Raw genomic sequence first — 111,735 nt, forward strand, 5'->3', positions numbered from 1 at the left:
GACGTCCGGAACGAGTACCGCGTGAAGTCGGCGAAGTCCTGAAGCAGCTCTCGCGCCTCTTCGGGGTCCGTGCGGATCAGCGCCGAGATCGTGTTCAGCGCGTTGTAGACGAAGTGCGGCGAGATCTGCGCCCGCAGCGCCTTGATCTCGGCCTGCTGCAGCTGGTGCTTGGACTCGTCGAGCCGCGCCAGCTCGAACTGGGTGCAGACGAACTGGGCGACGGCGTCGGCCATCTGCACCAGCCGGCCGCGGGTGCGGCCGACGACGATCAGCGCCGCCTCGGTCTCGCCCTCCACCAGCAGCGGCACGATGACCGCGGTCTTCATCCGGCAGGTGCCGCGGTGGTTGCACGGCATCCGGTCGTGCGCCACGACCTCGCGCCGGTGCTTGCGGATCGCCGCCCCGATCGCCTCGACGAGGTCGACGTAGTGCTCGTTCGCTTCGCCGTCCCAGGACAGCAGCGTGCCCTCGCTGTCGGTGATGCCGACGGCGACGCAGTCGAGCATCTGCAGCAGCTGCGTGGTGATCTTGTCGGCGGCGTCCTCGTCCAGGCCGGCGCGGAGGTTCGGGGCGGCCTTCGACATCCGGTGCACCGCCTGCAGCATGGCGTCCTCCACCACGCTGACCGGACGGCGCTGTTTGACGAGCAGCACGACCACCGCGGCGACGAGCAGCACCACAAGAGCCCACGGGACGATCTGCGCAAGCGGGAACCCGGACACGGCGTCCATGCTCTGCGCTCGACCGACCGGGTGCAAGGCCTGATCCCACTTTCTGTCCAACTGCGATGACCGAGGGTTGATGAGACCCTACCGAGCGTCCCGAAGCCGCTACTTCAGCAGCCGGGACATCCGGCGGTCGGCGAGCGGCTTGCCGCCCGTCTGGCAGGTCGGGCAGTACTGGAACGACTTGTCGGCGAACGATATTTCGCGGATCGTGTCGCCACAGACCGGACACGGCAGACCCGTCCGCGCGTGGACCCGCAAGCCCGACCGCTTCTCGCCCTTCAGCCGCGCCGCCTTCTGCCCGACCGACCGCTGGACGGCGTCGGCCTCGATCTCGTGGATCGCCTCGGCGAGGGTCTCCAGCGCGCCGTCGTCGAGCTTGCCGATCGTGGCGTACGGCGAGAGCTTCGCGCGGTGCATGATCTCGTCGGAGTAGGCGTTGCCGATCCCGGCGAGCAGCGACTGGTCGGTCAGCGCCCACTTCAGCCGCGTGTTCTTCCCGGCGAACAGCTCACGCAGCTGGACGGCGTCCACGGCGAGCGCGTCCGGCCCCAGCCGCGCCACGCTCGCGATCTCCTGCGGGTCCTTGACGACCCACACCGCGAGGCCCTTCTTCGTGCCCGCTTCGGTGAGGTCGAAACCCGGCCCGGTGGCGGACTCGAGGTGCACCCGCAGCGAGATCGGGCCCTTCCCCGGCTTCAGCGGCGCCGCGGCGAGGCCGTCGGACCAGCGCAGCCAACCCGCGCGGGCCAGGTGGACGACCAGGTGCAGGTCGCCGGCCACGACGTCGAGGTGCTTGCCGTGCCGGGTCGCGCCGGTGATCTCGCGGCCGTGCAGATCGGTCCACGGCGGCGTCGCCGTCTTCAGCACGCTCAGCGATGCGACATCGATCCGGAAGATCGTCCGGCCGACGGCGTTCTCGCGCAGGTGGTGGGCCAGCGCTTCGACCTCGGGTAGCTCGGGCATGGCACCAGTGTCCTACTCGACCGGGTGAAGCGGCCCGTCGAAGTCCGGCAGCGAGTGCCGCTGGATGGTCTTGGAGATCTTCTTGACCTCGCCCTGCACGGTGAACATGCCGCGGATCGTGCCGACCCAGCGCTCGGACGGCCGGTCGCCGGTCACGTCGCCTTCGGTCTCGGCGACCACGGTCCACGGACGGCGCAGGATCCACCGCAGCGGGAAGAACAGCACCACGAGCAGCAGCGCCAGCAGCACCCACGCCGGAACGTTGACCTGGTCGGGCGTCCACACGATGAGGATCACGGCCAGCAGCGTGGTCACCACGATCATCGCGATCCCGGGCCCGTAGCTGCCCGCGACGTCGTGCTCGAAGTCGTCGGCCGTCGCCGGTGCGCGCCATTCCATCTGGGCACGGACCACCCAGTCGCGGCCGTCTTCGCCGCGTACCAGCCGGTTCATTCAGTTGCCTCCCAGGGCGCCCGCAGGGTGAGCAGTACAACGGTACCGTGCCCGGGCTCACCCGCGCGAGGGAGGAATCGGACATCTCACCCGCCGGAACCGATCACCGCTGATCAAGAACCCGAAGGCGCGATGGGAGCCGCATCCGCCGGTTCGCCCGACCCGGTGACAGCGGACGCGCTGCTCGGGCACGGCTTCTCCGAAGTAGGCGTCACCGTCGTCGGCGGCTCGGTGGCCGGCGTCTCCGCGGTCGGTGTTCCGGCCGTCGGCTTGCCGGTCGACGGTGTCCCGTCGTCCTTGGGCACCGGCTTGCCCGCCTGGTCCGCCGGCTCACCCGGCCGGCCGGTCGGCGACAGCTCGGGCGCCTCGGCGTCCTCCGGCACGGGCGCCTCGGAGGACTCGGTCGTCATCGTCAGGTCGGGCTTCGACGTGTCCAGCCGCGGCGACGTCGCCGGGTTGCCGGGTGCACCGAAGGTCGACGGGGCGAGGTCGTCGCGCGGCGCCGGCTGGTCGCCGCCCACGTTCCCGACCGGGACCTCCCCGGCGACGGGCAGCGCGGGCACCTCGTTCGCGGCGACCTGGCGAACCCCGCCGCGCGAGCGGGCCGGGACCGCGGCACCCGTGCCACGGCCGTTGAGCACCCCGATGCCGATCGGTGGCTCCGGCGGCGCCGGCTGGTGCGTCTCCGGCGGCGGCACCACCACGAGCTCGGGCGCACCCCCGGTCAAGCCGACGTCCTGCACCGGCCCGGACCCGAACAGCACCGGCCCGGCCGCGACGCCGACGGCGCCCACGGCAGCGGTCGACGCCAGCGCGAGCCCGATCTTGACCTTCGAACCGACCAGCACTCCCTTGATCGTCGCGCCGACCCCGGCCAGCACCCCGCTGCCGCCCAGCGACGCGGCGGCCGGCACCAGCAGCACCAGCACGCCCGCGTGCGCACGCAGCGACGAGCAGACGTCGCGCAGCTCGTCCTGGGTCGCCCGGCACGACGGGCAGCCGCGCAGGTGCGCCTTGATCCGCTCGGCCTCGGCACCGGTGACGCTGCCCGCGGTGAACCCGCCGAGCTTCTCCACGACCGCCCGGCACGAATCCGGCCCGCGGTTCACCGAAAGGTGGGCCTGCAGGTACGCCGCACGCAGCCCCTGCCGAGCCCGGCGGGCCAGCGCCGCCGTCGCGTTCGCGCTCAACCCGAAGTGCGGCGCGACCATCGCGGGCTGCTCGCCCTCGACCTCGGTCTGCCACAGCACCGTCCGCCACCGCTCCGGCAGGCTGGTGAACGCGGTCGTGATCAACGTGTGCTCGGCCGTGCGGGCGTGCGTGTCCGCACCCGCCCCGGCCCGGAAGGTCAGTTCATCGTCCGAAACCGGGACGTCCCGGCGCGCACCGTGCCACTCCCAGGACACCCGGCGGGCGACGGTCAGCAGGTAGGCGCGGACGTAGTCCCGTGGGCCGGCGCCACGGCGGAGGGCCTGCAACACGCGGAAGAACGTCTCCGCGGTGATGTCCTCGGCCTCCGACCGGTCGGCGGCCAGGCTTTGCGCGAGCCGGCGGACCGCGGCGGCGTGCAGCTCGAACAGCTCCCCGAACGCGGCGTCCTCGCCGTCACGGAGCCGTTGCAGCAGTGCCTGTTCGTCGGATTCCGAGGCCGCTGGTGGCGGCACCGTGCCCAGCTCGGTCATCCGGCCCGGCACCTCCTCCCCGAAGGTCTCCCCATTCGGTCGAATGGAGACACCATACGGAGGGAATCAGCCGTCGTCACCCCTTGTACGCCAGCTGTGACACCGAAGCACCGGTCAACGCACGGGGGGGACCCCGTCGCCGGACCCCTCAGGCGTGGGTATAGAGTTCTCCCCATCAGCAAGACAACGCGGATGTAGCGCAGCTGGTAGCGCATCACCTTGCCAAGGTGAGGGTCGCGGGTTCGAATCCCGTCATCCGCTCGCGGGCGAGAGGGCTGTATCGGCGGAAAGCGCCGATGCGGCCCTCTCGCCATTTCACCCGGGGGCCGAGCCCCCCGGACCCCCCACGGTGCCTGTGTCGCAACCTGGGGAGGCTGCCGCCGTTCTGCTCCTGCGGGTTGGGTGTGGGGGTTAGAGCTCGTACGTGTCGAGGATCGTGGGGGCCACCGGCGTCAGGTGGGGGTCTTCTCGCTCTGTTACCTGGCCTCGGGCCATTCGGTACACGCGGAAGTTGTTGTCGTTCTCCGTGTCCTGGTCGTCCCAGGTGTGGAGGAGACCGTAGGAACCCGGGGCCATTTCGCCCGCTCGGGTGAAGAGTTCCAGGAGGTCCGGGGCGAGACGGCCGCCGTGCTTGTCGAAGCCGCCGAAGTGGAGCATCGGCATGCCCGCGCTCCAGCGGAGGTCGACCAGGTCGAAGTCGCCCGCGTCGCGGATCGCGCGGTGCACGCGGTCGACCAGGCGCTCCAGGAGCGCCGCGTCGTCGTCGCCGCTCGCGGTCGCCTGGATGGTCACCCAGCCGTGATATTCGAACACCCGCAGAACGGTAGCAAGAGATCAACCAGCCGTTCAGCGGGCCAGCTCGGATGGCTCTTCGGGGGTCCGGGTGGCGAAGCCCCCGGCCCGGGGCGAAGCCCCGGTTGTCACGGACGGCTTCCCGTCGCGGCGCAGGACGTTCGCCAGCACGCCCTCGCCCAGCCGCTCGAACGCCGGCACCAGCTTCTCGCCGAACACGCACAGCGTCCGCTCCCACGGGTGCCCGAGCGTGCCGTAGGAGAAGTCCGGCGCCAGGAACAGGTGGTAGTCCGCGCGCGGGAACACCGGCACCGGCCAGCGGGCGCCGTCGGACATCAGGTGCGGGCGGATGCGGTAGGACTGGTGCTGCCAGTGCAGCGCCCACATCCACTCGTCCGGGCCGCAGACCTCGCGGAACGCGGCCAGCGCGATCGCCGCGACCTGGTGCTCCTCGACCGCGTAGGGGCCCAGCCGGAACTCGGCCGACGCGCGGTCGAGGTTCCCGGGCGAAAGGTCCCACGTCCGCGACGGCGCCGGCTCGCGGAAGCCCGGCCAGGCGTGGGCGTAGGTGCTCGGCCAGAACGCCAGCTTGTCGTACACCCAGTACCAGGCGGGCTCGTCGACGACACGGGAGACGGCTTCCCAGGCAGCATTCACGGTCACGACCTCAAGTTTGGCCCGGCGCGGAAGAACAGGCGAAAGCTTCGTGTTCGGCTTCCGGTTTGTCCAGTCCCCGTCCGCCCGCCGCGAACTGCGTCACACCACCGGGTGGGGTCGGCCAGGCTGGCAGCATGCGGGTCCTCTTCGTCCACGGCGCGTTCGTCCGCGACGGCGCCTGGTGGTGGCAGCCGACGGCCGACGCTCTCGCCCGGCACGGTCTGCGCAGTTCGGCCGCGGTGCTGCCGAGCTGCGAAAGCGAGCCGCGCGGCGACCTGTACGCCGACGCTGCGGCCGTCCGCGCCCTGCTCGACGCCTCCCCCGAGCCCGCGCTGCTCGTCGGGCACTCCTACGGCGGCGTGGTGATCACCGAAGCCGGCCACCACCCCGCGGTCAAGCGGCTCGTCTACGTGACGTCGTTCCTGCCCGACGTCGGCGAGGCGCTCGCGGACTTCGGCACCGGCGAGCCACCCGGGCAACCGCCGCCGTGGCACGTGAGCCACGGCGACGGCACGGCGGGCGTGCGGGAGGAGCTGGTGCGGCCGCTGTTCGCCCAGGACTTCGACGACGCCACCTACGCCGGGGCCGCCGGCCGCCTCACCACCCAGAACGAGGTGGTGTTCGGCCAGCCGGCGACCCGGGCAGCGTGGCGGGAGCTCCCCTCGACCTACGTCGTCTGCGGCGAAGACCGCGCGACCCCGCCCGAAACCCAGCGGGCCCAGGCGGCGCGCGCCACCGGCGTCGTCGAGCTGCCGGTGGCGCACCACCCCTTCGTCACCCGGCCGGACCTGCTGGCCGAGGTGCTGCTCGGCGCGTGAGGCCGGTCAGGCCGCGTCCCACAGGGTGAGGAACGCCGAGGCCTCGCTGCGGGCCCAGGGCCGCAGCCGGGCCCGGTCACGGGCGGAGAGCTGGTACTCCTTCGCCCGGCGGACGTCGATCACCAGCGCCTCGCCGCCGGGCAGGATGTCGGGCATCGCCTGCTCCAGCACCCACAGCGCGAGCTGCGCCGAATCCTTCGCCAGCGGCTCCTCCTTGAAGTAGAGCCAGGTCGCGTACCGGCGGCCGTCGCTCTTGCGCAGCCCCATCTGCGGGCTGACGCCGATCTCGAGCTCGCCGATCCGGCACCGGCCGCGGCCGACGTCGACCAGCCGCGGCGACTTCCGGCCGAGGTACCGCAGCCAGCCCTCGGCTATCGCCGCGTAGTGCGGTTTCGTCCGCTCGTCGGCGGCGTTGACGAGGGCGCGCAGCGCGACTTCGTCCTGGTTCGCCGCCCGCCCGGACCGCACCGCGTTGGCCGCCCGCCGGTAGTAGTTGAACGCCGCCCGCGCCGGGTCTTCGTACTGACGGCGCTGCCGCCGGACGAACGACGACCGCGACGGCCCGGAACTGGCGCTGTAGCCCACGAATGTGGACAGGGTGATGTAGGCCATGGCCCTGCCTTCCTCCATCACGCCACCCGCGCTCGCGGGCGGCATCTCCCCTGGACAACGCCAATTTTAGAACATATGTACGACAGTTTCCGGAGCCTGACGGGTGACCCGGGCGCACGGAGAACCGGGACTCCCGCAAACGCCGGACTTGCGCTACGTTGCCGATCAACCTCAAACCGCAATCTCGCAGGTCGGCCGTGCGTGCCAGACTGATGCCCCGAACGGTGGATGGGGGTCCAAGGATGAGCTGGCAGGAAGAGCTTCGCCGTCTCGACGCGGAGCTTGCCGAAGGTCGCCTCGAGCCGGCTGACCACCGCAAACAGCGGGATGAGCTGCTCGCGCAAGCCTCCGGTTCGACGGTGCCGTCACCGGTGCCGTCGCCGCTGCGCCGTCCGGGTGAAGCCTGGCGAAGCACCAACCCGGCGTACCAGCCCGCCCCCGCCCAGCAGGCACAGCCGGTTCAGCAAGCACAGCCGGTTCCGGCCATGCAGCCGATGCTGCCGCCGCAGCGCATCGAATCGCCCCGCCCCGCGGTCCCGCCGCCGCCGTGGCAGCGGACCGGGCTGCCGAAGTCGCTGTCCACGAGCCACGTGCCCGCCATCCCGGACCACATGACGACCGCGCCGAGCCCGGCCGACATCACGCCGACCCGCTACCTGCGCGTCGACGGCCCGGCGGAGCAGGGACCGGGCAGCCGGTTCCCGCCGATCACGCCGCCCGGCGGCGAATCGCGTCCGCCGCAGCCCGCGGCCGAGCCGGAGGAGCCGCCCGGCAAGCACCGGTGGGCCACCGACGGCGGGCCGTCCGGGAAGACCTGGCCGTTCATCGTGCTCGGCGTGCTCGTGGTGCTCGGGATGATCATCGGTGCGACGCTGTGGCTCGGCGGCGACAACGAACAGCCCAACGCCCTCTCGACGTTCACGCCGGTCGTGACCCAGCCCCCGGCCGCCGCGGCCCAGCCGCAGCTGGAGGACCAGGTGCCGCCGCTGCCCGGACTGCAGCACGCGGAGAGCTCGGCGATGTCGCTGGCCCGCGGGCTGGACCTGAAGCTGTACCCGAGGGAGGCCGCCCAGGTCTTCTCGCAGCACGGCGTCACGCAGCTGGTGTACCGCGCCTCCTCGACCGGGGACACCGGGTTCCTCGGTTACGCCATCCCCGCCGAGGACGAGGAAGGCGCGAAGGCGATCGTCGACTACCTGCGCGAGGCCGCCAACGCCGGCGGGTTCGCCCCGCTCCCGGCCGACCCGGCCACGGTCACCGGCCGCAACGGCGACCTGCGGATGGACGGCACCTGGTACACCTCGGGCAAGGTCGCGATCGTCCTCTGGGCGTCCCAGCCCTTCGCCAACGACAAGAACGCGCTCAAGACCAGCCTCGACAACGCCGTGGCGGTGTTCAAGAAAGCGCTGCCGCCCAGCTGATCAGCCGCGCCGGTCGAGCACCCCGGCCAGCGCGTCCCTGGCGACGTCCGCGCCGAAGAGGCGATCCACCAGGGTCTTGCCCTCTTCGGACAGCCGCTGCCACAGCTTGTCGTCTTCGAGCAAGGTGACGATCTCGTCGGCGAGTTCCTGGGCCGAGCCGCCGACGAGGACGTCCCGGCCGTGCGTCAGGTGCATGCCTTCGACGGCCAGCGGCGTGGCGACGACCGGGACGCCGTAGCCGAGGCTCTCGCCCAGCTTCCCCTTCACGCCGGCCCCGAAGCGCAGCGGCGCGACGACGACGCGGGCCTCGCGGTAAGCGCTGCCGAGGTCCGGCACCCAGCCGCGGACGACGACGCCGTCGCGCTCCAGGTCGAACATCTCCTGCGGCGGGTTGCTGCCGACGATCTGGGCGACGGCGTCCGGACGGCGGCGCCGCACCAGCGGCATGATCTCGGTCGCCAGCCAGCGCGCCGCGTCCCGGTTGGGCAGGTGGTCGAAGCTGCCGACGAACAGCACGCCCGACCGTCCGTCCGGGACCGCCACCGAGCCGTCGGCGTAGTGCACGTTGGACAGCACCTCGACCCGGGCCGACGGCACGAGCTCGCGCAGCAGCTCACGCTCCACATCGGACACGACGAAGGTGACGTCGGTGGCGCGGGTCAGGCCCAGTTCGGACTCCCGCAGCACCTCCGCGCGCCGCCGCAGCGTCAGCTCTTCGCGGGTGTTGCCGAGCTGCGCGGCCAGGTCGGCCTGGCGGTTGAGCCGGACGAAGTGCAGGTCGACCGTGTCGTAGGCGATGACGCAGTCCGGCGCGTGCTCGCGCACCTGCTCCAGCAGCTGCCAGGCGACGTGCGGCCGGGACAGCACGGCGAGGCTCAGGTCGGGGCCGGCGTCGCGCAGGAACTCCAGCTGTTCGCCGAGCCCGGTCACCACCGTGACGCCCGCGCGGTACAGCGCGTCGGCGTACGGCTCCGGCAGCGCGTTGTTGAGCGGCATGAACACGACCCGCTGCCCCAGCCCGACGAGCAGTTCGAGGATGCGGAACATCCGCACCGAGCCGGAGTCCTTGTCCGGCATCGGCACCTGGTGGTCGGCGACGAGCACGGTGCCGCCGCGGTGGCCGTCCTTCGTGCGCTGCCGCCCGGCCCAGACCGCGCGCGGGCTCGCCTCCGGGAAGTGGTCGCGCAGCTGGACGCTCCACTTGTCGACGAAGACGCCGCGGTTGAGCTCCTGGTGCCGCTTCACGCCGGACGAGACGTCCGTGCCGTTGGTGATGCCTTCGTGGTGCACGACGACCGACGCGGGCTGGACCACCGTCCGGTACCCGGCCGCCCGCACGGCGAACGCGAGGTCGGTGTCCTCGTAGTACGCGGGGGCGAAGCGCTTGTCGAAGCCGCCGATGCGCTCGAACAGCTCCCGCCGGACGAGCAACGCCGCGCCCGAGCAGTAGTCGACGTCGCGCAGCGCCTGGAACCACGGCGCGTCCGGCGACTGGAGCCTGCCGTAGTTCCAGCCGGTGCCGTCGGCCCAGATGATGCCGCCGCACTCCTGCAGGCGGCCGTCCGGGTAGACCAGCTTCGAGCCGACGAGCCCGACGTCGGGCCGCGTCTCGACGACGGCGACCAGCTCGTCCAGCCAGCCGGGCCGGACTTCGGTGTCGTTGTTGAGGAACATGACGAAGTCGCCGCGCGCGTGCTCGGCGCCGAGGTTGCAGGCGCCCACGAAACCCAGGTTCTTCGGCGCCCGGACCAGCCGGACCCCGGCGCAGCCGGCGACGCGGCCGGCGGAGTCGTCCGGCGAGGCGTCGTCGACGACGATCACCTCGAACGGCGTCGAGGGCAGGTGCCGCTGGATCGAGTCGAGGCAGCCGCGGGTGAACCGCCAGTTGCCGTAGACCGGGATGACGACGCTGACGATCGGCTGGTCGCTGGTGGTCACCGCGACCGGGCCGGGCTCCGCGACCGGGGCACCGGGCAGCACCCCGGCGGGACGGCCGAGCGCCGTCTCGTAGAAGTCGCGGCGGCGGGTGCCGCGGGGCGCGTACCGCTCGATCGTGCCGCGGTACTTCCCGATCGCCCGCTGGACGAGCGCGGACGTCTCGGCGCGCAGCTTCTCGTTCTCGGCGGCGAGCCTGCCGATGGTTTCGCTGAGGCTGGTGTTGTTGCCGGCCAGCCACTCCAGCCGCTCGCGGTCGTAGCCCGCCTTGCGCTGCAACCGGTTGAGCTCGCCGGCCGCGCGCTGCCGGTCTTCGCGGGCGCGCTGGGCTTGGCGCAGGGCCTCGTCGCGTTCGGTCGCGGCGCGCTGCTCGGCCGCGGTGACCTGGGCGAGTTCGGAGGTGAGCCGGGCGACCGACGCCGTCGCCTCGGCACGCGCGGCTTCCGCGCGGTCCAGCCCGTCGCGGAGCCGTCCCGCTTCGGCGGCGGCGCGGGCGACGAGCGTCAGCTTCGGGTCGACCATGGCCGACGTCGAGGGGACGTCGATCGGCTCGGCCGAGGCGACGGAGACGAAGTACGTGTGCGGGGCGCCGGGCTCGACGACCCAGCCGTCGTCGTCGCCGGCCTGCAGGGTGAGCACCTCGGCGCCGGTGCCGGCGCCGTTGTCGTGGATCAGCGAGCCGACGGCGACGTTCTGGCGCAGCACGACGACGTGCTCGAAGCTGGCCGACAGCAGCGACCGGAACGCGGATTCGGTCAGCTCGTGCACGTGGTAGGGGTTTTTGTTGCCGTGGTCGTGCGTGTAGACCTCGACGTCCGGGGTGCTGCAGAGGAAGACCCCGCCCGGCGCGAGCCGGTTGCGGACGAGCTCCATGAGCCGGTCCTGCTCGTCGACGTGCTCGATCGCCTCGAAGCAGGTGATGACGTCGAAGACCTCGCCGTCGAGGGCCTGCGGGTCGGTGATCGAGCCGACCTCGAACCGCACGTGCGGGTAGCGGTTGCGGGCGTGCCCGACGGTCTGCGGGTCGATCTCGAGCCCGACGACCCCGGCGGCCGCGCGGGCGAGCAGCGCGGAGCCGTAACCCTCGCCGGCGGCCAGGTCGAGGACGCGCTTGCCCTCGGCGAACCGGGCTGCGAACGCGTAGCGGTGGTAGTGCTCGTAGATCACCTGGAGGTCGTCGGTCCACGGCACGCACCGCTCGCCGGTCCACTCGATCAGCCGCTCGCCACTCGTCCCCTTGGCCATGCCGGGCAGATTAGCCGTCCGGCCGAGCTCACCCTTCCAGCAGCCCCAGGCCGACCAGGACGTACGCCAGCGTGCGCCGGTCGCCACCGGCCGTCACCGACCAGTCCGCGTCGAAGGAGAGCCGCACCTGCCGGTGCGCGTCGAGCCGGACCGGCAGCACCTGCTCCGTCAGTCCCGGCCCGACATCGGCCTTCGCGACCGGGACGCCGTCGACGGACACGGTGACGCTGCCGTGCTCGCCGGCGTCGTCCGGCAGGTAGGTCCGGAATTCGACGGCGTCGACCCGGGCGGTGGTCAGCACCGGGAACTCGACCGACGGCGCCGCCCAGTCGTCGTGGGCGATGCCGTTCATCCGGCCGGTCACGATGCCCGCGCCGCGCACCAGCCGTTCGCCGGCGCCGCCGGGCCGGAACGAGACGCGCCCGGCCGGGTCGACGACCCGGGTGTCCCGCACCGACCGCTCGGGCGTCCGGTTGCCGTGGACGCGCAGCGGCTGCGGGGCCGGGTGGAACAGCGCGGTCAGCCGCGTCCCGGTGACGAGCCCGAGGTCGAGCAGGCTGTCGTCGAGGACGCCGATTTTGTCGATCAGGGCGACGTGCGCGGCGTTGTCCATGTCGAAGTTGTGGCCGTAGATGCGGTCGACGAACGGGTCGATCACGTTGCCGTAGGGCAGGAACAGGCTCGGGTGGAGGAAGTCGAGCAGCACCGGCAGGACGTCCTGGGCCCGGATGCCCTCGAAGCCGTCCGCCGCGCAGTCGACGTCGACGAACTGCTCGTCGAGCTGCCCGGTCAGCGCGTTGCGGCGCAGTTCCGGCGGCAGCGTCGCCCAGATCCGGTCGACGACCTCGTGGGCCTCGGGCCACCGGCGGTGCCCGTTGCGGCCGATCATGTCGTGCACCACCAGGACGCCGCCGTCCGTGAGGCTGCCGGTGATCTGGCCGTAGAGGTGTTCGAGGTCGAGCACGTGGTGCAGCGCCTGGAACCCGACCACGACGTCGTGTTCGGCGTCGGCGCGCCAGGTGTTGAAGTCCGCGGTGATCAGCTCGACGCGGTCGGCCACGCCCTGTTCGCGGGCCGAGGCCTCGGCCCGCGCCTGCATCTCGGGGTTCAGTTCGAGCAGCCGCAGCCGCACGTTGTCCAGCCCCTGGGCGGCCAGGCCGCGCAGCCAGCCGAGCTCCTGGTCGCCGTTGCCGCTGCCCAGCGACAGCACCACCGCGTCCCGCGAAAGCCCCCGCGCGCGTTCGGCGATCTGCCCGACGATCAGCTCGTCGAGGCCGGGGACGCCGAGCGCCTCCAGCTTCGGGCGCACGTGCCGGTTGGACCACCGGTGCGCCGACGGCGGCAGGTTGCCGTGGATCTCCTCCTGGCCGGCGAAGGTCTCGCGCTCCCTGGCCAGCCGCTGGTCGTAGCCCGGCCCTCGGCCACCGCTCATCGCTCGTCCCCTCCGAGATCACCGATCCGGGCCACCCGGCACGGCCCGGCGCTAGGATACGGCTGTGTCGTCCCGTCCTCCGTCGCAGTTGCCCGCCGACCTGGGCCTGCCGAGGACCCCGGAGTCGTTCCTGCCGAAGGAGCACAGCCTTTACCGGCCCCGGCACAGCAAGCGCCAGCGCACGGCACTGGCCTGCGCGGCCGTCTTCTTCGTCACCCCGCTGCTGCTTTCCGCGGTCGGCGTGCGCGCCACCGCCTTCGAAAACCGGCCGCTGCGCGAGTTTCCGAGCCTCTCCGACGGCTGGGGCTTCTTCACCGGCATGGCCGGCTGGGCGACCGACCACCTGCCGCTGCGCCAGGCCGGGGTCCAGGCCGCCGACGCCGTCAGCACCGGTGTCTTCGGCGACCCGCCCGGCTCCGGGCAGGGCACCAGCCACGACGGCGGCACCGTCGGCGTCGACCAGGGGAAGCCGAACGACGGCGACGTCCCGGGGTACGTCTACCCCACCGTGCTGCCGGGCAAGGACGGCTGGCTCTACCTCGGCGAGGACGTCAACGCCCGGTGCCGTCCGGTGATGGACACCGACCACGTCGTCGCGGCGCTGCGGAAGCTGCGCGCGGCGGTGGAACGCTCCGGGCGGAAGTTCGAGCTGGTCATCGCGCCGGACAAGTACAGCGAAGAACCGGCCCACCTGCCCGACACCTACGTCGGCAAGCCGTGCGCGCAGGCGCGGACGGCCGAGTTCTGGAACCGCGTGCCGCGCGAGACCGGCGCGATCGACCTGCGGCCCGCGCTCGCCGACGCCGAAAAGCGGGTCGGCCACTCGCTGTACGACCGCAACGACACGCACTGGTCGTTCGACGGCGGCCTGGTCATGACGTACGCGCTGGGTGCGGCGATCACGCCCGGCAGCACCACCGGCTGGCAGGCGGCGCCGAACGGCGTCCGGCCGTGGCCCGCGGACCTGGCCAGGGTGCTGGGCCACAGCGAGCAGCGGCAGCTGACGACGTACAGCCTGTCCACCGACGGCAGCGCCGACCGCACCCGCTACATCGCCAGCGACTTCAAGAGCCCGCTGCAGCTGAGCCAGCCCGACGGCGCCAAGCCCGCCGGTTCGATCGCCCCGAACATGGCGGTCGTCGCCGACTCGTTCACCCAGTTCGCCAGCCCGTTCCTGGCCGCGGCCTGCCAGGACGTCACCATCGTGCACGCCGAGACGGTCGCGCAGAGCACCGCGCAGGAACTGACCGGCCTGTTCGCCGACCGCGACATCGTGACCTTCGAGCTGGTCGAGCGCAGCGTCATCGGCGGGTCGTCCGCGCTGCTGCGCGACCAGACCATCGACCTGCTGGGCCGGGTGCTGGCCGCGCACCCCCGCTGACCCGCGGGGAGCATCCACCACGCCGAGGTAACGACGGGGTGGTGGGCGACGAACAGGTCAGCACACCCGTGCACAATGACTCCGTGCAGCCACGCTCCGCGTGCGCAGCACCCAGACGTTCGCATTCGCAGGCGATATACCCAAGGGGGTACCGGGGTGACCTGGCAGGAAGAGCTGCGCAGGCTTGACGAGGAGCTCGCGGCGGGAAACCTGACGGCCGACGAATACCGGGCGCGACGTGATCGGGTGCTGTCCATGGCCGTCTCGACCGGTGACCAGGCCCAGGCCCAGGCGCCGGCCCAGCCCGCTCCGCAGCAGGCCCCGAGCACCGCCGCCGACACGCAGATCATCGCGCCGGTCTCCCCGCCGGGGCCGCCGGACCAGCAGGCGAGCTCGGCCGAGGCGACCCAGGTCGTCTCCGCGGCCGACGCCGGGGGCGGCGAGCGGACCCAGGCCGTCCCGCCGTGGCAGCAGCAACAGCAGCAGCACCCGAACTCGCCGTCGGGCGGGTTCCCGCAGCCGATGCAGCAGCCGCCGTACGCCCAGCACTCCCCGGCCGGCGGGTTCGCCCAGCCGATGCCGCAGCAGAACCCGTGGGGCGCGCAGCCGCAGGACGCCAGCCCGCCGTGGGGTGGGTCGGAGTTCCCGCCGCTGGCGCCGTCGAACAACGCGGACTGGATCAGCCAGGGCCCGGAGAGCTTCCAGACCCAGCCGTCGTCGGGCAAGGGCAAGAAGATCGCCTTCGCCGTGGTCGCGGTGCTCGTGGTGGCCGGCCTCGGCTTCGGCGTCTGGGCCCTGTTCATCAAGGACGGCGGCGGGGCGACCCCGCCGGTGGCGCAGAGCTCCAGCCCGCAGCCGCCGCCCGCGCCGACCGTCAAGCCGCTCCCGGAGCCGCCCGCGGCCAAGCCCGAGCCGGGCGACAACTCGTCGGCGCTGGTCACCCCGGCCGGCACGACCCGCGCCGGCGGTGGCGAGTTCGACCTGGACAAGCTGCAGTCGGCCAAGTACCTGCCGACCACGGTCATCGAGAAGCTCAAGCAGGGCGGCATGACCGAGGGCCTGCTCAAGACGACCAAGGACGGCGAGGTCACGCTGGGTCTGTTCGCGCTGGAGCTGCCGAACGCGCAGGCCGCCGCGGCGGTGGCCGCCGAGTACGGCAACGCCGAGCAGGAAGGCGGCCTGACCGTCAACCGCAACCTGTCCCTCCACGGGGTGCAGGTGTTCTCGGCGGCGGACAGCAGCCAGCAGGTCTACCGCGCGGTCTACGTGCTGTACAGCCGGGTCATCGTCATCGACTCGTTCGGTCCGACCAAGGACGCGACGCTCAGCTCGTTCAAGACGCTGCTGACCGCCCAGGTCCAGAAGGCCCCGCCGACGGAGCGCACCAACAACTGACCCTGAAGGGTGACGTTCGCCGGGTCGGTGAACGTCATCCCCCGGGTCAGGCGGGGCGACGCGGTGTGACGAGCCCGGACTCGTAGGCCAGCACCACCAGCTGGGCGCGGTCGCGGGCGCCGATCTTCGTCATGATGCGGCTGACGTGGGTGCGCGCCGTCGCCGTCGAGATCACCAGGTGGGCGGCGATTTCGTCGTTCGACATGCCGCCCGCGACCAGGCCGAGCACCTCGCGCTCGCGGTCGGTGATCTCGCGGACGGCGCTGGTGTTGATGCGCCGGTTCTCCGGCCGCCCGACAAACTCCTGGATCAGCCGGCGCGTCACCGTCGGCGCCAGCAGCGCCTCGCCGCTCACCACGACCCGCAGCGCGCGCAGCAGCTCGACCGGCTCGGTGTCCTTCAGCAGGAACCCGCTGGCACCCGCGCGCAGGGCTTCGTAGACGTACTCGTCGACGTCGAACGTGGTCAGGACCAGCACTTTCGTTCCGGCGAGATCGGGGTTCGCGGTGATCCGGCGGGTCGCTTCGAGGCCGTCGACACCGGGCATCCGGATGTCCATCACCACGATGTCGGGCCGGTGCTCGATCGCTCCGGCGACCGCTTGCTCGCCGTCACCCGCCTCGCCGACGACGTCGAAGCCGTCCTCGGTCTCCAGCAGCACACGGAACCCGGCGCGGACCAGGACCTGGTCGTCGGCCAGCAGAACGCGGATCATGCTTCCCCCTCGATCGGTAGCTCGACGCACACTTCGAACCCGCCGTCGACCGGCCCGGCGGTGCACCGGCCGCCGAGCGCGGCGGCGCGTTCGCCCATGCCCCGCAGGCCGTGGCCCGGAGCCGGCTGGGCGGTGCCGCGGCCGTCGTCGCGCACCCGGAGCGTGAAGGACCCTCTTCGCCGTTCGAACCGGACGTCGACGTGGCCGGGCCGGTCGGCGTGCCGGACGACGTTGGTCAGCGACTCCTGCAGGATCCGGTAGGCGGCCGCGTCGACGGGTGCCGGGAGTTCGCCGGCTTCCCCGTGGACGTCGACGGTGAGCCCGGCGTCACGGGCGTGGTCCAGCAGCTCACCGGCCTGGGCGAGGCTCGGCGCGGGCGCCTTGTCCTCGCCGGAGCGCAGCACGGCCAGGGTCGCGCGCAGGTCGTTCAACGCGGACGCACTGGCCGACTTGATGTTGAGCAGCGCTTCCTTCGCCTGCTCGGGCCGCCGGTCGGCGACGTGCGCGGCGACCCCCGCCTGGACGTTGATCATCGCGAGGCTGTGGGCGACGACGTCGTGGACCTCGCGGGCGATGCGCAGCCGTTCCTGCTCGGCGAGCCGGTGGCGGTGCTCGTCGGCCTGCTCACGGCGGGCGGCGAGCGCGTCGAGCTGGTACCGGACGGCGGTCCCGACGCCGATGACGGCGACCAGCCAGATCACCAGGAACCCGGCGCCGGCCGCCAGCGCGAACGATCCCGACGTCACGATGTGGACCAGGTAGAGGACGGCGAGCGCCGCCGACCCGGTGATCCCGGCGGTGAGCGGACCGCGTTGCCGGGTGAGCAGGAACAACGCGATGGTCGGGATCAGGATGACCGGGCCGCCGGGCAGCCCGGACGCGTAGTAACCGAACGCGGACGCCGTCGTGACCAGGAAGAACGTCAGCGGGTAGCGGTGGACGAGCAGCAGGGTCAGCCCGGTGGCGGCGAGCCACGCGGCCGCGAGCGGGGTCATCGGCGTCGCGCCGGGCTGCCAGCGCGACGCACCGCTGGTCGCCCCGAGCACGAACGCGGTGACGACGACGGTGCGCACCACGCGCCCCACCCACGGCGGCCATCTCATGCCGCGAAAACTACCGGTCGCCGGGCCGCACCGCGTCCGTCCCGGAGCGCATCGCCGTCGTACGTCGTCAGTCGAAGACGAGCGGGAGCTTTGCCGCCGTTTCTTCGTCGGCCGGGGTGTAGGTCGACATGGTGATCTCCGACCGGCGGCCGTAGTAGAGGTACGTGAAGTTGAACTGCAGCAGCCCGACGTCCGGGTGCAGGTACCGCTTGGTGCGGATCGGCTCCGAGTTGACGTCGTGGTGCGGCCACAGCTCGGCGAACAGCGGCGACTCCGCCTTGAGGCGCTTCACCAGCTGCTTCCACGCCGGCTCGGCGACGTGGTCGGCCATCGCGGCGCGGAAGGACGCAATCACCCGCGGGATGTTCGTCTCCCAGTCGAGCATCCGCTTGCGCCACTCCGGGTTGAGCAGGCACTGGACCAGGGTGTTGCGGTCCGCGAAGGGGATCGCGTCGACGTCGCCCATCAGCCAGGTGTAACCGCGGTTGTAGCCGAGCAGGTCGCACCGGGCGTTGCGGATCGCGACCGGGTACGGCTCGAGCTTCGCGAGCATCAGCTCCATCGCCGGCGTGATGACCTGGCAGTCCTTCTCGCGCTCCGGCTCGGGCGCGCCGGCCAGGCGGAAGAGGTGGACGTGCTCGTGCGGGTCGAGCCGCAGGGTGCGGGCGATCGCCTGCAGCACCTGCTCGGACGCGTTGATGTCGCGGCCCTGCTCGAGCCACGTGTACCAGGTGACCCCGACGCCGGCGAGCTGCGCGACCTCTTCGCGGCGCAGCCCCGGCGTCCGGCGGCGGCCCACGATCGGGAGGCCGACCTGCTCGGGCGTGATCCGCTCGCGACGGCTGCGCAAGAACCTCGCCAGCTCCTGGCGGCGGAGGCCGGATTCGACGGCGGTGGTCATGGTGCCAGGATGACACGCTCTCGAACCTGGTACCAGGTAGTGGCCGGTACCCGGATAACCAGCAACTGGTACCAGTTTCGAGAAGCGCCGATCGTAGTACCCATGACCACGACTGAACTCGCGCCGAGCGCGGCCGGAGCCGGAGTGCGGCCGGGACTGACCCCCGCCGGCCTGGTCACGGTGCTGCTGGGGGCGGCACTGCCGATCATCGACTTCTTCATCGTCAACGTCGCGCTCCCGACGATCGATGCCGACCTCCACGCGTCCACCGCCACCCTGGAGCTGGTGGTCGCCGCCTACGGCATCGCGTACGCGGTGCTGCTGGTGGTCGGCGGCCGCCTCGGCGACTCGTTCGGCAGGCGGCGGCTGTTCTTCGCGGGCCTCTGGCTGTTCACCTTGACGTCCCTGGTCTGCGGAATCGCCCCGACGGCCGGCACGCTGGTGGTGGCCCGCGCCGCGCAGGGGGCGGCGTCGGCACTGCTGCTGCCGCAGGTGCTCTCGATCATCCAGGCGACGACTTCGGGCGAGAAGCGTTCGCGCGCGCTCGGCCTGTTCGGCGCGACGGGCGGCATCTCGACGGTCGTCGGGCAGCTGCTCGGCGGCGCGCTGGTGGCGGCCGACCTGTGGGGCACCGGCTGGCGGCCGATCTTCCTGGTCAACGTCCCGATCGGGCTGGTGGTGCTGGTCATGGCGCGCAAGCTGCCGGAGAGCCGGGCGCACAACCCGCTGGGCGTCGACCGGCTCGGCACGGCGCTGCTGGCCGTGACGCTGCTGTCGTTGCTGGTCCCGCTGATGGAGGGCCGCGCGCTGGGCTGGCCGGCCTGGACGATCGTGCTGCTGGCGGCGTCCCCGTTCGCGGCGGCGGCGTTCGTGCACGTCGAACGGCGGTTGGAGCGGCTCGGCGGCACACCGCTGCTCCCGCCGTCGGTGATGCGGCTGCCGAGCGTGCGCCGCGGGCTGATGGTGGCCGTCCCGTTCTTCGGCGCGTTCGGCTCGTTCATGTTCGTGGTCGCGATGACGCTGCAGGAGGACCTGCACTTCGGCCCGCTGGGCGCGGGCGGTGCGCTGACCCCGCTGGCGGTCGCGTACTTCACGGTGTCGATGCTGAGCAGCCGCCTGGTGGCCCGCTACGGCCAGAAGGTCGTCCCGGTGGGCGGCGCGATCACGGCGGTGGGCATGGTGGCCCTGCTCTGCACCACGCTGGCGACGTGGCCGGACGTGACGATCCTCGACCTGGCCCCGGCGATGGTGGCGATCGGCGTCGGGAACGCGCTGGCGATGACGACGCTGTTCCGGATCGTGCTGTCCCACGTGCCGACGGACCTGGCGGGCGTCGGCAGCGGCGTGATGACGACGAACCAGCAGACGTCGCTGGCGCTGGGGGTGGCGACGCTGGGCAGTTTGCACGCGGCCCTTTCCGGGTCGTTGGGGAGCCGGGACGCGTTCGCGCTGGTGATCGGCGTGGTGGCGGTGCTGGCGGCGATCGTCGCGATCACCGGGCGGCGGCTGCCGGACCCGCGGGTGTAGAAATCCCGGATTCACCCGTCGGAAAAAGCGCGCGCGGAGCGACGATGAAGGTGTGACGGAACCTCGGGTACGACCGGACCCGGCCTTCGCGCTGCTCGGGCTGTACGAGACGGCCCTGCCGGAGGTCTACGGGTACCTGCTGTCCCGCTGCGGCGACCGCACGCTCGCCGAGGAGCTGACGTCCGAGACGTTCCTCGGTGCGGTCGCCGCTTGTCGCAAGGAGTACGCACCTCCGGTGAGCACCGGGTGGCTGATCGGCGTCGCCCGGCACAAGCTCGCCGACCACTGGCGGCGCAAGGAACGCGAGGAACGCGGCCTGCGGCTCGTGCACGACAGCGAGCCGGACGTCGAGGACCCGTGGGACGAGCAGCTCGACGCCCTGCGCGCGAGACAGGTGCTCGAATCGCTCGGCCCGCACCACCGGGCGGCGCTGACCCTGCGTTACGTCGACGGCCTCGGCGTCCCCGAGGTCGCCGGCCACCTGGGGCGCAGCGTGCACGCCACGGAGGCGTTGCTCGTGCGGGCCCGCGCCGCGTTCCGCCGCGCTTACGAGGAGAAGGAGGGTCGCGATGCCTGAGCCTTTCGACGCGCTTCGCCGCCCCTCCGAGCGGGTCGCCCCCGACCCGGACTTCGCCGCCGAACTGCGCGACCACCTGCGTCGCGCCATCTTGAACGGAGCCGACATGACGACCACGTCCGAAGCCCCCGCCCCCGCGGCAGCATTGCGTTCGCTGGCGCCCTACCTGGCGGTTTCCGACGCGCGCGCGGCCCTCGACTTCTACATCGAGGTGTTCGGCGCCGTCCGGCGCGGCGACCCGATCCTGATGGACGACGGCCGCGTCGGCCACGCCGAGCTGGCCATCGGCGACGCCGTGCTGATGCTCGCCGAGGAGTACCCGGAGATCGGGCACGTGGCGCCCCGCGAGGGCGGCGCGTCGGTGCGGGTCGAGGTCCCGGATCCCGACGCCAGCGTGGCGCGGGCCGTCGAACTGGGCGCGACGCTGATCCGCGAGGTGAGCGACTCACCGTACGGAAGGGGCGGCTCGTTCCGCGACCCGTTCGGCCAGCGCTGGCTGGTGTCCCAGGCGGCGTCCCCGGCGGCCGGTCCCCGCCCGGCCCGCCACGGCGAGGCGATGTACTTCACGTTCCAGGTCCCGCAGGCCGAGCCGGCGAAGTCGTTCTACGGCGCGGTGCTGGGGTGGCAGTTCACACCGGGGTCGACGTCGGACGCGTGGGGGTTCTCGGGGCCCGGTCTCGAAGGTGGGTTGTGGGCCGGGGACCGGCAGGTGGGGTGGAAGCTGATGTACGCGGTCGACAACCTCGAGGCGGCGTTGGCGCGGGTGCGGGAGCAGGGCGGGCGGGCCGGGGAGGTCGAGAACCACCAGTATGGGAGTACCGCGGACTGCACCGACAACCAGGGGATCGAGTTCTGGCTGTGGGAGAAGCCTTAACGGCCCGCCGCGTAACCCTGCATTCCGCGCGCGTTCGCCGCGGCGCGCAGGAGGCCGTCGGTGCGGGAGACCGCCGAAAGGCGGCCCAGCGCCCAGTCTCCGGCGTTGATCACCGAGTGCCCCCGGGCGCGTAGGGCGTCCAAAGTGGACGATCCCAGGCGGGACTCCACCACCAGCTCACGCGGGTTCCACGAGCGTGGGTAGAACGAGCTCGGGAACGCCGTCGTGTGCCAGGCCGGCGAATCGATCGACTCCTGGAGGTTCAGGCCGCCGTAGACGTGGGCGAGCCAGAAGCACAGCTGCCACTGGTCCTGCTGGTCGCCGCCCGGGGTGCCGAAGGCCAGCGTGGGGACGCCGTCGCGCAGGGCCAGGGATGGGGACAGCGTGATGCGGGGGCGCTTGCGCGGGGCCAGGGAGTTCGGCAGGCCCTGCTCCAGCCAGAACATCTGACCGCGCGAATCCAGGCAGAAACCCAGCGACGGGATCGTCGGGCTCGACTGCAGCCAGCCGCCGGACGGCGTGAGGGACACCAGGTTGCCCGCCGCGTCGACGACGTCGAGGTGGACCGTGTCGCCGCGGGTCTGGCCCTGGGGGCCGACCGTCGGCTCGCCCGTGGCGCCGCCGCCCGCCTCGATGCCCTGCAGCGAGTCCAGGATCGCCGGGAGGCGCGCCGGGCCGCGGGCGTCGCCCGGACGCAAGTCCGGGGACGCCGTGTCGGTGATCAGCGCTCGCCGGGCGTCCGTGTACGCGGGCGAAAGCAGCACGTCCAGGGGCACGTCGGTGTCGCCGTACCAGGCCTCGCGGTCCGCGAAGGCCAGCTTCGCCGCTTCGACCGCCAAGTGCACCGTGCGCTCCGACGGCACGCCGTCCACATAGGACAGCTCGTCGCGGAAGCCGTGCAACAACAGCGCCTGCTGCAGCAGCGCCGGGCCCTGCGTCCAGCCGCCCAGCTTCACCAGGCGCCAGTCGCCGACGTCCACGGACGCCGGCTCCTCGTACGACGCCGACCACGACGCCAGGTCGTCGCCGGTCAGCAGGCCGGCGTGGTCGCGGCCGGAGTCGTCGCGGAACGCGGTGCGGCTGAACGCGTCGATCGCTTCGGCGACGAAGCCCTGTGACCAGGCACGACGTCCCGCATCGAGCTGCGCTTCGCGACCCGAGACGGACTCCGCTTCACGCAGCAGCCGCTCCCACGTGTCGGCCAACGCGGGGTTCCGGTGCAGGCCGGACGCCGGCTTGCCGTCCGGCATCCAGAGCGCCGCCGACGTCGGCCAGTGCTCGGTGAACAAGCGGGAGACGGCGCTGATCGTGTCGCCGACCCGCGACACCAGCGGGATGCCGTTGCGCGCGTAGCCGATCGCGTACGACAGCACCGAGCGAAGCGGTTTCGTGCCGTAGTCGCGCAGCAGCAGGAGCCAGGCGTCCCAGGCGCCGGGGACCGTCGCCGGGAGCAGGCCGCTGCCCGGGATCAGGTCCAGGCCCAGCGCCGCGAAGTGCTCCGGCGTGGCCCCCGCGGGCGACGGGCCTTGGCCGGCCAGCGCCCGCGGGGTCGGGTCGTCCGCCGTCACGAAGAGACCGGGTACCTGACCCGCCGGGCCGCACAGGTGCGGTTCGGCGACCTGCAGGACGAATCCGGCGGCGACCGCCGCGTCGAACGCGTTGCCGCCGTCTTCCAGCACCGCCATCCCGGTGGCCGAAGCCAGCCAGTGCGTCGACGCCACCATCCCGAAGGTGCCGGTCAGCTCCGGCCTCGTCGTGAACATGCCCCGATAGTACGCATTGCTAAGGAACTTCTACCAGGACTGCGCTTACCAAGAGGCGGGCCGCCGCCGTTCCGGCTCGTACGGCTGCGTGATGATTTCCATCCCGTTCCCGCCGGGATCGAGGAAGTAGACACCACGGCCGCCGTGGTTGTGGTTGATTTCGCCGATTTGCTTCCCCATCGGGTCGGCGTGGTAGGTCACGCCGGTTTCGACGAGCCGCGCGAAGACGGCGTCGAAGTCGTCCTCCGGGATCAAGAAGCAGTAGTGCTGCAGGCGAAGGTCCTCTTCGGGGATGGTCGCGAAGTCCAGCCGGACGCCGTTGCGCGTCTCGACGGGGATGAACGGACCCCATTCCTGCCCTACTTCGAGGCCGAGCAGGTTCGCCAGGAATTCGGCGGATTCCCGGTTGTTCCGGGACGGGACGATCAAGTGGTTCAATTCAACGGATACGGAAACTGACACGGTTGAAATGCCTCCGGGGCACTCCCGCCACCTCCATGCCTCACCCAGCCGGTGACCGACACGCGATGCCGTGCCGATCACCCTAGCGGGCGAAGCACGGTCAGGAAACCTTGATCCGCGCCGCCGCCCGCGGCCGCCCGACACCCTGCCACGACAGCCCGGCGTCCACGATCACCCGCGGGTCGAGCAGGTTGCGCGTGTCGACGACGTCGATGCCGTCCATGAGCTCGGCCATCGCCGCCCAGTCGAGGTGCTTGAACTCGGCCCACTCGGTCAGCACGACGACGGCGTCCGCGTCCTTCGCGACCTGGTAGGCGTCGTCGACCACGGTCATCCCGGCGATCTCGCCGTCGACGGCCGGGTCGTAGGCGATCAGCTCGGCCCCCAGCGCGCACAGCACCGACGACACGGCGAGCGCGGGCGAATCGCGCAGGTCGTTGGTGCCCGCCTTGAACGCCAGGCCCAGCACGCCGATCCGGGCGCCGGCCAGCGTCCCGCCGACCGCGCCGGCGATCTTCGCGACGATCCGGTCGCGCTGGGCGATGTTCTCGTTGATGGCCGAGGTCAGCATGGTGAAGTCGTAGTTCACCGACTCGGCCACCTTGACCAGCGCGCTGGTGTCCTTCGGCAGGCAGGAACCGCCCCAGCCCGGCCCCGGCTTGAGGAACGTCCGGCCGATCCGCCGGTCGTAACCCATGCCCTCGGTGACCAGGGCGATGTCCGCGCCCAGCCGTTCGCAGAGTTCGGCGATCGAGTTGACGTAGGACAGCTTCAGCGCGAGGTAGCAGTTCGCGGCGTACTTGACCAGCTCCGCGCTCGCCGCGTCGGCGACGACGACCGGCGCGTCGAGTTCGGCGTACAACTCGCCGACCCAGCGCGCGGCGGCGAGGTCGTCCGAGCCGACGACGATCCGGTCCGGGCCGAGGAAGTCCGCCACCGCGGTGCCTTCGCGGAGGAACTCGGGGTTCGACACCACCGGCACGTCGGTGCGGCCGACCATCGCCTGGATCCGCTTCGACGTGCCGACCGGCACCGTCGACTTGGTGACCAGCGCGCAGCCGGCGGGCAGGACGTCCCCGATCTCGGCCGTGACCACCTCGACCGCGCGCAGGTCGGCGGAGCCGCCGGCCCCCATCGGCGTCGGCACGCAGAGGAACACCGCCTGGGCGTCGCGGACCGCGTCCCGCGCGCCGACGACGAACCGGAGGCGCCCGGTCGCGAGCCCGCGGTGCACCAGGTCGGCGAGCCCCGGTTCGAGGATGTCCACGCGTCCCGCGCTCAGCCGGGACACCTTCGCGCGGTCGACGTCCACGCAGGTGACGTTATGACCCAGACTGGCCAGGCAGGCCCCCGTGGTCAGTCCGACGTAACCCGTTCCCACCACCACGATCCGAGCAGGCGTCATGCCGCTGAAGGTGACAGCCGGAGTTGACCACCTCGCTAACGGAACCGGTCGCCCCCGGGAGCGGTGAGCGAAGACACGAACCCCGGGTGCGAACGAGCGTTAACCTGAATCCGCGAATCGGACCACGAAGGGAACGGCACAGATGCAGATCAACGGCACCGCGGCGCTCGTCACCGGAGGCGCGTCCGGCCTCGGCGGGGCGACGGCGAAGGCCCTCGCCGCCAAGGGCGCCCGGGTGTTCGCGCTCGACCTGGCCTCGTCGATCGAGAAGGCCGAGCAGGTCGACGGCATCACCTACGTCGAGGCCGACGTCACCGACGTCGAGCAGGTCGAGGCCGCCGTCGCGACCGCGTCCGGGTCCGGTGTGCCGCTGCGGACCGTGGTGAACTGCGCCGGCATCGGGCCGTCCGCGCGGATCCTGTCCAAGAAGGGCCGCCACGACCTCGCGCTGTACGCGAAGGTCATCCAGATCAACCTCGTCGGCACGTTCAACGTGCTGACGATCGCGGCCGAGGCGATCGCCAAGACCGAGCCCCTCGCCGACGACGCCCGCGGCGTCATCATCAACACCGCGTCCATCGCGGCATTCGACGGCCAGATCGGGCAGGTCGCCTACTCGTCGTCGAAGGGCGGCGTCGTCGGCATGACGCTCCCCGCGGCCCGCGACCTGGCTTCGCACGGCATCCGCGTGCTGACCATCGCGCCCGGCATCGTCGACACCCCGATGCTCGCCACGGTCAGCGACGAGTTCCGCGCGTCGCTCGCCGCCGGCATCCCGTTCCCGAAGCGGCTCGCGCGCCCGGACGAGTACGCGCAGCTCGCGCTGTCGCTCATCGACCACGACTACCTGAACGGCGAGGTCGTCCGCATGGACGGCTCCCTCCGAATGGCCCCCCGCTAACGCGTAGCTTTCACGTGAAAGCTACGCCCCCTGGTGGGAGCTTTCACGTGAAAGCTCGGGGTCAGCGGGTGAGGCGGATCTCCAGGCCGATGCCGTCCGCCGTGACCGAGCAGGCGCCGAACGCGCTTTCGGTGGCCAGTGCCTCGAACTGTTCGCGGGTGAACGCCCGGCGGCGCAGCCACCCCAGCGTCCGCCGGACCGTGAAGCCGCTGACCGCGCCCAGGTTCATCCCGGCGACCTCGCGGTCGATGTCGGCGGCGGTGGCCGCGTGGTTCAGGTCTTGGATCACCGCGAAGCCGCCCGGGCGCAGTACGCGGTGCATCTCGTTCAGCGCCGCCACCGGCTGCCGGAAGTTCTTGAACGCCGCCTGGCAGACCAGGAAGTCGAACGACTCGGCCGCGAACGGCGCGTGGGTGACGTCGCCCTGCTTGAAGTCGATGTCCAGCCCCGCGCCGTTTTCGCGGGCGATCTCCACCATCGTGTGACTGATGTCGAGCCCGGTGACGCGGAAGCCGCGCTTCGCCAGCTCGATGGCGAAGAAGCCCGGCCCGGGCGCGACCTCCAGGACTTCGGCGCCCTCGGGCCAGCCCGCCGTGACCTCGGCCGCCTGCCGCCGGTACTGCGCGAGCTGGGCCGCGGTGCCGCGGTTCTTGGCGTACCAGCGGGCCTGGCGGCCCTCCATCTCGGGCACCTTGTGCTTGCGGGTCGTCTCCATCGGTTCCTACCTCTCCACGAACTCCCCCAGGTCGTCCGGGAATTCGCCGGTTTTGTGGTAGCGCCGCCAGGCGTCGAGGCCCGGCAGAGCGCCGGTGGTCAGTTCTTCGAGGAAGCCGCGCACCCAGCGCACCTCGGCTTCCGTCATCGCGAGGTCGTACTCGACCTCCACCAGGAACAGCCGCGGCATGAGCGGACGCAGCTGCTCGAGCGCCGCGCGGTAGGCCTCGGCGCGTTCGCCGAGCTGCTCCAGCCGCTCCCGCAGCCGGCTGATCGCCTGGTCGGGCCCCAGGACGCCGATCATCGACAGCCCGGCCTTGAACCGCGGGGGCTCCCGATCGACCGTGCCGACGAGCTCGCGGACCCAGTCCTCGAACTCTTCGCGCCCGGCCGGCGTGATCCGGTAGACGGTCCGCTCGGGCCGTCCGCCGTCCTTGACGCTCTCGACGGCCTCGACGAAGCCGTGTTTCTCGAGGTTCGCCACGACGGTGTAGAGCGAGCCCCACTTGATCGGCATGTCGGCGTCCTTGCCGCGCTGCTTGAGCACGGCCGCCATCTCGTACGGGTGCATGGGGCGTTCCAGCACGACGGACAGCACGGCCAGCCCGAGCACGTTGCCGACCTTCCGCCGCTTCATCTCGACTCCTCGTCTACGAGTATTCGTGGACGAGTATCACGGAAGACACGACAGTTGGCAAGTGTCTTAGCCAGTGAACTACTCAGAGATCGAACATGTAAGGCACTTCGGCCTGAGCACGGGCGTCGATCCACTCGCGCAGCGCCCGCGTCGCGAGGACGTCGTCTTCGTTGTAGCGCAGGAGCCGTTCGCGCTGGTCGTCGTCCGGCTTCTCGCCGTCCATGCCCACGGCGTCGCGGTACCACCGCATCGACGCCTCGCCGCCCGCCTCCGGGTCGCGCCAGGAGAAACCGGCCACCGGCGCGATCACCTTCAGGCCCTTGCCGTGGGAGCACAGGAACTGGTCGGTGACGCTGCGGAAGAGGTCCACCCACTGCTCGGAGTCCACAAAGGACTGGATGGTCTTCTTCGACGGCACGCCGGGGTGGTCGCCGAAGCGCTCGACGGAGCCGAAGAGCCAGCGGTTCTCGGCGAGCGCGTTGTAGCAGTAGGCGCGGAAGGTCAGGCCCGCCGCTTCGGTGCGCTCGCGGACGTCGGTGAGCCAGGCCCAGAACTCGGCGAAGGACCGTGCCTCGTCGTCGGTGGGCAACGGGTCCCACGTCGCGAAGGCGCGGTAGCCCGGCGGGACGCCGATGTCGGCGCCGCTGAGCAGGCAGCCCCAGAGGTAGGCGCCGGCGTCGCCGAAGCTCTCCATGTCGACGTCGACCTCGACGTCGGCGCGCGGCACCTCGACCGCCTCGACGCGGCGCACCAGCGTCAGGTCGGCGAGCCACGCCCGGGCGAGCACGACGGCGTCCGGGAAGGTGACCCCCGTCCAGTTCACCGCCGGCGGCTCGCCCGCCGGGTCGAGCGCCGCCAGCTTGTCCACAGTGGACACGCCGGCCCGGCGCAGCTCGACGGCGTCCTCGCCGCGGACGACGAGGCTGACGTCGCGGGTTTCCGTGAGCACGACCTCGCACGTCGGCCACCACGGGCAGCGACGGCACTCCAGCACGCGCGACGGCTCGGCGAGGGGTTCCTCGCCGTTCGCGGCGGCGGTGGCGATGGCGAGCCGGTCGGCGAACCGGACCTGGTACTCGGTGAGCGCGTTGCGCCCGCCCGGCCAGGTGCCCGCCGTGAGGTCGTGCCAGACGACGACGTCGGCGTCGAGACCGATCACGCCGCCGAGGGCGAGGCTCTCGTCGGCCTGCCCGAGCGTCTGCAGCATGCGGCGGATGTGCACGAGCCGGAGCTGGTCCCGCGGCTGCGACCGGACCTTGCGGCCGTCGTCGGCCGCGCGGTGCGCCGGGTCGAGGTCGGTCAGGTCGGTGACGATCGCGCCGGTGCCGCGGTCGGTGATGCGGTGGCGCACGACGAGCACCGGGACGTACCCGTGGCCGGTGCGGACGAGCAGGTCGATGCCCCCGCGCCGGTGCCCGGCCGCATCGACCGGCAGCAGCGCACCCCAGATGTAGCGCGCTTCGGCGGCGAAGGCCTGCAGCGTCTGCTCGACGCGCTCGTGGGCCGGGAGGTCGCGGCCGATCTTCACCCAGTGGTCGTCGTTGGCGGCCATCAGCCGGGTGACGATGTCCTCGCGGTGCGCGGCGGCGTCGTCGATCCGCTGCTGCGCGGTGGGGTCGGGCGGGGAGAGCGGCACCTCGCGCATGGCGGGGTCGTGCTCGAGGTGCACGCGGCGACGGCAGCGGCTGACCGCGCCCGCGTCGAGTACCACCTCGGTGTTCATGGAGATCACTCTAGATTCCCACCGCCGAGCCGACATGCCCGCCACCCAGGCGACCAGTAAGTTCGACCTCGACACGTCGCAGGAGGTGCCATGGCGCGCAAGGCCAAGGTCGAGGGTGAAGCCAGGTTCACCCCAAAGAGGGCGAAGAACGTGGTCGCGGTGGCCAAGGTGCTCGGCCCGGCGGTGATCCCGGTGGTGGCGCCGTTGGCGGTGCGCGCGGCGGGCGTCGCCCGGGAGGCGTACGACCGCTACCAGGCGCGCAAGCTGGGTGTCTCGGTCGAGCGCCTGAGCGAGTACACCGGTCGCGGCGCGGCCCTGCACGCCCGGATGGCGGGCTTGGCCGAGGGCTGCCGCGACCTGCAGAAGTCGGAGAAGGCCTCGAAGGCGGACACGGAGTTCGCGAAGGACGCACTGGGAACGCTGGAGCAGCTGTCGGCGACGGTCCGGGCCGCGGAGCGGATGCCGGCGGCGCGCCGGAAGTCGGCGCACCGGGCGGTGGCCGGGGAACTGGAACGGCTGGAGGGCCAGCTGCTGCACCGGCTGGGAATCTGACTCCCGTCGGTCGTGAGTGGTAAAGCGGGTTAGAACCCGCTTTACCACTCACGAGCGGCTACTGCACGAAGCCCTTCTTGACCATCCAGTCGTGGGCCACCTTGCCCGCGTCCTTGCCGTCGACGTCGACCTGCTTGCAGAGCTCGATCATCTGCTCGTTGTCGATCGCCGCGCTCACCTTCTCCAGGGGGCCGCGGACCTCCGGGTGCTGCTTCAGCCACTCCGTGCGCAGCGTGGCCACCGCGTTGTACTGGGGGAACGCTTTCTTGTCGTCCTCCAGCACCCGCAGGTTCAACCCGGAGATCCGGCCGTCCGTGGTGAACACCTCACCGACCGGGCAGGTTCCGCTCGCCACCGCCGAATAGATCGTGCCGATGCCGAAGTTCTTCACCGTCGGGTTCTGGAAGCCGTACGCCTTGACCGCGGCCGGGAAGCCGTCCTGGCGGCTGGTGAACTCCGTCTCCAGGCAGAACACCGCCTGGTCCGGCTTCTGCTTGATGAACGCCGCCAGGTCGGACGTCGTCTTCAGGTTGTTCTTGGCGCCGTACTCCTCGGTCACCGCGAACGCGTACTGGTCGTTCAGCGGCGAATAGTTGAGCCAGGTGACGCCGAACTTCTCCTCGTCCGCCTTGGCCGTCGCCTCGTACTGGGCCTGCTCGCCGCCCGGGACCGGGAGCTCGTTGCCCTGGTAGTTGATCCAGCCCGTTCCGGTGTACTCCCACGTCACGTCCGTCTGCCCGGACAGCAGCGCCTGGCGCGAGGAATTCGACCCCTTGATGTCCGACAGGTCGACGACGTCCGCGCCCGCGGCCGTCAGCGCCATCTCGGACATGTACGCCAGGATGATGTTCTCGGTGAAGTCCTTCGACCCCACCGTCACCTTCAGGCCCTGCAGGGCCGGGATCGGCTGGATCGAACCGGGCCGGATGTCGTACGGCACCGCCTGGTTCACCGTCAGCCCGCACGAGGAAAGCGTCGCGCCCAGCACGGCCACGACGAACAGCCGCCGGAGTTTCATCGCAGGCCCTTCGGTCCGAAGTACTGTTCGGCGACCGCGCCCAGCCAGTCCACCAGCAGCGCCAGTGCGACGGCCAGCACCGAGCCGGTGACCAGCACCGACGTCAGGTTGAGCTTGTAGCCGGTGTCGATGAGCAGCCCGAAGCCGCCGGCGTTGACGAACATGCCGAACGTCGCCGTGCCGACCGCCAGCACCAGCGACGTGCGCAGGCCCGCCAGGATCAAGGGCACCGCCAGCGGGAGCTCGACGCGCCAGAGCACCGCGCCCGCCGACATCCCGATGCCGCGGCCCGCGTCGATCAGCGCCGGGTCCACCTGCTGGATGCCGACCATCGTGTTGCGCAGCACCGGCAGCAGCGAATAGAACGCCAGCGGCAGCGCCGCCACCCAGATGCCGCCGGTCGCGCCGGTGACGATGAACCACAGCACCAGCACACCCAGCGCGGGCGCGGCCTGCCCGATGTTCGCGATCGCCAGGAACACGGGAGCCAGGAAGCGCGCCCACGGCCTCGTCACGATCACCCCGAGCGGCACCGCGACCAGCACGACGATCGCCGTCACCACGAGCGTCATCAGCAGGTGGTCCCACAACGCTGTCCACAGCGTCGACGCGTTGAGCGTCTCCTTCTCCGTCGCGTTCAGGCCGCTGGAGAACACCGAGACGAGCGTCACCGCGACGATCACGAGCACCACGACGGGCTGGGCGAACAGCCGGACGCGTTCCGCGCGTTTGGAGCCGGATTCGGTGCTGAACCCGGTGTCGACGGCGGCCGTCGTCATGCGGACACCTCTTCACCGTTCGTGTGCTCGTCGCGCAGCTGCTGGATGGTCGCGATCACGGTGTCCAGCTGGATGGTGCCCGCGTACTCGCCGCGCGCGCCGGTGACCGGCACCGACCCGCCCTCGGCGAGCATCGCCTCGAGCGCGTCCTGGAGCGTCGACTGCAGGCTGACGACGTCGCGCAGCGGCTTGCCGAGGTTGGCCAGCGAAGTCGCCGACGTGAGTTCGCGGGCGTGCACCCACCGCGTCGGACGGCGGCGCGCGTCCAGCACGAGCGCGAAGTGCCGGCGCGACTCGTCGAGCTTCTCCCGCACCGACGCGGGATTTTCGTCGACGGTCACGGTGAGCGCGTCCTGCTGGAGCTCGACGTCCCGGACGCGCAGCAACGTCAGCTGCTTCAGCGACGCGCCCGCGCCCACGAAGCCCGCGACCGTGTCGTCCGCCGGGTTCGCCAGGATCGCTTCGGGCGTGTCGTACTGCAGGATCGCCGACTGGTTGCCGAGCACCGCGATCTTGTCGCCCAGCTTCACGGCTTCGTCGAAGTCGTGCGTGACGAACACGATGGTCTTCTTCAGCTCGCTCTGCAGCCGCAGCAGCTCGTCCTGCAGGTTGCCGCGGGTGATCGGGTCGACCGCGCCGAACGGCTCGTCCATCAGCAGCACCGGCGGGTCCGCCGCGAGCGCCCGCGCCACGCCGACGCGCTGCTGCTGCCCGCCGGAGAGCTGGCGCGGGAAGCGGTCGCGGAAGTCGGCCGGGTCGAGCCCGACCAGGTCCATCATCTCCTCGACCCGGTCGTTCACCTTCTGCTTGTCCCAGCCGAGCAGGCCCGGCACCACCGCGATGTTCTGCGCGACGGTGAAGTGCGGGAACAGCCCGGCCTGCTGGATGGCGTAGCCGATCCGGCGGCGCAGCGTGTCGACGTCGAGCTTCAGCGCGTCGTCGCCGCCGATGGTGATGCGGCCGGACGTCGGCTCGATCAGCCGGTTGATCATCCGCATGGTGGTGGTCTTGCCGCAGCCCGACGGGCCGACAAAAACGACGATCTTGCCGGCGGGCACGACCATCGAGAAGTCGTCGACGGCGGGCTCGCGGGTGCCGGGGTACCGCTTGGTCACGTGCTCCAGCTCGATCTCGACGCCGGAGACTTCCTCGTTCTCAGCCACGGACACCCCTCGAGATGGTGAAGCGTTTGATCAGGACGTAGACGCCGTCGAGGAGCAGGGCGAGGATGACGACCCCGACCGTGCCGGCGACGGCTTGGTTGAGGGAGTTCGTGCTCCCCGCGTTCGTGAGGCCGGAAAAGACTTCGGCGCCGAAGCCGGGCCCCTTCGCGTAGGCGGCGATCACCGCGATGCCCATCAGCATCTGCGTCGCGACGCGCATGCCGGTGAGGATCGCCGGCCACGCCAGCCGCAGCTCGACGCGGGTGAGCACGCCGAAGCGGCTCATCCCGATGCCGCGCGCGGCGTCCGTGACCGCCGGATCGACGCCGTCGAGACCCACGATGGTGTTCCGGACGATCGGCAGCAGGCCGTAGAGCACGAGCGCGATCACGGCCGTCGTCGGACCGAGCCCCGAGAGCGGGATCAGCAGGCCCAGGAGGGCGAACGACGGGACCGTCAGGATCGTGCTGGCCAGCGCCGTGGCCACGGCCGAACCGATCGGGCTGCGGTAGACCGCAACCCCGATCAGCACGCCGAGGACCGCCGCGAGGATCGTGCACTGCACCACCATGCTGGTGTGCAGGTAGGCCTCCAGCCATAGCTTGCTCGCCCGGTCGGCGATGTAGTCGAAGAGGTTCATCCGTGTTCGCTCTCCCGCCCTTCGTACAGGCCTTCACCCAAACGGGCTAGTTCCTGACCAGCGGCTCAGTACCCAGGGCCCGACCCGCCCAAACCCCCGTCTCCGGCCCACCGTGGCCTACCCGGCCGGGATCGGCAACAAATCGCCTGAACCACGGCGTGGCGTGGGACGTGAACTCGGTGTGTGCTCAGTTCACGGGATCACACGTTCGCGGCGGAGCGGGTCCCTTAGGCTGCTCTTCGTGAGCGATCCGGCACGGCGTCCCGCAGTGCTCGGCGCTACCCGCGGAGTATTACTTGCCGTGAGCGCCGGCGCACTTTCCGTCACCGCGCACCGGCTCGCCGACGGCGGGCTGCCGGATCCGGCGATGACGCTGCTGCTCACCGGCCTGTTCGGCTGGACCGCGGCCGCGCTCGCCCGCAAGGCGCGCGGACCGGTCGCCACGATCGTCCTGCTGGGTGCCGCCCAGCTGGTGATGCACCTGCTGCTCACCACGCTCGCCGGCCACCACGACATGTACACGATGCCCGGCCGCACCGGGCTCGGCATGATCGCCGCGCACACCATCGCGACCGTGCTCACCGCGCTCCTGCTCGCCCGCGCGGATTCGATGCTCCTCACGGTGCTGGCCGTGCTGCGCGCGATCCTGCCGCGGCTGCTCACACCGCTGCCGGTGCCGTCCGCGGCGCCCGCGCTCGTCCCGGCCCGCGTGAGCGGTCCGGACCACCTCGTCGGCGTCGACCTGCGCCGGATCCGCGGGCGGCGCGGCCCGCCCGTTCACTCCTGAACCCCAGCTCGTCCCCGCACCGGCGAACCCCCGGGTTCGCCGTCCCCTTCTTGAGTTCATCAGGAGTGAACCCATGTCCCAGCACGTCTTCAAGCGCGCCGGTTTCCTGGCCGCCACCGTCGGTGCCGCCGGTCTCCTCGGCGCGGGCCTCGCGTCCGCGCACGTCACGGCCAACGTCTACGGCCCGCAGCCCACGAAGGGCGGGTACGCGGCCGTCGTCTTCCGCGTGCCGAGCGAGGAGAAGGACCCCGTCACCACCACGAAGGTCGCCGTCGACTTCAAGGCGGACTACGGCATCGGCTCGGTGCGGACCAAGCCGGTGCCCGGCTGGACCGCCCAGGTGACCAAGTCCAAGCTGCCCACGCCGATCACCAAGGACAACGGCACGCAGATCACCGAAGCCGTCACCGCGGTGACCTGGACCGCGCAGCCGGGCAGCGAGCTCAAGGCCGTCGACTACCAGGAGTTCTCGGTCAGCTTCGGGCCCCTGCCGACCAATGTGGACCAGGTCGAGTTCCCGGCCCACCAGACCTACAGCGACGGCAAGGTCGTCGACTGGAACCAGCCGACCCCGGCGGGCGGCGAGGAGCCGGAGCACCCGGCCCCGGTCGTCAAGCTGGCCGAGAAGGCCAAGGACGGCGACGCGCACGGCAGCATGGCGAACACGGCGTCGACCAACGGCGAGCAGGCCACCGCGACCGCAGCGAACACGTCGGACAGCACGGCCCGCTGGCTCGGCGGGGCCGGCCTGCTCGTCGGCGCCATCGGCCTCGGCGTCGGGGCCGGCGCGACCATCCGGGCCCGCAAGGCCACGGCCAAGTCGGGAGGCAACAGCTAGATGCGCAAGGCGCTCGTCGCGCTGGCGTTGACCGGGGTGGCCGTGCTCGGCACGGCCACCCCGGCGCTGGCGCACAACGTGCTGATCTCTTCGGACCCGGCGAACGGCTCGTCCGTCGCCACCGGCCCGGCGAAGATCAGCCTGACCTTCGACCAGTACGTGCAGGGCGCGGACGTCAACCAGATCGCGGTGACCGGGCCCGGCGGCGGCCAGTGGGCCGAAGGACCGATCACCGTGGTGAACAACGTCCTCACCGCGCCCCTGCGGCCGCTCGGACCGGCCGGCAAGTACACCCTCGGCTACCGGGTGCTGTCCGCGGACGGCCACCCGGTGACCGGTGAGCTCACCTTCACCCTGACCACCGCGGGCACCGGCACGCCGGCGACCGTCGACGCCGCCAGGTCGCCGGGCGGGGCCGCGCAGGCAGCTCCCCAGTCGTCGTCCACCGGCGTGCCGATCTGGGTCTGGATCGCCGGCGCGGTCGTGCTGCTGGCGATCGGGCTGACCGTCGCGCTGCGCTCCGGCGGCAAGATCGAAGAGAAGAACTGATGACCCAGGCCGAGACCACCGCGAAACCCCGCTATTCGACGCTGCTCTGCGTCGTGACGGCGGGCTTGCTCGGCGCCCTGATCGGCGTCGCGCTCATGTCCACCACCCCGGTGCCCGGTGTCGTGGAACCCAGCGCGGTGGTCTCGGCCGGGATCCCGGTCGTCCGGGTCCTGCTCGACCTCGCCGCGGTCACCACGATCGGGCTCGCGCTGCTGTCCGTGCTCGTCGGCTACGACCGGCCGAAGCTGACCGAGCCGGTGATGCGGCTGGCCCGCCCGGCCGGCGTCGCGGCCGCGCTCGTCTGGGCCACGGCCGCGGTCGTCGCGCTGATCCTGCAGACCGCGGAGTACAAGCCGGGCTCGTCGACGCTCTCGCCGTCCGACATCGGCCGGTACATCGCCGACGTCGGCGCGGGCAAGGCGCTCGTGATCGTCGCCGTGCTCGCCCTCGTCCACGCCGGGATCGGCGCGCTGGCGCTGCGCTTCGGCGAGAAGGTGCCCGCCGAGGTCCGCGTCGGGCTCGGTCTGTTCGCGCTGCTGCCGCTCCCGGTCACCGGGCACGCGTCGAACTGGAACTACCACGACTACACGATGATCTCGATGGAGCTGCACGTGATGAGCGCCGTCGCCTGGACCGGCGGCCTCGGCGCGATGACCGTGCTCCTCGTGGCGAACCGGACGCTGCTGGCGCACGCGCTGCCGCGGTTCTCGAAGCTCGCGACGCTCTGCCTGGTCATCTCCGCGGCGACCGGGCTGTTCAACGGGCTGATCGAGGTCTCGCTCAACCCCACCATCGGGTTCTGGACGGCGATCTTCACAACGCCGTACGGGCAGCTGCTCATCCTGAAGACCGGGTGCACCGGCGTCATCGCGCTGCTCGGCGCGAACGTGCGCTGGCGGCTGATGCCGCGGATCGCCCGGCACGACCGCACGGCGCTCGCCGCGTGGGCCACGCTCGAGCTGACCGTCATGGGACTGGCTTTCGGGTTCGCCGTCGTGCTGACACGGGCGCCGGTCGTCGCCTCCTGACGTCGTCCCCGCAGGTAGCACCCGCTCCAACGTCACCGCGAGTAGCTGCAACTTGCGCATTGGGATGACTGGTGATCCATTGGGGGTGACCCGTCGGGCTGAACTTTCTACCCAGAGCGGACCGCCTTTTGGATGCGACGAACGGTCATTTGCAATCGGCGAATGCACGTGCAAGTTGTGGTGTCGATCACACCAAGTGACAGATCACGATCAACGGTAACGCGTCCACCGAGTGTCGGTCCGGCCGTTGCGGAGGTCGTCCAGCCGCCGGTGCAGCTCCGGCCGCACCTGGGGCCGGCTGCGCAGGATCGGGAGCACGCTGGTCGTCAGTTTCAGCTCGCGGATGCCGCGGAGCACGGCGAAGCCGGGCCACGACGTGACGTCGAAGCCGTACGCTGCGGCGAACGTCCGGTAGCGCACCGGCGGATCGCCGAACCGCTCGCGGCCGACCGCCAGCGGTGTCAGGTCCCATTCCGGCGGGCCGACGCACGACGAATCGAAGTCGCAGAGCACCGGGCCGTCCGGGCCGGGGATGACGTTGCCGGGGTAGGCGTCGCCGTGGACGAGGCCCCTGGGCAGCGGAAACTCCAGTCCCGCCAGAGCGGCTTCGAGCTCGGCGCAACGGTCGAGCAGGAATTCCCGGTCGGCGTCGCCGAGCTCCTCGGCGTCGGACACCCTGGCCCGCACCGCGGCGAACGGCGCCCACTCGGCGAGGCCGGGCGGCGGGGGAAGGGCGTGCACCTGGCGCAGCAGCCGGGCCAGGTCGATCGACGTCGCCGGGCGGCCGATGCTCGGCACCTGGTGCCACACGGTCACCAGGTGCCCGCCGACCTCCAGGGGCTGCTCGACGTCGCCGAAGAGCCGGATCGCGGGGACGCCGTGGGCTTCGAAGTGCCGGGCTACGCGCACGACGGTGCCGACGCGGTGCCGCAGCTGCGTCGAGCCGACGATCCGCACCACAAAAGGCGCCGTGACCAGCGCGTACACCGCGTTGTTGGTGAACCGCAGCAGCCGCGCGCCCGCCGGGTCGAGCCCCAGCAGCGCGCAGGTCCCGGCCAGCACGCCGCGCAGTTTTTCCGAGGTGAACCGGCCGGACAAGGCGGTCCCGGTGCTCCCAGCCTCCCCGGCGTTATGCGGCGTAGAAAGCGTGGAGGCGGTCGGCGAGGTCACGGGCGTCGGCGTTGTTGCGGCGGCGCTCGGCCTCTTCCTGCAGAGGCCGCATCCGGTCCTTGACCCGCTCGGACTTGATGCCCTCGGCGCAGTCGATGGCCTTGCCGCCGACCTTGGCGCCGTGGTCGAGGTCGCCGTCGAGCAGGTGGTTGGTGGCGAGCGCGCTCAGCATGAACGTCTTGGAGCGGGCCATTTCGTCGTCGTAGGACTCGACGGCCCTGGTCAGCGCGGGAATCGCGTACTTGGTGTGCTCGGCGTTCTTCTGCGCGAGGACCGTGTGGACGGTGCCGACCATGGCGTAGACGTCGGTCTCGTTGAAGAACTTGACCCACGACTCGGCTTCGGCCAGGTTGGCGCGCTCGAACTCGTCCTTGCTCCGGCCGAGCAGCTTCACCGCCTGCTCTTCGTTGCCCATCATCGCGTAGGCCCACGCTTCGTTCGCGCACAGCACGGAGACGGCCAGTTCGGAACCGCTTTCCTGAGCGGCGATCTGACCCAGCTGGAACAGCTTCAGCGCGTCGTTCGGGGCGTCCTGGTGCAGGTAGACGCGGCCCATGCGGTAGAGCACGTTGGCCACCAGCGGGTGGTTTTCGCCCTGCTTGGCCAGGTCCAGCGCGTTGGCGAAGTGACCGCGGGCGGAGTCCATCAGCCCGGTGTCGAAGGAGGTCCAGCCGGCCAGCGAGTGGAGGTCGGCGAGCGCGACGTACAGGCGGTTCTTCACCAGGTCGGTGCCGTGGGCCTCGAGCATCTGCTGTCCCCAGGACAGCTGCGCCACGACGGCGTCGCGGCAGAACCCGCCGCCGTACTGGTAGTCCAGCGCCCGCAGCGCCCGCGTCGCGGCTTCCACCTGGCGCACGTCGGTCATGCCGATGCGCCCGGGCGCCGGCGTCCGCGCCGGCCCGGCCGACCAGGTGCCCGACTCCGGACCGAACACCGCCGCACCCATCGTGACCTGGGCAGCGTGCGCGAGGAACCTCCGTCGCTTCACGGACTCGTCCTCCTCAGCCTGCTGGCCGTCGGCGGAGCCGACGACGCGTATCGCCGTGGCCTCGTCGTAGGCGAGGCCCATGTATCCACGTGGGACACCCAGGCCGTCGGCGATCCGCGTGAGCACGTCGTAGGCCATGACCTGGCGACCCTTGAGGATCTCCGACACCTCGGACTGGGACTGGCCGGTCATCGCGGCGATCTGGCGCTGCGAGACACCGTGCTTGCGCAGGAGCCGGTAGACGGCGCTGATCTCGCGCGACGCGAGAGCCGTTCTCATCTCCGGCTGCTCCCACGCGTCAGCGGGAACTGCGTGGCTCTGCCGGGCTTCGGCACTGCCACCGTTACTGGCGTCCATCGCGCCCCCTCCACTGTCCGGTCGGGCGTCTGTTAATCAGCGTAGGCAAACCTGCGGAACCGTGTGAACAGCCGGACTGACGCCCTGATCGGTCCGGGCGAAGTCCGCTGACCGCTTACCGTGGAACCGAGTCCAGTCACCGCTATGACGTCGGTTCCACCTTCTATCGCACTCGGTTTCACCTCACTGTAGTTGTCAGATCTCCGTCACCGGCCGCACACCGGTAGCGATCACGGAGAGCTACGAAAACCGCAGCGTTGTGACAAAGCGATGTTGCAGAAGGCATCTTCGGAGACTTTCGACAGAGCGGAGAAGGGCGTGGAGTTCGTGGACTCGTTCGCAGGGGGACATGCCGGCACGGCCACCCGTGCCGTGCGGCCGGCAATGGTCTCCCCGGCCTCCCCGGTCTCCGCCGTCCGCCCCGTCACCCCCGCCGCCGCGGTGGACCCGCGCACCGCGAGCGTCCGCCACTACGAGGGCGGTCAGCTCGTGTGGCGGGTGCAGTGCGGCGACCTGATCAGCCGGGAACGTGCGGTGACGGTGTTCGTCGAAGACAACCAGGTGGTACTGGTCTCGCCTCCCGGCGAGACCGCGCGGCTGACGTCCGGCCAGCTCGGCCAGCTGCGCGCCGCGCTCAACGAAGCCGCCAAGATGGCGGAAAGGTAACGGTGAGCTGACATGGATCAGGTACTCGGGCAGGTCCTCCGCAATGCGGTCTGGGAGCGCCTCGACATGCTGACCGACCTGGCGAACCGCGCCGACGCCCAGTCGCTCGTCTCGGTCGCGCGCTCCGAACTGCCCCGGTTGACCGAGGCGTGGCGCGCGATGCTGAAGATGCACGAGCCCGACGAGCGCGGTGACTGCCCGACCTGTTCGACCCGGTGGCACCGCTGCAAGGCGCCGTGCTCGGTCTGGCGGGTCGCCCACGAACACCTGGTGGCCGGCGGGCTGGCCCCGCAGCAGTCCTCGGCGGACAGCCGGCTGCAGGGCCGCCGCAAGAGCCCGGTCGCGGCGCACCCCGCACCGCCCACCCCGGCCGAGACCACCGGTCGCCACGCGCTGGTGAATCCGCGCCGAGCGGTCACGGCCTGACCCCATAGACCGGCGAGCGCGGGCCGACCGATCGCCCCATCGGACCCGCACCTGCACTCGCCACGGCCGAGGACTGTTTCGCCCGCACCCCCGAGCAGCGCGAACCAGTCCTCGGCCACCACCCCGGTCCCCACCGCGATTAATCGAAAAAAATCCGCGTTAGGCCTAGCCCAGGCGGTAATCCCCCGCTAGATTGATCATCGAAAGACAGCAGTGGACCACGGGTCTGGTCCTGCTTTCGCCCGCCTTGAGCGGCCCTCGAATTCCGCGGGCCGGTGCCGTTGCACTCCCCTCCCCCGACCGGCACCGGCCCGCGGTTCCACGTCCGCCCCAAGGCCACCTCGGGGGGCTAGCGGACCGCCTTCACACGCAGCACCAGCACCGCGGCCAGGAGCGTCGCGACCGCCGAAGCCGCGAACAGGCCCGGATATCCGCCGAGGTACGTGAGTACCAGCGGCGTCACCAGCGGGGCGACCACCTGCGGCAGCGAGTTCGCGATGTTGATGACGCCGAGGTCCTTCGCGCGGTCCTGCGCCGTCGGGAGCACCTGCGTCAGCATCGCCAGCGCGACCGCCATGTACGCCCCGAACCCGACGCCGAGCAGCGGGGACGCCGCGAGGGCTACCGGCCAGCTCTGCCAGATCACCAGCAGCAAAGCGGCCAGGGCCATCACGCCGGAAGCCACGAGGACGTACGGCTTGCGCCGTCCGGACCGGTCGGAGAAGTGGCCCGCGAGCAGCGCGCCGACCACGAGCGCGACGCCGTACAACGCCATCATGATGAGCAGGCCGGTGTCCGGATCCGGGTAGTGCACCGCGTCCTTGAGGAAGAACAGCAGGTAGAGCGTCCCGAACGCGTTGCCGAGGTTGATCATGAAGTGGCACGACCACGCCCACGCGAAGTCCGGGAACCGGCGCGGCGAGACCCACAGGTTGCGGATGACTTCGCCGGCTTGCGACGACGGCCGGAACTCGGCCGGCAGGCGCGCGTCCGGCGTCCGCAGGACGAAGAACGCGGCTCCGATCACCACGATCCCGGCGCAGGCCGCGTAGGCCAGCGGCAACCCGGCGATGCCGAGCATGACGACGACCACAACCGCGCCGAGCACGGTGCCGAGCATCTGCGCGATGCCGACCAGGCCGCCGACCTGCGCGCGCTGCCCGACCGGGACGCGGTCGGCGATGGCGGACATCAGGGTGGCGAGCATGCCGTTGAGCCCGGCCTGGACCAGGCACCAGCCGGTGATCATCAGCGCGACGTTCGGCGCGAACGCGAGCGTCAGCAGCCCGACGGCGCCGACGGCCGCACCGATCACCGTCCACGGGTGGCGGCGGCCGAACCGCGAGCACGTCCGGTCCGACAGCAGCCCGACCGCCGGGTTGACGACCAGCGCGACGAGCGCGCCGACGCCCATCACCAGCCCGAGCACGAACTCCTTGTTCACCTTGTCGAGCAGCTCGGCCTGCTGCGGCAGCAAAACCTGGATCGGCGCGTAGACGCCCAGCCAGAGCGCGATGTTCGCGAAGAACAGCAGGCTCATCCAGCCGGGGCGCACCCGTACGACGGGCTCGGCGAGCGCCTCCGGGACGGCTTGGGTCGTTTCACTCATTCCGCACCAGCTTCCGGTACCAGTGGAACGAGTCCTTCGGCGTCCGCCGCAGGGTCTCGTAGTCGACGTGCACCAGGCCGAAGCGCGGCGCGTAGCCCTTGGACCACTCGAAATTGTCCATCAGGGACCAGCAGAAGTAACCACGCACGTCGACGCCGGCGTCCATCGCCTCGCGCACCGCGACCAGGTGGCTGTGCAGGAAGTCGATGCGTTCGGGGTCGTGGACACCGCCGTCTTCGGCGACTTCGTCGGCGAAGCTGCAGCCGTTTTCGGTGATCTGGATCGGCGGCAGCTTGTCCTGGTAACGGCGGTGGAAGCCGAGCAGCAGCTCACGCAGGGCGTGCGGGACGATCGGCGAGTCGTTGGTCGTCATCGGGTAACCCTCGACCGGGCGCAGCTCGAAGGGCAGCGGATTGCCCGGGCCGGGTTGGGCGACACCTTGCGGCTCGTAGTAGTTGATGCCGTAGAAGTCGAGGGGCTGCGCGATGGCCGGCAGGTCGTCGGCGAACCCGGCGGGGAGGTGCGCGTGGAGTTCCTCGGGGTAGCTGCCGAGCAGCATGGGGTCGGCGTAGAGCCGGTTGAGCAGGGCGTCCAGGTAGTCCGCCGCATCCTGGGCGTCGTCGTCGGCGGGCCAGATGGGCGAGTGGTTGTTGGCGGTGCCGATGTTCGTGGCGCCGGCCGCGCGGAGGGCCTGGACGGCGAGGCCGTGCGCGAGGTTCTGGTGGTGCGCGGTCGGGATGGCGTCGAGCAGGAGCGTCCGGCCGGGCGCGTACTCCCCGATCCCGTACCCGAAGATGGACATGACCATGGGCTCGTTGAGCGGAATCCACAGTTTCACCCGATCGGCGAAGCGATCTCCGATGATCCGGGCGTACTCGGCGAAGCGCTCAGCGGTAGCCCGGGAGAGCCAGCCGCCCTCGTCTTCGACGGCCTGCGGGGTGTCCCAGTGGTAAAGCGTGACGGCGGGGGCGATGCCCGCTTCGCAAACGGCGTCGATCAGCTTGTCGTAGAACCCGAGCCCTTCGGGGTTGGGCGCGCCCTTGCCGTCGGGCTGGATGCGGGGCCACGCGATGGACATCCGGTAGGCGCCGACGCCGAGCTCCGCCATGAGGGCGATGTCTTCGGGGTAGCGGTGGTAGTGGTCGGCGGCTACGTCGGCTCGTTCACCGCGGGCGATCTTGCCCTCGGTCGCGGAGAATGTGTCCCAGATGGACGGTCCGCGGCCACCTTCGCTGGTGGCGCCTTCGATCTGGAACGCCGATGTCGAAACACCCCAGAGGAAGTCGGGCGGGAAGATCGGGTTCTGCACCGGCTGCTGACCCCTTCGTCAGGCCACCCGTACGGGTGAACATGAAAAGTTCTCATATACTAGGTCTTCACTCGTCCGTGGGGAAGCCCGTCGGCACGATAAAGTCCCAGATCAGACGAGGAGGAGCGCCGTGTCCGACATCCAGGCCGCGAAGGTGCCGGCGGAAGCCACCCCCTTACGCCGCCAGCCGGTCCAGCAACGCAGCGCGAAGCGGGTCGAGCAGATGCTCGACGCGAGCGCGGCGTTGATCGACGAGCTCGGTTACGACGCATTGACGACGACGTTGATCGCCAAACGAGCGGGCGTCGCCGTGGGTTCGCTGTACCAGTTCTTCCCCGACAAGCGCGCGGTCGTGCAAGCGCTTACGGCCCGGAACCTCGAGAGGTTCGTGGGCGCGGTGAACGAGCGCCTGAAGCAGCTCGGACCGGAGCACTGGTGGGACGTCGTGGACTCGATCCTCGACATCTACCTGGAGATGCACCGCACGGTCCCGGGATTTTCGAAGGTCCACTTCGGCGACATCATCGACCGCCAGCTGCTGGACGAGACGCGCGACAACAACGCGGTGATCGTCGATTCCCTGACGGACCTGGTGGCAACCCAGGTGGATCGGCCGGTGGAGGACCTGCGGTTCGCGATCACCATCGCGAACGAGGTGGCCGACGCGCTGCTGAAGCTGGCCTTCCGGAAGGAACCGAGCGGCGACGAGAAGATCGTCGCCGAGGCCAAGTACGTGGTGAAGGGGTATTTGGCGGCTCGGTTCGGGGAGCGGTCGTAACTGTCCACAGAAGTTGTCCACAGGTATGCACAGCTGTGGACAACCCGGTGGTTTTGGGGCCGGTTGTCGGTGGGGGCCGATAGACTGGAAGTGGGGGTTCCCCCTGGGAGGGTGGGCCGCGTTCGGGGCCGGGCGGGGTGGGCCATTTCCAGCGCGGGCCGCAACTAGGGCAGGCCGCGCAGGCGGGCGGGCCGCGTTCGAGGCCGGTGGGGTGAGCCACTTCCGGGGCCAGGCGGGCTGGGCAACTCCGGGGCAGGCCGCGTCGGGCGGAGCGGGCCACTTCCGGGGCAGGCCGCTACCTGGGCAGGCCGCGTCGGGCGGAGCGGGCCGCGTTCGGGGCGGGGCGGACGGTGATTTCGGGGAGCAAGCTCGGCAGCCCCACGTTGGCCCCCAAGGCGGCGACCGCCTCCGGCCCCCGAGCCTCACGTCCAGGACCGAAGCGAACTTCCCGCGAGCCAAGTGTCGCGAATGAGTCATTGGGGACCTCCGAGGTCCCGAATGAGTCATTCGCGGCGATGAAAGCGGTCGGCCTAGCCCATGCGCGGCTTCCTTCCAGGCGCGGCGGACCCCGAAGGCGGCGAACTCAGCCGAAGTTCTGGTGCTCGCCCCGGTACGTCGGGACCGTTCGCTCCACCCGGTCGCCCAGGACCAGGTGGTAGTGGGTGAACCGCTCCGCCAGCTCGCCCGCCTTGGCGTGCCGCAGCCACACGCGGTCGCCCAGGTTCAGGGTTCGGGCCGCTCGGCCCGTCACCGGGGTCTGGACCTCGCCCGCGCCTTCGAAGCCCAGCAGTTTCAAGCCCGTCGGCAAGTACGGCTGCGGGACCCGCGAAGCGCCCGCCGGCCCCGAAGCGATGTAGCCGCCCGAGAAGAGCGTCGCGATCTTGCGGGTGGGGCGGCGGACCACCGGCAACGCGAACAGCGCCGCCGGGCGGGGCTTGAACTTCGTGTAGCCGTCGAAGAGCGTGGGGCCGATCAGGCCCGATCCCGCCGCTATCTCCGTGACCACCGCGTCCGCGCCCGTGGACTCGATGCTGCCCGTGCCGCCGCCGTTGACGAACTCCAGGGGCGTCACCGCCTGGACCGCGCGGACCGCTTCGCCGCGGCGACGGGCCAGCTCGGCCGCCGATCGGCGTTGCATCCAACCCACCACGGCCCGGTTCAAGCGACGGCCTGCCGCGTCGCCGAGGCCGGCGATCTGGCCTTCGTACGCCATCACGCCCACCAGGCGGAAGCCCGGCCGGTCGGCGATCCGGCGGGCGAACGTCGACGCCTGCTTCGGGGTGAACACCGGCGAACGCCGGGTGCCGACGTGGATTCCCGGCAGCGGCCGCCAGGAGGCGTCCAGTTCCAGGCACACCCGGATCTCCGGGTGGCCGTGGCCGAGTGCGGCGTCCACCAGGTCGAGGTGCGCGGGCGAATCCACCATGATCGCGATCGACGCGCGGGCCTCGTCCGAGGCAGCCAGGCGGCGGAGGGCTTCGTGGTCGGCCGTCGGGTAGGCGACGACGATGTCATCGGTCGTGCCCTGCTCGACGTGCCAGATCGCTTCGGCGAGCGAGTAGCACATCAAGCCCTCGAAGCCCGGCATCGCGAGCACCCGCTCCAGCAGCGCGCGGCAGCGCACCGACTTGCTGACCACGCGGATCGGCTTGCCCGACGCGCGGCGCCGGAGGTCGCCGGCGTTCGCGTCGAACGCCGCCAAGTCGACCATGGCCAAGGGTGGATCGAGGTCCTTGGTCGCCAAGTCGTACACCGTCGCACTGGTCACGAGGTCTAAAGTACGACACGAAGGCTTGAAACGCGAATACTATTCACTTACTGTTTCGGGCACTCGACCGACGAAGGGTGCGCGCGCATGACCCGGTGGACCAACTGGGCGGGCACGGCGTCCGCCTCGCCGCAACACGTGCACCAGCCGCGCGACGCGGCCGAGATCGCGGCGACCGTCGAGCGGATCGCCGCGGCCGGCCGGACCGTGCGCCCCTGGGGCAGCGGGCATTCCTTCACCGCGATCGCCGTGGCCGATTCCGACGCGATCGATCTGCGCCGCTGGACCGGCATCGAGCGTGCGGACTTTAAAACCGGGCAAGTCACCGTCCGCTCGGGCACGACGATCCGCGAGCTCAACGCCGCGCTCGACGCACTCGGGCTGGCCATGACCAACCTCGGCGACATCGACGCGCAGACCATCGCCGGCGCGATTTCCACCGGCACCCACGGCACCGGTGCCCAGCTCGGCGGGCTCGCCACCCAGGTGGTCGCGCTCGAACTGGCTCTCCCGGACGGCTCGATCGTCACCTGCTCGGCCGGCGAAAAGCCCGACCTCTTCGCCGCGGCCCGCGTCGGCCTCGGCGCGATCGGCGTGATCACCACCGTCACTCTTCGCTGCGAGCCGGCGTTCTACCTGCGCGCGCAGGAGCGGCCGGAGCCGTTGGAGCAGGTGCTCGAAGGCTTCCACGACTTCGCCGAGCAGAACGACCACTTCGAGTTCTACTGGTTCCCCTACGGCAAGAACGCCCTGGTCAAGCGCAACAACCGGTGCGCTGACGCCCAGCCGTTGAGCAAGGTCCGCGAATTCGTCGACTACCGGATCATGGAGAACGTCGCGTTCGGCGGCCTCTGCCGGACGGGGCGGCTGATGCCGAGGCTCGTCCCGTCGCTCGGCAGCTTCGCGTCGAACGTCCTCTCCGCCCGCGAGTACAGCGATCTCTCGCACCGCGTCTTCGTCACCGCGCGCAACGTCCGGTTCACCGAAACGGAATACGCTGTTCCACGTGAATCAGTGCTCGACGTGCTCGCCGAACTACGGGTCGTGGTGCCGACCCTGAAGGACCCGGTGATGTTCCCGGTCGAGGTGCGGGTCGCGGCCGCCGACGACATCTGGCTGTCGACCGCGCAGGGCCGCGACTCCGCCTACATCGCCATCCACCAGTTCGTCGGCATGCCGTACCGCGAGTACTTCAGCGCGTTCGAGAAGATCGCCGGCGCGGTCGGCGGCCGCCCGCACTGGGGCAAGATGCACGACCTCGACGCCGGCGTCCTCCGCTCGCGCTACCCGCACTTCGACGACTTCCTGCGGGTGCGCAAGGAAACCGACCCGGGCGGCGTCTTCACGAACACCTACCTGGATCGGGTGCTCGGCTCCGTCAGCTAGAAGAGTGCTTAGAAGAGCGCCGACACCGATTCGCCGTTGTGGATCCGGCGGATCGCCTCGGCCATCGCCGGCGCGATCGACAGGATCTTCAGCTTCTCGGTGCGTTCTTCCTCGGGCACCGGGACGGTGTTCGTGCAGACGATCTCCAGCACCTCCGGCCGGCTGCCGATGCGCTCGATGGCCTTCGCCGCGAACAGCCCGTGCGTGCAGGCGACGCGGATCGAGCGCGGCTCCAGCTCGGCGAGCCGGTCCAGCAGCTCGAGCACCGTGCTGCCCTTGGCGATCTCGTCGTCGAGGACGATCACGTCCCGGCCGGTGACCTCGCCGATCACCGAGGTGATCTGGACGCGGTCGTCGGGGAAGCGTTCCTTCGCGCCGGCCGCGACCTGGACGCCGAGGAGCCGCGCGAAGTGCGACGCCTCTTTCGCGTTGCCCAGGTCGGGCGAGACGACGGTGGCGCGCGAAAGATCGTACTGGCGGAAGTGCTTGGCCAGCTCCTGCAGCGCGTGCAGGTGGTCGACCGGGACGCTGAAGAAGCCGTGGACCTGCGGTGAGTGCAGGGTCATCGCGAGCACGCGGCTCGCCCCGGCGGTCACCAGCAGGTCGGCGACCAGGCGGCCGCCGATCGAGATGCGCGGTGCGTCCTTTTTGTCCGAGCGCGCGTACGCGTAGTGCGGCATGACGGCGGTGATGCGGGACGCCGAGGCGCCGCGGGCCGCGTCGAGCATCAGCAGCAGCTCGACCAGGTGCTCCTGCACCGGCTTCACCAGCGGCTGGATGATGAAGACGTCCCGCTCGCGGCAGTTCGCCTGCAGCTGCACCTCGAGGCAGTCGTTGGCGAACCGCTGGATCTCGACCGGCCGTAGCGGCACGCCGAGGTTGCTGCAGATCTCTTCGGCCAGCTCGGGGTGCGCGCTGCCGCTGAAGACGGCGATCTCTCTCGAGGTGTCGTTCACAGCGCGGAGATCGCTTCGCCGATCGCGGTCTCACCGGAGATCAAGGTCAGGGTGCGGCGCACCGACGCGGGCGCCTCGAGCAGGCCGGCGAGCACGGCGGCGACGTCGTCGCGCGGGATCGGGCCGCGGTCGGTCCGCTTGGCCAGCAGGACCTGGCCGGTGCCGGGGTCGTCGGTCAGCTGGCCCGGCCGGAGGATCGTCCAGTCGAGGTCGCGGGCCTTGAGGTCGTCCTCCGCCGCGCGCTTGGCGCGCAAGTAGTGCCGGAATTCCTCGGTGACGTCCGGATTCTCCGGGTTGTCCGCACCGATGGAGCCGACCTGGACGTGCCGCCGGACTCCGGCCCGCTCGGCCGCTTCGGCGAACAGCGCCGCGGCACCACGGTCCACAGTGTCCTTGCGCGCGGTGCCGCTGCCCGGCCCGGCGCCGGCGGCGAACACCGCGGCGTCGGCGCCCTTCAGCACCTCGGCGACGGTGTCCACATCGGAGTTCTCCAGGTCGAGCACGACGGCCTGGGCGCCGGCGGCTTCCAGGTCCGCCGCGTGGGCGGGGTTCCGGATGATGCCGACCGCCTCGTCACCGCGCGCCGCGAGCAACCGCTCGAGCCGCAGCGCGATCTGACCGTGTCCACCAGCAATGACGACTCGCATGAGCCGACCCTATCCCGGTGGGAACGAGCCCGTCAGTCGAGCGACGCGGGAACCTCGGCGGTGCGGAGCAGGTGGTCGTAGACCAGCTCGTTCACCAGGCGCGAGACCGGGTCTTCGGCCAGCACGACGCGCTCGGTGCGGCCCTCGAGGTCGAGGTCGACGACCGCGTTCGGGTCGGCGGTCACGACGGCGAGGCCGTACGCGCGGGCGCGCGGCAGGCAGTTGCCGACGTAGTCCTCGGTCAGCACGACCGGCGACGGGAGAACCATCGCGGCCTCGCCGTAGCGGGCGAACGGAACCGCGGAGGCCATCGCGGTGCGCCAGTGGCGCGCGACGGCCAGGATGCCGACGATTTCGGCGGCCGGGGCGGGGGCGGTTCCGGCCAGCTCCGGCCAGGTCCAGGTGTCGACGGTGGCGCGGTCGGCCACCGGGCCGGCACCCATCGCGATGCGTTCGGCGTGCACGTCGGTACGGAGCTTGGCGACCACGCAGACCTTGCGGCCGAGGATGGTGGTCTCGGGGAGCACGACACCGTTCCAGCCCAGCTGGGCGGCCGCGACGCGGGCGAGCTCGTCGACGCTCGCGGGGAGCTCGATCGGCGGCACCACGCGGCTCGGCATCGACCGGCTGCGCTTCGCGCCACCGGCGACCGTCGAGCGCTCGGTGTTCTGAGGTGTAGCCGCCACGAGTCCGCCTCCTTCTAACCCTGCACCACTTCGTGACCGGGGGAAACCGGCACCTCACTTGTCTAACAGCGCGGCGGCGCGACGTCGCCGGGTAGTGCGAGTGGCTGCGATCGGCGGCGCCCAGCGGTCGATGACCGGTCGGTAGGCGGTCATCGGACTTCGGTCGAACGGTGCGGCCAACCGAGTGATCGCGGGGTGAGTGGCACTACGGTCCGCCTACAGCCGACTACCCGGGGCACGGTTGGCCAAACCTGAGCCGGGTAGCCCGATCGGCGCAATCAGCAGGCGTTCCACAGTGGACGCGGGCCGCTGAGCTGCAGTTGTCCGCCGTCACCTGCTCGGCCGTGACTTGCACCGCAGCGGCCACGCGCGGGCGGGACTAAAGTTACCGACCAGTCACTTAGCCGCCGCCGTGGAGGACCGATGCGCTCCCCGAAGGACTTCTTCGCCCCGCTCGCCCTGGGCGCGCCCGCGCCCGTGCGGGAGATCCCGGTGACGCCGTCCCGGATGATCCACTTCTTCGACCCGGGCAACGAGAAGATGGCGGCGAAGGTGCCGGACATCGCGAAGAAGGTCGACGTCCTGCTCGGGAACCTCGAGGACGCCGTGCGCGCCGACCGCAAGGAGGCCGCGCGCGCCGGGCTGGTCGCGATCGCCAAGGCGAACGACTTCGGCAAGACGCAGCTGTGGACGCGCGTCAACAGCCTGGACTCGCCGTGGGTGCTCGACGACCTGGTCACGCTGGTCACCGAGATCGGCGACAAGCTCGACGTGATCATGGTGCCGAAGGTCGAGGGCGCGCAGGACATCCACTACGTCGACCGGCTGCTGGCCCAGCTCGAGGCGCGCGCCGGCCTGACGAAGCCGCTGCTGGTGCACGCCATCCTCGAGACGGCGAGCGGGGTGGCCAATGTGGAGGAGATCGCCGGCGCGAGCCCGCGCATGCAGGGCATCTCGCTCGGCCCGGCCGACCTGGCCGCCAGTCGCCGGATGAAGACGACCCGCGTCGGCGGCGGGCACCCCGGCTACCTGGTGCGCACGGACCCGACCGGCGACGACCTGACCACGGGCCGGACGACCTACCAGCAGGACCTCTGGCACTACACGGTCGCGCGGATGGTGGACGCGTGCGCGATGCACGGGATCCTGCCGTACTACGGGCCGTTCGGGGACATCCGCGACGTCGTCGCGTGCGAGGACCAGTTCCGCAACGCGTTCCTGCTCGGCTGCGTCGGCGCGTGGAGCCTGCACCCGGTGCAGATCGACATCGCGAAGAAGGTGTTCTCGCCTTCGCCGTCCGATGTGGCCTGGGCGCGCCGGGTGATCGCCGAGATGGGTGACGGCACGGGTGCGGTGATGATCGACGGGAAGATGCAGGACGACGCGTCGGTGAAGCAGTGCCGCGTGGTCGCCGAACTGGCCGACGCCCTCGCGGCGGACGACCCCGAGCTCGCGGCCGCCTACAACGCCGCCACCAAGGAGGTCCTCGGATGACCGAGCTGAAGCCGAGACGCTCTGTTCTCTACATGCCCGGCGCCAACGAGCGGGCGCTCGAGAAGGCCAAGACCATTCCGGCGGACGCGCTGATCCTCGACCTCGAGGACGCCGTCGCGCCGGACGCGAAGGAAGCCGCACGCGAACGCGTTTGCGCGGCGGTCGGGAACTACGGCGGACGCGAGGTGACGATCCGGGTCAACGGCCTCGACACCGAGTGGCACGACGCCGACCTGCGCGCGGCCGCGTCCGCCGGCCCGGCCGCGGTGGTCGTGCCGAAGGTGAACTCCGCCGCCGAGGTGCACAACATCGAGCGCGCGCTGGAGCTGGGCGGGGCGCCGGACCACACGAAGATCTGGGCGATGGTCGAGACACCGGTCGCGATGCTGCACGCCGAGGAGATCGCGGCGGCGTCCGAGCGGCTGACCGTGCTGGTGATGGGCACGAACGACCTGGCCAAGGAGCTGCACGCGGAGTTCGTCCCGGGCCGCGGGCCGTTGCTGGGCGGGCTCTCGCTGTGCCTGCTGGCCGCGCGGGCGACCGGCAAGGTCATCCTCGACGGTGTCTACAACGACGTGAAGGACCTCGAAGGCTTCGAGGCCGAGTGCGAGCAGGGCCGGCAGTACGGCTTCGACGGCAAAACGCTGATCCACCCGGCGCAGGTCGAGCCGTGCAACCGGATCTTCGCACCGTCCGAAGAGGAGATCGACCGGTCGCGGCGGATCATCGAGGCCTTCGAGGAAGCCCGGGCATCCGGCAAGGGCGTGGTCACGGTGGACGGCCGGATGATCGAGAACCTGCACGTCGACAACGCGCGGCGGGTGCTGGCGCTTGCGGAGGTCTGCCGCGGCTTGTCGTGAGTCGTAAGGCGGGTTAGAACCCGCCTTACCACTCACGACCGCGGTCCGGCGGTTTACTTCGGCAGGGAGTCCGTCCACTCGGCACTGACCTCCGCGCCCTCCGGACCGGAGCCCCCGTAGATGGCGCCGTCCGCCGTCACGAACATCGACGTGTGGTTGATGCGTGCGGTCGCGGGGTCGACGACCAGGCGGTAGTCCCCGGGCAGCAGGAATCCCCGGCCGCCCGGGACGGGGCCAAGGTCGCGGACGCCGGGGTAGGCCGCGATCGAACGGAAGGCCGCCGCCCGCACGGCCGGCGGTGCGGGCAGGCTCGACACCAGGGACACCATGGACAGCAGCAGCTCCCGCTCCCGGTCCGCCGCGGTGAACGGGCCCGCGCTCGTCCGGGCGCCGCTGTGCGCGATCGCGTCGGCGAGCCAGTCCTGTAGCGCCGCCGGGTCGGTGGGCAGGGTCCGCAGCTGCTCGAAGGTCACGTTGGTGGCGGCCAGCTGCAGCCGGGCCAGCCCCAGCGGGATGACCCGGCCGCCGGACTTCTCGCCGCGGAACCACATGTGGCCGTCGGCGCTGAACCAGTTCTCGTAAACCAGGTGGTCCGACGCGGTCCTGATGTGCCAGTACTTGCCGGTGCCCGCCGGGGCGTGTTCGGCCACCGTGGCCGCCGCCAGCAGGACCTGGGTGCCGGTCACGACCGGGGCCACCGCCTGCGGCTGCGGCGCGGGCGCCTGGGTGCCGGGCAGGGTCGCCACCACGACGGCCGCCGCGGCCGCGGCGGCCACGAGACCGGCACCGAGCGCGAGCGGGCGCACCCGGCGGCGCGGGGCCGCGAGCATCCGGTTCTGCAGCCGGTGCCGGCTGCGGTCGACGACGTCCTGCGGTACTTCGTGAGGTGCCAGCGCCGCTCGCAGGGTCTGCAGGTCATTCATCGGAGGCCTCCTGGGCGAGAACGGGGGTGAGCTTCTTGCGGGCGCGGTTCAGGCGGGAGCCGACCGTGCCCGGGGAGATGCCGAGCGCTTCGGCCACTTCCGCGTAACCGAGGTCGCCGAGCGCGACGAGCAGCAGAACGTCGCGCTCCCCGGCGGACAGCTGGGACAGCGCCTTTCCCAGCCGCGCAACCGTCACCGAAGCGACAACGCGGCTTTCGTGTCCTTCGGCGGCCTCGCGCGGGTCGAGCCGCGAGAGCGCGCGGTAGTGGCGCGCCTCCTTGCGGCGGTGCCGGGAGATCAGGTTCGTCGCGATGCCGAACAGCCAGGCACGCAGCTCGCCTCGGGAGGCGTCGAACGTCTTCCGGCGGTCGAAGGCGACGAGGAACGTCTCGGCGGCGACGTCCTCCGCGGCCTGCGCACCGAGGCGCCCGGCGACGTACCGGTAGACGGCCGCGAAGTAGCGGTCGTGCACCTCGGTGAACTGCTCGCTGCCGAGCACCGGGGCCGCCGTCATGGGCCTGCCTCTGTCATGGGGTTCCTTCCCGTCGGCGACAGCTTCACCCCCACTTCGCCGAAGGTCCGGAACTCCTTCCCTACCCGATCGGCCAGGGGCGCTGCGGCGGCCGGAGCCCTTCGTAAGCCGCGGCGGCGCGCAGGACGCCGAGGTCGTCGAAGCGGCGGCCGGCGATCTGGAGGCCGATCGGACGGCCGTCGTCGGTGTACCCGCAGTTCAGCGACGCCGCGGGCTGGCCGGACATGTTGTACGGCACGGTGAACGCGATGTGCTCGAACGGCCGGGCGGGGTCGTTCGTCGGCGACGCCCACTCCGCCGGCGGCGCCGCGACCGGGCAGGTCGGGGACAGGACGACGTCGAACGCCGAGGTCGCGCGCAGGGCCGCCACGCTCATCACGTCGATCTGGGCGAAGCCGCGGTACACGTCCACCCCGGACACGTCCGCGCCGCCCGCCGCCCAGTCCGCGATGTAGGGCAGGACCTTCGCGCGGCGGTCCGGCGGCAGCGCCACCAGGTCCGACCAGGCGCGCGTGCGCCAGAAGACGTCGAGGCCTTCGAGCATGCCGCGGGTCAGGAACGGCCCGACCGGCTCGACCACCGCGCCCGCGGCTTCGAAGGCCCGGCCCGCCGCGGCGACGGCGTCCCGGATCGCCGGGTCCACCGGGAGCCCGACGCCGGGCTCGAGCTGCAGGCCGACGCGCAGACCGGCCAACGAGGAAGCCGTCGAAGACCAGTCGAGGTCCGACGGCGGCAGGCACAGGTGGTCACGCGGGTCCGGGCGCGAGAGCACGCTCATCAGCAACGCCGTGTCGGCGACCGTGCGGGTCATCGGGCCGGCGACGCGGCCGAGGAACGGCGGGTCGACCGGCACCCGCCCGAAGCTCGGCTTCAGCCCGGCGAGGCCGCACCAGCCCGCGGGCAGCCGGATCGAACCGCCGATGTCCGTGCCGACGTGCAGCGGGCCGTACCCCGCGGCGGCCGCGGCGCCCGCGCCGGCGCTGGAGCCGCCGGGCGTGGCCGAGAGCTGCCACGGGTTGCGGGCCGTGGTGTGGAAGCTCGAGAGCCCGGACGTCAGCATCCCGTAGTCCGGCATGGTCGTCTTGGCCAGCAGGACGCCGCCGGACTCGCGGACCCGCGCCGCCGCCGGGGCGTCCTCGGTGGCCGGGGTCAGCGCCGTCGCCGCCGTGCCCAGCGGAACCGGCGTGCCGCGGGTCGCGATGTTCTCCTTGAGCGTGAGCGGGACCCCGTCGATCGGGCCGAGCGGTTCGCCGGACGCCCAGCGTGCTTCGGACGCCTTCGCGTCGTCGCGAGCGCCTGAAGGGTCGTACGCGTACAACGCGTGCAGCTCCGGCTCTCGCGCTTCGATGCGGGCGAGAACGGCTTCGGTCACCTCGACCGGCGAGAGCGTCTTCGCGCGGTACTGCGCGACGAGCTCGACAGCAGTCAGGTCAGGCAGCTCGGTCATGAGCGCTCCTTACGAGGCAGGCGGTTCGAAGCGGCCGTCGACGGCGGTCCAGCCACCGTCCACGGCCAGCACGGAGCCGGTCACGAACGACGAAGCGTCCGAAGCGAGGTAGACGACCGCTCCGGCGAGCTCGTCCGGACGCGCCCAGCGGCCCAACGCGCCCTTCGCCGCGTACGCGTCGTACCACTCGGGATTCGCCTTGATCTGCGCGGTCAGCGGGGTCTCGACGACGCCGGGGGCGATCGCGTTGGCCCGGACGCCGGACGGCCCGAACTCCGCCGCCGCCGTCCGGAGCAGCTGCACGAGCCCGGCTTTTGTCGCCGCGTACGGGCCTTGGCCGGGTTCGACGGTCGTGCCGCGGATGGACGAGAACCCGATGATGCTGCCCCGCCCGCGCGCGGCCATGCCGGCGCCGAACACGCGCACGACGTCGAAGCTCGCGCCGAGGTTGAGCGCGATGACCCGGTCGAACTCCTCGCGCGTGTAGTCCACCAGCCGCTTGCGCACGTTCGTCGCGGCGGTCAGCACGACGACGTCGACATCGCCCAGCTCGGCCGCGGCGCGCTCGACAGCGCCGGGGGCCAGGAGGTCGAGCTCGTACGGCTCCCCCACACCCGCCTCGCGCGCGGCATCGAGGTCCCGATCGGCGCAGACGACGTCGGCGCCGTGCGCGGCCAGCGCCCGCGCGGCTTCGCGGCCGATGCCGCCCGCGCCGAGCACGACGGCCCGCCGTCCGTCCAGCCGGAACAACGTCGAGTAGTTCACGGCCGCAGCACCGCCATCCTCGTCACGGTCAGTTCCTCGACGGCGAAGCGCGGCCCTTCGCGGCCGATGCCGGAGTCCTTCACGCCGCCGTAGGGCATGGTGTCCGAGCGGAAGCCGGGCACCTCGTTGACGACGACGCCGCCGACTTCGAGTTCGTCGAGGGCGCGGAACGCCGTGTTCAGCGACTTGCTGTAGACGCTGGCGTGGAGGCCGTAGCGGGACGCGTTCACCGCGGCGAACGCTTCGTCCACATCGGACACCGTGCGCACGCAGACGACGGGGCCGAAGATTTCCTCGTCCCAGGCTTCGACGCCATCCGGGACGTCGAGCAGGACCGTCGGCCGCAACACCGTGCCGTCGACACCCCCGCCGAACCGGCGGCCGCCGGCCTGCTCGATCCACGAGGCGACCCGGTCGGTGGAAGCGGGGTCGATCAGCGCGGACACCCGCGTCTTCTCGTCCCGCGGGTCGCCGGCGACGACTTCGCCGAGCCGCGCCAGCAGCCGTTCGGTGAACTCCCCGGCGACCGACGCGACGACCAGGACCCGCTGCACCGAGATGCAGGCCTGGCCGGACGCGTAGAACCCGCCGCGCAGCACGGCGTCCACGGCGGCTTCGAGGTCGGCGTCGCCTGCCACGACGAGCGCCGCGTTCGAGCCCAGCTCCAGCAGGGTTTTTGTCGGGGCCGCGTCGCGGGCGATGCGGTGGCCGACCGCGGCCGAGCCGGTGAAGGAGACCGCGCCGATGCGGCGGTCGGTCGTCAGCGCGGCGCCCACGGCCGCGTCCCCGGTGACCAGCTGGACCATGGCGGGCACGGGCGCGAGCGAGCGCACGAGGTGGACCAGCCAGAGCGTGGCCAGCGGCGTCTGCGGCGCCGGCTTGACGATCACCGGGCAGCCCGCGGCGATCGACGGTGCGATCTTGTGCGACGCGAGCAGCAGCGGGTAGTTGAAGCCCGCGATCCCGACGACGACGCCGATCGGCTTGCGCTTCCAGAACCCGACCAGGCCGTCGCCCGAGGGCAGGAGGTCGAGGGGCACGGTCTCGCCGTGCAGCCGGGACACCTCTTCGGCGGCGGCTTCCCAGGTGACGATCGTGCGGGCGACCTCAACGCGGCAATCGACCAGCGGTTTACCCGTCTCCAGGACGAGCAGGTTCTCGAACTCCTCGCGGCGAGAACGCACAGCAGCGGCGACGTCGTTCAACAAGGCGCGACGAACCCGCGAAGGCAGCGAAGCCACTTCACGCGCAACCGCGACAGCTTCGTCCACGGCGCGAGTAGCCAGCTCGGGAGTGCCGACCGGCGCGCGACCGATCACACTCCCGTCGTACGGGAAAACGATTTCTTCGCTATCCACAGTGGACACCCAGCCCGCGCCGACCGGCAGGCCGTCCGGGTACTCAGCCATCGTCACCTCCGCGCAGCCGGGCCAGTTCCGCGCGCAGGTTCGGCGCGGCTTCCAGCAGTTCCCGCGTGTACTCGTGCCGCGGCGCGTCGTAGACCTGCGCCACGTCGCCCAGCTCGACGATCTCGCCGCGGCGCATCACCGCGACCCGGTCGCAGACGTGCCGGACGACGCCGAGGTCGTGCGACACGAAGATCAGCGTCAGCGCGAACTGCTCCACGAGCGAGCCGAGCAGGTCGAGGATCTGGCCGCGCACGGAGACGTCGAGCGCGCTGACCGGCTCGTCGGCGATCAGCACGCTCGGGTTCGGCCCCAGTGCGCGGGCGATCGAGATCCGCTGCCGCTGGCCGCCGGAGAACTGGTGCGGGTAGCGCCCCGCCGCGTCGGCGGGCAGGCCGACGGCGGCGAGCAGCTCGGCGACGCGGTCGGGCGCTCGCCGGCCCATCGGCTCGCAGATGATGTCGCGCACGCGCATCCGCGGGTCGAGCGAGCCCATCGGGTCCTGGAAGACGATCTGCAGTTCCGACCGCAGGAAGCCGAGCTTCCGTTCGGGCAGGTCGTCGATGCGGCGGCCCCGGAACGAGACCGTGCCCGCGGTCGGCTTGTCGAGCGCCGCCAGCAGCCGGACCAGCGTGGACTTGCCGGAGCCGGACTCGCCGACGATGCCGAACCGCTGCCCGGCCTCGACGTCGAAGCTGACGCCGCGCAGCGCGTGCACGTCCCGGCGGGCGTACCGGCGTTCGAGGTCGCGGACTTCGATGATGGTCATCGCCGGGCCTCCAGGTCCGAGGCGTCCAGCAGCTTCCGCGTGTACGCGTGCTTCGGCTGCGTCAGCACTTCGCGCGTCGAGCCCGCTTCGACGATCTCGCCGTCCAGCATCACCAGCACGCGCTCACACACCGAAGCCACGACAGCAAGATCGTGCGTGATGAAGAGGAGCGAGCTTTCACGTGAAAGCTCGGTCTTGATGAGCGAGAGGATCTGGGCTTGGACGGTGACGTCGAGGGCGGTTGTCGGCTCGTCGCAGATCAGCAGCGACGGCTCGTTCGCCAGCGCCATCGCCAGCACCACCCGCTGCCGCTGGCCGCCGGACAGCTGGTGGGGATAGGCGCGGGCGGTGCCGGGCAGGCCCACCGCGGACAGCAGGTCCTCGGCGCGGTGACGGCGCCCGTGGATGCGGCCGGGCTCGGTGACCTGGCGGCCGACGCGCATGGCCGGGTTCAACGCCGTCATCGGCTCCTGGAACACCATGGCCAGCTCGTCGCCGCGCAGCCGGGAGAGGTCTTTTTCGGACATTCCGAGCAGCTCGCGGCCGTGCAGGGAAACCGAGCCGGACGCGGGCAGCTCCTCAGGCAGCAGGCCCATGATCGCCAGCGCCGTCAGCGACTTGCCGGACCCGGACTCGCCGATCAGGCCGACGCGCTCACCTGCGCCGATCTCGAAGGAGACGTCCCGGACCAGCGAAGAGACGCTGAGGCCGCGCACCGAAAGCGTCATACGCGCGCCGCCAACCGGGGGTCCAGGCGATCGCGGAGGCCGTCGCCGAGGAGGTTGAAGCCCAGCACGGCGACGGCGATCGCGATGCCCGGTACCAGCGCCAGCCGAGGCTGCACGGTCAGCAGTTCCTGCGATTCCTGCAGCATCCGGCCCCACGACGGCGTCGGCGGCCGCGTGCCGAAGCCGAGGAACGACAGCGCCGCCTCGGCGAGCACGGCGATCGCGAACGACACCGACGCCTGCACGATCAGCAGGCCGGAGACGTTCGGCAGCACGTGCCGCAGGGCGATGGTCAGCCGCGACCGCCCGCCGGCGCGGGCCGCGAGCACGAACTCGGTGCTCATCACCTGCAGCGTCCCGGAGCGGGCGATCCGCGCGAACGACGGGATGGTGGCGATGCCGATCGCGACCATCGCGGTCAGCGTGCCGGCGCCGAACACCGCGCCGAACATGATGGCCAGCAGCAGCGCGGGGAACGCGAGCACGAGGTCGTTGACGCGCATGACGAACTCGCCGAGCTGCGTCGTCTCAGACATCCCGGCGAGGATGCCCAGCGGCGTGCCGATCACCGCGGCGATGCCGACGGCGACGACCCCCACGTACAGCGTCGTGCGGGCGCCGACCATGAGCTGGCTCAGCAGGTCGCGGCCGAACTTGTCGGTGCCGAACCAGTGGGAGCCGGTGAAGCCGAGCAGCCGGTGGGTCGCGTCGACCTTCACCGGGTCGAACGGCGTCCACGCGAACGACAGCAGCGCGGCCAGCACGACCAGGCCGACGAGCACCCCGCCCAGCACCAGATTGCGCATCACGAACCCCGCAATCGCGGATCGAGCACGGTGTAGAGGACGTCGACGACGAAGTTGACCAGCAGCACGCCGGCCACCAGCACGAGCACGATCCCCTGCACGGTCAGCAGGTCACGCGCGGAGACGGCGTCCAGCAGCATCGAGCCCAGCCCGGGCAGCACGAAGACGCGCTCGACGACGACCGCACCGATCAGCAGCGTCGCCAGCTGCAGGCCCAGCACCGTCACCACGGGGACCGAGGCATTGCGGAGGCCGTGACGCACCAGCGCCTGTCCCGGCCGAAGGCCCTTCGAGCGCGCGGTGCGCAGGTAGTCCTGGCCGAGCGTGTCGAGCACCGCCGACCGGACGTACCGCGTGAGCACCGCACCCTGCACCAGGCCCAGCGACAACGCCGGGAGGACCAGCCCGCGGACGAACTCGCCCGCGTCCTGGTCCGGCGGCGTCCAGCCGCCCGACGGCAGCCAGCGCAGCTGCACGGCGAAGATCTGCACGAGGATGATCCCGGCGAGGAAGGCGGGGATCGCAACGCCGATCTGCGACAAGCCCGAGACGCTCGCCCCCGACGCCTTCCGGTGCTTCACCGCGGCGAACGTCCCGGCCGGCACGGCGATCACCAGCGCCACCAGCATGCCCGCGCCGACCAGCCACAGCGTCACGCCGAGGCGGTCGAGCAGCTGCGGGCCGATCGCGTCCCGCGTCACGTAGGAACGGCCGAAGTCGCCGTGCAGCACGCCGCCGATCCAGTCGAAGTACTGCGTGACGAGCGGGCGGTCGATGCCGAACTCCGCGCGCGTCTTGGCGAGCAGTTCCGGCGTCGCGTTGACGCCGAGCGCGACCTGCGCGGGGTCGCCCGGCAGCACGGCCATGAACAGGAACACCACGATCGACGCGACCAGCACGCTGACCACGAAGATCGCCACCCGGCGCACCACCCTGGCCGTCATCGCGGCGCCAGCCCGGTCAGGTCGAAGGACTCGCTGACCTGGTTCGCCGCGAACCCGCCGACCTTCGCCTTCGCGGCGATCACGTTGGGGAACAGGAACAGCCAGTCCGCGGCCGCGTCGGTGTTCAGCTGCCGCGCCACCTGCTTCATGTCCGCGACCTGCTGCTCCGGCGTCCCGCTGTCGGCCTCGGCGAGCAGCTGCTGGACGCGCTTGCTGTCGTAGCCCCAGTAGTACTTCGGCTTCCCGAACGTCGTGATGTCCCGCGCCTCGACGTGCTGGATGATCGACAGGTCGTAGTCGTGGTCGGTGAACACCTGCTTGAGCCACACCGCCGGGAAGTCGAGCGGCTCGATCGTGGTCCGCACGCCGACGTCGGCGAGCTGCGACTGGACGACCTGCGCGGCCGACACCGCGTACGGCAGGTTCGGGATCCGCAGCCGCAGGTTCAGGTTCGTCACGCCGGCTTCGGACAGCAGCGCCTCGGCCCGCGCGGGGTCGAACGGGTGGACGTTCGACAGGTCCTCGTACCAGGGGTCGGTGGGCGGGACCATGCTGCCGATCAGCGTGCCCCGCCCGGCCCAGGCCGTGTCGAGCAACGCCTTCCGGTCGATCGCGTACGTCAAGGCCTGGCGCACGCGGACGTCGTTCAGCGGCGGCCGCGCGTTGTTCATGGCCAGCGTGACCTCGGAGTTCGTCGTGCCCTGGACGACCTGGAACCGGTCGTCGGCCTGGAACTGCGGGATCGAGTCCGGCGCGGTGATCGCCGAGATGACGTCGATGCCGTTGCTGAACAACGCGTTGTTCAGCGCGGTCGGGTCCTTGATGTACTTGAGGACGACCGTGCCGTACGCCGGTTTCCGGCCCCAGTACGCGGGATTCGCCTTGAGCACCACGGAGTCGCCGCGCTTGCGCGCCGCCACGACGTACGGCCCGGTGCCCACCGGCTTGTTCGCCAGGTCGGCGACGCCGGTGGGGCTGAACATCGCGCCGAGCCGGCTGGTGAGGCTGAACAGCCAGCCGTTGGACGGCTTCGACAGCACAACCCGCGCGTGGTCCGGCGCCACGACGTCGACGTGGTCGATGACGTCCATGTTCGCCTTGATCGAGATCGTCCAGTCCGTCTTCACGCGCATGAGGGAGAACTTGACGTCCTCGGCGGTGAAGGGTGCACCGTTGCTGAACTTGACGCCCGGCTGGAGCTGGAAGTCGTAGGTGCGCCGGTCCGGGCTGATCGTCCACGACTTCGCCAGCAGCGGCACGACCCGGCCCTGCGCGTCGAGCTTCACCAGGCCTTCGTAGACGTTGTAGAGCAGCGCCTGCGGAATGGCGGCGCCGTCGGTGCGGGTGAAGTCGAAGTTCGCCGGCTCCGCCGTGAAGCCGACGGAAAGTGTGTCCGGACCGGCGGAAACACTGGCCGACGAGCCGGCCGAGCAGCCGGACACCACGAGCAGCAGCGCCGCTGCCAGCACGTGAAGTCGGGCTTTCATTCGGCCTCCAGGTAAGTACACTGGTCTGACCAGTAGCCTGCACCGAGCGGACGACGAGGTCAAGGGATGCGGTTCGAACCGGTGGCTCCGGTCCGCGCGTACGAGCGGGTCGTCGAGCAGATCGAGCAGGCCGTGGTCAGCGGCGCGCTCCAGCCGGGGGAACGCCTGCCGAGCGAGCGTGAGCTGATGACGCAGTTCGGCGTCGGCCGCTCGACGGTCCGCGAAGCCCTGCGTGTGCTGCAGGCGGCCGAGATGATCCGGTCGCGGCCCGGGGACCCGCGCGGCCCGGAGGTGCTGGCCGCCTCGCCCGCCGCGTTGCACCGCTCGATGCACCGGCTGGCGCGCGCCGACCACGTCGGGCTCGCCGAACTGCTGCAGTTCCGGATGATCCTCGACGGCTCGGCGCACCTGCTCGCGGCCGAACTGCGCACCGAAGACGACCTGACCGGCCTCGACGCGGCGCTGGAGTCGATGCGCGAAGGCGTCTCGCGCGGTTATGCCGAGTTCAGCCGCGCCGACGTCGCCTTCCACGAGGTGATCGCCCGCATTTCCCGCAATCCCCTGCTGGTGATCAGCGAAGAAGTCGTGCGCGGGGTGGTGCTGGAACTGATCGAGGACAAGCTCGAGCACGCCAGCAACCGGACGTCGCTGATGCGCACGTGGCTCGCACACCACGCCGAGGTGCTCGACGCGATCCGCGCGGCCGACGGCAGCGGCGCGGCGCACCTGGCCAAACAGGCGTTGTACGACAACTACGCCGAATACGTGCCCGCCGGGCAACGGCCGCTCCTCACGCCGTTGCTGCGGCCCTAAACTCGGCCGGGTGGATGCGACGAAACGCGACGGCGTCGGGCTCGCGCTGTCCGGGGGCGGCTACCGCGCGATGCTCTTCCACGCCGGTGCGCTCTGGCGGCTCAACGAACTCGGCTGGCTGCCGAAGCTGACCACCGTCTCCAGCGTCTCCGGCGGGTCGGTCGCGGCGGGCGTGCTGGCGCACGCGTGGCACAAGCTGTGGTTCGGCGAAGACGGCGTCGCGGAGAACTTCGGCAAGGAAGTCGTGCAGCCGCTGCGGAAGCTCGCCCGCACCAACCTCGACGTCCCGGTGACGCTGAAGGCGATGGTGATCCCCTGGCGCAGTGCCGGCGAAGAACTGGCGCGCCGGTACACGAAGCACCTCTTCGGCGACTGCTGCCTCGCCGACCTCGACCCGGCCGGGCCGAACTTCGTGTTCACCGCGACCAGCCTCCAGGACGGCTCGCTGTGGTGGTTCTTCCGGCAGCCCGGCCCGCACGGGCAGATCCCGCTCGCGACGGCGGTCGCCGCGTCGTCGGCCTTCCCGCCGATGCTCTCGCCGGTGGTGATCCCCGACCCGCACCAGCCCGGCCGCAAGATCGTGCTCAGCGACGCGGGTGTGTACGACAACCTCGGCCTCGACCCGATCGAGAACCAGCGGGCGACCGTCCTGGTCAGCGACGCGGGCAAGAAGATGAGGCACGAGGCCAAGCCGAGGCACAACTGGCCGATGCAGCTGCTGCGCGTGCTGACCGTGATGGACAACCAGGTCCGCGAGCTGCGCACCGGTTCGCTGCTGAAGTCCTACGAGGACAAGACCTACGCCGGGACGTACTGGGCGACCTACAGCAACATCGAGAACTTCGAACTGCCGGACGCGCTGCCCGCCCCCGTCGAGCAGACCAGGAAACTCGCCGAGACGAAGACCCGGCTGACCAGGATGTCCGAAACGACGCAGGACCAGCTGATCAACTGGGGGTACGCGGTCTGCGACGCGGGCATGCGGCGCTGGGTGTGCCCGGGCACGGAGCTGAAGCCCGAGTTCCCCTACCCCGGCTCAGGCGTCGGCTAGGTTCGCGTAGACGACGATGTTGTCCTGGTAGCTGTGCTCGGCGTGGTCGAACGCGCCACCGCAGGTGATCAGCCGCAGCTCCGGCTTGTTGCTGTTGCCGTAGACGGCCTCGCGCGGGAACGTGTCCTTCGGGACCTGCGTGACGCGGTCGACGACGAACTTCAGCTTCCGCCCGTCGCTGCGGTCGACGTCGACCTCGTCGCCGGGCGCGAGGTCCTTGAGCTTGAAGAAGATGCCGGGCTTCTTGTCGCCGTCGACGTGCCCGAGCACGATCGCCGGGCCGACGTCGCCGGGCACCGGCGAGAGCTTGTACCAGGCGGCCTGCATCGGCGTGTGCACCGACGGGACGGAGATCGTGCCGTCGGTCTTGACCGCCACCGCGAGCAGGCTGGACTCCGCACCGATCTTGGGGATCTTCACCGACGTCGGGCGGAGTCCCTTGAACGGCACGGTCACGGGCACCGAAGGGGGAACGGGTGCAGGCGCGGCTGCCGGCGGCGCCGGGGTGCTGCAGGCGGCCAGCGTCAGGACGAGGGCGAGGGCCGCCCCCGCCCGCCGGACGGTCACCGGGCGGTGCCGCCGAAGCCGGTCTCGACGCCGCCCTTGGGGGCGACCTTGACCTGGGCCTTCGGTGCGGCGTTGCCGGCGGGGGCGGAACCGGTGGCCGTGGCGATCGGCGCGGTGCTCGACGTCGAAGAGCTGCTCGTGGCCGTGCTCGTCGACACCGGCGGCTGCTCTTGCTCGAACTCGACGATCCCGTAACCCTCGACGCCGTCGCAGGTCCAGCTGAACTTGGCGGTGGTCGTGCCGGCCGGGGCGTCGACCACGCGCACCGAGTAGTTCCAGTAGCGGCCGTCGGCCTCGTCCTGGTCCGGGCCGCCGGTGACGCTCAGGTACTGGGTCGCGACTCCGCCCGGCCTGCCGGACGCGCAGGCGATGACCAGGACGCCTTCGCCGCCGAGACCGACGAAGCCGGCGCCGGCGTTGTCCCGGTAGTCGTCCTTCGGCGGCTCGGCCGACTCCGGCGCCGAAGACGTGGTCTTCGGCGTCGTGGTGGTCGTGACCTCGGTCGTCGCCGGGGCTGACGTCGTCCCGGTGGTCGTGACCGGCGAGGACGGTGCCGTGGTCTCCGTCGAAGTCGGAGCCGTGGTGGTGGTCGTCGTCTCCGACGTGGTCGTGGTCGTCTCGGAGGTGGGAGTCTCGTCCTCCGCCAGCGCGGCGGGCGCGGCGGCGAAAGTGATCAGCGCACCGGCGGACACGATGCCCGCGACCCGGCTCAACGTTCTTCCCACGGTGACTCCCAACGGCGGACGACCTACGACGTCGCGACTATCGAAGGTTCACCCGTCCGCGTTACTCCGAGAGGGCGAACGCCAGGTCGCGCCAAAGGTCCTCCGGGTCCTCGAGGCCGACGCTGAACCGGATCAGCCCGGGCGGCACGCGCTCCTCGCCGGGGAGCCACGCCCGCCGCTCGACCAGGCTCTCGACGCCGCCGAGGCTCGTCGCCGCCCGGATCAGCCGGACGGACGCGCAGCACCGGTCCGCCGTCGCGGCGTCGGCGAGCTCGAAGGCGACCATCATCCCGAAGCCCGGGTAGCGCACCCGCCGGACCGCGGGGTGCCCGGCGAGCCGCTCGGCCAGCAACGCGGCGGTGCGGGACTGCTCGGCGAGCCGGACGGGCATGGTCCGCAGGCCCCTGAGGGCCAGCCACGCTTCGAGGGCGCCCGGCGTCGATCCGACCCGCGTCCGCGCGCCCCGCAGCTCGGCCGCGACGGCCGGGTCCTTGGCCACGGTGATGCCCAGGAGCAGGTCGCTGTGCCCGCCGATCAGCTTGGTCGCGCTGTGCACGACGACGTCCGCGCCGAGGTCGAGCGGCCGCTGCTGCAACGGCGTCGCGAAGGTGTTGTCGACGACGACCCGGCCGCGCGCGGCGGCGGCGATCGTCTCGATGTCCATCACGTCGAGGGTCGGGTTGGTCGGCGACTCCAGCCAGACCAGGTCGGCCGTCGCGGCCTCGGCGACCCAGGCACCGGTGTCGGTCGGCTCCAGCTCGGTGACGGCGAGCTTGCCGAGCTTCTGCGCGTGGGCCAGGACCCCGCGCGTCACGGCGTAGCTGAACGTCGGCACGGCGACCCGCGACCCGACCGGCAGCAGGTCCAGGACCGCGGACAGCGTGGCGACCCCGGACGCGAACGCCGTCGCCTGCCCGCCTTCCAGCGCCCCGACGGCTTCCTCGAGCGCGTGCCAGGTCGGCGTCCCGTCGCCGCGCGCGTACACAAAATCGCCACCGGCCTGGTAGGTGCTGGTGGCGACGAGCGGGGTGTTCAGCGGCTCACCGGGACCGTGCGGCCGGCCGGCGGCGATGGCCTTGGTGCGAGGCGTCCAGTCGTCCATGCGCCCACAGTAACGACCCGTCGTGAGTGGTAAGGCGGGTTAGAACCCGCCTTACCACTCACGACCGGCCGGGGCAGAGCGCGCTACCGGCCGAGGATCCGCTCGATCCCGGCCAGCTCCTCGTCGGTGAACTCGAGGTTCGCGGTGGCCGCGACGGTGTTCTCCAGCTGCGCGACGCTGCTGGCGCCGATCAGCGCCGAGGTGACGCGGCCGCGGCGCAGCACCCAGGCGATGGCCAGCTGCGCCAGCGTCTGCCCGCGCCCCTTCGCGACGTCGTCCAGCGCCCGGACGGTCGCCAGCGTCTCCTCGGTGATCCGGTCGCCGGTGAGGAACGGGCTGGCACCGGCGGCGCGGGAGTCGGCCGGGATGCCGTCGAGGTAGCGGTCGGTCAGCAGGCCCTGGCTCAGCGGCGAGTACGCGATCGAGCCGACACCGTGCTCGTCCAGGGTGTCCAGCAGGCCGTCCTCGACCCACCGGTCCAGCATGGAGTACCGGGGCTGGTGGAGCAGCAGCGGCGTCCCGAGCTCCTTCAGCGCGGCGAGCGCGGCCTCGGTCTGCTCGGGCGAGTAGTTGGAGATGCCCGCGTACAGCGCCTTCCCGGAGCGGACGGCCGTGTCGAGCGCGCCCATCGTCTCCTCGATCGGCGTCTCGGGGTCCGGGCGGTGCGAGTAGAAGACGTCGAAGTGGTCCAGCCCGGTGCGGGCGAGGCTCTGGTCGAGGCTGGCCAGCAGGTTCTTGCGGGAGCCCCACTCGCCGTACGGCCCGTCCCACATCAGGTAGCCCGCCTTGGACGACACCAGGATCTCGTCGCGGTACGGGCGGAAGTCGGCGGCGAAGTGCCGTCCGAAGTTCGCCTCGGCCGCGCCGGGCGGCGGGCCGTAGTTGTTGGCCAGGTCGAAGTGCGTGACCCCGAGGTCGAACGCCCGGCGCAGCACGGCGCGCTGGACGTCGAGGGGCTTTTCGTCCCCGAAGTTGTGCCACAGGCCCAGGGACACGGCGGGCAGCTTCAACCCGCTGCGCCCGGCCCGCCGGTACGGCATGTCCGCGTACCGGTCTTCGGCCGCGACGAAAGGCGACATGGTTCTCCTTGTCGGAAGGGGACGGCTCGCGCAGTCTAACGGCGGGGCAGGAGCGCGCCGGCGAACGACGCCGCGGGCGGCAGGCCGGGCAGCAGCGTCGCCTGGTACGCGTGGTAGACGTCCGGTTTGCCCGCCCACACCGTCGCGGCGGGACGGTTCTGCGGGTCGAGTTCGTGGTGCCACGAGCCGAGTTCGCGGTCGACGAAGCACGTTTCGGCGTGCTCGCACCACTGCGCGAAGCGGGCGAGGTACGCCGGGTCGCCGGTGGCCTGGTGCAGCGTCCACGCGGCGGCGATCGCCTCGGTCACCACCCAGTGCAGCCGGGTGCGCACCACCGGCGTCCCGGCGAAGTCGGTCGTGTAGACGAATCCCGGCCTGCCGTCGACGGCCCAGCCGCGGCGGACCGCGGTCTCGAACAGCGCGGCCGCGTCGGGCACCAGCCACGGCGGCGCGCCGTCCCCGAGCGCCCGTCCGAGGTGGACGGCCAGCCGCGCCCATTCGAAGAGGTGCCCGATGGTCGCGCCGAAGGGGCGGAACGGGTCGGCGGGTTCGTCGCGGTTGTACTCCGGCCGCACGCGCCAGCCCGCGTCGTAGTGCTCCGGGAGCAGCCAGCCGTGCGCACGGGCTTCGCCGTGCACCAGACGCTCCACAATGGACAGCGCGCGCGTCGCCCACACCGGGTCGCCGGTGACGTCGGCGGCGGCCAGGAAGGCCTCCACGGTGTGCATGTTGGCGTTGGCGCCGCGGTAGTCCTCCAGGTGCGTCCAGCCGCGGTCCCAGACGTCGGCGACGAGCCCGTGCGCCGGCTCCCAGAACCGGCGTTCGGCCACTTCGAGGGCTTCGCCCAGCAGCCGGTCGGCGCCTTCGGCACCGGCGGCGGCCGCGCTCGCGGCCGCCAGCACGACGAACGCGTGCTCGTAGGCCCGCTTCCCGGTCACGGCCGTCGAGGCGTACCAGCCGCCGTGCCCGGCGTCCCGCAGCGGGCCGGTCAGCGCCGCGACGCCGTGCGCGACCTGCTCGCCGGTGTCCGCTCCCTGCAGCGACGCGAGCGCGAAGACGTGCGTCATGCGGCAGGTGATCCAGGTCTCGACGGGCCGGTCGAGCACCGGCCGCCCCGTGTCGTCGAGCCAGGCGAACCCGCCGGCGGGGTGCGCCGCGCCGCCGGCGAACCCGAGCAGCCGGGCGGGTTCGGCGCGCACCCAGGCGGGAACCGATGACGGACTGTCCACTCTCTGCCTTCCTCCACGGGCCCGCCCGGTTCGACGGCCCCCGCCAAGGTAGGCCAAGGCACCCGCCCCGGCCATCGCGGGCTGTTCCGGAAGTGACCGCCACCGCGTATCCTGACCTTGAGAGCGCTCCCAGTCTTCGACGCACGCTACCCGACGAAGGGACTGACGTGACCAGGAGACGAAGTACCATCCTCGCCGCCGTCACCGTGTTGCTGGCGAGCCTGACCGCCGTCCTGCTGAACACCGGCACGGCCGAGGCGCACGGCGCCATGATGAAACCGGGCAGCCGGACCTTCCTGTGCTGGCAGGACGGGCTCAGTTCGACCGGCGAGATCAAGCCCCAGAACCCGGCCTGCGCGGCCGCGGTGGGCGTCAGCGGCGCCAACTCGCTGTACAACTGGTTCAGCGTGCTGCGGTCCGACGGCGCCGGGCGCACGCGCGGGTTCATCCCCGACGGGAAGCTGTGCTCGGGCGGGAACCCGAACTTCGCGGGCTTCGACGGGGTCGGCTCGTGGCCGCTGACCCACCTGTCCGCCGGAGCCCAGTTCGACTTCTCGTACAACGCGTGGGCCGCGCACCCGGGCTGGTTCTACACGTACGTGACCAAGGACGGCTGGAACCCGAACCAGCCGCTCACCTGGGACTCGCTGGAGGACCAGCCGTTCCTGACGGTGGACCACCCGCCGGTGACCGGCTCGGTGGGCACGGTCGAGGGCCAGTACAAGTGGAGCGGCGCGCTGCCGTCGAACAAGACCGGCCGGCACATCATCTATTCGGTGTGGAAGCGCTCGGACAGCGCCGAGACGTTCTACGGCTGCTCGGACGTCACCTTCGACGGCGGGCACGGCGAGGTCACCGGCGTGAAGGACCCGGGAACCGGGCCCGGCACATCGACCACGCCGACCACCCCGACCACGCCGACCACCCCCACGACGCCTACCACGCCGACCACGCCGACCAGCGGCAACCCGCAGCCGGGCTCGTGCATGGCGATGTACGAGATCACCAACACCTGGAGCGGCGGCTACCAGGCGACGGTGACGGTGATGAACCACGGCACCACGGCGTACACGAGCTGGCAGGTGGGGTGGACGCTGCCGGCGGGCCAGACGGTGGGCAGCGTGTGGAACGGCACGCTGAACCAGTCCGGCTCGGCGGTCACGGTCCGCAACGCCAACTGGAACGGCCAGGTGGCGGCCGACGGCACGACGACGTTCGGGCTGGTCGTCAACACGACGGGAGGCAACGCGGCCCCGTCGCCGACGTGCCAGGGCACCTGAGTCGTCCTGAGTGGACAGTCCGGGAAGGCCGCTTCGGGAACGCGAGTCCTCGAAGCGGCCTTCCCGCGTTCGCGGGGCCCGGCCCGGCCTTCACCCGTTCGCCGGACCGGTGCTCCCCCGGGTGATCAGCCTCGGCCGCGACGCGCACACGTCGCCCGGCCGCTCCCCCGCCAGCAGGTCGTGCAGGACGGAGGCCGCGAGGGCGCCGAGTTCGGGCAGCGGGCGGCGGATCGCCGTGAGCGCCGGGCGGACCAGGCGGCAGAGCGGGGTGTCGTCCCAGGACACCACCGAGAGGTCGCGGGGCACCGCCAGGCCCAGTTCGCGCGCGGCGGCGAGGGCGGCCACCGCGAGGTCGTCGGTGTCGCACAGCAGCGCGGTCGGCCGGGGACGGGCCGCCAGCACGCGGCGGACCGCGTCGGCCGCGGGTTCGGGGTGGACCGTGCCCGGGTGCGGGAGGCCGGTCGCGGCCGTGGTGAACGCCCGGCGGCGCGCCGCCGGGTCGGCGAACACCGCCGCGCCCGCGATGCGGACCACGCGCCGGTGCCCCAGCGCGGCGAGGTACGCCAGCGCCTCGGCGGCGCCGGTGACGTCGTCCACCAGCACCGACGGGACGCCCGGCACGCCGCCCGGCCCGCCGAGCACCACGGCGGGCAGCCCGATCCGCACCAGCTCGGCCGCGCAGCCCGGCTCGGTGAGCAGCACGCCGTCGACCTTGCGTTCGGCCCGCCAGCGGCGGTAGATCGCGAGCGCCGCGTCGCGGCCGGGAGCGACCTGCAGCAGCAGCTCGCCCTCGAACCCGTCGAGCAGGGCCGGGACGAACACCTCCAGCGGCCGGTCGAGCACCAGGCCGATCGCGCCGGACCGGCCGCCGGACAGCGCCCGCGCCGTGCTGCTGGGCGCCCACCCGAGCTCCCGGGCGATCTCGGTGATCCGCCGCCGGGTGGCCTCCGAGACGCCGGGGCGGCCGTTGAGGGCGTAGGAGACCGCGCCCTTGGAGACGCCGGCCTCCTTCGCGATGTCGGTGATCGTCGGACGCTTCATCGCACCCCTTCGTTGCACCTCAAGGGCCGGAGCCCGCGGTCCGTGTCCGCACGGACACCCGCCGTCGCGCACCTTGACACCCGCCGCACCGGGAAACGACACTCCCCCCGGGAGCGCTCCCAGCCAACGGGGGCCGGGTCGCGAACGGGGAGTGCGCGCGCATGAGGAAAATCCGAAGACAGCTGGCCATCACCGTCGCTGCCGTCCTGTCCGCCTTGTCCGCCGGGTGCGGCCCCGGCACGCCGGAGCAGATCACGCTCACCATGGCGACCTTCGGCGAGTTCGGCTACGAGGACCTCATCCCCGGCTACGAGTTCACCCACCCCGGGGTCACCATCCGCCAGGTCCGGACCGAGCAGGGCGGGCCGTACCACCAGGACCTGCTGGCCAAGCTGCAGAACGGGCAGGGGCTCGCCGACATCCAGGCGGTCGAGGAAGGCCACCTCGCCGACGTGCTCGCCCAGTCGGCGAAGTTCGCCGACCTGGCGAAGGTCGGGCCGGCCGACGTGAAGCCCGGCCGGTGGCTGGAGTGGAAGTACGAAGCGGGCCGGAGCAAGGACGGCAAGCTCGTCGGCTACGGCACGGACATCGGCCCGCTGGCCATGTGCTACCGCAAGGACCTCCTGGAAACGGCCGGGCTGCCCACCGACCCCGGCTCGGTGAAGACGATGTTCGCGAGCTGGGACAGTTTCTTCCGGGCCGGCGAAAAGTACGTCAAACGCTCGCACGGCAAGCCGTGGTTCGACTCCTCGGCGCAGATCTTCAACGCCAAGGTCAACCAGCTCCCGGTCGGCTACCTCAACCGCGAGGACCGCTCGACGCTCGAGACGAACACCGCGCTGAAGGACGCCTGGGACCAGGTCACCACCGCGGTGAAGCAGGGGCAGTCCGCCGGTCTCACCGCGTTCGAGGACGACGGCAACAACGGGCTGCGCCTCGGCTCCTTCGCGACGAAGGTGTGTCCCTCGTGGATGCTCGGCATCATCGAGCAGCAGGCCGGGATCGGCAACGCGGGCAAGTGGGCCCTCACCGACGCCTTCCCCGACGGCGGCGGCAACTGGGGCGGCTCCTACCTCACCGTGCCGTCCGCGAGCGCGCACCAGAAGGAGGCCGCCGCGCTCGCCGCCTGGCTGACCGCGCCCGAGCAGCAGCTGCACGCGTTCCGGGTGAGCGGCAACTTCCCCAGCCAGGTCGACGCCTTCACCTCCCCCGACCTGCTCAGCGAGATGAACGGCTACTTCGGCGGGACGCTGAGCGGCCAGGTCTTCGTCGCACAGGCCCGCAAGGTCGGGAAACCGCAGTACAAGGGGCCGGGCGACGGCAAGATCCAGGAGACGGTGATCGCCCCGGCGCTCAAGGCGGTCGAACAGGGCGCCGACCCCGCCGCCGTCTGGCAGCAGGTGCTGATCGGGGTGCACCGGGTCGTGCCCTGACCCGCGCACGGGCGCTCGGTGGTACAGGCGATCACTTCGCCGGAGAACAAGGGTTCGCACGCGTTCCACACCCGGATGGGGGTTCGTCACCGAACCAGGGCCGAAGGGGTTCGAGGGGGTGCCGGGCCGGGCCGGCTTCCGCACGGACCCCGGCCGGACCGCCTGAGGTGCGCGACGCGGGATCCGGCCTGACGCCGTTGCCGGACATCAGGCCGAACCCCGCTGTCCCGCCCGGCCGGTCAGGCGGCCGAGCGGGACCACGGCGAGCGGACCTGGCGGGACAGGTCGCTGCCGGTGCTGCGATGGCGGAGGTGGAGCCCGGGCCGGCCGGCGGCTGCGCGGCACCGGCCGGCCCGGGGTCTGTTCACTGCACCGGCGGGTAGGCGTTCTGGACCAGCTGCTCGAACTGGGCCTCGAACCACTTGCCGGACAGCGGGGCGTTCGGCAGGGCACCGGTCAGGTTGCCGCCGTTGGCCTGCTCGGTACCGTGGAAGGTCGGGTCGCACATCGGGTCCGCGCCCTTGCCTTCGTCGTTCGGGATCTGCTGGCTCGCGCCGTCGGACTCACCCGGCGGCTTGATCCAGACGTAGGCGTCGAAGTGCGCCGCCGGCGATGCCGTCGGCCGGACACCCAGACCCGCGCCGCTCTGGTTGCACCAGTTGCCGCGGTGCAGCCGCCGGTCGATCCGGCCCGAGTCGACGTAGGCGTCCACAGTGGACCCCGAAGCACCGCTGGGCCGGGCCGAGCCGCCCCAGCCGTTGCGCGAGGTGTCGACCAGCATGCCGATGCCGCTGGGCAGCCCCGCCGACACGAACGCGTTGTACATCGCCGTGGCGAAGGGCACCTCGGCGAAGTACGGGTTCCACTGGTAGAACTTCGCCGACTTCAGCTGCTGCCCGCCGACGTTCAGGTTCGGGTCGGGCAGGTTCGGCTCGGTCAGCGGCGTGTAGTTCGCCGTGGAGCTGATGAAGCCGTCGACGCTGTTCACGCCGGCCGTGGTGCCCTGCAGCGTCTGCTTGACCAGGTTGACGAAGGGACCGAAGTTGCTGTCCCAGCCCAGCCACGCCGAGTGCGCGATGTCCAGGTAGTTGTAGACGTTGGAGATCGCGTGGAGCTTGTTCAGCGCGTACTGGATGCCCTGCGTGTACACCCCGGTGGACTGCGCTTCCGCGCACGCCGCCATCGAGGTGTTCGTGATCAGGTTCGGCAGCGAGTCCGGCTCCACGATCGCCACGATCCGCAGCGGCGCGTACTTCGAGTCGGACAGGATCGACGCGATCGGGTCGATGTACTCGCTCTTGTACCGGGCCAGGCCGTTCTGGGCGGCCTTCAGCTCACCATTGGACGCCAGCGCCGCGCAGTCGCGGTTCGGCAGGTCGTAGACGACGATCTGGATCGTCACCGGCGTCCCGCCGCTCTGCTGGGCCAGCGCCGCGTCGAGGTGCCCGCGCAGGCCGCGCGCGCTCGACGTGCCCTCGATCGCCGCGATCCGGTCCAGCCAGACCGCGGTCGAGGTGTTCGCCACCTTGGCCATCTGGGCGCCCAGCGTGCCGCCCTTGGCCGCGGCCGCCGCGGACACCTGCCCCGACCAGTCCGGGTTCACGTACCCCTTCGAGCCGGCGTACGGGTTGTCCACGTGGGTCCCGGGCTGGGGCGTCGTGGTCACCGTCGTCGGGGTGGTGGGGGTCGTCGGCGTGGTGGGCGTGGTCGGGGTGGTCGTCTGGGTCGGCGTCGTCGGTGTCGTGGTCGGCGACGTGCCGTCGCAGTGGGCCCCGTTGAGCGAGAACGACGCCGGGATGTCGTTCGTGCCCGAGAACGAGCCGTTGAAGCCGAAGCTGGCCGTGGCGTTCGAGCCCAGCGACCCGCCCCACGACGGGTTCTTCGCGCTCACGTGCTTGCCGTTTTGGCTGAACGTGGCGCTCCAGCCCTGCTGCACCTGCTGGTTGCCGCCGAAGTCCCATTCGACGTTCCAGGACGAAACGGCGTCGCCCAGGTTGGTCACGGCGACGTTGGCGGTGAAGCCGGTGCTCCACTGGTTGACCGTGTAGGTGACCTTGCAGCCGGTGGCGGCGCCCGCCGGGCTGCCCCCGGCCACCAGTAGCCCTGCGGTGACCGCTGCCGCCGTCACCGAGGATGCCACGGCGAACCGTGACTTCCTCCTCGCGGACCAGAATTCACTCTTCATCGAGTGCGCTCCTTAGTGTTCGGTGGGTGGGTCAGGTGGTGCAGGCGGTCGCGCCGACGGCGAAGCCGCTCGGTGCGCCGCTCGAAGGGCCGGCGTGCCAGACCCCGTGCCGGAAGCCGCACTTTCACGTGAAAGTGCCGGGTCGGGGGCCGCGGCGGCCGGGGACGCCGTAAGAACGGCGCCCCCGACCCGTGCGGCGACCACCAGTGAGAGCAGTCGCTTCATCAAGTGCCTCTCAGCCGAACAGGGCGACGTGCGCGGCGAACGCCGTGGCGATCTCCGACTGGGCCCAGAATCGGTGGTAGGTGAACGTCGGCGCGGCGCCGCCGTCCAGGTAGGCCTGGACCTTCGGCCACTGCGGGTCGCTCTTGTAGAACGAACGGATCGACAGGAACGTGGAGTTCGCGTTGATCGGGTCGCCGTTGGGCATCGTGCCCGTCCAGCCCGAGGGGATGTACAACCCCTGGTCCGTACTGGCGTTGTACTTGTCGTCGAACCGGTCGTAGTCCGACCGGGTCTCCGGCACCGCGATGCCCTTGGTGTCCGCGTTCGCCGACAGAGCGGTCAGCAGCTGCTCGCCGACCGTCTTGGCCTGGGCGTTGCTCGACCCCGACGCGTAGTAGAGCAGCGTCTTCGCGAGCGAGGCCGCGACCCCGACGTCCTGGCTGAAGTTCTTCACCGTGACGTGCAGGCCGGTGTTCGAGCCGGGGCTGGTGGCGTTCCAGGTGTCCGGCGCACCGCTCCAGGTCAGGTCGGACGGGATCTGGAAGCTCCCGCCGGCACCGACCGTGGTGTTCGCGATGGCCCACGGGACCCACTTGTCGAGGATCTTCTTCGCCCGGGCGTCACCGGTCGCCTGGTAGTACTCGGCGATCCGTTCCATGCCCCAGGTCTGGAAGCCGAACCACTGGTTGCTCGGCGGGTCGTGCCAGACCGGCTGCTGGTCGTAGAACATCCCGTAGAAGGTCGGCGTGCCCGCGGGCGGGGTGCCGTACTGGCCGTCCCAGCTGTTGGTCGCGCCGCCGGCGAGACCGCCTTCGGAGGACTGCAGCCACTGCAGGAACTCCATCTGCCGGCTGAGGCTGGTCGCCCAGTCCGTCGCGCCGGTCGCCGAAGTGACCTTCAGGCCCGGGTCGGCCGACAACGCGTAGGCGGCCAAGGGGTTCTGGTAACCCTGGTGCGCCGCGCCGTCCCCGATCCGCCACGCCCACGCGCTGGAGGAGTCCATCGAACCGCCCCAGGCGTAGTACCACGAAATCAGGTAGTGCTCGCTGTCCTTGCCGGTACCGGCCGGGCAGCTCGAGGGGCCGACGCAGTTGCCGATCTTCTTGAAGTACTTGTCGAACAGCGAGTACCGCAGGTAGTCGCCCATCTTCGAGGCCTTCTTCAGCACGGCCGCGACGTCGGCGCTCTTGCCCTGCGCCTGCGCCCACTTCTCGGCCTGGAAGGCCACCTGCACGACGCGGGCGTCCGCGTCGGGCGCGTTGGTGTACTTCCACTGCTTCGCGTAGGACGAGTCGCCGGTGAACAGGTCGAGGTACCCGTTCTTGCCGCCGAACTTCAGGACGTCGCAGCTGGGCTGGGTGACCGTCTCCCAGACCGATTCCTGCGAGCCGCGCTGGAAGGTGTTGATGAACGCCGGCGCGGTGTTGGTGCCGTCCTCGCAGTGCCCGAACTTGTAGATGTTGTCCACGTCGAGCAGCCAGTGCATGCCGTAGACGTCCGGCGAGCCGTAGGCCGCCTTCAGCTCCGCCGCGATCGGGTCACTGCCGACCGGCACGTTGCTCTGCAGCGGCGACGGGTAGGACTTCGGGCTCGGGTACTCCGCCGCGTACGTCGCCGGCTTGCTGGCGTTGTAGCCGGAGTTGCCCGGCTGGTCGGCCGCGGACGGGATCGCGTACGTCTCGATCGACGTCCACGCCTGGTTGAACGGCGCCCAGTCACCGGTGACCCGGCCGTAGGACGCTTCCAGCCACAGGTAGTAGCTGAACGCCTCCGACGTCGTCTCGTGCCCGTGGTCGGGCGCTTCGACGATCAGCGTCTCGATCGAGTGGTAGGGCACCAGGATGTTCCCGAACTTGCGGAAGTAGCCGTTGTTCGGGTCCTTGATCTTGTTGTACTGCGTGAGGAACGCGAGCTGGTAGTCCGAAGTGGACGACGAGATCTCGTTGACCGCCACGGTGGCCGCGGTGTAGCCGCTGCTGCTCGCGGTGAAGGTCGCACTGCCCAGCGCTCCCCCGTTGTCGGCGCTGGTGACCGTGACGTTCTGCGGAACGTTCCAGTTCGCCGCCGTGAACGTCAGGCTCGCCGGGCTCGCCGTGAGGTCGGTGCTCCCGGCCGTCCGCGCGAGGGCGACGGTGACCGGGGCCGTGGGGGCACCGGCGAGGGTGACGGCGAACGTCGTCGTGCCGCCCTGCTTGACCTGCGCTGTCGCCGGGGTGGCGACGATCGTCGGCCCGGAGAGGACCTTCGCGCTGACCGGGCTGGACGTCGTGCTCGCGCCCTTGTCGTCGAAGGCCTTGGCGGTGATCGAGTACGTCCCGGCCGGGACGTTGCCCCAGCTGCCTTCGAAGGGCGCGGCCGTGTCGGTCGCCAGCAGCGTGTCGCCGGCGTAGAACTCGACCTTGCTCACCGTGCCGTCGCTGTCGGCGGCCGTCGCGGCCAGGGGGATCGTCGCCGGGGCGTAGTAGGACCCGGTCGAGGTCGGCGAGGTCAGGGTGACCGTGGGCGCCTTGTTCGCGCCGGTGCACGCCGTGCCGTTGACGGAGAAGTCGGTGGGCGGCCGGTTGGCCGAGCCCTTGGTGCCGTTGAACCCGAACGACGTGCTCGCCCCGGTGCCGAGGTGGCCGTTGTAGGACAGGTTCGTCGCGGTGACCGCGGAGCCGGACTGGGCGAAGGTGGCGCTCCAGCCCTGCTGGACCTTCTGGCCGTCGAGGAACGTCCAGCCGACCTTCCAGCTGTCGAACGCCGCTCCGTCGTTGCGCAGCGAGACGCTGGCGGTGAACCCGGTGTCCCAGTCGTTGGTGGTGTAGGTGACCGAACAGGCGATGTCGGCGCCGAGCGCCGGGGGTGGGGCGACCACCGCGCCCGTGACCGCCAGCACGGCCGAGGCCAGTGCCAGCGCACGCACGCGCTTTCGAGGAGAGGAACGCATGGCTGCGGAACTCCTTTGTCCGTAGGGAGCCAGCGATCTGGGAGCGCTTCCAGGCGCAGACGGTAGCCAGCCGGAAACCTGGATGTAAAGAATCGAGTCAGAAGGACACCGCAGCCACAGGTGTCACACCAGCGCGCCCGGCGAACACCGGCTCACTGAACACTCCTGAACAGACCCACCCGATAGTGGGATCATCACCCGTTTGGCTCAGCGAAGTGGTGACACGGCGTTTCGTGAAACGTTATTTAGCGCCAAACGTGTACACCTGGGCGGTTGGGCTCCCACCGAGCGGGCAACGCCGGCCGGCCGAGCACACACGGAGTTCACCGGGCCGGAGACGCCGGCAGGCACCCACGCGGACGCCACGCGTGTCCGGATGGACGACACGCGTGTTCGGCCGGACACCGTGACCTCAGCTCGAGGCGCGGACCGCCAGGGAGACCGGGAGGATGTGCTGGCGCGGTTTGAGGTTCTGGTCGTCGAGCAGCCGCATCAGGGTCTCGACCATCGCGTGGACCTGCTCGCGGGGGTCCTGGTGCACCGACGTCAGGGGCGGGTCCATGGCCGGGGCCAGTGTCGCGTTGTCGTCGAAGCTGACCACCGCGACGTCGTCCGGGATGCGGTGGCCGGCCGCATCCAGCGTCCGCAGCGCGCCCACCGCCATCATGTCGCTGGCGACGAACACCGCGTCGATGTCCGGGTGCCTGGCCAGCAGCGCGGACATCGCGTTCGCGCCGCCCGAGAGCGTGAAGTCGGCCTCTTCGGCCAGGTCGGCGGGGTCGAGCCCGGCGTCGAGGAGGGTCTTGCGCCAGCCGGCGAGGCGGTCGATCGGGGCGCTCTGGTCCTGCGGGCCCGCGATGGTGGCGATCCGCCGCCGCCCGGCCGCGACCAGGTGCTCGACCGCCAGCCGGGCGCCGCCCTCGTTGTCGAAGTCGACGACGTGCACGCCGCGGCGGATGCCGGCCGCCTGCCCGCCGAACACGACCGGGATGCGCAGCAGCCGCAGCGCCTTGGGCAGCGGGTCGGCCCGGTGCGGCGCGAACACCAGCGCACCGTCGACGTGGCCGCCCTCGAGGAACCGGACCGTCCGGCTCAGGTCCTCCCGGATGTCGCTGAAGATGAGCACCATCTGGCGGCCGACGTCGGCGAGCTCCCGGTAGCCGGCCCGCATGACGGCGGCCCGGTACGGGTCGTCGAGCAGCCGGGACTCCGGCTCCGACAGCACCACCGCGATCGCGCCGGTCCGGCGCGTGACCAGCGACCGCGCCGCCTGGTTCGGGGAATAGCCCAGGTCACGGGCAGCGGACAGCACCTTCTCGCGCGCCGCCGCGCTGACGTACGCGTCGTCGTTCAACGCGCGTGACGCCGTCGACCGCGACACACCGGCGAACGCCGCGACGTCCTCCAGTGTCGGCCGTTCTTCATCCCCTGCTCGAGGCCCCACGGCACCGCCCTCGCTCACCACAACCACCCGGACCTGGACAGCTTAACGGTCACGCAGGGCGATGTCCGGGAGCGCTCCTCGCAGGAAACACTCCGGTTACGACCCCTTGACACCGGTGGAGGGCCCCAGCAGACTCTGCCACACCTGGGAGCGCTCCCAGATCGGCTCCCAGCAGTGAGAGCGCTCATTCCCGTCAACAAGGTGGTTGGACACGTGAGAACGATCCGGAACGGCCTGGTCCTGGCACTGGGCATCACGATGACGGCGCTCGGCGCCACGGCCTGCAGCGGGGGCGGTGAACAGCAGCCTCCGGCCGCGGCGAACCCGAACGAGCACGTCGACCTGACGCTGGCGACGTTCACCGAGTTCGGCTACGAGGCCCTCATCCCGGAGTACGAGCGGCTGCACCCCAACATCAAGATCACCCACCGCAAGACCGGCCAGGGCGGCCCGTACCACGAGGACCTCGTCACCAAGCTGGCCGCCGGCTCGGGCCTCGCCGACGTGACGGCGCTCGAAGAGGGTCACCTGTCCGACTTCCTCAGCAAGGGCTCGAAGTTCAACGACCTCAGCAAGATCGGGCCGGCCGACGCCTCCCCCGACCGCTGGCTGAACTGGAAGTACGACGCCGCCAAGACCAAGGACGGCAAGCTCATCGGCTACGGCACCGACATCGGCCCGCTCGCCATGTGCTACCGCAAGGACATGTTCAAGGCCGCCGGCCTGCCGGAGGACCCCGAAGCGGTCAAGCCGCTGTTCGCCACCTGGGACAGCTACTTCGCCGCCGGTGCGGACTTCGTGAAGAAGTCGGGCGGCAAGGCCTGGTTCGACTCGGCCGCGCAGAACTTCAACGCCATGGTCAACCAGCTCCCCGAGGGCTACGTCAACACCGACGACAAGCTCGCCGTCGAGAACAACCAGGGCATCAAGGACGCCTGGGCCAAGGTCACCGACGCGGTCGCCAAGGGCGAGTCGGCCAAGCTCACCGCGTTCAGCAACGAGTGGAACACCGGCTTCAAGCAGGGCGCGTTCGCCACGAAGGTGTGCCCGGCCTGGATGCTCGGCGTGATCAAGGAGCAGGCGGGCCCGGAGAACGCCGGCAAGTGGGCGGTCACCGCGGCCTTCCCCGGCGGCGGCGGCAACTGGGGCGGCTCGTACCTGACCGTGCCGACGCAGTCGAAGCACCCGAAGGAGGCCGCCGAGCTCGCGGCCTGGCTGACCGCCCCGGAGCAGCAGATCAAGGCGTTCCAGGCCAAGGGCACCTTCCCGAGCCAGGTCAAGGCCCTCTCGGACCCGGCGCTGCTGAGCAAGACCGACGACTACTTCGGCGGCACCAAGGTCGGCGAGCTGTTCGCCGAGCAGGCCAAGAAGGTCCAGAAGCCGCAGTACAAGGGCCCGGGCGACGGCCAGATCCAGGAAAACGCGTCCAGCCCGGCCCTGCAGGCGGTCGAACAGGGCAAGCCGGCGGCGGACGGCTGGAACCAGATGGTCGAAGCCGCGAAGAAGATCACGCGCTGAGCCGATGACCGTCCTCGACAAGGTCGCGCCAGAAGGGAGTAAGGCCGGGGAGCGCGTGTCTCCCCGGCCCACCTTCCGTCACCGGTTGAGCCGGTGGGACGTCAAGGTCTCGCCGTACCTCTACATCGCGCCGTTCTTCATCCTCTTCGCGATCGTCGGGCTGTTCCCGCTGCTCTACACCGCGTACGTCTCGCTGTTCAAGTGGGAAGCCGGTTCCGACGACCCCGACTTCATCGGCCTCGACAACTTCAAGGAGCTCTTCGCCGACGCGCAGTTCTGGAACGCGCTGACGAACACGATCAGCATCTTCCTGCTTTCCAGCATCCCGCAGCTCGTCATCGCGATGCTGCTGGCGGCGCTGCTGGGCGCCCGGCTGCGCGGCGCCACGGGCTGGCGGGTCGGCATCCTGCTGCCGTACGCGGCCAGCCTCGTCGCCATCGGCATCATCTTCGCCAACCTCTTCGGGCCGAAGTACGGGCTGATCAACGGCGTGCTGCAGACCATCGGGCTGGACCCGGTCGACTGGCAGGCCAGCCGGTTCGGCAGCCACGTCGCGATCGCGATCATGGTGAACTGGCGCTGGACCGGCTACAACGCCCTGATCGTGCTGGCGGCCATGCAGGCCATCCCCAGGGAACTGCACGAGGCGGCCTTGATCGACGGCGCGGGCACGTGGCGCCGCTTCTTCAACGTCACGCTGCCGCTGCTCAAGCCGACGCTGATCTTCGTCACCATCACCTCGACGATCGGCGGCCTGCAGATCTTCACCGAGCCGAAGCTGTTCGACGCCATGCCCGGGTCGAACAACGGCGGATCCACCAACCAGTTCCAGACCGTGACGCTCTACCTCTACCAGTCGGCGTTCCAGAACGCCGATCTCGGCTACGCCTCGGCGATCGCCTGGGTGCTGTTCCTGATCATCGTGCTCATCGCGCTGGTGAACTTCTTCCTCACCGGCCGGATCGCCCGTACCCCGGCGGTGAAGACAAAATGACGACACTCCAGAGTGACCTCCGAGGCAGTGACCTCCGAAAACCGGGACTTCGGCAGAAGGTCGCGACGCTCGGCAAGCCACGCAAGGCGACCTACGTCGTGCTGGCGATCTTCGTGCTCGGTTCGCTGTTCCCGTTCTACTGGTCGTTCCTGGTGGCCAGCCGCGACAACGGGATGCTCACCGAGCGCATCCCGCCGTTCGTGCCCGGCGGCAACTTCTTCGCCAACGCCGCGCGGGTGTTCGACACCGTGCCGTTCTGGAAGGCGCTGGCCAACAGCGTCATCGTGTCCGGCACGGTGACGCTGACGACGGTGCTGTTCTCGTCGCTGGCCGGGTTCGCCTTCGCGAAACTGCGGTTCCGGGGACGCGACAAGCTGTTCGTGTTCATCGTCGTCACGCTCGCGGTGCCCACCCAGCTCGGCATCATCCCGCTGTTCATCGCGATGTCGGAACTGGGCTGGTCGGGGAGCCTGACCGCGGTGATCGTGCCCAACCTGGTCACCGCGTTCGGCGTGTTCTGGATGCGGCAGTACACGCTCGACGCGCTGCCGTACGAGCTGATCGAGGCCGCGCGCGTCGACGGCTGCAGCATGATCCGGATCTTCTGGAACATCTGCATGCCCGCGGTGCGCCCGGCCGCGGCGATCCTCGCGATGTTCACGTTCATGATGTCGTGGAACGACTTCCTGTGGCCGCTCGTCGTGCTGGACGCCGGCAACCCCACCGTCCAGGTGGCCCTGGAAAAGCTGCAGAGCGGCTACTACGTCGACTATTCGCTCGTCCTGGCCGGCACGACCCTGGCCACCATTCCCATCCTCATCGTCTTCGTCCTCCTCGGCCGCCAGATCGTGGCCGGGATCATGCAAGGTGCCGTGAAAGGGTGAACATGTCCGTACATCCCGACAGCGTTCGGGCGGAGACCGCGTTGATGTTCCCGCCTGGCTTCGTCTGGGGCGCCGCCACCGCGGCGTTCCAGGTGGAAGGAGCCACGACGGCCGACGGGCGCACCGACTCGGTCTGGGACGTCTTCGCCCGCCGCCCGGGTGCGGTCCGGGGCGGCGACAACGGCGAACCGGCGGCCGACCACTACCGCCGGTACTCCGAGGACGTCGGCCTCATGCGCCGGCTCAACCTCGGCGCCTACCGCTTCTCGCTGGCCTGGCCGCGGGTCCGGCCGGACGGCGGCGGGGTGAACACCGCCGGGCTGGCCTTCTACGACCGGCTGGTCGACTGCCTGCTCGAGTCCGGGATCCAGCCGTGGGCGACGCTCTACCACTGGGACCTCCCGCAGGCGCTGGAGGAACAGGGCGGCTGGACGAACCGGGACACCGCGTACCGCTTCGCCGAATACACCGAGACCGTGCTCGCGCGGCTCGGCGACCGCGTCACCAGCTGGTCCACGCTCAACGAACCGTGGTGCGCGGCGATGCTCGGCTACGCGGGCGGCATCCACGCCCCCGGCCGCAACGACCACCCCGCGGCCGTCGCCGCCACGCACCACCTGCTGCTGGGCCACGGCCTCGCCATGGACATCATCCGGCGGCACGCCCCGGGCACCCCGGCCGGCATCACGCTCAACCTGTACCCGGTCGCCCCGCACGACCCGGCGAACGTCGCCGACGTCGCCGCGGCCCGGCGGATCGACGGCCTGCAGAACCGGCTGTTCCTCGACCCGGTGCTGCGCGGCGGCTACCCGGACGACCTGGTCGCCGACCTCGAGCCGTTCGGGCTCGGCTCGGTCGTGCGCGACGAAGACGCCGCGGTCATCGCCGCGCACATCGACTGGCTGGGCGTGAACTACTACCGCGACTACCGCGTCGCGGGCCGCCCGGTGCCCGGCAGCGAGCCGGCGGGCCCGGAGTGGGTCGGCGCCGCCGACGTGCACTTCGTCCCGGACCCGGCAGCGCCCCGCACCGACTCCGGCTGGGAGGTCCAGCCGGCCGGGCTGACCGAGTCGCTGCTGCAGGTGCACCGCGGCTACCGGCAGGTGCCGCTGTACATCACCGAGAACGGCGCGGCCTACCCCGACGTCGTCTCCGACGGCGGTGACATCGTCGACACCGACCGCGTCGCGTTCCTCGACTCCCACCTGCGGGCGGCGCACGACGCCATCGAGGCGGGCGTCGACCTGCGCGGGTACTTCTACTGGTCGCTGCTGGACAACTTCGAGTGGGCCGAGGGGTACGCGAAGCGGTTCGGCCTGGTCCACGTCGACTACGCGACCCAGCAGCGCACGCCGAAGCAGAGCGCCCACTGGTACTCCCGGGTGATCGGCCTCAACGGGCTCGGCTGAGCGGGGGTCCGTGAAGGCCACCGGCGCGGGTGGCCTTCACGGACGCCGGGGGGTGCGTTCGGCGAAGCGCGTTGCCAGACTGGGCGGTATGGGACTGCGCAGCGAAGCTTGGTTCAACAACCCCGCCGACCCCGGGATGACCGCCCTCTACCTCGAGCGGTACCTGAACTGGGGCCTGACGCGGGAGGAACTGCAGTCCGGCAAGCCGATCATCGGGATCGCGCAGACGGGCTCCGACCTCACCCCGTGCAACCGCCACCACCTGCAGCTCGCGGACCGGACCCGGGAAGGCATCCGCGAGGCGGGCGGGATCGCGATCGAGTTCCCGGTGCACCCCATCCAGGAGACCGGCAAGCGCCCGACCGCGGCGCTGGACCGCAACCTCGCCTACCTCGGCCTGGTGGAGACGCTCTACGGCTACCCGATCGACGGCGTCGTGCTCACGACCGGCTGCGACAAGACGACCCCGGCGTGCCTGATGGCCGCCGCGACCGTCGACCTCCCCGCCATCGTGCTGTCCGGCGGGCCGATGCTCAACGGCTGGTACAACGGGGAGCGCACCGGGTCCGGCACCATCATCTGGAAGGCGCGGGAGCTGCTCGCCGCCGGCGAGATCGACGACGCCGGGTTCATGGAGCTCGTCGCGTCGTCCGCGCCGTCGCCGGGGCACTGCAACACGATGGGCACGGCGTCGACGATGAACGCGCTCGCCGAAGCGCTCGGGATGAGCCTGCCCGGCTGCGCGGCCATCCCGGCCCCGCACCGCGACCGGGCCCGGATGGCCTACCGGACCGGGCTGCGGATCGTCGAGATGGTCCGCGAGGACCTCAAGCCGTCGGACATCCTGACGCGCGAAGCGTTCGAGAACGCGATCGTGGTGAACTCCGCGATCGGCGGCTCGACCAACGCTCCCGTCCACATCAGTGCGATCGCCCGGCACATCGGGGTCGACCTGCCCCTCGGCGACTGGCAGCGGCTGGGCCACGCCGTCCCGCTGCTGGTCGACCTGCAGCCCGCGGGCAAGTACCTCGGCGAGGAGTTCCACCGCGCGGGCGGGGTCCCGGCGGTGGTGCACGAGCTGATGCGGCACGGGCTGGTCCACGAAGACGCGCCCACCGTCAACGGCCGCACGCTCGGCGACAACTGCCGCGCCGCCGAGGCCGGCGACCGGGACGTCATCCGCACCTTCGAGACCGCGCTCATGCCCGACGCCGGGTTCCTGGTGCTGAAGGGCAACCTCTTCGACGCGGCGATCATGAAATCGAGCGTGATCTCCCCGGAGTTCCGGCGGCGGTACCTCGCCGGCGACGTCTACGAGGGCACCGCGGTCGTCTTCGACGGCCCGGAGGACTACCACGCCCGCATCGACGACCCGGACCTCGGCGTCGACGAGCACTCGCTGCTGGTGATGCGCGGCACCGGCCCGCTCGGCTACCCGGGATCCGCGGAGGTGGTGAACATGCGGCCGCCGGCGGAGCTGATCAAGCGGGGCGTGCACGAGCTGCCCTGCCTCGGCGACGGCCGCCAGTCCGGCACCTCCGGGTCGCCGTCGATCCTCAACGCCTCCCCCGAAGCCGCGGCCGGCGGCGGGCTCGCCGTGCTGCGGACCGGGGACCGGGTCCGGATCGACCTGAGCGCCGGCACCGCGGACGTGCTCGTCGGCGACGACGAACTGGCGCGCCGCCGCGAGGAGCTCGCCGAGGCGGGCGGCTACCCGGTGCCCGGGTCGCAAACGCCCTGGCAGGAGCTTCAGCGGTCGATGGTCGACCAGCTCTGCGACGGCATGGTGCTGCGTCCGGCGGTGGCGTACCAGCGCATCGCGGCCACGAAGGGGATCCCCCGCCACAACCATTGACTTTTCCCGCATGGCCCGCGGGGAAAACGGGTATCCCCAGCGGTAGCCGAGGCGAGGAGGCCCATCATGCTCCCGGATCGAGAACGCCACGCCCTCCGCGAAATCGAGGCCGAGCTGCGAGCGAGCGATCCCGCGTTCGCCGCCGCTTTCAGCGGGCGTGAGCTGCGCTCCCCCCGACGCTGGAGCCTGCTGCTGGTGCTGTGCGACATCACCGCGGTGATGATGCTGCTCGTCGGCCTGTTCGCCCGCGACGCCGCCCTCGTGCTGTGGGGCACGGTGAGCGCGGGCGCGCTGGTGGCCTGGCACATCGCCCGCGCCGAGTCGGTCCGGGAATCCACTGAGGACGGTGCCGCCCCGGCCACCGAAGCGCCCTGACGCGCAGCGCAGAACGGCCGCCCCCGATCCTCGCGCCGGGGGCGGCCGTTCTGCGCAGGGGGTCGTTCAGTCGTAGGACAGGGCCTCGACCAGCTCACCGGCACTCGGGTTCGACAGGGCCCGGGCCACGTCGGCCTGGGCGACGATCCCGACGAGGTCGTGCCCGTCGATCACCGGCAGCCGGCGGACGCGGTGCTCGGACATGGTGCGCAGGATCTCCTGGGCGTCGTCGTCCGCGCCGATCGTCACGACCTCGCCCTGGGCGAGGTCGCCGACGTGGACCGCGCGCGGGTCCTTGCCCTCGGCCAGGACCTTCACCACGATGTCGCGGTCGGTGATCATGCCCTTCAGCCGGTTGTCCTCGCCGCAGATCGGCAGGGCACCGACGTTCTTCTGCGCCATGGTGACCGCGGCGTCGTGCACGGTGTCGGACTCCCGGGCGCAGGTCGCGTCCGACGTCATGATGTCGCGTGCGGTGGTCATCGTGAACTCCTTTCCCTGGGCGGTGGTTTCGGCTACCCGGGCCGGGCGGGTTTACCCCTGCCCCGGGCGGGGAATTTCCGGGCACATGCCGGATTCCCGCGGTGCCGAGCCGCCGGACACCACCGACCTCGATCGCCTGCGGTCGGCGGCGTCCGGCTGCCAGGGCTGCCCCCTCCACCAGGACGCCACGCAGACCGTCTTCGGCGAGGGCCCGGCCGGGGCGAAGGTCCTCGTCGTCGGCGAGCAGCCCGGCGACAAGGAGGACCTCGCGGGCGAGCCGTTCGTCGGGCCCGCGGGGAAGCTGCTGGACCGCGCCTTCGAGGAAGCCGGGTTCGACCGGGGCTCGTTGTACGTCACCAACGCGGTCAAGCACTTCAAGTTCAAGCGCGACGAGCGCGGGAAGCGCCGGATCCACCAGAAGCCGGGCCGCACGGAGGTGGTCGCGTGCCGCCCGTGGCTGCTGGCGGAGCTGCGCGCGGTCGGCCCGGAGCTGGTGCTGCTGCTGGGCGCGACGGCCGCGCAGTCGTTGCTGGGCCCGAAGTTCCGGCTCACCGCCCACCGCGGAGAGCCCGTCGAACCGCCGGCGGAGCTGGCCGGGCTGGTCCCGTCGGCGGTGGCGACGGTCCACCCGTCGGCGGTGCTGCGGGCTCCGGACCGCGACGACGCCTACGCGGCCTTCGTCGCCGACCTGCAGGCCGCGGCGAAGCTGCTCGGCTGACGCTTCGCGTACTCGTTGCGGTTGGCGTCCAGGAAGATCCGGTCGCCGCCGCCCGGCTTGCGCTCGAAGATCCGGTCCCGGTCGGAGAACAGGCAGCCGCTCACGACGCCTTCAGCGCCTTCTCCAGCTCGGCGCGCGTCATCTTCGACCGGCCCTTCACGCCCTGCTCGCGGGCCAGCTTGTCCAGGTCCGACTTCGACAGCTCGGAAAGCCGGGGCTTCTTCGCGGTCTTCTTTTTCGGTTCCCTGCCGCCGCCGCTCTTGCGGTTCTTCACGCTGCGCGAGAGTGCCTCGAACAGGTCGACGACGTCGGCCGAGGGCTCCGGCTCCGCTTCGTGGGCGATCTCCTTGCCCGCTTCCTTGGCCTTGATCAGCTCTTCGACGCGCTTCGAGTACTCGTCGCGGTAGTCCTCGGGCTTCCACGGCGCGGTCATCTCGTCGACCAGCGCGAGCGCCATGTCGAGCTCCTTGGGCCGCGGCTTCGGCAGCTCCGGCAGCTTGCCCATGACGTCCTTCGGCTTCCGCAGGTCGGCGACGAAGTGCAGCGTGTTGAGCACCATGACGTCTTCGCCCGCGCGGACCGCCGCGAGGTATTCCTTGCCGCGCAGCACGAACTTCGCGACGCCGGCCTTTTCGCTGCGGTCCATCGCCTGCAGCAGCAGGCCGTACGCCTTGGCGAAGTCCTCCTTCGCCGGCTTGAGCCAGTACGTCTTGTCGAAGAACCACGGGTCGATCTCGTCGAGCTCGACGAACTGCTCGATGTCGATCCGGCGGGAGCGCTCGGGGGCGATCTCGTCCAGCTCGTCCGGTTCGACGAGCACGTGGTCGCCGCCGCCGAGGTCGTAGCCCTTGACGATCTCGTCCTGGGTCACCTCGTCGCCGGTCCGCTCGTTGACCCGCCGGTTGCGGATCCGGTCCGACGTCCCGCGTTCGAACTGGTGGAAGTGGATCGTGTGGTCCGCCACCGCCGGGTACAGCTCCACCGGCACGGTGACCAGTCCCAGGCTCAGCGCGCCGCTCCACACCGGTCGGGCCATGTCGTCCTCCTCGCCCGGCTCAGGCGACGTCGCTGGCGCGGCGGCCGGTCCGGTGCAGCCCGAGCATGTCCAGCAGCCGGGCGCAGTCCTCGGGGTCCTTGGCCCGCGCGGCCACGGCCAGTGCCGCCTTGCGACGGGTGCGCTCCTGCTCCGGGGAGTTCCCGCCGTCGGCGAGCAGGTCCGCCACCGGCCGCAGATCGTTGCGCTTGTCCCGCATCTCGTGCTCCCCTCCGGAAATCCCCGGTGAACCGTTCGCGGGCGGGTTACCCCGGATCACCGCGCGCGACACCGGTGTCCCCTAAGGAGGCAACTAAGACCGCTCCCACTAGGCCGAACGAGTGAATTCGCCCGGTTCCGGCCCCGGACACGGCAAGGTGGTGAGATCCACGTCACAGCAGGAGGCCGGATGGGCACCCAGCTCCGCATCAGCCGCGAGGACGGCTCACTGCCCTGCGAGGTCTGCGGCTTCCCGACCATGCACGTCGCCAAGCTCGTCGCCGACGACGGAACGGTGCTCGGCCGCACTCTGGTGTGCACGACCTGCCAGCGCAGCAAGCACCACCCCGAACCGGCCGCCGTCGAGTCCGAGGCACCCCCCGACGAGGTGCCCGCCGGCTAGCTCACGCCGTCGTCGTCGCCACCGCCGCGACGAACTCCGCCGCCACCTCGTGGAGCTTCCGGTTGCCGTCTTGAGAGCGCTTCACCAGCCGCTGGAACGCTTCCTCGGCGGTGATCCGGTGCGCGGCCATGAGGATGCCCTTGGCCTGGTCGATCACCGCCCGGGTCTCCAGCGCCCGGTTGAGCTGGTCGACCAGCTCCCGGGCCGCGAAGTACCGCCGCGCGCTGCGCAGGCCGAACACCACGGTCGCCGTGTACAGCTCGAGGATCTTGGTGCTCAGCTCGCTGAACCCGTGCTCGCCGAACCCGAACAGGTTCACCGCGCCGGACATGTCCTCGTCCACCGTCAGCGGCGCGGCGAGGAAACTGGCCACGCCGAGCTGGGCGGCCGACGTCACGAACTGCGGCCACAGGTCCCCGACCGCGCCGACGCCGACGCGGACCGGCTGGCCGGTCTCCGCGGCGCGCAGGCACGGCCCGTCCCCGATCCGGTACTGCTCACGGTCGAAGTTCACCGCCCGCTGGTCGGTGCTGGCCACCGTCTCCGGCACCCCGTCGCGGACCAGGGTGATGCTCGCCATGTCGGCCCCCGGCACCACCTGCACGGCGTGGTCGCACACCGCCTGCAGCATCTGGCCCAGGTCGAGCCCGCTGTCCAGCATCGCGGTCAGCGACTCCATCGCGAGCGTGACCTCGTCCAGCCGCGCGATGAGCTGCTCATGGCCGCCCGTCATCCTGGTGACGCCCCTCCCTCGTTCTTCGGGGCGCTCTGGACCAGGGAGGACCCGGGCGCGCGCCACTAGTGGGCCGCTAGCGCTTTAACGGGTCCAGCGCGAGATTACTGCATCGCGACCGGGCCGGGCACGAGCGGTCACCGCCGCGACGCGGCACACGCCCGTTCGGAGCAACGGCGGTTGCGGCCCGTGGGCGCGGGGTTAGTCTCGGTGGACACGGTTCAACCAGCAGCCGCTCGAACTCCCCCGAGCGCGGCGCTGCGGCCGCGCCGCATCAGAACGGCGGTGAACCGGCATGAACCTCCCCCGAGCCCGGCACCCGGGCCTGCGGCTGCGCACGGCGTGGCCCGCTCCGCACGCGGTCCTGGTGACCGCCCGCGGCGATCTCGACAGCGCGACGGCGGGCGACCTGGCCACGCTGCTCTCCGACCGCCTCCGGGCGACACCGGAGCGGCTGGTGGTCGATCTGTCCGAAGTGGACTTCCTCGGCGTGGCCGGTGTCCGGGTGCTGCTGCACGCGGCCCTGCAGGCCGGGCAGGCGGGCACCGAGCTGCTCGTGGTCACCGGGACGAACCCGATGGTCCGCCGCGCCTTGCGGGTGACCGGGGCGGACCGGCAGCTCGCGCTGACCGATCGACGCCCCGCCCCGGCCCCGGCCTGACCCGGCGGCTGCTGTCCCTGCCCTCGTGAACTCAGCCGCGCAATGCCGGGAGCAACTCCTTTTCGGCGAAGTCGAGGAAGCCGTCCTGCTGGTCACCACCGATCTGGACCAGCGCGACGTCGGTGAAGCCCGCCTTCTCGAACTCGCGCACCGCCTCGGCGATCGGCTCGACGTCGGGGCCGCACGGGATCGAGCCGGCGACGTCCTCCTCGCGGACGAACTGCGTCGCGCCGGCGAACCCGGCCGGTCCGGGGAGCTCGGCGTTGACCTTCCAGCCGCCGGCGAACCACCGGAACTGCGCGTGCGCCCGCTTGACCGCGGCGTCGCGGTCGGTGCCCCACGACACGGGCAGCTGCCCGACCTTGCGGCTCGGCGCGCCACCGAGCCGGGTGGCGTCCCATTCCCGGGACAGCTCCGCCTTCGGTTCGACGGCGATCATCACGTCGGCGACCGGGGCGAACCGCTGGACCGACTGCGAGCCGGACACGGCGACCCCGATCGGGACCCGCCGCTCCGGCAGGTCCCACAGCTTCGCCGAGTCGACGCGGAAGTGCTTGCCGTCGTAGTTGAAATAGCCGCCGTCGAACAGGCCGCCGATGATCTGCACGGCTTCGGCCAGCATCTCGTGCCGGACGTTGGCCGGCGGCCAGCCGCGGCCGACGACGTGTTCGTTGAGGTTCTCGCCCGCGCCGAGGCCGAGGGTGAACCGGCCGTTGGAGAGGGCCTGCACGGTCGCCGCCTTCTGGGCCACCACCGCCGGGTGGTAGCGCATGGTCGGGCAGGTCACGTACGTCATCAGCTCGGCGCGCTCGGTCACCTGCGTGACCGCGCCCAGCACGGCCCAGGCGTACGGCGCGTGGCCCTGTTCGTCCAGCCAGGGCGAGTAGTGGTCGCTCATGACCTCGAAGTCGAAGCCGGCCTGTTCCGCACCGGCGGCGAACCGGACCAGGTCGCCCGGGCCCGCCTGCTCGGTCATCAAGGTGTAGCCGATCCGCATCGGCCCCTCCTCTCGCTCGGCCCTCCGCGTACCCGTCCCCGGCGGCCGGTAACCCGCCCGACCGGGACGTTTACCGGGTGATCGAACGGGTACCCGCCCCGCGAGACGAAGGGAGCGGGCATGCCTCAGTCGTGGAGCGGCAAGCGCGAGCGCCAGTATGAGCACGTCAAGGACTCGGCCGAGGAACGCGGCGCGAGCACAAAACGGGCCAAGGAGATCGCCGCCAGGACGGTGAACAAGAACCGCGCGCAGTCGGGCGAGTCCCGGCAGGCCAGCAAGACGTCCCTGAAGGACAAGTCGCCGCAGCAGCGCGGCGGGGAGCGGTCCGGCAACCGCAAGGGCCCGGGCGGCCCGACGAAGGACCAGCTCTACAACGAGGCGAAGAAGCGGAAGATCGACGGCCGGTCGAAGATGACCAAGAAGGAACTCGAACGGGCGCTGGGCCGGTGACAAAACCCGAAATTCCCGACCACGAAGTGTCAGCATTCCCCCAGATGGGTAGTACCTCGCGCATGGAAGAAACTCGAAGCGGCAGCTCGTTCGGCGCGAAGCCGACGCTCGACGAGCTGCTCGACGAACTCGTCGAGCTGCGGCTCCCCGCGATGGCGGAGCAGATCCCGCTCGTCCGGATGCTGACGCACGGCGTGGTGTCGCGGGCGGACTTCGGGCTGGACGCCATCGCCGACGCCAAGATGGCCGTCGACGAGGCGTGCGCACAGCTCGTCCAGCTGGCCGAGCTCGGCGCCCAGCTGCAGTGCCAGTTCCGCCTGGCCCCCGACGGCCTGCACGTCGTCGTCTCGACCCGGTCGAGCGACCCGCGCCCGCCGAGCGACCGCACGTTCGGCTGGCACGTCCTGACCACCCTGAGCCGGTCGGTGACCGCGCACTGCGACGTCCTTCCCGGTGGAGGCGCGGGCATCGTCACGATCGAGCTGGTGCTGAACCCGGGAACGAGCGCGTGAGCAGCGAGCGGAAAACCCTCCTCCACCGCCCGGACGAATACGCCCACTGCGAACCGCTGTTCCGGGAGCTGGGCGAGCTCGACGCCGACGACCCGCGGCGGGAGGTGGTGCGGAGCAAGCTGGTCACCGAGCTGCTCCCGCTGGCCGAGCACATCGCGACCCGGTTCTCCGGTCGCGGCGAGCCCCGGGAAGACCTGGTCCAGGTGGCGCGGATCGGCCTGATCAACGCCGTCGACCGGTTCGACCCCACCCGCGGCCACGACTTCCTCTCCTTCGCCGTCCCGACGATCATGGGCGAGGTCCGGCGGCACTTCCGCGACACCGGCTGGTCCGTGCGGGTTCCCCGCCGGCTCAAGGAGCTGCACCTTTCGCTGAGCCAGGGCTCGGCGGTGCTCTCCCAGCGCCTCGGCCGCGCGCCGACGCCGACCGAGCTGGCCGAGCACCTGAGCCTGGACGTCGACGAGGTCCGGGAAGGGCTCCTGGCGGGCAACGCCTACCAGGCGCTGTCGGTCGACAAGCCGGTGCACGACGACGCCGAGGCGCTGTCGCTGGCGGACACCATGGGGGAACCGGACCACGAGATGGCCATGGTCGAGAACCACGAGGCCCTCCAGCCCCTGCTGCAGGAACTGCCGAAGCGCGAGCGCGCGATCCTGGTGATGCGCTTCTTCGGCGGGCTGACGCAGACGCAGATCGCCGACCGGGTCGGCATTTCCCAGATGCACGTCTCCCGGCTGCTGTCGCAGACCCTGGAGCAGCTGCGCGGCAAGCTCACCGGCGACGCCTGAGCCCCCTTCAAAGCGCCCCAATGTGGCGTTCGGTGCGTTGGACGCACCGAACGCCACATTGGGTGCGTTGGACGCACCCAACGCCACATTGGGGCGCTTGGGCGGGGTGCGGGCGTTGCGGTCGCCGGAACTGTCGGACCCCGGCGTTACGCTCTGCCCATGCCCGACGCCGACACCGTCACCACGGAACCCCCAGCCACCGCCGTCGCCACCGAGGTGCGGCGGCGGCCCGCGTTGTCGCCGTCCCGGGCCAGCGACTTCAAGCAGTGCCCGCTGCTCTACCGGTTCCGCGCGGTCGACCGGCTGCCGGAAGTCCCGACCAAGGCCCAGCTGCGCGGCACGCTCGTCCACTCCGTCCTCGAACGGCTCTTCGCCCTCCCGGCCGCCGAACGCGTCCCGCCCCGGGCGCGCGAGCTGCTCGGGCCGGCGTGGACGGACCTGTCCGCCGACCGTCCGGAGTGGACCGAGCTGTTCGACGGCGGGAAGCCCGGCGACCACGCGGAGTGGCTGCGGTCGGCGGAAAAGCTGCTGGACGCCTACTTCGAGCTGGAAGACCCGCGACGGCTGGAACCCGAAGCCTGCGAGCTGCACGTCGAGATCGAGCTGGGCTCCGGCGTCCTGCTGCGCGGCTACATCGACCGCCTCGACGTCGCGCCGACCGGCGAGATCCGGGTCGTCGACTACAAGACCGGTGCCGCGCCGCGCGAGATCGGCGAGGCCAAGGCGATGTTCCAGATGAAGTTCTACGCCGTGGTCCTGTGGCGGCTGCGCGGAATCGTGCCGCGCCAGCTGAAGCTCATGTACCTGACCGACGGCCAGTCGCTCGCCTACACACCCGACGAAGCCGAGCTGCTGCGCTTCGAGCGCACGCTGGAAGCCATCTGGCAGGCCATCCTCAAGGCGGGCAAGACCGGCGACTTCCGGGCGAACAAGAGCAAGCTGTGCAATTGGTGCGACCACCAGGCGCACTGCCCGGAGTACGGCGGCACGCCGCCCGACTACCCCGGCTGGCCGGAGCCCGACGCGGGCGACGAAACGCCGCTGGACCGGGCCGACTGATGGCCGACGCCTTCTACGTCCCGCTCGGCGGCGACCGGTACTCCGCGACCGGGCACACCGCCGGGCCGTGGACCCCGGACGCCCAGCACTTCGGCCCGCCGTCGGCGTTGCTCGTACGCGCCCTCGAAACCGTCGGATCGGCCCACCCGGCCGAACTCGCGCGCGTGACCGTGGAGATCCTCGGCCCGGCGCCGGTCGCCGAGCTCACCGTGCGGGCCCGGGTCGAGCGGCCCGGCCGGTCGGTCGAGCTGCTGCAGGCGGAGCTGGCGAGCACCGATCGTGTGGTGGCGCGGGCCTCGGCGTGGCGCATCGCGACGTCGGACACGGCGGAGGTCGGCACCGACGCCGGCCCGCTGCTGCCCGGGCCCGGCAGCGTCGAAGAGTCGCCGTGGCCGGAGGGCTGGCAAGGCGGCTACCTCGACGCGGTCGAGTGGCGGGCGGTGCGCGGCGGCATGGACGTGCCCGGCCCGGCAGCGGTGTGGGCGCGCCAGCGCGTCCCGCTGGTCGACGGCGAGGAGCCGAGCGGGCTGCAGCGGCTGTTCGCCGTCGCCGACTCCGGCAACGGCGTGTCGAACTACCTCGACCCGCGGAAGTGGTGGTTCATCAACTCCGAGCTCACCGTGCACCTGCGGCGGGTACCCCGGGGCGAGTGGATCGGCCTCGACGCGGTGACGCTGGTGGGCCACCACGGCATCGGCACGGCGACGAGCATCCTGCACGACGACGGCGGCCCGGTGGCCACCGGCGCGCAGGCGCTGATGGTCCGGCCGCGACAGGCCGGGGGCGGATAGCCACCCACAACGGGCCCGTATCCAATAACCTTCGCGGAACGACCGACTTGAGGAGCGCTCCGGCATGCAGATCACCTCGGTGGTCAACCAGAAAGGCGGGGTCGGCAAGACCTCACTGAGCGTCGGCACCGCGGCCGCACTGGCCGAGAAGGGCCGCCGGGTGCTCCTGGTCGACCTCGACCCGCAGGGCCACGCGACGACCGAGATGCTCGGGTTGGCCGAGGTGCCCGCGGACCGGCCGAGCCTGGCGAAGGCGCTGGCCAAGACGTGGAAGGGCCCGATCGAGGAACTCGTCGTCCCGCACCCGCGCAGCAACCTCGGGCGCGGCGGCGCGCTCGACGTCGTGCCGACGTCACCGGGGATGTTCGACCTGATCCGGCGGCTCGACTCGTTCCGCGTCCCGGGCTGGCAGCTGGCCCGGGTCATCCAGTTCGCCAACTACGACCACTGCGTCATCGACTGCCCGCCCGCGCTGGACGTGCTGACGAACAACGCGCTGGCGGCGTCGCACGGCATCCTGGTGCCGGTCCAGCCGGACAAGACGAGCATCCGCGCCCTGCGGCTGCTGGCCGACCAGGTCCGGTACGTCGAGCAGACCGTCGGGCGGCAGCCGCTGTCGTGGTTCGGCCTGGTGCCGAGCCTGTACCGGCGGCCGATCTCGCACTACGCGGCCGCGGCGCTGCAGGAGATGTACGACTTCGGCATCCCGATGCTGTCGCACCTGCCTCTTGGTGTGGTGATGAACGAGGCGGCGGCGCACGGCGTCCCGGTGACGACGTACGCGCCGGAGACGTTGCAGGCGCTGTCGTTCCGGGAGATCGCGGGCACGCTGGACAGCTACCTGGAGCAGAACGCGGCCCCGGCGGTGGTCCCGGCCGACGAAGAGTTCGTCTTCGAAGACTTCATCTCCGAGGTGGCGGTGGCCCGCAACGTCAACGACAACGGCGCCCGCAAGGGCCTGTACGACCTGCTGCCGAAGAAGCCCAACCGCCCACGCTGACCGGTCGTGAGTGGCAAGGCGGGTTCTAACCCGCCTTGCCACTCACGAGCGGCGTGCGGTCAGAGGCGGCAGGACCGGATGTCCGACGCCAGGATCGCCTTCGCGCCGACCTCGGCGAGCTCGTCCATGATGAGGTTGACCTTCTTGCGCGACACCATCGCGCGCACGGCCACCCAGTCGTCGTCGGCCAGCGGCGCCACCGTCGGCGACTCCAGCCCCGGCGTGATCGCGATCGCGCGCTCCACCAGCGTCCGCGGGCAGTCGTAGTCCAGCATCATGTACTGCTGCGCGAACACGACCCCGCGCAGGCGCGCGGCCAGCTGCGACTTCGCCTTGCTCTCTTCGGAACCCCGGCGTTGCAGCAGCACCGCTTCCGACACGCAGATCGGGTCGCCGAACGCCACCAGGTTGTGCTGCCGCAGCGACCGGCCGGACTCGACGACGTCCGCGATCGCGTCCGCCACGCCGAGCTGGATCGAGATCTCCACCGCGCCGTCGAGGCGGATCACCTCGGCCTCGACGCCGTGGCGGGCGAGGTCGTCGCGGACCAGCCGCGGGTACGACGTCGCCAGCCGCTTGCCGTGCAGGTCCGCCGGCTTCCAGTCCCGGCCGGCCGGGGCCGCGTAGCGGAACGTCGACCCGCCGAAGCCGAGCGCCTGGACTTCTTCCACCGCGGCACCGGAGTCGAGCGCGAGGTCGCGGCCGGTGATGCCGAGGTCGAGCTCGCCGGAGCCGACGTAGATGGCGATGTCCTTGGGCCGCAGGAAGAAGAACTCGACCTCGTTGACCGGGTCGAGCACGGTCAGGTCGCGCTGCTCATGCCGCTTGCGGTAGCCCGCCTCGCCGAGCATCTCCGTCGCCGCGGCGGCGAGGGCTCCCTTGTTCGGCACGGCAACACGCAGCATTTCGCTTCTCTCCTCGTTCAGCGGTGGACCACCCGTCACAGGTAGCGGTAGACGTCCTCGGTCGACAGGCCGCGGCCGAGCATCAGCACCTGCACCCGGTACAGCAGCTGGGAGATCTCCTCGGCGAGGCGCTCGTCGGACTCGTGCTCGGCGGCGATCCACACCTCGCCGGCTTCCTCGAGCACCTTCTTGCCTTGGGCATGGACTCCCGCGTCGAGGGCGGCGACGGTGCCGGACCCGTCGGGACGGGTACGCGCGCGCTCGGCAAGCTCCGCGAACAGCTCATCGAAGGTCTTCACGGTCCGCGATCCTTCCATCCCGGACCCCCCGGCGCCCCTCCGCCCCGCCGCGGGTGCCGCCCATCTCACACTGCCGTGGACCGTGCTTCCCACGGGCTGGGAATCAGAAGAGCGCACCCTGCTCGAAGTCCAGCAGGTACCGCTTGCGTTCCAGGCCGCCGCCGTAGCCGGTGAGCGAGCCGGTCGAGCCGACCACCCGGTGGCACGGGACGATGATGCCGATCGGGTTCTTGCCGTTGGCCAGGCCCACCGCCCGCGACGCCGTGGGGTTGCCCAGCCGGTCCGCCAGCTGCCCGTAGGAAATCGTCGTGCCGTAGGGGATCTCGCGCAGCTGGGCCCACACCGCCCGCTGGAACGGCGTGCCCACGAACGCGAGCGGCACTTCGAACTCGTGGCGCTGCCCGGCGAAGTACTCCTTCAGCTCGCTCTCGGCGCGGTCGAAGATCTCCGCGCTCGCGTCGTGCGAGCCGAAGGTCAGCTCGTCCGGGCGGTGGCGCTGGTCGACCATGTAGAGGCCGCAGAGCGCGGCGCCCTCGGCGACCAGCGTCAACGGGCCGCACGGGCTGTCGACGACAGCGTGGGTACGCATGATTTCTCCTGTCGGGTTCATGCCGCGGGCATCCGGTTGATCGCGTGGTCACCGGTGGCCCAGAGGTGCTGGGTGGCGTAGGCGCGCCAGGGGCGCCAAGCCGCGGAACGGGCGACGACGGCGGCCTGGCCGCCGAGGCCCAGAACCTCCGTCGCGTACTTGATGCCGAGGTCGGTGGGCAGGAACGCGTCCGGATCGCCCAGCGCCCGCATCGCGATGCTCTCGACCGTCCACGGCCCGAAGCCGGGCAACGCGGTCAGCGCCGCCCGGGCCGCGTCCCAGTCGCTGCCCGCGCTGAGGTCGAGCCCGTCCGTCAACGCCGCGACCAGCCCGAGCAGCGTGCGCCGGCGGCTGCGCGGCATGGCCAGGGTCTCGGGGTCCAGCGACGCCAGTGCCGACGGTGCCGGGAACAGGTGCGTCAGGCCGCCCTCGGGGTCCTCGACCGGTTCGCCGTGCGCGACGACGAGCCGGGCCGCGTGGGTCCGCGCCGCCGCCGTCGAGACCTGCTGCCCGAGCACGGCCCGGACGGCGAATTCGGCGCCGTCGACCGTCCGCGGCACCCGGCGGCCGGGTGCCGCCGCCACCAGCGGCGCGAGCAGCGGGTCGGTGGCGAGCTGGTCGTCGACGGCGACCGGGTCGGCGTCGAGGTCCAGCAGGCGGCGGCACCGGCTGGTCGCGGCCGGCAGGTCCCGGAGGTCGGCCAGGGTGAGCCGGCAGGCGATGTGGCCGTCAGCGGAGTCTCCGGGGCGCAGCGCGACGACGCCGTGGCCGTGCGGCAGCCGCAGCGTCCGGCGGTAGGCGCCGTCCCGCCACTCCTCCACGCCCGGCACGCCGGTCGCCACGAGGTGCCCGAAGAGGTTGTCCGGGCACAGCGGCTTCCGGTACGGCAGCCGCAGGACGAGCGCACCGGGGGCCGCGGTGGGCCGGCCCTTCGCGCGGCTGCGCAGCTCCGTCGGCGAGAGGGCGAACACCTCGCGGACGGTGTCGTTGAACGTCCGGATGCTGCCGAACCCGGCGGCCAGTGCCAGCTCGGTCATCGGCAGCGTGGTCGTCTCGATCAACGTGCGTGCGGTCTGCGCGCGCTGGGCCCGCGCCAAGGCCAGCGGGCCGGCGCCGAGTTCGGCGAACACCTGCCGTTCGACCTGCCGGACGCTGTAGCCGAGCCGGGCGGCCAGCCCGCGGACGCCTTCGGTGTCGACGACGCCGTCGGCGATCAGCCGCATCGCCCGCGCCACCAGGTCGGCGCGCTCGTTCCACAGCGGCGAGCCGGGGCTGGCGTCGGGACGGCAGCGCTTGCACGCGCGGAACCCGGCCTGCTGGGCGGCCGCGGCGCTCGGGTAGAAGCTCATGTTCCGCGGCTTGGGCGGCACCACCGGGCAGCTGGGCCGGCAGTAGATCTTCGTCGTCAGGACGGCGGTGTAGAACCACCCGTCGAACCGGGCGTCCTTCGCCTGCACGGCCCGCACGCACCGCTCGAAGTCCTCATGCACCCCGCCAGCATCGCGGACTGCGGCGGCCCGGGGCTAGCGGAAAAACGACATGGTGGTGATCAGCCGAGCAGGGCCGCCAGCGCCGGGACGTCGACGCCCACGAGCGAGTCGCGGAACACGCGCCGCTCCCCCGCCTCGACCGGGACGTCGTTGGGGATCACCAGCACCGTGCAGCCTGCCGCGACCGCCGAGGCGGTGCCCGGCGGCGAGTCCTCGACCGCGACGCACCGCTCCGGCGAGACGCCGAGCAGCTCGGCCGCCTTGAGGTACGGGCGCGGGTGCGGCTTGTTGAGGCCGTCGACCTCGTCGCCGCACACGGTGACGTCGAAGAAGTCCCGGCCGATCGTGTTCAGCGCGAGCTCGGTCAGCTCGCGCTCGGTCGAGGTGACCAGCGCCGACCGCAGACCCGCTGCCCGCACCGCCGTCAGCGCTTCGCGGGCGCCGGGGCGCCACGGCAGCTCGTCGTCGAAGAGACCGGCCGTGCGGCGGCGGATCTCCGCGCCGGTCGAGGCGATCGCCTCGGGCGTCACCGGGAGACCGACGACCTCCAGCAGGTAGGCCGAGGTGTCGTCCATGTTGGACCCGACCAGCGTCATCCGCTGTTCCTCGGACAGCTTGCCGCCGAGCGATTCCGCCGTCTCGTAGAGGGCGACGTCCCACAGCTTCTCGGAGTCGACGAGCGTGCCGTCCATGTCCCACAACACGGCGTCGATACCGTCCACAGTGGAGTCTCCTCAGGTGTTGAAGTACTTGGCTTCCGGGTGGTGGCAGACGATCGCGTCGGTCGACTGCTCGGGGTGCAGCTGGTACTCCTCGGACAGCTTCACGCCGATCCGGCCCGGTTCGAGGAGGGCGACGATCTTCGCCCGGTCTTCGAGGTCGGGACAGGCGCCATAGCCCAGGGAGAACCTCGCTCCACGGTAGCCGAGCTTGAAGAAGTCCTCGACGTCGTCGGGGTCCTCTGAGGCGACCGCCACACCGCCGGGGAAGGTCAGCTCCTGGCGGATGCGGCCGTGCCAGTACTCGGCGAGTGCCTCGGTCAGCTGGACACCGAGGCCGTGGACCTCCAGGTAGTCGCGGTAGGCGTCGGCGGCGAACAGCTCGTTCGCGTAGTCGGCGATGGGCTGGCCCATGGTGACGACGGTGAACGGCACGACGTCGATTTCACCGGCCTCCCGCGGCCGGTAGAAGTCGGCCAGGCAGAGCCGGCGGTCGCGGCGCTGCCGCGGGAAGGTGAAGCGCAGCCGCTCCGGCGCGCCGGGTTCGGGCTCGGTGAGCACGACCAGGTCGTCACCCTCGGCGACGCACGGGAAGTAGCCGTAGACGACGGCCGCGTGGGCCAGGACGCCGTCGGCGGTCAGCCGGTCGAGCCAGTACCGCAGCCGCGGCCGTCCTTCGGACTCCACCAGTTCGTCGTACGTCGGCCCGGCGCCGCCGCGCGCGCCCTTGAGCCCCCACTGCCCCATGAAGGTCGCCCGCTCGTCGAGCATCGCCGCGTAGTCGGCGAGCGCGACGCCCTTGACCACCCGGGAACCCCAGAACGGCGGGGTCGGCAGCGGCACGTCGGTGGCGACGTCCGAGCGCGCGGGCGGCGGCCCTTCGAGGGCTTCCTCGTGGGACTTGCGGGCTTTGCGCGCCTCGGCGATCCGCAGCGAGCGTTCGCGGCGTTCCTTGCGCTCCTGACGCTTCTTCTCCGCGTCGGCGTCCACCAGCGGCGACTCTCCGCGCTTGGCCGCCATGATCGCGTCCATCAGCCGCAGCCCTTCGAACGCGTCCCGGGCGTAGCGGACGTCGCCGAGGTACAGCTCGGTCAGGTCGTTCTCCACATAGGACCGGGTGAGCGCCGCGCCGCCGAGCAGCACCGGCCGGCGCGCGGAGACGCCCCGGGAGTTCATCTCCTGGAGGTTCTCCTTCATGATCACCGTCGACTTGACCAGCAGCCCGGACATCCCGATGGCGTCGGCGCCGTGTTCCTCGGCCGCGTCGAGGATGGTGGTGATCGGCTGCTTGATGCCGAGGTTGACGACCTCGTAGCCGTTGTTGGACAGGATGATGTCGACCAGGTTCTTGCCGATGTCGTGGACGTCGCCGCGGACGGTGGCCAGCACGATCCGGCCCTTGCCCGAGTCGTCACCGGACTCCAGGTGCGGTTCGAGGTGGGCGACGGCGGCCTTCATCACCTCGGCCGACTGCAGCACGAACGGCAGCTGCATCTGGCCGGAGCCGAACAGCTCGCCGACGGTCTTCATGCCGGACAGCAGCGTGTCGTTGATGATCTGCAGGGCGGGCCGCTGCTCCAGGGCCGCGTCGAGGTCGTCGGTGAGACCGGTGCGCTCGCCGTCGACGATCCGGCGTTCCAGCCGTTCGAACAGCGGCAGCGCGGCCAGCTCCTCGGCGCGCGACGCCTTCGACGACGCCGCGCTGACGCCCTCGAACAGGGCCATCAGCTCCTGCAGGGGGTCGTAGCCCTCGCGGCGGCGGTCGTGGATGAGGTCGAGGGCGACCGCGCGCCGGTCGTCCGGGATGCGGGCCATCGGCAGGATCTTCGACGCGTGCACGATGGCGGTGTCGAGCCCGGCTTGGACGCACTCGTGCAGGAACACCGAGTTGAGCACCTGCCGTGCCGCCGGGTTGAGCCCGAAGGAGATGTTCGACAGCCCGAGCGTGGTCTGGACCTCGGGGTGGCGGCGCTTGATCTCGCGGATGGCTTCGGTCGTTTCGGCACCGTCGCGGCGGGACTCCTCCTGGCCGGTGGCGATGGTGAAGGTGAGTGCGTCGATGATGACGTCGGACGTCCGCAGACCCCACTTGCCGGTGATGTCCGCGATCAGCCGGGACGCGATGTCGGCCTTCTTCCCGGCCGTCCGCGCCTGACCCTCCTCGTCGATGGTCAAGGCGACGACGGCGGCACCGTACTCGCTCACCAGCTCCATGACCTGGGTGAACCGGGATTCCGGGCCGTCGCCGTCCTCGTAGTTGACGGAGTTGACCGCGCAGCGGCCGCCGAGCCGTTCCAGCCCGGCGCGCAGCACGGGGACCTCGGTGGAGTCGAGCATGATCGGCAGGGTGGACGCCGTGGCGAGCCGCCCGGCCAGCTCGGCCATGTCGGCCGTGCCGTCGCGGCCGACGTAGTCGACGCAGAGGTCGAGCAGGTGGGCGCCGTCGCGGGTCTGGTCGCGGGCGATCTCGACGCAGTCGTCCCAGCGGCCCTCCAGCATCGCGGTGCGGAAGGCCTTCGAGCCGTTGGCGTTGGTCCGTTCGCCGATCATCAGCACGCTGGCGTCCTGTTTGAACGGCACCGCCTGGTAGAGCGACGACACGCCGGGCTCGGGCCGCGGCCGCCTCGGCACGGGCGCGGTGCCCGCGACGGCCGCGGCGAGCTGCCGGATGTGCTCGCCGGTGGTGCCGCAGCAGCCGCCGACCAGGCCGACGCCGAACTCCCGGACGAACCCGGTCAGGGCCTCGACCAGCGCTTCCGGGCCGAGCGGGTACACCGCGCCGTCCGGGCCCAGCTCCGGCAGGCCGGCGTTCGGCATCACCGAGAGCGGCACCCGGGCGTGCTTGGCCAGCTGCCGCAGGTGCTCGCTCATCTCGGCCGGGCCGGTGGCGCAGTTGAGCCCGATGACGTCGATGCCGAGCGGTTCGAGCGCGGCGAGCGCCGCGCCGACCTCGGTGCCGAGCAGCATGGTGCCGGTCGTTTCGACGGTGAGCGAAACGAGGATCGGCACGTGCCGGCCCTCGGCGGCCATCGCCCGCTTGGCGCCGATGACCGACGCCTTCGTCTGGAGGATGTCCTGGGTGGTTTCGACGATCACCGCGTCGGCGCCGCCGGCCAGCAGGCCGCGGACCTCCTCGCGGTAGGCGTCCCGCAGCGTGGTGAACGGCGCGTGGCCGAGCGTCGGGAGCTTGGTGCCCGGCCCGACCGAGCCGAGGACGAAGCGCGGGCGGTCCGGCGTGGCGAACTCGTCGGCGGTCTCGCGGGCCAGCCGCGCGCCGGCCTCGGCGAGTTCGAAGATCCGCTCCGTGATGCCGTACTCGGCGAAGTTGGCCGAATTGGCCCCGAAAGTGTTCGTCTCGACCGCGTCCGCGCCCGCTTCCAGGTAGCCGCGGTGGACCGAGCGGACCACGTCCGGCCGGGTGACGTTGAGGATCTCGTTGCAGCCCTCGAGACCGCCGAAGTCGTCCAGGCTGAGGTCGTGGGCCTGCAGGGCGGTGCCCATCGCGCCGTCGGCCACCAGGACGCGGGATCGCAGGGCATCGAGGAACGGTGACGACAGGCGATCGGACATGCTGAACAGCGTAAGGCCGGTGGTCGTAGGCTGGGCCGGTGAGTGAGCCCGACGACGAGACCCCGCGGCCGCCCGGCGACCGCCCCGAACCCTCCCGGCCGCTGATGGTGGTCGCCTTCGAAGGCTGGAACGACGCAGGTGACGCGGCCAGCCGGGCGGTCGAGCACCTGCAGCTGAACTGGGACGCCACGCCGCTGGCGGAGCTGGAGCCCGACGACTACTACGACTTCCAGGTCAGCCGCCCGACCGTCCGGATGGTGGACGGCGTCACTCGCCGGGTGGACTGGCCGACCACGACGCTCTCGGTGTGCCGTCCCGACGGGTTCGACCGTGACGTCGTCCTCGTGCAGGGCCCCGAGCCGAACATGCGCTGGCGCGCCTTCTGCGCCGAGCTCCTGGAGCACATCAAGCAGCTGGACGTCGCGACGGTGGTGACGCTGGGGGCGTTGCTGGCCGACACCGCGCACACCCGCCCGGTCCCGGTCACCGGGACGGCGTACGACAAGGACACCGCGTCGCTGTACGGGCTGGACCTGAACAACTACCAGGGCCCGTCCGGCATCGTCGGCATCCTGCAGGACTACTGCGTGCAGGCGGGCATCCCGGCCGTGTCGATCTGGGCCGCGGTGCCGCACTACGTGTCGCACCCGCCGTCCCCGAAGGCCACGCTGGCGCTGCTGCACAAGCTGGAGGACATCCTCGACGTCGAGATCCCGCTGGGCGCGCTGCCCGAGCAGTCCGAGGAGTGGCAGCGCACGGTCAGCGAGATGGCCGACGAGGACGAAGAGATCAGCGAGTACGTCCGCAGCCTCGAAGAGCGCGGGGACGCCCAGAGCGAGGTCGTCGCCGAGGACGTCAGCGGCGACAAGATCGCCGCCGAGTTCGAGCGCTACCTGCGCCGCCGCGGCCGCGGGGGCGGCCAGGAGGGCTTCGGCCTGCGCTGAGTCACCCTTCGGGGTGTCACTTGAGCCAGCTGGTGGCGAACGCCCGCGCGGGGTTCGCCACCAGCATGGCCGTGACGACGTCGCCGCCGAGCACCTTCGTCAGCCGGGGCGCGAGCGTCGTGAGCAGGTACGGCACGCCGACCTCGCGCCGGGCCGTGGCGGTGGTCGTGTCGCCGCCCAGCAGCAGCTGAGCGCCGTGCCCGGCTTCGACGAGGGCTTCGAGGCAGTCCGGGAGCCGCCAGTCCGTCGCGTGGTTCGCGCGGGACGGCCCGTCGAAGGCCAGGAAGACGCCGGTTCCGGCGAGCTCGCGGTGGATCCGCGGGTCCGGGTTCCGGTTCAGGTGCCCGAGGATCACCCGATCGGGGGAAACTCCGAGGGTGCCGCACAGCAGCTCCGCGATCTCCGGCCCCGCGGTGCCCAGCTCGAGGTGGACCGCGATCGGCGCCCCGGTCTCCTCGTGCGCCACCGCAGCGGCGGTCAGGGTCGTGCGGGCGTGGGCGTCGATCCCGTGGAACCCGCCGGCGACCTTGATCAGCCCGGCCCGCTGCTGCCGGGTCCGCAGGTCTTCGGGCAGATCGGCCGGCCCGGTGCCGTCGACCAGGTCGTCGACGAAGACCCGGACGAGGTCGTCGACGACCGCTTCGAGCACCGACGGCGAGTAGTGCCCGGCCCGGTGCAGCCCGGTGGCCGCGACGACGTGCACCCCGAGCTGACGGGAGACCTGGGCGAGCTCCCGGGTCCGGCGCCCGAGGCCGTACGGCGTCCACTGCACCACCGCGCCACCGCCGGCCCCCTTGAACTCGATGAGCTGCCGCAACGCCGCGATCGGGTCGTCGAGCTCTTCGCCCGGCAGCAGCTTCGAAGCGAAGAAGAGGTGGTCGTGCGAGTCGGTCACGCCCAGTTCGGCGGGATCGATGTCGCCCAGCAGCGTGCGCACCTTCGGTTCCCCGGTCACGCCGACGAGTGTAACGACTCAACCGTTACGATGGCGAGGTGTCCGAAGACTTCCGCCTCGACATGGGCGCACCTTGGCTGAACCTGCTCGCCACCCGCGGCCGCCACTTCGGCAGCCAGCCGGTCGAGCGGCTCCCGGCCGCGGACCGGCTGCGTGACTGGCTGGCCCGCGCGGAGCTGACCCCGCTCGCACCGGTCACCGGCTTCGACTTGACCACCGCCCACGAACTCCGCGAGACACTGCGGCCCCTCGCGCTGGGCGCGGTCGACGGCCTCGCGCCCCGGGCGGAGCAGGTGCGGGCCCTCACGGCGTTCCTCGAGCCGGAGCCGGTGCACCTGGCCGCGCTCGACCGGCTGCACCGGAGCGCCCCGCCGACCGCGGCCGCCGCCTTCGCCCGGCTGGCGCACCAAGCCGCCGACTGGCTCACCGGGCCGCTGCGGCACGACCTGCGGGCCTGCCCCGAGCAGGACTGCCGCGGCGTCTTCGCCGACCCGGGCGGCCGGCGGCGCTGGTGTCCCTCCCCCGCCTGCGCCAGCCGCGGCCGGGTCCGCGCGCTCAGGGAGCGGCGGCGCGCGGAATCATGAGGGCGGCCGCAGCGGGAAACGGCTGGTCGCGGGCAGCCGGGCCGCACCTCGCGGCGTCACGACGGCCAGAGGAGCCGGCGCATCGGCACCGCACCCCGCGCCCGCTTCCGCCACTCCCGCGGATAGCCGAGCGAAACCTCTTCGAAGCGGACGCCGTCGGCCTCGGTGCTGCGTGGGATGTGCAGGTGGCCGTAGACCGCGATCTCCGCGCGGTAGCGGATGTGCCAGTCCTCGGTCTTCGTGGTGCCGCACCAGAGCGCGAACTCCGGCCAGTACAGCGGCGCCGTCGGGTGGCGGTGCAGCGGCCAGTGCGACATCAGGATCGTGCCGTGGTCCTCGGGGATCGCGTCGAGGCGCTCGGTGCTGATCTTCAGCCGGTCCGCGCACCACGCCTGGCGGCTCGGGTACGGGTCCGGGTGCAGGAAGTACTCGTCCGTGCACACCACCCCGGCCTCCCGGGCCTGGCGCAGGGCCTCCTCCAGGGACTTGCCCGCCGCTTCCGGGGTCCGCCAGCTGTAGTCGTAGAGCAGGAACAGCGGCGCGATCGTCAGGGGCCGCGAGCCGTGCCGCCAGACCGGGAACTCGTCCTCCGGCGTCAGCACGCCGATTTCGCGGCACTGTTCGACGAGGTACTCGTACCGGGCCTGGCCCCGCAGCTGGCAGTCGTCGTTCTTCGTCGTCCACAGCTCGTGGTTGCCCGGCACCCAGACGACCTTCGCGAAGCGGCTGCGCAGGGTCTTCAGCGTCCCGATGGTGGCTTCGGCCAGCTCGGCGACGTCGCCGGCGACGAGCAGCCAGTCTTCGGGGGTTTCCGGGACGACCGAGTCGAGGATCGGGCCGTTGCCCTCGTGGGTCACGTGGAGGTCGCTGGTGGCGAAGAGGTGCGGCACCCCTCCACCGTAACCACCGCGGCCGGGGTCGCTGCGCAAAACCTGCGGATCGCTTCGCGCTGGGCCGGGCTCAGGCGGTCCGGTCGCGCCGTGACGGAGATCGGCCCGGCTCCGGTGCCGGACAGTTCCAGGGGGTCGGCGACGGCCGGTCGGCTCCGGATCACGTCGAGGGCGGCCGCCGCCCGCCGCGAAGGCCAGCCGAGGGCGGTGGCCAGCTCGTGCACGGTGATCGGCCGGCCGGCGTGCACCAGGGCGGCGAGCACGGTCAGGGCGTCGTTCCCGGCGGCCCCGGCCAGGGTGCTGCCGCCCATCTGCTCGCTGAGCTGCCCGAAGAACCGGCCCATGCTCGCGAGCCGGGTGCCGGCGGTCGTGTCCGGCCCGAAGATGCCGATGCCCCGCTGCGCGACGGCCGCGACCCGGCCGTGGGCGCCGGTGTCGGCCTGCCACGCCCGCAGCCAGACGTCGTCGTCGATCGTGTAGCGCTCGCGGCGCCCGTTCGGGTCCGGCCGGCGCCCGACCAGTTCCATGGCTTCGAGGGCGCCGATGGACTTCGACACCGACGCCGGGCTGACCTGCAGCAGCGCCACGAGGTCGGCCGCGGTCAGCCCGGCGGCGTCGGCGGTGAGCAGGCAGACGAACACCCGGGCGGTCATCCGGGGCAGGCCGGTCGCGGCGAGCAGGGCCGCGAACTCGTCGACGAACCCGCGCACCACGCCGGTGGGCTGCTCGGGCGGCCTCGCCGGCCGGCGCCGGCGAGTGCGGTGGACGGCGGCCTCCTGCGCACGGCCGGGCCGGTACTCGCCCGATGTGCTGTTGCGGGCCACCTCCCGGCTGATCGTGGACGTCGGGCGGCCGAGCCGCCGTCCGATCTCGGCGTACCCGAGCCCGTCGGCGAGCCAGCCGGCGATGCGGCGGCGGTCGTCGAGCGTCAGTCTGCCACCGGGTGCGTTCATCGACACTCCAATGCAACGGCTCGTTGCGTTCACTATCAGAATCGACGCAATGATTTGCCAGTTTACCAGGCAATATGCACACGGATTGGTTGAGAGCGCTGAAAACGCAACGTAGCTTTTCGACATGAGCAAAGAGAAGACGCACGTGCTGGCCATGTCGGCCGTGACGGACGAGAACCGGTTCTGGAACGGGTTGAAGAAGGCCCACGCCCAGCTGCCCCCGGGCGCCGCGTGGACGCTGGCGGTCGCGAGCAAGGACGGCACGAGAGCGGTCAACGTCATCGCCCACGACTCCGTCGAAGGGGTCCGGGACTTCTTCGAGACCCACGCCGGCGCACACGCCACCACGGAATACTTCGAAGCGGACGCCGCCAACGCGGTCGGGCTCCCCCGATGACGCTCCAGGACCGGATCTCGGCTCTGCTGGCGGAGTACGGCATCCCAAGCGCCGCGATCGGCGTGCTCCGCGACGGCGAGATCACCGAGTTCGCCGTCGGCGTCAAGAACGTCGAAACCGCCGAACCGGCGACGCCGGACACCGTCTACCAGTGCGGCTCCATGACGAAGACGTGGACCGCCCTGACTTTCCTGCAGCTGGTCGACGAGGGCCGGGCCGACCTGGACGAGCCGATCCGGACTTACCTGCCGGAGTTCTCCGTGGCCGATCCGGAGACGACCAACGCAGTGACGGCCCGCCACCTGCTCGACCACACCAACGGCATCGAAGAATCCTTCGGCGACCCCGGCGAAGACGACGACGTCCACGAGCGCATGGTCGGGAACATCGCCGGCGCGCCGCAGGTCTTCCCGCTGGGCCACACCCACGGCTACAGCGCGGCGCTGGGGTACGCGATCCTCGCGCGGATCGCGGAGGTCCTGGACGGCAAGCGCTGGGACGACGTGCTGCGGGACCGGCTCTTCACTCCCCTGGGCCTGACCGGCACGAACAGCCGCCGCGAGCAGGTGGACCCGACCCGGGCCGCGACCGGCCACCTGCTCCGGTCCTTCGCCGAGGGCCCCATCGTCACGCCGATCGACCACCTGCCGAGGGCGTTCGGCGCCGGCGGGGGCATCACGTCGACGACCCGCGACGTGCTCACGCTGGCGCAGGTGCTGCTCCGCGCGGGTCTCGCGCCGGACGGCAGGCGGATCGTGTCGGCCCGGAGCGTCCGGGAGATGATGCGGTCCCGCGTGCCGGTCCCGGATCCGTACATGTTCGGGCCGGAGTGGGCGCTCGGCCTGATCGTTTGCGACTGGCCCGGCGAAACCGGGTACGCCACCGACGGCAGCACGATCGGCCAGAACGCCCGGCTGCGGATCCTCCCGGACTCGGACACCGCCGTCGCCGTGCTGACGAACGGCGGCCCGCGGGAAAGCTTCGCGCGCAAGGTGTTCCGCGAGATCCTGGGCACCGCCCCGGAGCTGCCGAAGCCGGACCCCGCACTGAAGCTCGACCTGCCGAGGTACGAGGGCGTGTACGAGCGTCCCGGCGCGCGGTACGAGGTGACCGCCGACGGCGGAGCTCTGCACCTGACGCTGGACCTCGATCCGATGCAGGCGCAGGTCCTGGGAAAACCGCCCCGGCTGCGGTACGAGCTGCTGCCGGTCAGTCCGACGCACTTCCTGATGCCGTCGGCAGATCCCCTCGAAGACACCCAGACGGTCGCGCTCTACGACTTCGCCGACGGGGCCGCCCGGTACCTCCACACGAACTGCCGGGTCCACCCCCGGGGCGGGAGCAGCATCAGCAACCCGGCGACGACGTAAACCCCGGCCTGGACGTTCAGCAGCACGGCAGGCCCGGTCGTCGCGACGAGCGTGCCCGCCAGCAGCGCGCCGGCCGTCGTGCAGCCGGCCACGGCGGCGAACGTCGTGCTCAGCACCCGGCCGGCGCGCTCCGGCGGAACCGCGCTCTGGATCTCCGCGAGCGTCCCGGCGCCGACGGCCACGCCCGGAGCGCCGGCCAGGGCGAACAGCCCGACGTAGACCCCCAGCGCCGTCGTGACCAGCCAACCGTTCCAGATCACCGCGGACAGCAGGCCGAGCGCGAGGGAGCCCCAGCCGAGCAGCGCCGCCGGTGCGGCCCGCCGCGCGACGGTGGCGAGGGCGAACCCGGCGGCCAGCCCGCCGATCGCCTGGACCCCCCGCAGCAGGCCGGCGTCGGCTTCGCTGCCGCCGAGCACGTCCAGGACGTAGACCACGAAGAGCACCAGGAACATGCCCTGCGCCAGCGAGGTGAAGACGAGCGCGAGCCCGGTGCGCCGCAGGCGCCGGTTGTGCGCCAGCTCCCGCAGTCCGTCGAGCCAGGCCCGCACCACCGGTTCCCGGGCCGGCGCCGGAGCCGGCGCGGCGACCCGGCGGAAGGGCTTGGCCAGCAGCGCCGCCGCGACCGCGAGAACGACCAGGTAGCCGGTGACGACGGGGGTGAGCCCGCCGAAGCCCAGCAGCGCACCACCGGCCCAGCCGCCGGCCAGCCGGGCGACGCTGCCGTTGACGCTCATCAGCCCGTTCGCCCCGGTGACGTCCGCGACGCCGACCAGTTCGGGGACCAGTGCGTTGCGCGCGGGTTCGAACACCGACGCGCACGCCGCCTGGGCGGCCATCACCGCGTACACCACGGAGATCCCGGGCTGGGCCAGCAGCGGGAGCGCCACGACGGCGAGCCCGCAGCAGACGCCGAACAGCACCGCGCGGCGGTTCCACCGGTCGGCGACGACGCCGGCCACCGGGCTCAGCAGCACCGCGGGCAGCAGGCCGAGCACGATGCTCAGCGCCGTCGTCGCGGCGGAGCCGGTGCGCTGGAAGACGTAGATCGGCAACGCCACCTGCAGCATCCACTCGGCCGTCTCGCCGAAGAACGCGGCCACCCACAGCCGCGCGAACGCCGGTACCCCCAGCAACTGGTTCATTCCTCCGCCATCCCCGAGTGTTCGATGCGCGGGAACGCCCGCAGGCTGACGTGCACCGGGCGCGCGTTCGCCGGGACGTCCGGCCGGATCGCGCCCACGTAGGGCCGGACCAGCGCGTCGATCGCGTCGGTCAGGCGGGTCAGCTCCTCCGGCGTGACGCGCAGCGTGTACGTCGAAAGCCCGGACGCGTCGAGCCAAGCCGGGTCCAGGTCGTCGAGGGAGTCCAGGTACCGCTGGGTCAGCTCCTGCTCGTGGCCGAGGCTCGCACCCACGACGCCCAGCTGGGCGGCCCGGCGGGCCGGGTCGTCGGCGAACCGGCCGATGTCCAGGCCGACCTGCCGGGCGCGCCAGGGGCGTTCGCGGCCGTCCTCGGCGTCGGCCCGCTCGACCAGGCCGTACTGCGCGAGCTGGCGCAGGTGCCAGCTGCAGTTGGACGCCGTCGAGCCGACGGCCTCGGCGCACTCGCTCGCCGTGCGCGGGCCGACGGCGGTGAGGTGGTTGAGCAGCGCCGACCGCAGCGGGTGCGCCAGCGCACGCAGCAGCTCGACGTCTTCGATCCGCTTGCGCGGCGGCAGCCCGGCCATCGGTTGTCCAATCTGAAAGGATCATTTCGAAAGTTCTCCTTCATAGTTGGTACCGCCGGTGGCTTTGTCAAACGGCTCGCCTATCGTTGTCGGTGCAGTGACTGCACGAAGCAGTGACTGCGTCGTGACCCGACCTTGGATGGACGTTGCCCGACCAGCGCGAACTCGCCACCGCCGCCGCTCTCGCCCTCCCCCGCTTCGTGGGTTCGACCGCGCTGTTCCACGCGGCGGTCGCCGAGCGGATGGCCGTCACCCCGACCGAGCTGCACTGCCTGCACCTGCTCCACGGCGGTGTCAGCGACTCCCCGACGGAGCTCGCCCGGCTGCTCGGGATGAGCACGGGCGCGTTCACCCGGCTGCTCGACCGGATGGAACGGCACCGCCTCGCCGAGCGCGCCCCCGATCCCGCGGACCGCCGCCGGCTCGTCGTCCGGCCGCTGCCCGACCGGATGGCCGAGCTCGCGGAGCTGTACGCGCCGATGGCCCGGTTCGTCGGCGAACGCCTCGCCCGCTTCGACCGCCGTCAGCTGACGGCGTTGCTGGAGTTCCTCACCGACGGCACCGCGGCGGCCGAACGGTCGACCGCCGGGCTGCCGGATGTGACCCAGGCCATAACGAGTTGACTAACTCTACAGTTGTTGCGTTAACCTGGTTCCACTATGAGGAACTGAACCGCGCCCGTCCCGCTTGAGGCGGCACCCGGTCGAGCCGACGCTCCCGCGTGCCACGACGCCCGGCAGGACATCCGCTTTCTTCCCCCAGGGTTCGGTGATCGCCCATGTCTTCCCCCTTTCCGTTGCAGGCCAAGAACGTCGTCTTCGGCTACGGCGCCCGCGTCGTCCTCGACGGCGTCTCGCTGACCGCGTCCGCCGGGCAGCGGCTCGGCCTGGTCGGCGAGAACGGCAGCGGCAAGTCCACGCTGCTGAGGCTGCTCGCCGGGCTGGAAGAACCGCGCTCCGGCGAGGTGCTGCGCGGCCCGGACGTCGGGTTTCTGCTGCAGGAACTGCCGTTCCCGATGGACGCCACGTTCGCCGGCGTGCTCGACGACGCGCTCGCCGAGATCCGGGCCGCCGCGGCCCGGCTCGACGAGCTGACCGCGGCCATGAGCGACCGGCCCGACGACGCGGGCGTGCTCGAGGAGTATGGCCGGGTGCTGGAATGGGCCCAGGCCCACGACCTCTGGGACGCCGACCGCCGCGCGAAGCTCGTCTGCGACGGGCTCGGCCTCGGCGGGGTCGAACCGGACCGGCGGCTCGGCACGCTCTCGGGCGGGCAGCGGTCG

General features: G+C 71.4%; 109 protein-coding genes, 1 tRNA gene and 1 pseudogene (2 of these 111 running past the window's edge). 45 read left to right on the plus strand and 66 right to left on the minus strand.

Annotated features, from left to right (window positions below):
• The 4 genes from Q5425_RS09515 to Q5425_RS09530 all read right to left on the minus strand — a co-directional run.
• Positions 1-731, minus strand: partial view of a histidine kinase gene (locus tag Q5425_RS09515; protein ID WP_308671749.1) — the 5' portion only. 595 nt of this gene lie to the left of the window's left edge; the window shows 731 of its 1,326 coding nt (coding positions 1-731); the start codon lies at positions 729-731; its stop codon lies off the left edge, out of view.
• Positions 732-830: 99 nt separating this feature from the next.
• Entirely contained in the window at positions 831-1,691 is an 861-nt protein-coding gene (locus tag Q5425_RS09520; RefSeq protein ID WP_308671750.1) for a DNA-formamidopyrimidine glycosylase family protein, read from the minus strand.
• Between the two features lie 12 nt (positions 1,692-1,703).
• Positions 1,704-2,144 carry a DUF983 domain-containing protein gene (locus Q5425_RS09525; protein ID WP_308671751.1) on the minus strand — a complete coding sequence of 147 codons (441 nt, stop codon included), beginning with the start codon at positions 2,142-2,144 and terminating at the stop codon, positions 1,704-1,706.
• A gap of 113 nt (positions 2,145-2,257) precedes the next feature.
• On the minus strand, positions 2,258-3,826 hold the full coding sequence (locus Q5425_RS09530; protein WP_308671752.1) for a sigma-70 family RNA polymerase sigma factor: 1,569 nt from the start codon (positions 3,824-3,826) through the stop codon (positions 2,258-2,260).
• A 188-nt stretch (positions 3,827-4,014) separates the two neighbouring features.
• Here Q5425_RS09530 and Q5425_RS09535 point away from each other — a divergent pair.
• Positions 4,015-4,087: transfer RNA gene (locus Q5425_RS09535), tRNA-Gly, on the plus strand.
• Between the two features lie 150 nt (positions 4,088-4,237).
• Here Q5425_RS09535 and Q5425_RS09540 read toward each other — a convergent pair.
• Together Q5425_RS09540 and Q5425_RS09545 are read right to left on the minus strand one after the other, a co-directional pair.
• A complete protein-coding gene (locus tag Q5425_RS09540; protein ID WP_308671753.1) occupies positions 4,238-4,639 on the minus strand; it encodes an immunity 7 family protein in 402 nt (133 codons plus the stop codon).
• Between the two features lie 33 nt (positions 4,640-4,672).
• Entirely contained in the window at positions 4,673-5,275 is a 603-nt protein-coding gene (locus Q5425_RS09545) for a DUF2716 domain-containing protein (RefSeq protein WP_308671951.1), read from the minus strand.
• Between the two features lie 134 nt (positions 5,276-5,409).
• Here Q5425_RS09545 and Q5425_RS09550 point away from each other — a divergent pair, with 134 nt between their 5' ends.
• Positions 5,410-6,093, plus strand: a complete 684-nt coding sequence (locus Q5425_RS09550; RefSeq protein ID WP_308671754.1) for an alpha/beta hydrolase — start codon at positions 5,410-5,412, stop codon at positions 6,091-6,093.
• A 6-nt stretch (positions 6,094-6,099) separates the two neighbouring features.
• Here the strand turns inward: Q5425_RS09550 and Q5425_RS09555 are convergent, their stop codons facing one another.
• Entirely contained in the window at positions 6,100-6,705 is a 606-nt protein-coding gene (locus tag Q5425_RS09555) for a hypothetical protein (protein ID WP_308671952.1), read from the minus strand.
• 242 nt (positions 6,706-6,947) lie between these two features.
• Between Q5425_RS09555 and Q5425_RS09560 the strand changes: the two genes are divergently transcribed.
• Entirely contained in the window at positions 6,948-8,126 is a 1,179-nt protein-coding gene (locus tag Q5425_RS09560; RefSeq protein ID WP_308671755.1) for a hypothetical protein, read from the plus strand.
• Here Q5425_RS09560 and Q5425_RS09565 read toward each other — a convergent pair whose 3' ends face one another.
• Positions 8,127-11,306: a glycosyltransferase gene (locus Q5425_RS09565; RefSeq protein ID WP_308671756.1), complete on the minus strand. Its 3,180-nt coding sequence runs from the start codon at positions 11,304-11,306 to the stop codon at positions 8,127-8,129.
• 28 nt (positions 11,307-11,334) lie between these two features.
• On the minus strand, positions 11,335-12,738 hold the full coding sequence (locus Q5425_RS09570; RefSeq protein WP_308671757.1) for a class I SAM-dependent methyltransferase: 1,404 nt from the start codon (positions 12,736-12,738) through the stop codon (positions 11,335-11,337).
• Positions 12,739-12,802: 64 nt separating this feature from the next.
• On the opposite strand from Q5425_RS09570, the gene Q5425_RS09575 reads away from it, so the two are divergent.
• Together Q5425_RS09575 and Q5425_RS09580 are read left to right on the plus strand one after the other, a co-directional pair.
• A complete protein-coding gene (locus Q5425_RS09575) occupies positions 12,803-14,119 on the plus strand; it encodes an alginate O-acetyltransferase AlgX-related protein (RefSeq protein WP_308671758.1) in 1,317 nt (438 codons plus the stop codon).
• A gap of 156 nt (positions 14,120-14,275) precedes the next feature.
• Complete coding sequence (locus Q5425_RS09580; protein ID WP_308671759.1) at positions 14,276-15,514, plus strand: DUF1707 domain-containing protein; 1,239 nt, start codon at positions 14,276-14,278, stop codon at positions 15,512-15,514.
• A 46-nt stretch (positions 15,515-15,560) separates the two neighbouring features.
• Here Q5425_RS09580 and Q5425_RS09585 read toward each other — a convergent pair whose 3' ends face one another.
• From Q5425_RS09585 to Q5425_RS09595, 3 genes are all read right to left on the minus strand, one after another.
• Positions 15,561-16,229, minus strand: a complete 669-nt coding sequence (locus tag Q5425_RS09585) for a response regulator transcription factor (protein WP_308671760.1) — start codon at positions 16,227-16,229, stop codon at positions 15,561-15,563.
• Positions 16,226-17,332, minus strand: coding sequence for a sensor histidine kinase (locus Q5425_RS09590; RefSeq protein WP_308671761.1), 1,107 nt, complete (start codon positions 17,330-17,332; stop codon positions 16,226-16,228). The genes Q5425_RS09585 and Q5425_RS09590 overlap by 4 nt, the downstream gene beginning before the upstream one ends.
• A 67-nt stretch (positions 17,333-17,399) precedes the next feature.
• The gene (locus Q5425_RS09595) at positions 17,400-18,233 is read right to left on the minus strand and encodes a helix-turn-helix transcriptional regulator (RefSeq protein WP_308671762.1); all 834 of its coding nucleotides are present in this window, start codon (positions 18,231-18,233) and stop codon (positions 17,400-17,402) included.
• Between the two features lie 102 nt (positions 18,234-18,335).
• On the opposite strand from Q5425_RS09595, the gene Q5425_RS09600 reads away from it, so the two are divergent.
• The 3 genes from Q5425_RS09600 to Q5425_RS09610 are packed head-to-tail and all read left to right on the plus strand — an operon-like array spanning position 18,336 to position 21,211.
• Positions 18,336-19,760, plus strand: coding sequence for an MFS transporter (locus Q5425_RS09600; RefSeq protein WP_308671763.1), 1,425 nt, complete (start codon positions 18,336-18,338; stop codon positions 19,758-19,760).
• A 52-nt stretch (positions 19,761-19,812) separates the two neighbouring features.
• Positions 19,813-20,337, plus strand: a complete 525-nt coding sequence (locus Q5425_RS09605) for an RNA polymerase sigma factor (RefSeq protein ID WP_072475243.1) — start codon at positions 19,813-19,815, stop codon at positions 20,335-20,337.
• Complete coding sequence (locus Q5425_RS09610) at positions 20,330-21,211, plus strand: VOC family protein (protein ID WP_308671764.1); 882 nt, start codon at positions 20,330-20,332, stop codon at positions 21,209-21,211. The genes Q5425_RS09605 and Q5425_RS09610 overlap by 8 nt, the downstream gene beginning before the upstream one ends.
• Here the strand turns inward: Q5425_RS09610 and Q5425_RS09615 are convergent.
• From Q5425_RS09615 to Q5425_RS09625, 3 genes and pseudogenes are all read right to left on the minus strand, one after another.
• Entirely contained in the window at positions 21,208-22,974 is a 1,767-nt protein-coding gene (locus Q5425_RS09615) for a gamma-glutamyltransferase (RefSeq protein WP_308671765.1), read from the minus strand. The two genes, Q5425_RS09610 and Q5425_RS09615, sit on opposite strands and share 4 nt — an antisense overlap.
• Before the next feature lie 45 nt (positions 22,975-23,019).
• Positions 23,020-23,403, minus strand: a complete 384-nt coding sequence (locus tag Q5425_RS09620; protein ID WP_308671766.1) for a VOC family protein — start codon at positions 23,401-23,403, stop codon at positions 23,020-23,022.
• 133 nt (positions 23,404-23,536) lie between these two features.
• Positions 23,537-24,862, minus strand: a pseudogene (locus Q5425_RS09625) (UDP-glucose dehydrogenase family protein); the annotation flags it as partial.
• 121 nt (positions 24,863-24,983) lie between these two features.
• Between Q5425_RS09625 and Q5425_RS09630 the strand changes: the two are divergent.
• A complete protein-coding gene (locus tag Q5425_RS09630; RefSeq protein ID WP_308671767.1) occupies positions 24,984-25,742 on the plus strand; it encodes an SDR family NAD(P)-dependent oxidoreductase in 759 nt (252 codons plus the stop codon).
• A 61-nt stretch (positions 25,743-25,803) separates the two neighbouring features.
• Here the strand turns inward: Q5425_RS09630 and Q5425_RS09635 are convergent, their stop codons facing one another.
• From Q5425_RS09635 to Q5425_RS09645, 3 genes are all read right to left on the minus strand, one after another.
• Positions 25,804-26,457, minus strand: coding sequence for a class I SAM-dependent methyltransferase (locus Q5425_RS09635; protein WP_308671768.1), 654 nt, complete (start codon positions 26,455-26,457; stop codon positions 25,804-25,806).
• Positions 26,458-26,463: 6 nt separating this feature from the next.
• Positions 26,464-27,093: a PadR family transcriptional regulator gene (locus Q5425_RS09640; protein WP_308671769.1), complete on the minus strand. Its 630-nt coding sequence runs from the start codon at positions 27,091-27,093 to the stop codon at positions 26,464-26,466.
• 82 nt (positions 27,094-27,175) lie between these two features.
• On the minus strand, positions 27,176-28,816 hold the full coding sequence (locus tag Q5425_RS09645; RefSeq protein WP_308671770.1) for a TM0106 family RecB-like putative nuclease: 1,641 nt from the start codon (positions 28,814-28,816) through the stop codon (positions 27,176-27,178).
• Positions 28,817-28,906: 90 nt separating this feature from the next.
• On the opposite strand from Q5425_RS09645, the gene Q5425_RS09650 reads away from it, so the two are divergent.
• Positions 28,907-29,368 carry a DUF6474 family protein gene (locus Q5425_RS09650; protein WP_308671771.1) on the plus strand — a complete coding sequence of 154 codons (462 nt, stop codon included), beginning with the start codon at positions 28,907-28,909 and terminating at the stop codon, positions 29,366-29,368.
• A gap of 58 nt (positions 29,369-29,426) precedes the next feature.
• On the opposite strand, the gene Q5425_RS09655 is transcribed toward Q5425_RS09650, so the two are convergent.
• The 4 genes from Q5425_RS09655 to Q5425_RS09670 are packed head-to-tail and all read right to left on the minus strand — an operon-like array spanning position 29,427 to position 32,968.
• Entirely contained in the window at positions 29,427-30,386 is a 960-nt protein-coding gene (locus tag Q5425_RS09655) for a glycine betaine ABC transporter substrate-binding protein (protein ID WP_308671772.1), read from the minus strand.
• Complete coding sequence (locus tag Q5425_RS09660) at positions 30,383-31,165, minus strand: ABC transporter permease (protein WP_308671773.1); 783 nt, start codon at positions 31,163-31,165, stop codon at positions 30,383-30,385. Before Q5425_RS09660 ends, Q5425_RS09655 begins: the two co-directional genes overlap by 4 nt.
• Positions 31,162-32,328 (minus strand): ATP-binding cassette domain-containing protein, encoded by a 1,167-nt coding sequence (locus Q5425_RS09665; RefSeq protein WP_308671774.1) that lies wholly within the window; start codon positions 32,326-32,328, stop codon positions 31,162-31,164. The genes Q5425_RS09660 and Q5425_RS09665 overlap by 4 nt, the downstream gene beginning before the upstream one ends.
• Positions 32,321-32,968, minus strand: a complete 648-nt coding sequence (locus Q5425_RS09670) for an ABC transporter permease (RefSeq protein WP_308671775.1) — start codon at positions 32,966-32,968, stop codon at positions 32,321-32,323. Before Q5425_RS09670 ends, Q5425_RS09665 begins: the two co-directional genes overlap by 8 nt.
• A gap of 301 nt (positions 32,969-33,269) precedes the next feature.
• Here Q5425_RS09670 and Q5425_RS09675 point away from each other — a divergent pair, with 301 nt between their 5' ends.
• The 4 genes from Q5425_RS09675 to Q5425_RS09690 all read left to right on the plus strand — a co-directional run bounded on the left by Q5425_RS09675 (position 33,270) and on the right by Q5425_RS09690 (position 36,170).
• Complete coding sequence (locus Q5425_RS09675; protein WP_308671776.1) at positions 33,270-33,755, plus strand: hypothetical protein; 486 nt, start codon at positions 33,270-33,272, stop codon at positions 33,753-33,755.
• A 73-nt stretch (positions 33,756-33,828) separates the two neighbouring features.
• Complete coding sequence (locus Q5425_RS09680) at positions 33,829-34,593, plus strand: YcnI family protein (RefSeq protein ID WP_308671777.1); 765 nt, start codon at positions 33,829-33,831, stop codon at positions 34,591-34,593.
• On the plus strand, positions 34,594-35,142 hold the full coding sequence (locus tag Q5425_RS09685; RefSeq protein ID WP_308671778.1) for a copper resistance protein CopC: 549 nt from the start codon (positions 34,594-34,596) through the stop codon (positions 35,140-35,142).
• Positions 35,142-36,170 (plus strand): CopD family protein, encoded by a 1,029-nt coding sequence (locus Q5425_RS09690; protein ID WP_308671779.1) that lies wholly within the window; start codon positions 35,142-35,144, stop codon positions 36,168-36,170. Before Q5425_RS09685 ends, Q5425_RS09690 begins: the two co-directional genes overlap by 1 nt.
• Positions 36,171-36,380: 210 nt before the next feature.
• On the opposite strand, the gene Q5425_RS09695 is transcribed toward Q5425_RS09690, so the two are convergent.
• Positions 36,381-37,268, minus strand: a complete 888-nt coding sequence (locus Q5425_RS09695) for an aminoglycoside phosphotransferase family protein (protein ID WP_308671780.1) — start codon at positions 37,266-37,268, stop codon at positions 36,381-36,383.
• 31 nt (positions 37,269-37,299) lie between these two features.
• A complete protein-coding gene (locus Q5425_RS09700; RefSeq protein ID WP_308671781.1) occupies positions 37,300-38,685 on the minus strand; it encodes a helix-turn-helix transcriptional regulator in 1,386 nt (461 codons plus the stop codon).
• Between the two features lie 318 nt (positions 38,686-39,003).
• On the opposite strand from Q5425_RS09700, the gene Q5425_RS09705 reads away from it, so the two are divergent.
• Entirely contained in the window at positions 39,004-39,351 is a 348-nt protein-coding gene (locus Q5425_RS09705) for a hypothetical protein (RefSeq protein ID WP_308671782.1), read from the plus strand.
• Between the two features lie 12 nt (positions 39,352-39,363).
• Positions 39,364-39,777, plus strand: coding sequence for a hypothetical protein (locus Q5425_RS09710; RefSeq protein WP_308671783.1), 414 nt, complete (start codon positions 39,364-39,366; stop codon positions 39,775-39,777).
• Between the two features lie 349 nt (positions 39,778-40,126).
• Here Q5425_RS09710 and Q5425_RS09715 read toward each other — a convergent pair whose 3' ends face one another.
• Both Q5425_RS09715 and Q5425_RS09720 read right to left on the minus strand, forming a co-directional pair.
• On the minus strand, positions 40,127-41,386 hold the full coding sequence (locus tag Q5425_RS09715; protein WP_308671784.1) for an MFS transporter: 1,260 nt from the start codon (positions 41,384-41,386) through the stop codon (positions 40,127-40,129).
• Positions 41,379-42,695, minus strand: coding sequence for a GH1 family beta-glucosidase (locus Q5425_RS09720; protein WP_308671785.1), 1,317 nt, complete (start codon positions 42,693-42,695; stop codon positions 41,379-41,381). The genes Q5425_RS09715 and Q5425_RS09720 overlap by 8 nt, the downstream gene beginning before the upstream one ends.
• A 130-nt stretch (positions 42,696-42,825) precedes the next feature.
• Here Q5425_RS09720 and Q5425_RS09725 point away from each other — a divergent pair, with 130 nt between their 5' ends.
• Positions 42,826-43,473, plus strand: coding sequence for a TetR family transcriptional regulator (locus tag Q5425_RS09725; protein WP_308671786.1), 648 nt, complete (start codon positions 42,826-42,828; stop codon positions 43,471-43,473).
• Between the two features lie 583 nt (positions 43,474-44,056).
• Here the strand turns inward: Q5425_RS09725 and Q5425_RS09730 are convergent.
• On the minus strand, positions 44,057-45,241 hold the full coding sequence (locus Q5425_RS09730) for an amino acid deaminase/aldolase (protein WP_308671787.1): 1,185 nt from the start codon (positions 45,239-45,241) through the stop codon (positions 44,057-44,059).
• An 87-nt stretch (positions 45,242-45,328) separates the two neighbouring features.
• Here Q5425_RS09730 and Q5425_RS09735 point away from each other — a divergent pair, with 87 nt between their 5' ends.
• Positions 45,329-46,627, plus strand: a complete 1,299-nt coding sequence (locus Q5425_RS09735) for a D-arabinono-1,4-lactone oxidase (RefSeq protein WP_308671788.1) — start codon at positions 45,329-45,331, stop codon at positions 46,625-46,627.
• A gap of 8 nt (positions 46,628-46,635) precedes the next feature.
• Here Q5425_RS09735 and Q5425_RS09740 read toward each other — a convergent pair whose 3' ends face one another.
• The 3 genes from Q5425_RS09740 to Q5425_RS09750 are packed head-to-tail and all read right to left on the minus strand — an operon-like array spanning position 46,636 to position 48,916.
• Positions 46,636-47,583 carry a ribose-phosphate pyrophosphokinase gene (locus Q5425_RS09740; protein WP_308671789.1) on the minus strand — a complete coding sequence of 316 codons (948 nt, stop codon included), beginning with the start codon at positions 47,581-47,583 and terminating at the stop codon, positions 46,636-46,638.
• The gene (locus Q5425_RS09745) at positions 47,580-48,230 is read right to left on the minus strand and encodes an NAD(P)H-binding protein (protein ID WP_308671790.1); all 651 of its coding nucleotides are present in this window, start codon (positions 48,228-48,230) and stop codon (positions 47,580-47,582) included. The genes Q5425_RS09740 and Q5425_RS09745 overlap by 4 nt, the downstream gene beginning before the upstream one ends.
• A gap of 32 nt (positions 48,231-48,262) precedes the next feature.
• A complete protein-coding gene (locus Q5425_RS09750) occupies positions 48,263-48,916 on the minus strand; it encodes a hypothetical protein (RefSeq protein WP_308671791.1) in 654 nt (217 codons plus the stop codon).
• Between the two features lie 423 nt (positions 48,917-49,339).
• On the opposite strand from Q5425_RS09750, the gene Q5425_RS09755 reads away from it, so the two are divergent.
• Both Q5425_RS09755 and Q5425_RS09760 read left to right on the plus strand, forming a co-directional pair.
• A complete protein-coding gene (locus Q5425_RS09755; RefSeq protein ID WP_308671792.1) occupies positions 49,340-50,410 on the plus strand; it encodes a CoA ester lyase in 1,071 nt (356 codons plus the stop codon).
• Entirely contained in the window at positions 50,407-51,270 is an 864-nt protein-coding gene (locus tag Q5425_RS09760; RefSeq protein WP_308671793.1) for a CoA ester lyase, read from the plus strand. The genes Q5425_RS09755 and Q5425_RS09760 overlap by 4 nt, the downstream gene beginning before the upstream one ends.
• A gap of 53 nt (positions 51,271-51,323) precedes the next feature.
• Here Q5425_RS09760 and Q5425_RS09765 read toward each other — a convergent pair whose 3' ends face one another.
• The 10 genes from Q5425_RS09765 to Q5425_RS09810 form a co-directional block, all read right to left on the minus strand.
• The gene (locus tag Q5425_RS09765) at positions 51,324-52,193 is read right to left on the minus strand and encodes a CU044_5270 family protein (protein ID WP_308671794.1); all 870 of its coding nucleotides are present in this window, start codon (positions 52,191-52,193) and stop codon (positions 51,324-51,326) included.
• Positions 52,186-52,707 (minus strand): sigma-70 family RNA polymerase sigma factor, encoded by a 522-nt coding sequence (locus Q5425_RS09770; RefSeq protein WP_308671795.1) that lies wholly within the window; start codon positions 52,705-52,707, stop codon positions 52,186-52,188. Before Q5425_RS09770 ends, Q5425_RS09765 begins: the two co-directional genes overlap by 8 nt.
• 79 nt (positions 52,708-52,786) lie before the next feature.
• Positions 52,787-54,172, minus strand: coding sequence for an amidase (locus tag Q5425_RS09775; RefSeq protein ID WP_308671796.1), 1,386 nt, complete (start codon positions 54,170-54,172; stop codon positions 52,787-52,789).
• 9 nt (positions 54,173-54,181) lie between these two features.
• Positions 54,182-54,937: an SDR family oxidoreductase gene (locus Q5425_RS09780; RefSeq protein WP_308671797.1), complete on the minus strand. Its 756-nt coding sequence runs from the start codon at positions 54,935-54,937 to the stop codon at positions 54,182-54,184.
• On the minus strand, positions 54,934-56,346 hold the full coding sequence (locus tag Q5425_RS09785) for an aldehyde dehydrogenase family protein (RefSeq protein WP_308671798.1): 1,413 nt from the start codon (positions 56,344-56,346) through the stop codon (positions 54,934-54,936). The genes Q5425_RS09780 and Q5425_RS09785 overlap by 4 nt, the downstream gene beginning before the upstream one ends.
• Positions 56,339-57,112, minus strand: a complete 774-nt coding sequence (locus tag Q5425_RS09790) for an ATP-binding cassette domain-containing protein (RefSeq protein WP_308671799.1) — start codon at positions 57,110-57,112, stop codon at positions 56,339-56,341. The genes Q5425_RS09785 and Q5425_RS09790 overlap by 8 nt, the downstream gene beginning before the upstream one ends.
• Complete coding sequence (locus tag Q5425_RS09795) at positions 57,109-57,840, minus strand: ABC transporter ATP-binding protein (protein ID WP_308671800.1); 732 nt, start codon at positions 57,838-57,840, stop codon at positions 57,109-57,111. Before Q5425_RS09795 ends, Q5425_RS09790 begins: the two co-directional genes overlap by 4 nt.
• Positions 57,837-58,646 (minus strand): ABC transporter permease, encoded by an 810-nt coding sequence (locus Q5425_RS09800; RefSeq protein WP_308671801.1) that lies wholly within the window; start codon positions 58,644-58,646, stop codon positions 57,837-57,839. The genes Q5425_RS09795 and Q5425_RS09800 overlap by 4 nt, the downstream gene beginning before the upstream one ends.
• Positions 58,646-59,590 carry an ABC transporter permease gene (locus tag Q5425_RS09805; RefSeq protein ID WP_308671802.1) on the minus strand — a complete coding sequence of 315 codons (945 nt, stop codon included), beginning with the start codon at positions 59,588-59,590 and terminating at the stop codon, positions 58,646-58,648. The genes Q5425_RS09800 and Q5425_RS09805 overlap by 1 nt, the downstream gene beginning before the upstream one ends.
• Entirely contained in the window at positions 59,587-61,077 is a 1,491-nt protein-coding gene (locus Q5425_RS09810) for an ABC transporter substrate-binding protein (protein WP_308671803.1), read from the minus strand. The genes Q5425_RS09805 and Q5425_RS09810 overlap by 4 nt, the downstream gene beginning before the upstream one ends.
• A gap of 66 nt (positions 61,078-61,143) precedes the next feature.
• On the opposite strand from Q5425_RS09810, the gene Q5425_RS09815 reads away from it, so the two are divergent.
• Positions 61,144-61,890, plus strand: coding sequence for a FadR/GntR family transcriptional regulator (locus tag Q5425_RS09815; protein ID WP_308671804.1), 747 nt, complete (start codon positions 61,144-61,146; stop codon positions 61,888-61,890).
• A 10-nt stretch (positions 61,891-61,900) separates the two neighbouring features.
• The gene (locus Q5425_RS09820) at positions 61,901-62,941 is read left to right on the plus strand and encodes a patatin-like phospholipase family protein (protein ID WP_308671805.1); all 1,041 of its coding nucleotides are present in this window, start codon (positions 61,901-61,903) and stop codon (positions 62,939-62,941) included.
• Here the strand turns inward: Q5425_RS09820 and Q5425_RS09825 are convergent.
• The 5 genes from Q5425_RS09825 to Q5425_RS09845 form a co-directional block, all read right to left on the minus strand.
• Positions 62,927-63,508, minus strand: coding sequence for a class F sortase (locus Q5425_RS09825; protein WP_308671806.1), 582 nt, complete (start codon positions 63,506-63,508; stop codon positions 62,927-62,929). The two genes, Q5425_RS09820 and Q5425_RS09825, sit on opposite strands and share 15 nt — an antisense overlap.
• Entirely contained in the window at positions 63,505-64,233 is a 729-nt protein-coding gene (locus Q5425_RS09830) for a hypothetical protein (protein WP_308671807.1), read from the minus strand. The genes Q5425_RS09825 and Q5425_RS09830 overlap by 4 nt, the downstream gene beginning before the upstream one ends.
• A gap of 61 nt (positions 64,234-64,294) precedes the next feature.
• Entirely contained in the window at positions 64,295-65,335 is a 1,041-nt protein-coding gene (locus tag Q5425_RS09835) for a PLP-dependent transferase (protein WP_308671808.1), read from the minus strand.
• 83 nt (positions 65,336-65,418) lie between these two features.
• Positions 65,419-66,414 (minus strand): aldo/keto reductase, encoded by a 996-nt coding sequence (locus Q5425_RS09840; RefSeq protein WP_308671809.1) that lies wholly within the window; start codon positions 66,412-66,414, stop codon positions 65,419-65,421.
• A gap of 35 nt (positions 66,415-66,449) precedes the next feature.
• Entirely contained in the window at positions 66,450-67,643 is a 1,194-nt protein-coding gene (locus Q5425_RS09845; RefSeq protein ID WP_308671810.1) for an AGE family epimerase/isomerase, read from the minus strand.
• A gap of 167 nt (positions 67,644-67,810) precedes the next feature.
• Here Q5425_RS09845 and Q5425_RS09850 point away from each other — a divergent pair, with 167 nt between their 5' ends.
• Complete coding sequence (locus Q5425_RS09850) at positions 67,811-68,923, plus strand: lytic polysaccharide monooxygenase (protein WP_308671811.1); 1,113 nt, start codon at positions 67,811-67,813, stop codon at positions 68,921-68,923.
• A 90-nt stretch (positions 68,924-69,013) separates the two neighbouring features.
• Here the strand turns inward: Q5425_RS09850 and Q5425_RS09855 are convergent, their stop codons facing one another.
• Entirely contained in the window at positions 69,014-69,964 is a 951-nt protein-coding gene (locus Q5425_RS09855) for a LacI family DNA-binding transcriptional regulator (protein ID WP_308671812.1), read from the minus strand.
• 161 nt (positions 69,965-70,125) lie between these two features.
• On the opposite strand from Q5425_RS09855, the gene Q5425_RS09860 reads away from it, so the two are divergent.
• Complete coding sequence (locus Q5425_RS09860) at positions 70,126-71,397, plus strand: ABC transporter substrate-binding protein (RefSeq protein WP_308671813.1); 1,272 nt, start codon at positions 70,126-70,128, stop codon at positions 71,395-71,397.
• A 364-nt stretch (positions 71,398-71,761) separates the two neighbouring features.
• On the opposite strand, the gene Q5425_RS09865 is transcribed toward Q5425_RS09860, so the two are convergent.
• The 3 genes from Q5425_RS09865 to Q5425_RS09875 all read right to left on the minus strand — a co-directional run bounded on the left by Q5425_RS09865 (position 71,762) and on the right by Q5425_RS09875 (position 78,144).
• Entirely contained in the window at positions 71,762-73,582 is a 1,821-nt protein-coding gene (locus tag Q5425_RS09865; RefSeq protein WP_308671814.1) for a glycoside hydrolase family 6 protein, read from the minus strand.
• Between the two features lie 235 nt (positions 73,583-73,817).
• Complete coding sequence (locus Q5425_RS09870) at positions 73,818-76,736, minus strand: glycoside hydrolase family 48 protein (protein ID WP_308671815.1); 2,919 nt, start codon at positions 76,734-76,736, stop codon at positions 73,818-73,820.
• A 412-nt stretch (positions 76,737-77,148) separates the two neighbouring features.
• Positions 77,149-78,144, minus strand: coding sequence for a LacI family DNA-binding transcriptional regulator (locus tag Q5425_RS09875; protein ID WP_308671953.1), 996 nt, complete (start codon positions 78,142-78,144; stop codon positions 77,149-77,151).
• 249 nt (positions 78,145-78,393) lie between these two features.
• Between Q5425_RS09875 and Q5425_RS09880 the strand changes: the two genes are divergently transcribed.
• The 6 genes from Q5425_RS09880 (at position 78,394) to Q5425_RS09905 (ending at position 85,215) form a co-directional block, all read left to right on the plus strand.
• Positions 78,394-79,698 carry an extracellular solute-binding protein gene (locus Q5425_RS09880; protein ID WP_308671816.1) on the plus strand — a complete coding sequence of 435 codons (1,305 nt, stop codon included), beginning with the start codon at positions 78,394-78,396 and terminating at the stop codon, positions 79,696-79,698.
• A 4-nt stretch (positions 79,699-79,702) separates the two neighbouring features.
• The gene (locus Q5425_RS09885) at positions 79,703-80,692 is read left to right on the plus strand and encodes a sugar ABC transporter permease (protein WP_308671817.1); all 990 of its coding nucleotides are present in this window, start codon (positions 79,703-79,705) and stop codon (positions 80,690-80,692) included.
• Positions 80,689-81,576 (plus strand): carbohydrate ABC transporter permease, encoded by an 888-nt coding sequence (locus Q5425_RS09890; protein ID WP_308671818.1) that lies wholly within the window; start codon positions 80,689-80,691, stop codon positions 81,574-81,576. Before Q5425_RS09885 ends, Q5425_RS09890 begins: the two co-directional genes overlap by 4 nt.
• 44 nt (positions 81,577-81,620) lie before the next feature.
• Positions 81,621-82,985, plus strand: a complete 1,365-nt coding sequence (locus tag Q5425_RS09895; RefSeq protein ID WP_308671954.1) for a GH1 family beta-glucosidase — start codon at positions 81,621-81,623, stop codon at positions 82,983-82,985.
• Between the two features lie 88 nt (positions 82,986-83,073).
• On the plus strand, positions 83,074-84,840 hold the full coding sequence (locus tag Q5425_RS09900; RefSeq protein ID WP_308671819.1) for an IlvD/Edd family dehydratase: 1,767 nt from the start codon (positions 83,074-83,076) through the stop codon (positions 84,838-84,840).
• A 66-nt stretch (positions 84,841-84,906) separates the two neighbouring features.
• On the plus strand, positions 84,907-85,215 hold the full coding sequence (locus Q5425_RS09905) for a DUF3040 domain-containing protein (protein ID WP_308671820.1): 309 nt from the start codon (positions 84,907-84,909) through the stop codon (positions 85,213-85,215).
• A gap of 66 nt (positions 85,216-85,281) precedes the next feature.
• Here Q5425_RS09905 and Q5425_RS09910 read toward each other — a convergent pair whose 3' ends face one another.
• Positions 85,282-85,698 (minus strand): CBS domain-containing protein, encoded by a 417-nt coding sequence (locus Q5425_RS09910; RefSeq protein WP_308671821.1) that lies wholly within the window; start codon positions 85,696-85,698, stop codon positions 85,282-85,284.
• A gap of 85 nt (positions 85,699-85,783) precedes the next feature.
• Here Q5425_RS09910 and Q5425_RS09915 point away from each other — a divergent pair, with 85 nt between their 5' ends.
• Positions 85,784-86,416: a UdgX family uracil-DNA binding protein gene (locus Q5425_RS09915; RefSeq protein ID WP_308671822.1), complete on the plus strand. Its 633-nt coding sequence runs from the start codon at positions 85,784-85,786 to the stop codon at positions 86,414-86,416.
• Here the strand turns inward: Q5425_RS09915 and Q5425_RS09920 are convergent.
• From Q5425_RS09920 to Q5425_RS09930, 3 genes are read right to left on the minus strand one after another with little or no spacing between them, the layout of a single operon-like run.
• Positions 86,365-86,520, minus strand: coding sequence for a hypothetical protein (locus Q5425_RS09920; RefSeq protein ID WP_308671823.1), 156 nt, complete (start codon positions 86,518-86,520; stop codon positions 86,365-86,367). The genes Q5425_RS09915 and Q5425_RS09920 overlap by 52 nt on opposite strands.
• The gene (locus tag Q5425_RS09925) at positions 86,517-87,452 is read right to left on the minus strand and encodes a Ku protein (RefSeq protein ID WP_308671824.1); all 936 of its coding nucleotides are present in this window, start codon (positions 87,450-87,452) and stop codon (positions 86,517-86,519) included. The genes Q5425_RS09920 and Q5425_RS09925 overlap by 4 nt, the downstream gene beginning before the upstream one ends.
• Positions 87,453-87,471: 19 nt before the next feature.
• A complete protein-coding gene (locus Q5425_RS09930) occupies positions 87,472-87,669 on the minus strand; it encodes a hypothetical protein (protein WP_308671825.1) in 198 nt (65 codons plus the stop codon).
• Between the two features lie 189 nt (positions 87,670-87,858).
• Between Q5425_RS09930 and Q5425_RS09935 the strand changes: the two genes are divergently transcribed.
• On the plus strand, positions 87,859-88,071 hold the full coding sequence (locus tag Q5425_RS09935) for a hypothetical protein (RefSeq protein WP_308671826.1): 213 nt from the start codon (positions 87,859-87,861) through the stop codon (positions 88,069-88,071).
• Position 88,072: 1 nt separating this feature from the next.
• On the opposite strand, the gene Q5425_RS09940 is transcribed toward Q5425_RS09935, so the two are convergent.
• Positions 88,073-88,804, minus strand: a complete 732-nt coding sequence (locus Q5425_RS09940; RefSeq protein WP_308671827.1) for a GAF and ANTAR domain-containing protein — start codon at positions 88,802-88,804, stop codon at positions 88,073-88,075.
• Between the two features lie 295 nt (positions 88,805-89,099).
• Here Q5425_RS09940 and Q5425_RS09945 point away from each other — a divergent pair, with 295 nt between their 5' ends.
• The gene (locus Q5425_RS09945) at positions 89,100-89,465 is read left to right on the plus strand and encodes an STAS domain-containing protein (RefSeq protein ID WP_308671828.1); all 366 of its coding nucleotides are present in this window, start codon (positions 89,100-89,102) and stop codon (positions 89,463-89,465) included.
• Positions 89,466-89,496: 31 nt separating this feature from the next.
• On the opposite strand, the gene Q5425_RS09950 is transcribed toward Q5425_RS09945, so the two are convergent.
• Positions 89,497-90,462: an LLM class F420-dependent oxidoreductase gene (locus Q5425_RS09950; protein WP_308671829.1), complete on the minus strand. Its 966-nt coding sequence runs from the start codon at positions 90,460-90,462 to the stop codon at positions 89,497-89,499.
• Between the two features lie 120 nt (positions 90,463-90,582).
• Between Q5425_RS09950 and Q5425_RS09955 the strand changes: the two genes are divergently transcribed.
• The 6 genes from Q5425_RS09955 (at position 90,583) to Q5425_RS09980 (ending at position 95,062) form a co-directional block, all read left to right on the plus strand.
• A complete protein-coding gene (locus Q5425_RS09955) occupies positions 90,583-90,912 on the plus strand; it encodes a plasmid stabilization protein (protein ID WP_308671830.1) in 330 nt (109 codons plus the stop codon).
• A gap of 62 nt (positions 90,913-90,974) precedes the next feature.
• Positions 90,975-91,424 carry an ATP-binding protein gene (locus Q5425_RS09960; RefSeq protein WP_308671831.1) on the plus strand — a complete coding sequence of 150 codons (450 nt, stop codon included), beginning with the start codon at positions 90,975-90,977 and terminating at the stop codon, positions 91,422-91,424.
• Positions 91,421-92,212: a SigB/SigF/SigG family RNA polymerase sigma factor gene (locus Q5425_RS09965; RefSeq protein WP_308671832.1), complete on the plus strand. Its 792-nt coding sequence runs from the start codon at positions 91,421-91,423 to the stop codon at positions 92,210-92,212. The genes Q5425_RS09960 and Q5425_RS09965 overlap by 4 nt, the downstream gene beginning before the upstream one ends.
• A gap of 159 nt (positions 92,213-92,371) precedes the next feature.
• Entirely contained in the window at positions 92,372-93,271 is a 900-nt protein-coding gene (locus Q5425_RS09970) for a RecB family exonuclease (RefSeq protein WP_308671833.1), read from the plus strand.
• Positions 93,271-94,062, plus strand: a complete 792-nt coding sequence (locus tag Q5425_RS09975; protein ID WP_308671834.1) for a thioesterase family protein — start codon at positions 93,271-93,273, stop codon at positions 94,060-94,062. The genes Q5425_RS09970 and Q5425_RS09975 overlap by 1 nt, the downstream gene beginning before the upstream one ends.
• A 64-nt stretch (positions 94,063-94,126) precedes the next feature.
• Entirely contained in the window at positions 94,127-95,062 is a 936-nt protein-coding gene (locus Q5425_RS09980) for a ParA family protein (RefSeq protein WP_308671835.1), read from the plus strand.
• A gap of 59 nt (positions 95,063-95,121) precedes the next feature.
• Here the strand turns inward: Q5425_RS09980 and hisG are convergent, their stop codons facing one another.
• The 6 genes from hisG to metH all read right to left on the minus strand — a co-directional run bounded on the left by hisG (position 95,122) and on the right by metH (position 102,634).
• Positions 95,122-95,967 (minus strand): ATP phosphoribosyltransferase, encoded by an 846-nt coding sequence (gene hisG, locus Q5425_RS09985; RefSeq protein ID WP_308671836.1) that lies wholly within the window; start codon positions 95,965-95,967, stop codon positions 95,122-95,124.
• Positions 95,968-96,002: 35 nt separating this feature from the next.
• A complete protein-coding gene (locus Q5425_RS09990) occupies positions 96,003-96,266 on the minus strand; it encodes a phosphoribosyl-ATP diphosphatase (RefSeq protein WP_043784093.1) in 264 nt (87 codons plus the stop codon).
• 103 nt (positions 96,267-96,369) lie between these two features.
• Positions 96,370-96,855 (minus strand): methylated-DNA--[protein]-cysteine S-methyltransferase, encoded by a 486-nt coding sequence (locus Q5425_RS09995; protein ID WP_308671837.1) that lies wholly within the window; start codon positions 96,853-96,855, stop codon positions 96,370-96,372.
• A 17-nt stretch (positions 96,856-96,872) separates the two neighbouring features.
• Positions 96,873-98,345, minus strand: a complete 1,473-nt coding sequence (locus tag Q5425_RS10000) for an AlkA N-terminal domain-containing protein (protein WP_308671838.1) — start codon at positions 98,343-98,345, stop codon at positions 96,873-96,875.
• 59 nt (positions 98,346-98,404) lie between these two features.
• Positions 98,405-99,037 carry an HAD family hydrolase gene (locus Q5425_RS10005; RefSeq protein WP_396135144.1) on the minus strand — a complete coding sequence of 211 codons (633 nt, stop codon included), beginning with the start codon at positions 99,035-99,037 and terminating at the stop codon, positions 98,405-98,407.
• A 42-nt stretch (positions 99,038-99,079) separates the two neighbouring features.
• Positions 99,080-102,634, minus strand: coding sequence for a methionine synthase (metH, locus tag Q5425_RS10010; RefSeq protein WP_308671840.1), 3,555 nt, complete (start codon positions 102,632-102,634; stop codon positions 99,080-99,082).
• Between the two features lie 38 nt (positions 102,635-102,672).
• Between metH and Q5425_RS10015 the strand changes: the two genes are divergently transcribed.
• Positions 102,673-103,578: a PAC2 family protein gene (locus tag Q5425_RS10015; protein WP_308671841.1), complete on the plus strand. Its 906-nt coding sequence runs from the start codon at positions 102,673-102,675 to the stop codon at positions 103,576-103,578.
• A 16-nt stretch (positions 103,579-103,594) separates the two neighbouring features.
• Here the strand turns inward: Q5425_RS10015 and Q5425_RS10020 are convergent, their stop codons facing one another.
• Positions 103,595-104,533: a phosphotriesterase gene (locus Q5425_RS10020; protein WP_308671842.1), complete on the minus strand. Its 939-nt coding sequence runs from the start codon at positions 104,531-104,533 to the stop codon at positions 103,595-103,597.
• Between the two features lie 38 nt (positions 104,534-104,571).
• Between Q5425_RS10020 and Q5425_RS10025 the strand changes: the two genes are divergently transcribed.
• Entirely contained in the window at positions 104,572-105,117 is a 546-nt protein-coding gene (locus tag Q5425_RS10025; RefSeq protein WP_308671843.1) for a CGNR zinc finger domain-containing protein, read from the plus strand.
• Between the two features lie 56 nt (positions 105,118-105,173).
• On the opposite strand, the gene Q5425_RS10030 is transcribed toward Q5425_RS10025, so the two are convergent.
• Together Q5425_RS10030 and Q5425_RS10035 are read right to left on the minus strand one after the other, a co-directional pair.
• A complete protein-coding gene (locus Q5425_RS10030; protein ID WP_308671844.1) occupies positions 105,174-106,007 on the minus strand; it encodes a metallophosphoesterase in 834 nt (277 codons plus the stop codon).
• Positions 105,971-106,960 (minus strand): helix-turn-helix domain-containing protein, encoded by a 990-nt coding sequence (locus Q5425_RS10035; protein ID WP_396135140.1) that lies wholly within the window; start codon positions 106,958-106,960, stop codon positions 105,971-105,973. The genes Q5425_RS10030 and Q5425_RS10035 overlap by 37 nt, the downstream gene beginning before the upstream one ends.
• A 124-nt stretch (positions 106,961-107,084) precedes the next feature.
• Between Q5425_RS10035 and Q5425_RS10045 the strand changes: the two genes are divergently transcribed.
• Together Q5425_RS10045 and Q5425_RS10050 are read left to right on the plus strand one after the other, a co-directional pair.
• Positions 107,085-107,357 (plus strand): hypothetical protein, encoded by a 273-nt coding sequence (locus Q5425_RS10045; RefSeq protein ID WP_308671845.1) that lies wholly within the window; start codon positions 107,085-107,087, stop codon positions 107,355-107,357.
• Entirely contained in the window at positions 107,354-108,727 is a 1,374-nt protein-coding gene (locus Q5425_RS10050) for a serine hydrolase (protein ID WP_308671846.1), read from the plus strand. Before Q5425_RS10045 ends, Q5425_RS10050 begins: the two co-directional genes overlap by 4 nt.
• Here Q5425_RS10050 and Q5425_RS10055 read toward each other — a convergent pair.
• Entirely contained in the window at positions 108,631-109,869 is a 1,239-nt protein-coding gene (locus Q5425_RS10055) for an MFS transporter (RefSeq protein ID WP_308671847.1), read from the minus strand. The genes Q5425_RS10050 and Q5425_RS10055 overlap by 97 nt on opposite strands.
• Complete coding sequence (locus Q5425_RS10060; RefSeq protein WP_308671848.1) at positions 109,866-110,453, minus strand: helix-turn-helix domain-containing protein; 588 nt, start codon at positions 110,451-110,453, stop codon at positions 109,866-109,868. Before Q5425_RS10060 ends, Q5425_RS10055 begins: the two co-directional genes overlap by 4 nt.
• A gap of 146 nt (positions 110,454-110,599) precedes the next feature.
• On the opposite strand from Q5425_RS10060, the gene Q5425_RS10065 reads away from it, so the two are divergent.
• Together Q5425_RS10065 and Q5425_RS10070 are read left to right on the plus strand one after the other, a co-directional pair.
• Positions 110,600-111,076, plus strand: a complete 477-nt coding sequence (locus tag Q5425_RS10065) for a MarR family transcriptional regulator (RefSeq protein WP_308671849.1) — start codon at positions 110,600-110,602, stop codon at positions 111,074-111,076.
• A 155-nt stretch (positions 111,077-111,231) separates the two neighbouring features.
• Positions 111,232-111,735: the 5' end (the start) of an ABC-F family ATP-binding cassette domain-containing protein gene (locus Q5425_RS10070; RefSeq protein WP_308671850.1), read on the plus strand. It continues 1,128 nt past the right edge of the window; only the first 504 of its 1,632 coding nucleotides appear in the window; its start codon is at positions 111,232-111,234; the stop codon falls past the right edge of the window.

It is taken from the genome of Amycolatopsis sp. A133 (assembly GCF_031082405.1).
Lineage (GTDB): Bacteria > Actinomycetota > Actinomycetes > Mycobacteriales > Pseudonocardiaceae > Amycolatopsis.

Excerpts from the sequence above, each read along its gene's own strand:
- Q5425_RS09520 (WP_308671750.1), bottom strand. The coding sequence starts at position 1,691 with ATGCCCGAGCTACCCGAGGTCGAAGCGCTGGCCCACCACCTGCGCGAG.
- Q5425_RS09525 (WP_308671751.1), bottom strand. The coding sequence starts at position 2,144 with ATGAACCGGCTGGTACGCGGCGAAGACGGCCGCGACTGGGTGGTCCGT.
- Q5425_RS09530 (WP_308671752.1), bottom strand. The coding sequence starts at position 3,826 with ATGACCGAGCTGGGCACGGTGCCGCCACCAGCGGCCTCGGAATCCGAC.
- Q5425_RS09550 (WP_308671754.1), top strand. The coding sequence starts at position 5,410 with ATGCGGGTCCTCTTCGTCCACGGCGCGTTCGTCCGCGACGGCGCCTGG.
- Q5425_RS09555 (WP_308671952.1), bottom strand. The coding sequence starts at position 6,705 with ATGGCCTACATCACCCTGTCCACATTCGTGGGCTACAGCGCCAGTTCC.
- Q5425_RS09560 (WP_308671755.1), top strand. The coding sequence starts at position 6,948 with ATGAGCTGGCAGGAAGAGCTTCGCCGTCTCGACGCGGAGCTTGCCGAA.
- Q5425_RS09565 (WP_308671756.1), bottom strand. The coding sequence starts at position 11,306 with ATGGCCAAGGGGACGAGTGGCGAGCGGCTGATCGAGTGGACCGGCGAG.
- Q5425_RS09570 (WP_308671757.1), bottom strand. The coding sequence starts at position 12,738 with ATGAGCGGTGGCCGAGGGCCGGGCTACGACCAGCGGCTGGCCAGGGAG.
- Q5425_RS09585 (WP_308671760.1), bottom strand. The coding sequence starts at position 16,229 with ATGATCCGCGTTCTGCTGGCCGACGACCAGGTCCTGGTCCGCGCCGGG.
- Q5425_RS09590 (WP_308671761.1), bottom strand. The coding sequence starts at position 17,332 with ATGAGATGGCCGCCGTGGGTGGGGCGCGTGGTGCGCACCGTCGTCGTC.
- Q5425_RS09595 (WP_308671762.1), bottom strand. The coding sequence starts at position 18,233 with ATGACCACCGCCGTCGAATCCGGCCTCCGCCGCCAGGAGCTGGCGAGG.
- Q5425_RS09600 (WP_308671763.1), top strand. The coding sequence starts at position 18,336 with ATGACCACGACTGAACTCGCGCCGAGCGCGGCCGGAGCCGGAGTGCGG.
- Q5425_RS09610 (WP_308671764.1), top strand. The coding sequence starts at position 20,330 with ATGCCTGAGCCTTTCGACGCGCTTCGCCGCCCCTCCGAGCGGGTCGCC.
- Q5425_RS09615 (WP_308671765.1), bottom strand. The coding sequence starts at position 22,974 with ATGTTCACGACGAGGCCGGAGCTGACCGGCACCTTCGGGATGGTGGCG.
- Q5425_RS09630 (WP_308671767.1), top strand. The coding sequence starts at position 24,984 with ATGCAGATCAACGGCACCGCGGCGCTCGTCACCGGAGGCGCGTCCGGC.
- Q5425_RS09635 (WP_308671768.1), bottom strand. The coding sequence starts at position 26,457 with ATGGAGACGACCCGCAAGCACAAGGTGCCCGAGATGGAGGGCCGCCAG.
- Q5425_RS09640 (WP_308671769.1), bottom strand. The coding sequence starts at position 27,093 with ATGAAGCGGCGGAAGGTCGGCAACGTGCTCGGGCTGGCCGTGCTGTCC.
- Q5425_RS09645 (WP_308671770.1), bottom strand. The coding sequence starts at position 28,816 with ATGAACACCGAGGTGGTACTCGACGCGGGCGCGGTCAGCCGCTGCCGT.
- Q5425_RS09650 (WP_308671771.1), top strand. The coding sequence starts at position 28,907 with ATGGCGCGCAAGGCCAAGGTCGAGGGTGAAGCCAGGTTCACCCCAAAG.
- Q5425_RS09655 (WP_308671772.1), bottom strand. The coding sequence starts at position 30,386 with ATGAAACTCCGGCGGCTGTTCGTCGTGGCCGTGCTGGGCGCGACGCTT.
- Q5425_RS09660 (WP_308671773.1), bottom strand. The coding sequence starts at position 31,165 with ATGACGACGGCCGCCGTCGACACCGGGTTCAGCACCGAATCCGGCTCC.
- Q5425_RS09670 (WP_308671775.1), bottom strand. The coding sequence starts at position 32,968 with ATGAACCTCTTCGACTACATCGCCGACCGGGCGAGCAAGCTATGGCTG.
- Q5425_RS09680 (WP_308671777.1), top strand. The coding sequence starts at position 33,829 with ATGTCCCAGCACGTCTTCAAGCGCGCCGGTTTCCTGGCCGCCACCGTC.
- Q5425_RS09685 (WP_308671778.1), top strand. The coding sequence starts at position 34,594 with ATGCGCAAGGCGCTCGTCGCGCTGGCGTTGACCGGGGTGGCCGTGCTC.
- Q5425_RS09690 (WP_308671779.1), top strand. The coding sequence starts at position 35,142 with ATGACCCAGGCCGAGACCACCGCGAAACCCCGCTATTCGACGCTGCTC.
- Q5425_RS09700 (WP_308671781.1), bottom strand. The coding sequence starts at position 38,685 with ATGGACGCCAGTAACGGTGGCAGTGCCGAAGCCCGGCAGAGCCACGCA.
- Q5425_RS09710 (WP_308671783.1), top strand. The coding sequence starts at position 39,364 with ATGGATCAGGTACTCGGGCAGGTCCTCCGCAATGCGGTCTGGGAGCGC.
- Q5425_RS09715 (WP_308671784.1), bottom strand. The coding sequence starts at position 41,386 with ATGAGTGAAACGACCCAAGCCGTCCCGGAGGCGCTCGCCGAGCCCGTC.
- Q5425_RS09735 (WP_308671788.1), top strand. The coding sequence starts at position 45,329 with ATGACCCGGTGGACCAACTGGGCGGGCACGGCGTCCGCCTCGCCGCAA.
- Q5425_RS09745 (WP_308671790.1), bottom strand. The coding sequence starts at position 48,230 with ATGCGAGTCGTCATTGCTGGTGGACACGGTCAGATCGCGCTGCGGCTC.
- Q5425_RS09755 (WP_308671792.1), top strand. The coding sequence starts at position 49,340 with ATGCGCTCCCCGAAGGACTTCTTCGCCCCGCTCGCCCTGGGCGCGCCC.
- Q5425_RS09760 (WP_308671793.1), top strand. The coding sequence starts at position 50,407 with ATGACCGAGCTGAAGCCGAGACGCTCTGTTCTCTACATGCCCGGCGCC.
- Q5425_RS09765 (WP_308671794.1), bottom strand. The coding sequence starts at position 52,193 with ATGAATGACCTGCAGACCCTGCGAGCGGCGCTGGCACCTCACGAAGTA.
- Q5425_RS09770 (WP_308671795.1), bottom strand. The coding sequence starts at position 52,707 with ATGACGGCGGCCCCGGTGCTCGGCAGCGAGCAGTTCACCGAGGTGCAC.
- Q5425_RS09775 (WP_308671796.1), bottom strand. The coding sequence starts at position 54,172 with ATGACCGAGCTGCCTGACCTGACTGCTGTCGAGCTCGTCGCGCAGTAC.
- Q5425_RS09785 (WP_308671798.1), bottom strand. The coding sequence starts at position 56,346 with ATGGCTGAGTACCCGGACGGCCTGCCGGTCGGCGCGGGCTGGGTGTCC.
- Q5425_RS09790 (WP_308671799.1), bottom strand. The coding sequence starts at position 57,112 with ATGACCATCATCGAAGTCCGCGACCTCGAACGCCGGTACGCCCGCCGG.
- Q5425_RS09795 (WP_308671800.1), bottom strand. The coding sequence starts at position 57,840 with ATGACGCTTTCGGTGCGCGGCCTCAGCGTCTCTTCGCTGGTCCGGGAC.
- Q5425_RS09800 (WP_308671801.1), bottom strand. The coding sequence starts at position 58,646 with ATGCGCAATCTGGTGCTGGGCGGGGTGCTCGTCGGCCTGGTCGTGCTG.
- Q5425_RS09805 (WP_308671802.1), bottom strand. The coding sequence starts at position 59,590 with ATGACGGCCAGGGTGGTGCGCCGGGTGGCGATCTTCGTGGTCAGCGTG.
- Q5425_RS09810 (WP_308671803.1), bottom strand. The coding sequence starts at position 61,077 with ATGAAAGCCCGACTTCACGTGCTGGCAGCGGCGCTGCTGCTCGTGGTG.
- Q5425_RS09815 (WP_308671804.1), top strand. The coding sequence starts at position 61,144 with ATGCGGTTCGAACCGGTGGCTCCGGTCCGCGCGTACGAGCGGGTCGTC.
- Q5425_RS09835 (WP_308671808.1), bottom strand. The coding sequence starts at position 65,335 with ATGGACGACTGGACGCCTCGCACCAAGGCCATCGCCGCCGGCCGGCCG.
- Q5425_RS09840 (WP_308671809.1), bottom strand. The coding sequence starts at position 66,414 with ATGTCGCCTTTCGTCGCGGCCGAAGACCGGTACGCGGACATGCCGTAC.
- Q5425_RS09855 (WP_308671812.1), bottom strand. The coding sequence starts at position 69,964 with ATGAAGCGTCCGACGATCACCGACATCGCGAAGGAGGCCGGCGTCTCC.
- Q5425_RS09860 (WP_308671813.1), top strand. The coding sequence starts at position 70,126 with ATGAGGAAAATCCGAAGACAGCTGGCCATCACCGTCGCTGCCGTCCTG.
- Q5425_RS09865 (WP_308671814.1), bottom strand. The coding sequence starts at position 73,582 with ATGAAGAGTGAATTCTGGTCCGCGAGGAGGAAGTCACGGTTCGCCGTG.
- Q5425_RS09870 (WP_308671815.1), bottom strand. The coding sequence starts at position 76,736 with ATGCGTTCCTCTCCTCGAAAGCGCGTGCGTGCGCTGGCACTGGCCTCG.
- Q5425_RS09885 (WP_308671817.1), top strand. The coding sequence starts at position 79,703 with ATGACCGTCCTCGACAAGGTCGCGCCAGAAGGGAGTAAGGCCGGGGAG.
- Q5425_RS09890 (WP_308671818.1), top strand. The coding sequence starts at position 80,689 with ATGACGACACTCCAGAGTGACCTCCGAGGCAGTGACCTCCGAAAACCG.
- Q5425_RS09895 (WP_308671954.1), top strand. The coding sequence starts at position 81,621 with ATGTTCCCGCCTGGCTTCGTCTGGGGCGCCGCCACCGCGGCGTTCCAG.
- Q5425_RS09900 (WP_308671819.1), top strand. The coding sequence starts at position 83,074 with ATGGGACTGCGCAGCGAAGCTTGGTTCAACAACCCCGCCGACCCCGGG.
- Q5425_RS09905 (WP_308671820.1), top strand. The coding sequence starts at position 84,907 with ATGCTCCCGGATCGAGAACGCCACGCCCTCCGCGAAATCGAGGCCGAG.
- Q5425_RS09910 (WP_308671821.1), bottom strand. The coding sequence starts at position 85,698 with ATGACCACCGCACGCGACATCATGACGTCGGACGCGACCTGCGCCCGG.
- Q5425_RS09915 (WP_308671822.1), top strand. The coding sequence starts at position 85,784 with ATGCCGGATTCCCGCGGTGCCGAGCCGCCGGACACCACCGACCTCGAT.
- Q5425_RS09925 (WP_308671824.1), bottom strand. The coding sequence starts at position 87,452 with ATGGCCCGACCGGTGTGGAGCGGCGCGCTGAGCCTGGGACTGGTCACC.
- Q5425_RS09930 (WP_308671825.1), bottom strand. The coding sequence starts at position 87,669 with ATGCGGGACAAGCGCAACGATCTGCGGCCGGTGGCGGACCTGCTCGCC.
- Q5425_RS09935 (WP_308671826.1), top strand. The coding sequence starts at position 87,859 with ATGGGCACCCAGCTCCGCATCAGCCGCGAGGACGGCTCACTGCCCTGC.
- Q5425_RS09940 (WP_308671827.1), bottom strand. The coding sequence starts at position 88,804 with ATGACGGGCGGCCATGAGCAGCTCATCGCGCGGCTGGACGAGGTCACG.
- Q5425_RS09945 (WP_308671828.1), top strand. The coding sequence starts at position 89,100 with ATGAACCTCCCCCGAGCCCGGCACCCGGGCCTGCGGCTGCGCACGGCG.
- Q5425_RS09950 (WP_308671829.1), bottom strand. The coding sequence starts at position 90,462 with ATGCGGATCGGCTACACCTTGATGACCGAGCAGGCGGGCCCGGGCGAC.
- Q5425_RS09955 (WP_308671830.1), top strand. The coding sequence starts at position 90,583 with ATGCCTCAGTCGTGGAGCGGCAAGCGCGAGCGCCAGTATGAGCACGTC.
- Q5425_RS09960 (WP_308671831.1), top strand. The coding sequence starts at position 90,975 with ATGGAAGAAACTCGAAGCGGCAGCTCGTTCGGCGCGAAGCCGACGCTC.
- Q5425_RS09970 (WP_308671833.1), top strand. The coding sequence starts at position 92,372 with ATGCCCGACGCCGACACCGTCACCACGGAACCCCCAGCCACCGCCGTC.
- Q5425_RS09975 (WP_308671834.1), top strand. The coding sequence starts at position 93,271 with ATGGCCGACGCCTTCTACGTCCCGCTCGGCGGCGACCGGTACTCCGCG.
- Q5425_RS09980 (WP_308671835.1), top strand. The coding sequence starts at position 94,127 with ATGCAGATCACCTCGGTGGTCAACCAGAAAGGCGGGGTCGGCAAGACC.
- hisG (WP_308671836.1), bottom strand. The coding sequence starts at position 95,967 with ATGCTGCGTGTTGCCGTGCCGAACAAGGGAGCCCTCGCCGCCGCGGCG.
- Q5425_RS09995 (WP_308671837.1), bottom strand. The coding sequence starts at position 96,855 with ATGCGTACCCACGCTGTCGTCGACAGCCCGTGCGGCCCGTTGACGCTG.
- Q5425_RS10005 (WP_396135144.1), bottom strand. The coding sequence starts at position 99,037 with ATGGACGGCACGCTCGTCGACTCCGAGAAGCTGTGGGACGTCGCCCTC.
- metH (WP_308671840.1), bottom strand. The coding sequence starts at position 102,634 with ATGTCCGATCGCCTGTCGTCACCGTTCCTCGATGCCCTGCGATCCCGC.
- Q5425_RS10035 (WP_396135140.1), bottom strand. The coding sequence starts at position 106,960 with ATGAACGCACCCGGTGGCAGACTGACGCTCGACGACCGCCGCCGCATC.
- Q5425_RS10045 (WP_308671845.1), top strand. The coding sequence starts at position 107,085 with ATGAGCAAAGAGAAGACGCACGTGCTGGCCATGTCGGCCGTGACGGAC.
- Q5425_RS10050 (WP_308671846.1), top strand. The coding sequence starts at position 107,354 with ATGACGCTCCAGGACCGGATCTCGGCTCTGCTGGCGGAGTACGGCATC.
- Q5425_RS10055 (WP_308671847.1), bottom strand. The coding sequence starts at position 109,869 with ATGAACCAGTTGCTGGGGGTACCGGCGTTCGCGCGGCTGTGGGTGGCC.
- Q5425_RS10060 (WP_308671848.1), bottom strand. The coding sequence starts at position 110,453 with ATGGCCGGGCTGCCGCCGCGCAAGCGGATCGAAGACGTCGAGCTGCTG.